The sequence below is a fragment of the Bacillus sp. AC266 genome (assembly GCF_979253805.1).
The window spans coordinates 1-115,343 of the sequence record NZ_CEEDEC010000009.1; the positions used below are offsets into that span (position 1 = coordinate 1).

General features: G+C 34.6%; 113 protein-coding genes and 1 pseudogene (1 of these 114 running past the window's edge). 89 read left to right on the forward strand and 25 right to left on the reverse strand.

Annotated features, from left to right (window positions below):
• Both AC0IXC_RS25955 and AC0IXC_RS25960 read right to left on the reverse strand, forming a co-directional pair.
• On the reverse strand, positions 1 to 611 hold a 611-nt coding region (locus AC0IXC_RS25955; protein WP_431175666.1), incomplete at its 3' end, for a collagen-like protein.
• 116 nt (positions 612 to 727) lie between these two features.
• A complete protein-coding gene (locus tag AC0IXC_RS25960) occupies positions 728 to 1,690 on the reverse strand; it encodes a tyrosine-type recombinase/integrase (protein ID WP_002128613.1) in 963 nt (320 codons plus the stop codon).
• Positions 1,691 to 1,803: 113 nt separating this feature from the next.
• Between AC0IXC_RS25960 and spoVK the strand changes: the two genes are divergently transcribed.
• The gene (gene spoVK, locus AC0IXC_RS25965; RefSeq protein ID WP_002014481.1) at positions 1,804 to 2,760 is read left to right on the forward strand and encodes a stage V sporulation protein K; all 957 of its coding nucleotides are present in this window, start codon (positions 1,804 to 1,806) and stop codon (positions 2,758 to 2,760) included.
• 31 nt (positions 2,761 to 2,791) lie between these two features.
• Here spoVK and AC0IXC_RS25970 read toward each other — a convergent pair whose 3' ends face one another.
• Positions 2,792 to 2,929: a hypothetical protein gene (locus tag AC0IXC_RS25970; RefSeq protein WP_002087943.1), complete on the reverse strand. Its 138-nt coding sequence runs from the start codon at positions 2,927 to 2,929 to the stop codon at positions 2,792 to 2,794.
• Between the two features lie 99 nt (positions 2,930 to 3,028).
• Positions 3,029 to 3,652, reverse strand: coding sequence for a trimeric intracellular cation channel family protein (locus AC0IXC_RS25975; protein WP_002014478.1), 624 nt, complete (start codon positions 3,650 to 3,652; stop codon positions 3,029 to 3,031).
• Between the two features lie 92 nt (positions 3,653 to 3,744).
• On the opposite strand from AC0IXC_RS25975, the gene hflX reads away from it, so the two are divergent.
• The 31 genes from hflX (at position 3,745) to AC0IXC_RS26130 (ending at position 38,452) form a co-directional block, all read left to right on the forward strand.
• Positions 3,745 to 5,016, forward strand: a complete 1,272-nt coding sequence (gene hflX / locus AC0IXC_RS25980; RefSeq protein ID WP_002033471.1) for a GTPase HflX — start codon at positions 3,745 to 3,747, stop codon at positions 5,014 to 5,016.
• Positions 5,009 to 6,280: a methionine gamma-lyase family protein gene (locus AC0IXC_RS25985; RefSeq protein ID WP_002142781.1), complete on the forward strand. Its 1,272-nt coding sequence runs from the start codon at positions 5,009 to 5,011 to the stop codon at positions 6,278 to 6,280. The genes hflX and AC0IXC_RS25985 overlap by 8 nt, the downstream gene beginning before the upstream one ends.
• Before the next feature lie 172 nt (positions 6,281 to 6,452).
• Complete coding sequence (glnR, locus tag AC0IXC_RS25990) at positions 6,453 to 6,842, forward strand: transcriptional repressor GlnR (protein ID WP_002014475.1); 390 nt, start codon at positions 6,453 to 6,455, stop codon at positions 6,840 to 6,842.
• A gap of 48 nt (positions 6,843 to 6,890) precedes the next feature.
• Positions 6,891 to 8,225 (forward strand): type I glutamate--ammonia ligase, encoded by a 1,335-nt coding sequence (gene glnA / locus AC0IXC_RS25995; protein WP_002014472.1) that lies wholly within the window; start codon positions 6,891 to 6,893, stop codon positions 8,223 to 8,225.
• 269 nt (positions 8,226 to 8,494) lie between these two features.
• Positions 8,495 to 9,235: a YveK family protein gene (locus tag AC0IXC_RS26000; RefSeq protein WP_215590085.1), complete on the forward strand. Its 741-nt coding sequence runs from the start codon at positions 8,495 to 8,497 to the stop codon at positions 9,233 to 9,235.
• Positions 9,184 to 9,846: a CpsD/CapB family tyrosine-protein kinase gene (locus AC0IXC_RS26005; protein ID WP_002128609.1), complete on the forward strand. Its 663-nt coding sequence runs from the start codon at positions 9,184 to 9,186 to the stop codon at positions 9,844 to 9,846. Before AC0IXC_RS26000 ends, AC0IXC_RS26005 begins: the two co-directional genes overlap by 52 nt.
• A 305-nt stretch (positions 9,847 to 10,151) precedes the next feature.
• Positions 10,152 to 11,981 carry a polysaccharide biosynthesis protein gene (locus AC0IXC_RS26010; RefSeq protein WP_215590084.1) on the forward strand — a complete coding sequence of 610 codons (1,830 nt, stop codon included), beginning with the start codon at positions 10,152 to 10,154 and terminating at the stop codon, positions 11,979 to 11,981.
• 29 nt (positions 11,982 to 12,010) lie between these two features.
• Positions 12,011 to 13,168, forward strand: a complete 1,158-nt coding sequence (locus AC0IXC_RS26015; RefSeq protein WP_471653555.1) for a glycosyltransferase family 4 protein — start codon at positions 12,011 to 12,013, stop codon at positions 13,166 to 13,168.
• Positions 13,153 to 14,262, forward strand: coding sequence for a glycosyltransferase family 1 protein (locus AC0IXC_RS26020; protein ID WP_215590082.1), 1,110 nt, complete (start codon positions 13,153 to 13,155; stop codon positions 14,260 to 14,262). Before AC0IXC_RS26015 ends, AC0IXC_RS26020 begins: the two co-directional genes overlap by 16 nt.
• 5 nt (positions 14,263 to 14,267) lie before the next feature.
• Entirely contained in the window at positions 14,268 to 15,161 is an 894-nt protein-coding gene (locus AC0IXC_RS26025) for a glycosyltransferase family 2 protein (RefSeq protein WP_002128603.1), read from the forward strand.
• Between the two features lie 35 nt (positions 15,162 to 15,196).
• Positions 15,197 to 16,258 carry an EpsG family protein gene (locus tag AC0IXC_RS26030; RefSeq protein ID WP_215590081.1) on the forward strand — a complete coding sequence of 354 codons (1,062 nt, stop codon included), beginning with the start codon at positions 15,197 to 15,199 and terminating at the stop codon, positions 16,256 to 16,258.
• Between the two features lie 35 nt (positions 16,259 to 16,293).
• The gene (locus tag AC0IXC_RS26035; protein WP_471653556.1) at positions 16,294 to 17,466 is read left to right on the forward strand and encodes a glycosyltransferase family 1 protein; all 1,173 of its coding nucleotides are present in this window, start codon (positions 16,294 to 16,296) and stop codon (positions 17,464 to 17,466) included.
• A gap of 119 nt (positions 17,467 to 17,585) precedes the next feature.
• The gene (locus tag AC0IXC_RS26040; RefSeq protein ID WP_061674188.1) at positions 17,586 to 18,794 is read left to right on the forward strand and encodes a glycosyltransferase; all 1,209 of its coding nucleotides are present in this window, start codon (positions 17,586 to 17,588) and stop codon (positions 18,792 to 18,794) included.
• Positions 18,795 to 18,857: 63 nt separating this feature from the next.
• A complete protein-coding gene (locus tag AC0IXC_RS26045; protein ID WP_471653557.1) occupies positions 18,858 to 19,826 on the forward strand; it encodes a polysaccharide pyruvyl transferase family protein in 969 nt (322 codons plus the stop codon).
• A 43-nt stretch (positions 19,827 to 19,869) separates the two neighbouring features.
• Positions 19,870 to 21,138, forward strand: coding sequence for a hypothetical protein (locus AC0IXC_RS26050; RefSeq protein ID WP_002128600.1), 1,269 nt, complete (start codon positions 19,870 to 19,872; stop codon positions 21,136 to 21,138).
• 18 nt (positions 21,139 to 21,156) lie between these two features.
• Complete coding sequence (locus AC0IXC_RS26055; protein WP_215590077.1) at positions 21,157 to 22,716, forward strand: lipopolysaccharide biosynthesis protein; 1,560 nt, start codon at positions 21,157 to 21,159, stop codon at positions 22,714 to 22,716.
• A 334-nt stretch (positions 22,717 to 23,050) separates the two neighbouring features.
• Complete coding sequence (locus tag AC0IXC_RS26060; protein ID WP_063219770.1) at positions 23,051 to 25,285, forward strand: right-handed parallel beta-helix repeat-containing protein; 2,235 nt, start codon at positions 23,051 to 23,053, stop codon at positions 25,283 to 25,285.
• A gap of 616 nt (positions 25,286 to 25,901) precedes the next feature.
• Positions 25,902 to 26,507, forward strand: coding sequence for a sugar transferase (locus tag AC0IXC_RS26065; RefSeq protein WP_085312159.1), 606 nt, complete (start codon positions 25,902 to 25,904; stop codon positions 26,505 to 26,507).
• Positions 26,494 to 27,471 (forward strand): ATP-grasp domain-containing protein, encoded by a 978-nt coding sequence (locus tag AC0IXC_RS26070; protein ID WP_215590076.1) that lies wholly within the window; start codon positions 26,494 to 26,496, stop codon positions 27,469 to 27,471. Before AC0IXC_RS26065 ends, AC0IXC_RS26070 begins: the two co-directional genes overlap by 14 nt.
• Before the next feature lies 1 nt (position 27,472).
• Positions 27,473 to 28,168, forward strand: a complete 696-nt coding sequence (locus AC0IXC_RS26075; RefSeq protein ID WP_002165242.1) for an HAD family hydrolase — start codon at positions 27,473 to 27,475, stop codon at positions 28,166 to 28,168.
• A 30-nt stretch (positions 28,169 to 28,198) separates the two neighbouring features.
• Positions 28,199 to 29,362 (forward strand): aminotransferase class I/II-fold pyridoxal phosphate-dependent enzyme, encoded by a 1,164-nt coding sequence (locus AC0IXC_RS26080; protein WP_215590075.1) that lies wholly within the window; start codon positions 28,199 to 28,201, stop codon positions 29,360 to 29,362.
• 292 nt (positions 29,363 to 29,654) lie between these two features.
• On the forward strand, positions 29,655 to 31,592 hold the full coding sequence (locus AC0IXC_RS26085; protein ID WP_471653558.1) for a lasso peptide isopeptide bond-forming cyclase: 1,938 nt from the start codon (positions 29,655 to 29,657) through the stop codon (positions 31,590 to 31,592).
• A gap of 15 nt (positions 31,593 to 31,607) precedes the next feature.
• Positions 31,608 to 31,733, forward strand: a complete 126-nt coding sequence (locus tag AC0IXC_RS26090; protein WP_002087908.1) for a paeninodin family lasso peptide — start codon at positions 31,608 to 31,610, stop codon at positions 31,731 to 31,733.
• A 76-nt stretch (positions 31,734 to 31,809) separates the two neighbouring features.
• The gene (locus AC0IXC_RS26095) at positions 31,810 to 32,781 is read left to right on the forward strand and encodes an aldolase (RefSeq protein ID WP_215590073.1); all 972 of its coding nucleotides are present in this window, start codon (positions 31,810 to 31,812) and stop codon (positions 32,779 to 32,781) included.
• The gene (locus AC0IXC_RS26100; RefSeq protein ID WP_215590072.1) at positions 32,744 to 33,052 is read left to right on the forward strand and encodes a lasso peptide biosynthesis PqqD family chaperone; all 309 of its coding nucleotides are present in this window, start codon (positions 32,744 to 32,746) and stop codon (positions 33,050 to 33,052) included. Before AC0IXC_RS26095 ends, AC0IXC_RS26100 begins: the two co-directional genes overlap by 38 nt.
• Before the next feature lie 36 nt (positions 33,053 to 33,088).
• Positions 33,089 to 33,562 (forward strand): lasso peptide biosynthesis B2 protein, encoded by a 474-nt coding sequence (locus AC0IXC_RS26105; RefSeq protein ID WP_215591313.1) that lies wholly within the window; start codon positions 33,089 to 33,091, stop codon positions 33,560 to 33,562.
• A gap of 1 nt (position 33,563) precedes the next feature.
• On the forward strand, positions 33,564 to 34,751 hold the full coding sequence (locus tag AC0IXC_RS26110; RefSeq protein ID WP_002167807.1) for a nucleotidyltransferase domain-containing protein: 1,188 nt from the start codon (positions 33,564 to 33,566) through the stop codon (positions 34,749 to 34,751).
• An 11-nt stretch (positions 34,752 to 34,762) separates the two neighbouring features.
• On the forward strand, positions 34,763 to 36,562 hold the full coding sequence (locus AC0IXC_RS26115; protein ID WP_098636291.1) for an ABC transporter ATP-binding protein: 1,800 nt from the start codon (positions 34,763 to 34,765) through the stop codon (positions 36,560 to 36,562).
• Positions 36,563 to 36,789: 227 nt separating this feature from the next.
• Positions 36,790 to 37,113, forward strand: a complete 324-nt coding sequence (locus AC0IXC_RS26120) for a PadR family transcriptional regulator (RefSeq protein WP_002185126.1) — start codon at positions 36,790 to 36,792, stop codon at positions 37,111 to 37,113.
• On the forward strand, positions 37,106 to 37,648 hold the full coding sequence (locus tag AC0IXC_RS26125; protein WP_012261435.1) for a DUF1700 domain-containing protein: 543 nt from the start codon (positions 37,106 to 37,108) through the stop codon (positions 37,646 to 37,648). The genes AC0IXC_RS26120 and AC0IXC_RS26125 overlap by 8 nt, the downstream gene beginning before the upstream one ends.
• Positions 37,649 to 38,452 carry a DUF4097 family beta strand repeat-containing protein gene (locus AC0IXC_RS26130; RefSeq protein WP_002014437.1) on the forward strand — a complete coding sequence of 268 codons (804 nt, stop codon included), beginning with the start codon at positions 37,649 to 37,651 and terminating at the stop codon, positions 38,450 to 38,452. It begins immediately after the preceding gene.
• A gap of 103 nt (positions 38,453 to 38,555) precedes the next feature.
• Here the strand turns inward: AC0IXC_RS26130 and lexA are convergent, their stop codons facing one another.
• Positions 38,556 to 39,170, reverse strand: coding sequence for a transcriptional repressor LexA (gene lexA / locus AC0IXC_RS26135; RefSeq protein ID WP_002087894.1), 615 nt, complete (start codon positions 39,168 to 39,170; stop codon positions 38,556 to 38,558).
• Between the two features lie 141 nt (positions 39,171 to 39,311).
• Here lexA and AC0IXC_RS26140 point away from each other — a divergent pair, with 141 nt between their 5' ends.
• Together AC0IXC_RS26140 and AC0IXC_RS26145 are read left to right on the forward strand one after the other, a co-directional pair.
• The gene (locus AC0IXC_RS26140; protein ID WP_002128580.1) at positions 39,312 to 39,968 is read left to right on the forward strand and encodes a YneB family resolvase-like protein; all 657 of its coding nucleotides are present in this window, start codon (positions 39,312 to 39,314) and stop codon (positions 39,966 to 39,968) included.
• A 45-nt stretch (positions 39,969 to 40,013) separates the two neighbouring features.
• The gene (locus AC0IXC_RS26145) at positions 40,014 to 40,253 is read left to right on the forward strand and encodes a DUF896 domain-containing protein (RefSeq protein ID WP_002014431.1); all 240 of its coding nucleotides are present in this window, start codon (positions 40,014 to 40,016) and stop codon (positions 40,251 to 40,253) included.
• Between the two features lie 40 nt (positions 40,254 to 40,293).
• Here the strand turns inward: AC0IXC_RS26145 and AC0IXC_RS26150 are convergent, their stop codons facing one another.
• Entirely contained in the window at positions 40,294 to 41,877 is a 1,584-nt protein-coding gene (locus AC0IXC_RS26150; RefSeq protein WP_002165251.1) for a bifunctional metallophosphatase/5'-nucleotidase, read from the reverse strand.
• A gap of 185 nt (positions 41,878 to 42,062) precedes the next feature.
• Here AC0IXC_RS26150 and AC0IXC_RS26155 point away from each other — a divergent pair, with 185 nt between their 5' ends.
• From AC0IXC_RS26155 to AC0IXC_RS26225, 15 genes are all read left to right on the forward strand, one after another.
• Positions 42,063 to 43,001, forward strand: coding sequence for a phosphate/phosphite/phosphonate ABC transporter substrate-binding protein (locus AC0IXC_RS26155; RefSeq protein WP_002137777.1), 939 nt, complete (start codon positions 42,063 to 42,065; stop codon positions 42,999 to 43,001).
• A gap of 95 nt (positions 43,002 to 43,096) precedes the next feature.
• Positions 43,097 to 43,870 (forward strand): phosphonate ABC transporter ATP-binding protein, encoded by a 774-nt coding sequence (gene phnC / locus AC0IXC_RS26160; RefSeq protein WP_002033479.1) that lies wholly within the window; start codon positions 43,097 to 43,099, stop codon positions 43,868 to 43,870.
• The gene (gene phnE, locus AC0IXC_RS26165) at positions 43,867 to 44,661 is read left to right on the forward strand and encodes a phosphonate ABC transporter, permease protein PhnE (RefSeq protein WP_471653559.1); all 795 of its coding nucleotides are present in this window, start codon (positions 43,867 to 43,869) and stop codon (positions 44,659 to 44,661) included. The genes phnC and phnE (AC0IXC_RS26165) overlap by 4 nt, the downstream gene beginning before the upstream one ends.
• Positions 44,661 to 45,464 (forward strand): phosphonate ABC transporter, permease protein PhnE, encoded by an 804-nt coding sequence (phnE, locus tag AC0IXC_RS26170; RefSeq protein WP_002033481.1) that lies wholly within the window; start codon positions 44,661 to 44,663, stop codon positions 45,462 to 45,464. Before phnE (AC0IXC_RS26165) ends, phnE (AC0IXC_RS26170) begins: the two co-directional genes overlap by 1 nt.
• A gap of 301 nt (positions 45,465 to 45,765) precedes the next feature.
• Positions 45,766 to 47,766 (forward strand): transketolase, encoded by a 2,001-nt coding sequence (gene tkt, locus AC0IXC_RS26175; RefSeq protein WP_471653560.1) that lies wholly within the window; start codon positions 45,766 to 45,768, stop codon positions 47,764 to 47,766.
• Between the two features lie 156 nt (positions 47,767 to 47,922).
• Complete coding sequence (gene sirA, locus AC0IXC_RS26180) at positions 47,923 to 48,363, forward strand: sporulation inhibitor of replication protein SirA (RefSeq protein WP_002014415.1); 441 nt, start codon at positions 47,923 to 47,925, stop codon at positions 48,361 to 48,363.
• Between the two features lie 78 nt (positions 48,364 to 48,441).
• Complete coding sequence (locus AC0IXC_RS26185) at positions 48,442 to 48,663, forward strand: YneF family protein (RefSeq protein ID WP_001132292.1); 222 nt, start codon at positions 48,442 to 48,444, stop codon at positions 48,661 to 48,663.
• A 124-nt stretch (positions 48,664 to 48,787) separates the two neighbouring features.
• Positions 48,788 to 50,539 carry an ABC transporter transmembrane domain-containing protein gene (locus AC0IXC_RS26190; protein ID WP_002033485.1) on the forward strand — a complete coding sequence of 584 codons (1,752 nt, stop codon included), beginning with the start codon at positions 48,788 to 48,790 and terminating at the stop codon, positions 50,537 to 50,539.
• Entirely contained in the window at positions 50,539 to 52,302 is a 1,764-nt protein-coding gene (locus tag AC0IXC_RS26195; protein WP_002142762.1) for an ABC transporter ATP-binding protein, read from the forward strand. Before AC0IXC_RS26190 ends, AC0IXC_RS26195 begins: the two co-directional genes overlap by 1 nt.
• 139 nt (positions 52,303 to 52,441) lie before the next feature.
• A complete protein-coding gene (locus AC0IXC_RS26200) occupies positions 52,442 to 53,488 on the forward strand; it encodes a GH25 family lysozyme (RefSeq protein ID WP_471653561.1) in 1,047 nt (348 codons plus the stop codon).
• 139 nt (positions 53,489 to 53,627) lie between these two features.
• On the forward strand, positions 53,628 to 54,662 hold the full coding sequence (locus tag AC0IXC_RS26205; protein ID WP_061689957.1) for a chromosome segregation protein: 1,035 nt from the start codon (positions 53,628 to 53,630) through the stop codon (positions 54,660 to 54,662).
• A gap of 25 nt (positions 54,663 to 54,687) precedes the next feature.
• Complete coding sequence (locus AC0IXC_RS26210) at positions 54,688 to 55,257, forward strand: hypothetical protein (RefSeq protein WP_471653562.1); 570 nt, start codon at positions 54,688 to 54,690, stop codon at positions 55,255 to 55,257.
• Positions 55,258 to 55,475: 218 nt separating this feature from the next.
• Positions 55,476 to 57,203, forward strand: coding sequence for an S-layer homology domain-containing protein (locus AC0IXC_RS26215; protein WP_061689958.1), 1,728 nt, complete (start codon positions 55,476 to 55,478; stop codon positions 57,201 to 57,203).
• 165 nt (positions 57,204 to 57,368) lie between these two features.
• On the forward strand, positions 57,369 to 57,515 hold the full coding sequence (locus AC0IXC_RS26220) for a BC1881 family protein (protein ID WP_002033491.1): 147 nt from the start codon (positions 57,369 to 57,371) through the stop codon (positions 57,513 to 57,515).
• Positions 57,516 to 57,623: 108 nt separating this feature from the next.
• Positions 57,624 to 58,379 carry a sulfite exporter TauE/SafE family protein gene (locus AC0IXC_RS26225; protein ID WP_061689959.1) on the forward strand — a complete coding sequence of 252 codons (756 nt, stop codon included), beginning with the start codon at positions 57,624 to 57,626 and terminating at the stop codon, positions 58,377 to 58,379.
• A gap of 309 nt (positions 58,380 to 58,688) precedes the next feature.
• Here the strand turns inward: AC0IXC_RS26225 and AC0IXC_RS26230 are convergent, their stop codons facing one another.
• Entirely contained in the window at positions 58,689 to 58,889 is a 201-nt protein-coding gene (locus tag AC0IXC_RS26230) for a DUF3903 domain-containing protein (protein ID WP_002014403.1), read from the reverse strand.
• A gap of 141 nt (positions 58,890 to 59,030) precedes the next feature.
• Between AC0IXC_RS26230 and AC0IXC_RS26235 the strand changes: the two genes are divergently transcribed.
• A complete protein-coding gene (locus AC0IXC_RS26235) occupies positions 59,031 to 59,444 on the forward strand; it encodes an NUDIX hydrolase (protein WP_471653563.1) in 414 nt (137 codons plus the stop codon).
• A 12-nt stretch (positions 59,445 to 59,456) separates the two neighbouring features.
• Here the strand turns inward: AC0IXC_RS26235 and AC0IXC_RS26240 are convergent, their stop codons facing one another.
• Positions 59,457 to 60,134, reverse strand: a complete 678-nt coding sequence (locus AC0IXC_RS26240) for an LrgB family protein (protein ID WP_002137763.1) — start codon at positions 60,132 to 60,134, stop codon at positions 59,457 to 59,459.
• Positions 60,131 to 60,496 carry a CidA/LrgA family holin-like protein gene (locus AC0IXC_RS26245; protein WP_471653564.1) on the reverse strand — a complete coding sequence of 122 codons (366 nt, stop codon included), beginning with the start codon at positions 60,494 to 60,496 and terminating at the stop codon, positions 60,131 to 60,133. Before AC0IXC_RS26245 ends, AC0IXC_RS26240 begins: the two co-directional genes overlap by 4 nt.
• A gap of 151 nt (positions 60,497 to 60,647) precedes the next feature.
• Between AC0IXC_RS26245 and alsR the strand changes: the two genes are divergently transcribed.
• The 4 genes from alsR to AC0IXC_RS26265 all read left to right on the forward strand — a co-directional run bounded on the left by alsR (position 60,648) and on the right by AC0IXC_RS26265 (position 64,332).
• Positions 60,648 to 61,556: an acetoin biosynthesis transcriptional regulator AlsR gene (gene alsR / locus AC0IXC_RS26250; RefSeq protein ID WP_002033496.1), complete on the forward strand. Its 909-nt coding sequence runs from the start codon at positions 60,648 to 60,650 to the stop codon at positions 61,554 to 61,556.
• Positions 61,557 to 61,810: 254 nt separating this feature from the next.
• The gene (locus AC0IXC_RS26255) at positions 61,811 to 62,386 is read left to right on the forward strand and encodes an FtsX-like permease family protein (protein ID WP_002142748.1); all 576 of its coding nucleotides are present in this window, start codon (positions 61,811 to 61,813) and stop codon (positions 62,384 to 62,386) included.
• A 94-nt stretch (positions 62,387 to 62,480) separates the two neighbouring features.
• Positions 62,481 to 63,392 carry an ABC transporter ATP-binding protein gene (locus AC0IXC_RS26260; RefSeq protein ID WP_002014392.1) on the forward strand — a complete coding sequence of 304 codons (912 nt, stop codon included), beginning with the start codon at positions 62,481 to 62,483 and terminating at the stop codon, positions 63,390 to 63,392.
• Positions 63,385 to 64,332 (forward strand): ABC transporter permease, encoded by a 948-nt coding sequence (locus tag AC0IXC_RS26265; RefSeq protein ID WP_002128553.1) that lies wholly within the window; start codon positions 63,385 to 63,387, stop codon positions 64,330 to 64,332. The genes AC0IXC_RS26260 and AC0IXC_RS26265 overlap by 8 nt, the downstream gene beginning before the upstream one ends.
• A 21-nt stretch (positions 64,333 to 64,353) precedes the next feature.
• Here the strand turns inward: AC0IXC_RS26265 and AC0IXC_RS26270 are convergent, their stop codons facing one another.
• Positions 64,354 to 65,514, reverse strand: a complete 1,161-nt coding sequence (locus AC0IXC_RS26270) for a M20 peptidase aminoacylase family protein (protein ID WP_002137758.1) — start codon at positions 65,512 to 65,514, stop codon at positions 64,354 to 64,356.
• A gap of 88 nt (positions 65,515 to 65,602) precedes the next feature.
• On the reverse strand, positions 65,603 to 66,511 hold the full coding sequence (locus AC0IXC_RS26275) for an EamA family transporter (RefSeq protein ID WP_002033502.1): 909 nt from the start codon (positions 66,509 to 66,511) through the stop codon (positions 65,603 to 65,605).
• Between the two features lie 487 nt (positions 66,512 to 66,998).
• Between AC0IXC_RS26275 and ccdA the strand changes: the two genes are divergently transcribed.
• A complete protein-coding gene (ccdA, locus tag AC0IXC_RS26280; RefSeq protein ID WP_001152684.1) occupies positions 66,999 to 67,706 on the forward strand; it encodes a cytochrome c-type biogenesis protein CcdA in 708 nt (235 codons plus the stop codon).
• A 90-nt stretch (positions 67,707 to 67,796) separates the two neighbouring features.
• Positions 67,797 to 68,303 (forward strand): CcdC family protein, encoded by a 507-nt coding sequence (locus AC0IXC_RS26285; protein ID WP_002014224.1) that lies wholly within the window; start codon positions 67,797 to 67,799, stop codon positions 68,301 to 68,303.
• A gap of 534 nt (positions 68,304 to 68,837) precedes the next feature.
• Here AC0IXC_RS26285 and AC0IXC_RS26290 read toward each other — a convergent pair.
• Entirely contained in the window at positions 68,838 to 69,278 is a 441-nt protein-coding gene (locus AC0IXC_RS26290; RefSeq protein WP_061674208.1) for a DUF2621 domain-containing protein, read from the reverse strand.
• Between the two features lie 109 nt (positions 69,279 to 69,387).
• Positions 69,388 to 69,684, reverse strand: coding sequence for a hypothetical protein (locus AC0IXC_RS26295; RefSeq protein WP_002033506.1), 297 nt, complete (start codon positions 69,682 to 69,684; stop codon positions 69,388 to 69,390).
• Positions 69,685 to 69,937: 253 nt separating this feature from the next.
• Here AC0IXC_RS26295 and AC0IXC_RS26300 point away from each other — a divergent pair, with 253 nt between their 5' ends.
• Positions 69,938 to 70,516 (forward strand): AAA family ATPase, encoded by a 579-nt coding sequence (locus AC0IXC_RS26300; RefSeq protein ID WP_033709342.1) that lies wholly within the window; start codon positions 69,938 to 69,940, stop codon positions 70,514 to 70,516.
• Complete coding sequence (locus AC0IXC_RS26305; RefSeq protein ID WP_033709344.1) at positions 70,513 to 71,085, forward strand: DJ-1/PfpI family protein; 573 nt, start codon at positions 70,513 to 70,515, stop codon at positions 71,083 to 71,085. The genes AC0IXC_RS26300 and AC0IXC_RS26305 overlap by 4 nt, the downstream gene beginning before the upstream one ends.
• A 13-nt stretch (positions 71,086 to 71,098) precedes the next feature.
• On the opposite strand, the gene AC0IXC_RS26310 is transcribed toward AC0IXC_RS26305, so the two are convergent.
• On the reverse strand, positions 71,099 to 72,067 hold the full coding sequence (locus AC0IXC_RS26310) for a class I SAM-dependent methyltransferase (RefSeq protein WP_471653565.1): 969 nt from the start codon (positions 72,065 to 72,067) through the stop codon (positions 71,099 to 71,101).
• Positions 72,068 to 72,248: 181 nt separating this feature from the next.
• On the opposite strand from AC0IXC_RS26310, the gene hutP reads away from it, so the two are divergent.
• The 6 genes from hutP to AC0IXC_RS26340 all read left to right on the forward strand — a co-directional run bounded on the left by hutP (position 72,249) and on the right by AC0IXC_RS26340 (position 78,979).
• Entirely contained in the window at positions 72,249 to 72,689 is a 441-nt protein-coding gene (gene hutP / locus AC0IXC_RS26315; protein WP_000926519.1) for a hut operon transcriptional regulator HutP, read from the forward strand.
• Positions 72,690 to 72,791: 102 nt separating this feature from the next.
• Complete coding sequence (hutH, locus tag AC0IXC_RS26320; RefSeq protein WP_002033511.1) at positions 72,792 to 74,309, forward strand: histidine ammonia-lyase; 1,518 nt, start codon at positions 72,792 to 72,794, stop codon at positions 74,307 to 74,309.
• A 23-nt stretch (positions 74,310 to 74,332) separates the two neighbouring features.
• Positions 74,333 to 75,991 carry a urocanate hydratase gene (gene hutU / locus AC0IXC_RS26325; protein WP_002033512.1) on the forward strand — a complete coding sequence of 553 codons (1,659 nt, stop codon included), beginning with the start codon at positions 74,333 to 74,335 and terminating at the stop codon, positions 75,989 to 75,991.
• A gap of 12 nt (positions 75,992 to 76,003) precedes the next feature.
• On the forward strand, positions 76,004 to 77,275 hold the full coding sequence (hutI, locus tag AC0IXC_RS26330; protein ID WP_002190400.1) for an imidazolonepropionase: 1,272 nt from the start codon (positions 76,004 to 76,006) through the stop codon (positions 77,273 to 77,275).
• On the forward strand, positions 77,254 to 78,225 hold the full coding sequence (hutG, locus tag AC0IXC_RS26335; protein ID WP_471653566.1) for a formimidoylglutamase: 972 nt from the start codon (positions 77,254 to 77,256) through the stop codon (positions 78,223 to 78,225). The genes hutI and hutG overlap by 22 nt, the downstream gene beginning before the upstream one ends.
• A 292-nt stretch (positions 78,226 to 78,517) precedes the next feature.
• Positions 78,518 to 78,979, forward strand: coding sequence for a CarD family transcriptional regulator (locus AC0IXC_RS26340; RefSeq protein ID WP_170935206.1), 462 nt, complete (start codon positions 78,518 to 78,520; stop codon positions 78,977 to 78,979).
• Positions 78,980 to 79,517: 538 nt separating this feature from the next.
• Here the strand turns inward: AC0IXC_RS26340 and AC0IXC_RS26345 are convergent.
• Positions 79,518 to 80,612 carry an NAD(P)-dependent alcohol dehydrogenase gene (locus AC0IXC_RS26345; protein ID WP_471653567.1) on the reverse strand — a complete coding sequence of 365 codons (1,095 nt, stop codon included), beginning with the start codon at positions 80,610 to 80,612 and terminating at the stop codon, positions 79,518 to 79,520.
• A gap of 432 nt (positions 80,613 to 81,044) precedes the next feature.
• On the opposite strand from AC0IXC_RS26345, the gene AC0IXC_RS26350 reads away from it, so the two are divergent.
• The 6 genes from AC0IXC_RS26350 to AC0IXC_RS26375 all read left to right on the forward strand — a co-directional run bounded on the left by AC0IXC_RS26350 (position 81,045) and on the right by AC0IXC_RS26375 (position 88,465).
• On the forward strand, positions 81,045 to 82,172 hold the full coding sequence (locus AC0IXC_RS26350) for an alkene reductase (protein WP_471653568.1): 1,128 nt from the start codon (positions 81,045 to 81,047) through the stop codon (positions 82,170 to 82,172).
• A gap of 67 nt (positions 82,173 to 82,239) precedes the next feature.
• Positions 82,240 to 83,808: an FMN-binding glutamate synthase family protein gene (locus AC0IXC_RS26355; RefSeq protein ID WP_201064787.1), complete on the forward strand. Its 1,569-nt coding sequence runs from the start codon at positions 82,240 to 82,242 to the stop codon at positions 83,806 to 83,808.
• Between the two features lie 325 nt (positions 83,809 to 84,133).
• Complete coding sequence (gene putP, locus AC0IXC_RS26360; RefSeq protein ID WP_002142737.1) at positions 84,134 to 85,612, forward strand: sodium/proline symporter PutP; 1,479 nt, start codon at positions 84,134 to 84,136, stop codon at positions 85,610 to 85,612.
• A gap of 340 nt (positions 85,613 to 85,952) precedes the next feature.
• The gene (locus AC0IXC_RS26365) at positions 85,953 to 86,891 is read left to right on the forward strand and encodes a ring-cleaving dioxygenase (protein WP_088039959.1); all 939 of its coding nucleotides are present in this window, start codon (positions 85,953 to 85,955) and stop codon (positions 86,889 to 86,891) included.
• A 27-nt stretch (positions 86,892 to 86,918) separates the two neighbouring features.
• Positions 86,919 to 87,533, forward strand: a complete 615-nt coding sequence (locus AC0IXC_RS26370; protein ID WP_002087830.1) for an alpha/beta hydrolase — start codon at positions 86,919 to 86,921, stop codon at positions 87,531 to 87,533.
• A 137-nt stretch (positions 87,534 to 87,670) separates the two neighbouring features.
• On the forward strand, positions 87,671 to 88,465 hold the full coding sequence (locus AC0IXC_RS26375) for a phosphotransferase (protein ID WP_471653569.1): 795 nt from the start codon (positions 87,671 to 87,673) through the stop codon (positions 88,463 to 88,465).
• 136 nt (positions 88,466 to 88,601) lie between these two features.
• On the opposite strand, the gene AC0IXC_RS26380 is transcribed toward AC0IXC_RS26375, so the two are convergent.
• Positions 88,602 to 90,134 (reverse strand): BA3702 family sensor histidine kinase, encoded by a 1,533-nt coding sequence (locus AC0IXC_RS26380; RefSeq protein ID WP_471653570.1) that lies wholly within the window; start codon positions 90,132 to 90,134, stop codon positions 88,602 to 88,604.
• A 236-nt stretch (positions 90,135 to 90,370) separates the two neighbouring features.
• Between AC0IXC_RS26380 and AC0IXC_RS26385 the strand changes: the two genes are divergently transcribed.
• Entirely contained in the window at positions 90,371 to 90,742 is a 372-nt protein-coding gene (locus tag AC0IXC_RS26385) for a VOC family protein (protein WP_002087825.1), read from the forward strand.
• Between the two features lie 20 nt (positions 90,743 to 90,762).
• On the opposite strand, the gene AC0IXC_RS26390 is transcribed toward AC0IXC_RS26385, so the two are convergent.
• A complete protein-coding gene (locus AC0IXC_RS26390; RefSeq protein WP_471653571.1) occupies positions 90,763 to 91,572 on the reverse strand; it encodes a YitT family protein in 810 nt (269 codons plus the stop codon).
• Between the two features lie 143 nt (positions 91,573 to 91,715).
• On the opposite strand from AC0IXC_RS26390, the gene AC0IXC_RS26395 reads away from it, so the two are divergent.
• From AC0IXC_RS26395 to AC0IXC_RS26410, 4 genes and pseudogenes are all read left to right on the forward strand, one after another.
• Positions 91,716 to 92,519 carry a protein phosphatase 2C domain-containing protein gene (locus AC0IXC_RS26395; RefSeq protein ID WP_033709348.1) on the forward strand — a complete coding sequence of 268 codons (804 nt, stop codon included), beginning with the start codon at positions 91,716 to 91,718 and terminating at the stop codon, positions 92,517 to 92,519.
• Between the two features lie 15 nt (positions 92,520 to 92,534).
• On the forward strand, positions 92,535 to 92,987 hold the full coding sequence (locus AC0IXC_RS26400) for a peptidoglycan recognition protein family protein (protein WP_002033528.1): 453 nt from the start codon (positions 92,535 to 92,537) through the stop codon (positions 92,985 to 92,987).
• Between the two features lie 17 nt (positions 92,988 to 93,004).
• Positions 93,005 to 93,256 carry a DUF2164 domain-containing protein gene (locus AC0IXC_RS26405; protein WP_002033529.1) on the forward strand — a complete coding sequence of 84 codons (252 nt, stop codon included), beginning with the start codon at positions 93,005 to 93,007 and terminating at the stop codon, positions 93,254 to 93,256.
• Between the two features lie 441 nt (positions 93,257 to 93,697).
• A pseudogene (locus tag AC0IXC_RS26410) lies at positions 93,698 to 95,166 on the forward strand (DUF4822 domain-containing protein).
• 287 nt (positions 95,167 to 95,453) lie between these two features.
• On the opposite strand, the gene AC0IXC_RS26415 reads toward AC0IXC_RS26410, so the two are convergent.
• Positions 95,454 to 95,657: a CsbD family protein gene (locus tag AC0IXC_RS26415; protein WP_002033531.1), complete on the reverse strand. Its 204-nt coding sequence runs from the start codon at positions 95,655 to 95,657 to the stop codon at positions 95,454 to 95,456.
• Positions 95,658 to 95,828: 171 nt separating this feature from the next.
• A complete protein-coding gene (locus tag AC0IXC_RS26420; RefSeq protein WP_471653572.1) occupies positions 95,829 to 96,641 on the reverse strand; it encodes a GNAT family N-acetyltransferase in 813 nt (270 codons plus the stop codon).
• Positions 96,642 to 96,793: 152 nt separating this feature from the next.
• Here AC0IXC_RS26420 and AC0IXC_RS26425 point away from each other — a divergent pair, with 152 nt between their 5' ends.
• From AC0IXC_RS26425 to AC0IXC_RS26450, 6 genes are all read left to right on the forward strand, one after another.
• Complete coding sequence (locus tag AC0IXC_RS26425; protein WP_012261408.1) at positions 96,794 to 96,997, forward strand: hypothetical protein; 204 nt, start codon at positions 96,794 to 96,796, stop codon at positions 96,995 to 96,997.
• 309 nt (positions 96,998 to 97,306) lie between these two features.
• Positions 97,307 to 98,095, forward strand: a complete 789-nt coding sequence (locus tag AC0IXC_RS26430) for a helix-turn-helix domain-containing protein (protein ID WP_471653573.1) — start codon at positions 97,307 to 97,309, stop codon at positions 98,093 to 98,095.
• A 170-nt stretch (positions 98,096 to 98,265) separates the two neighbouring features.
• Complete coding sequence (locus AC0IXC_RS26435; RefSeq protein WP_002137724.1) at positions 98,266 to 99,879, forward strand: long-chain fatty acid--CoA ligase; 1,614 nt, start codon at positions 98,266 to 98,268, stop codon at positions 99,877 to 99,879.
• A 123-nt stretch (positions 99,880 to 100,002) separates the two neighbouring features.
• Positions 100,003 to 100,578: a biotin transporter BioY gene (locus AC0IXC_RS26440; protein ID WP_471653574.1), complete on the forward strand. Its 576-nt coding sequence runs from the start codon at positions 100,003 to 100,005 to the stop codon at positions 100,576 to 100,578.
• 65 nt (positions 100,579 to 100,643) lie between these two features.
• Positions 100,644 to 102,107, forward strand: a complete 1,464-nt coding sequence (locus AC0IXC_RS26445; RefSeq protein WP_471653575.1) for an acyl-CoA synthetase — start codon at positions 100,644 to 100,646, stop codon at positions 102,105 to 102,107.
• Positions 102,100 to 103,197: an acetyl-CoA C-acyltransferase gene (locus AC0IXC_RS26450; protein ID WP_002142717.1), complete on the forward strand. Its 1,098-nt coding sequence runs from the start codon at positions 102,100 to 102,102 to the stop codon at positions 103,195 to 103,197. Before AC0IXC_RS26445 ends, AC0IXC_RS26450 begins: the two co-directional genes overlap by 8 nt.
• Positions 103,198 to 103,204: 7 nt before the next feature.
• Here AC0IXC_RS26450 and AC0IXC_RS26455 read toward each other — a convergent pair whose 3' ends face one another.
• A complete protein-coding gene (locus AC0IXC_RS26455; protein WP_471653576.1) occupies positions 103,205 to 103,786 on the reverse strand; it encodes a DUF6434 domain-containing protein in 582 nt (193 codons plus the stop codon).
• 104 nt (positions 103,787 to 103,890) lie between these two features.
• On the opposite strand from AC0IXC_RS26455, the gene AC0IXC_RS26460 reads away from it, so the two are divergent.
• On the forward strand, positions 103,891 to 104,334 hold the full coding sequence (locus AC0IXC_RS26460; RefSeq protein WP_471653577.1) for an NUDIX hydrolase: 444 nt from the start codon (positions 103,891 to 103,893) through the stop codon (positions 104,332 to 104,334).
• 42 nt (positions 104,335 to 104,376) lie between these two features.
• Here the strand turns inward: AC0IXC_RS26460 and AC0IXC_RS26465 are convergent, their stop codons facing one another.
• A complete protein-coding gene (locus tag AC0IXC_RS26465; RefSeq protein ID WP_471653578.1) occupies positions 104,377 to 105,579 on the reverse strand; it encodes an alanyl-tRNA editing protein in 1,203 nt (400 codons plus the stop codon).
• Positions 105,580 to 105,712: 133 nt separating this feature from the next.
• Between AC0IXC_RS26465 and AC0IXC_RS26470 the strand changes: the two genes are divergently transcribed.
• Both AC0IXC_RS26470 and AC0IXC_RS26475 read left to right on the forward strand, forming a co-directional pair.
• Positions 105,713 to 106,105, forward strand: a complete 393-nt coding sequence (locus tag AC0IXC_RS26470; protein WP_002137716.1) for a hypothetical protein — start codon at positions 105,713 to 105,715, stop codon at positions 106,103 to 106,105.
• Positions 106,106 to 106,189: 84 nt separating this feature from the next.
• Positions 106,190 to 107,428 (forward strand): MDR family MFS transporter, encoded by a 1,239-nt coding sequence (locus AC0IXC_RS26475; protein ID WP_078176074.1) that lies wholly within the window; start codon positions 106,190 to 106,192, stop codon positions 107,426 to 107,428.
• A 45-nt stretch (positions 107,429 to 107,473) separates the two neighbouring features.
• On the opposite strand, the gene AC0IXC_RS26480 is transcribed toward AC0IXC_RS26475, so the two are convergent.
• Both AC0IXC_RS26480 and AC0IXC_RS26485 read right to left on the reverse strand, forming a co-directional pair.
• A complete protein-coding gene (locus AC0IXC_RS26480; protein WP_002033545.1) occupies positions 107,474 to 107,860 on the reverse strand; it encodes an Hsp20/alpha crystallin family protein in 387 nt (128 codons plus the stop codon).
• Between the two features lie 125 nt (positions 107,861 to 107,985).
• On the reverse strand, positions 107,986 to 108,129 hold the full coding sequence (locus tag AC0IXC_RS26485; protein ID WP_002014281.1) for a small acid-soluble spore protein P: 144 nt from the start codon (positions 108,127 to 108,129) through the stop codon (positions 107,986 to 107,988).
• Between the two features lie 121 nt (positions 108,130 to 108,250).
• Here AC0IXC_RS26485 and AC0IXC_RS26490 point away from each other — a divergent pair, with 121 nt between their 5' ends.
• Positions 108,251 to 108,514, forward strand: a complete 264-nt coding sequence (locus AC0IXC_RS26490; RefSeq protein ID WP_002014282.1) for a hypothetical protein — start codon at positions 108,251 to 108,253, stop codon at positions 108,512 to 108,514.
• 46 nt (positions 108,515 to 108,560) lie between these two features.
• Positions 108,561 to 109,286, forward strand: a complete 726-nt coding sequence (gene pdaB / locus AC0IXC_RS26495) for a polysaccharide deacetylase family sporulation protein PdaB (protein WP_080683322.1) — start codon at positions 108,561 to 108,563, stop codon at positions 109,284 to 109,286.
• A 37-nt stretch (positions 109,287 to 109,323) separates the two neighbouring features.
• Here pdaB and sspO read toward each other — a convergent pair whose 3' ends face one another.
• Positions 109,324 to 109,473, reverse strand: coding sequence for a small acid-soluble spore protein O (gene sspO / locus AC0IXC_RS26500; protein WP_002033549.1), 150 nt, complete (start codon positions 109,471 to 109,473; stop codon positions 109,324 to 109,326).
• Between the two features lie 289 nt (positions 109,474 to 109,762).
• On the opposite strand from sspO, the gene acnA reads away from it, so the two are divergent.
• The 3 genes from acnA to AC0IXC_RS26515 all read left to right on the forward strand — a co-directional run bounded on the left by acnA (position 109,763) and on the right by AC0IXC_RS26515 (position 115,230).
• Positions 109,763 to 112,486 (forward strand): aconitate hydratase AcnA, encoded by a 2,724-nt coding sequence (gene acnA / locus AC0IXC_RS26505; protein ID WP_016100845.1) that lies wholly within the window; start codon positions 109,763 to 109,765, stop codon positions 112,484 to 112,486.
• Between the two features lie 263 nt (positions 112,487 to 112,749).
• On the forward strand, positions 112,750 to 113,391 hold the full coding sequence (locus AC0IXC_RS26510; RefSeq protein ID WP_471653579.1) for a lysostaphin resistance A-like protein: 642 nt from the start codon (positions 112,750 to 112,752) through the stop codon (positions 113,389 to 113,391).
• Between the two features lie 123 nt (positions 113,392 to 113,514).
• The gene (locus AC0IXC_RS26515; protein WP_471653580.1) at positions 113,515 to 115,230 is read left to right on the forward strand and encodes an ABC transporter ATP-binding protein; all 1,716 of its coding nucleotides are present in this window, start codon (positions 113,515 to 113,517) and stop codon (positions 115,228 to 115,230) included.
• A gap of 22 nt (positions 115,231 to 115,252) precedes the next feature.
• Here the strand turns inward: AC0IXC_RS26515 and AC0IXC_RS26520 are convergent, their stop codons facing one another.
• Positions 115,253 to 115,343 carry the 3' end of a YmzC family protein gene (locus tag AC0IXC_RS26520; RefSeq protein WP_002033552.1) on the reverse strand. 242 nt of this gene lie beyond the right edge of the window, so 91 of the gene's 333 nt are visible here — the last part of the coding sequence; its start codon lies beyond the right edge, outside the window; the stop codon is at positions 115,253 to 115,255.

Sequence of the window (115,343 nt, forward strand, 5' to 3'; positions counted from 1 at the left end):
GGTCCGGTAGCACCAGTAGCGCCCGTGTTACCTCTAGGTCCGGTAGCACCAGTAGCGCCCGTGTTACCTCTAGGTCCGGTAGCGCCAGTAGCGCCCGTGTTACCTCTAGGTCCAGTAGGTCCAGTAGGTCCAGTAGGTCCTCTGCCGAACGAAGCTGAATTAACTAGAGTGGTTTGTAACTCTGCAATTAATTTAAGGAGTTCTTGGAGTGTACAAGGATCAATTCGGAATAACTTTGTAATGTAAAGTAAATAATTAATTAAAATTTGAAGTTCAACAAATACAGCACTTGCTACGAAGGTTGGATTTTTTAATATAGTTATTAAGTTTTTAATGATGGCTAATCCTTGTGCTTTCAGAGCGGAAGTAGTGTCTAGTGAACAGATGAATTTGCTTAGTAGGTGCAATGTATCTATTAGATTCTCAATGTTTTTGGGAGATGGATTGGCGAAAAGTTTAGGGATTATTTTTATTAAATCGTTAATGATTGCACGGAATGTTCTAATTTGCGCTTTAGTAATTGGAATCGTTGGGGTAGTTGGAATTCGTCCAGCGCTAGTTGGAAAGCATGGATTGGAGTATTTATTTTGATTGTCGTTAAAGCGAGACATTAAATCTCTCCTTTCTAATAAGAATGTGAACGAAACTCATCATAGTAGATGCAGAGAGTAGTTAAATGGTCATAGTGAAATGGATTCTTTCGAGAAAAAATAAAAAAAACGCCTTATTATAGGGCGTTTTTTTTATTTTCAGCATATTGATAATATCGCTTTAGTGAAATTTTTGATTTGAAGCCAACTAATTTTATGATTTCTGGCTCTGGGGTTTGTTTTTTTATTAGGCGTAAAATAAACGTGTTCCGGAAATGTTGTCCAGAAATGCCTTTACGTAAATTGGCTCTTGCTACTTCAAGTCGGATCATTTTTTGGATAGCGATTTCTGTTAGTGCTTTTGGTGCATCGTTTTCGTATACCCATCTGTATGTTCCGCGGTTAAAATCGAATGCAACAAACAACGGGTCATTACTATGGTATTTAGGACGAACTGGTTCTGGAATACTTTTATAATATGTGTACAGTTGTTTTTTGTCTTCGATTGCTAATGTGATTGTTCTTTCTACTCCTGCGGTTGCTGGAATAGAAAGTGTATTAGTTTCAAAATGAACGTGATGCATAGTTAATGCTGTAAGCTCTTGTAAGGATAGTCCGTAGTCGATTAATATACTTAAAATGGCGATATTACGATCCATTAATAATGGACGAACGGGACGTTGTTTTTCTGAAAGTCCTTCTAATGAAGTGACTATATGCTTTAATCTTTTTTCTTCATCGGATGAAATGAAATCTTCATTACGCAATGCACGGTTTGGTTGAATAGTAATTTCCATATCATTCAATGGATTTGGAATGTTAAGAAAATGATGCATTCTATTTAATACAATAAATACACGATGCATTGTTTTCTCAGAGTAGTGTCGATTCTTTTTTAAGTCTGAAAAGTAATCTTCATAGTCTTTTGTACAAAGTGTTGCCCATATATTACTGGAAGGGAGCTTTTTGTTTTTTTCTAACCAATGTCCAAAATCTTCAATGTCATAAACATAACGTTTAATGGTTGAAGACTTTCGGCCTTTATTCAATAAAAAAATAGAAAAGGCTTGTATTGTATCATGGAATTCCGTTGTTTCCATAGTCCCACCACCTTGATTATTTCTTATATTATAGCAAACTTTTCTGAAAATAGGCATTTGCAAGAGGGACTGGAATAATAATATTTGGTGAGTGGATAAAATGAGGTGATTGTATGGAGCAATCGATGCGTAAGAAAAATAACAATCAAATTAATATTGTATTAAACCATCGAAAGAAAATTTCGTTACCGGCATCAGAAAATAAAACGGTAATTTCAAGTGAAACCACTACTAAACATGAGATGTTGCAGAGAATTGAAGAAGAGATGGGAAAGCTTGTTGGGATGGATGAAATAAAAAAGATAATAAAAGAAATTTATGCTTGGATTTATGTAAATAAAAAAAGGCAAGAGATGGGGTTGAAATCTGAGAAGCAAGTGCTTCACATGTTATTTAGGGGGAATCCCGGTACTGGGAAGACAACCGTTGCTAGAATGATAGGGAAATTGTTGTTTGAGATGAATATTTTATCGAAGGGGCATTTAGTTGAAGCAGAACGTGCTGATCTTGTGGGGGAGTATATCGGTCATACAGCGCAAAAGACGAGAGATTTAATAAAAAAGGCCATGGGAGGTATTTTGTTTATTGATGAGGCGTATTCTTTAGCGCGGGGGGGAGAGAAGGATTTTGGGAAGGAAGCTATTGATACACTTGTGAAGCATATGGAAGATAAGCAGCACGGTTTTGTATTAATTTTAGCTGGATATTCAAGAGAGATGAATCATTTTCTTTCATTAAATCCAGGGTTACAATCTCGTTTTCCATTTATTATTGAATTTGCGGATTACTCGGTAAATCAGCTGTTGGAAATTGGAAAGAGAATGTATGAGGAGCGTGAATATCAGTTATCTAAAGAAGCGGAGTGGAAATTTCGAGATCATTTACATGCGGTAAAGTATTCGTCGCAAATTACATCGTTTAGTAATGGGCGATACGTACGGAATATTGTTGAAAAATCGATTCGTACACAAGCTATGCGATTGTTACAAGAGGATACGTATGATAAATATGATTTAATTGGGATATCAAGTATGGATTTAATGCTTGAAGAGGAGACGCACAGTACGTAAACTGTGCGTCTGTTTTTATGCATAAGTTCGTTTACTCTTTTTTTGCTTTTTCTTGGTGAGTTTTATGAAGACGTTCCATTTTAGCGCTCTTTTCGTGCGCTGAATTTGGATCATGTCCAAATTGGTTTACTGAGCTTTTTTGAGCTCCTTTATTAACATGGTTTGTCATTTGCATTCACCTCGCTTTAAAAATTAGTATAAACATTATGTAAAGAAAAACTCGTTAGAAAAGAAAAACCTCTTTACGATATGTAAAGAGGTTAGATTGCTATTTATGCATTGAGCGCTCCTTTGTATCGATGCGTCTATGCGGTAAATGCCATTTGTAATGAATAGAAACCATGCGGAAGCAAACAATTAAAATGAATAAGGTGTATAGAGCCCAATCGCTAACGATGACTTTAGCGCCAATCAAAAAACCGGCTAAAATCGTCCAAAACGCATATACATCAGCTCGAAGGACGAGAGGTTTTCTACGTGCTAAAAGATCACGAATAATACCGCCGCCAATGCCAGTTAAAACAGCAGCTACAATTGTAGCGCTAATTGGTAAATTTAATTTTTGGGCGTATAGAGCTCCTTGTACGGCGAACGCTGATAAGCCGATGGCATCTGTGATGTTTTCCCACTTTTTCCAATGCTTAATTAATTTATTAGGAAAAAGAAAAATGATCGTCATTGATAATAGTGCGATTTGGAATAACATGTCTTGTTGCCAAAACGCGACGATTGGATAACCGATTAATAAATTACGAAGGGCACCTCCCCCAAATGCGGTTGCCATTCCTAAAATATATACCCCGAAAATATCATAATCCTCTTCCATTGCAACAATGGCTCCGCTTAGTGCGAAAGCGATTGTGCCTATGATGCTAAAAATCTCCCATGCCATGAATTTTCTCCCCCGCTAACTAGATGAAATGTGCTTCCTCTGCTATTATATTAGAAGGTTTAAATTTCGAAAAGGATGAGTGAACATATTTGATGGAAGAAAAAGAAAAAATCATATTAGTTGGCTGTCAATTGCCACAAGATGATGATGAAAAATTTATGCATTCCATGAAAGAGCTTGCATCGCTAGCGAAAACTGCGCGAGCGGAAGTGTTAGTATCAACGACGCAAAAGCGCCCGAAGTTTCATCCGGCGACTTATATAGGAAAAGGTAAACTAGAAGAGCTTGCAGCGTTGACGGAAGAATTAGAACCAGCTGTTATTGTTTTTAATAATGAGTTAACACCAAGTCAAATTCGGAATTTATCTTCAGTATTAGATGCGAGAGTGATTGACCGAACGCAGTTAATACTAGATATTTTTGCGCAACGTGCGAAATCGAGAGAGGGTAAGCTTCAAGTAGAATTAGCTCAATTGCAATATACAATGCCGCGCCTTATGGGACAAGGTCTTGCTTTATCACGTCTTGGTGGTGGAATTGGTACAAGGGGACCAGGAGAGACGAAGCTTGAGACAGATCGTCGTCATATTCGATCTCGTATTGATGAAATAAAGAGACAACTTGCGGTTGTTGTGGAGCATCGAAAGAGATATCGTGAGAGAAGAAAAGATAATAAAGTGTTTCAAGTTGCGTTAATTGGGTATACAAATGCAGGGAAATCTACGTTGTTTAATAGATTAACGGAAGCTGATACGTTTGAAGAAAACTTATTGTTTGCAACGCTAGATCCGACGACAAGAAAGATGCCGTTACCTTCTGGTTATACAGTGCTTTTGACTGATACGGTTGGTTTTATACAAGATTTACCTACGTCACTAATTGCTGCTTTTCGATCTACGTTAGAAGAAGCTGGGGAAGCGGATGTTATTTTACATGTTGTTGATTCTGCAGATCCTAATTATGTAGGGCATGAGCAGACAGTAAAACAATTATTGTCGGACCTTGAAATTAATCATATTCCTATTATTACGTTATATAATAAAAAAGATAAATTGCATCAAAACTTCATTCCATTTCCGAAAAGTGATTTCTTAATGACTAGTGCTTTTGAAGAAAGTGATTTATTGCGTATAAAAGAAGCGCTAGAAACGAAGATGAAGGAAGAAATGAATGATTATCAAGTGGAAATCCCTCCGAGTGAAGGTAGGTTATTAACGCTTTTAAAGACAGAAACAATATTAACTAAAATGGAGTTTCTAGAAGATAAATTTGTATATGATTGTACAGGGTATATATTTGCTCATTCATCGCTTAAGGGGCAATTAAAGAGATTTTTAGTGGAAGAAGGAGAAAATAATGTTTGATCGTTTGAAAAATGGAGAAAAAATTGCTCCAATTGTAAAAGAAGTAGAAAGTCAAATTACAGAAGTACATAAACATGTGGATGAAGTGATTGAGAGTAACCAATTTCGTGTATTAGAAAGTTTTCGTAAACACAAAATTAGCGATTCGCATTTTATTCCGACGACAGGTTATGGTTATGATGATATTGGTCGTGACACGTTAGAAAAAGTGTATGCTGATGTATTTGGGGCAGAAGCGGGTCTTGTTCGTCCGCAAATTATTTCAGGTACTCACGCAATTTCGACAGCTCTATTCGGTATTTTACGTCCAGGAGATGAACTGCTATACATAACAGGAAAACCATATGATACGTTAGAAGAAATCGTTGGTGTACGCGGAAAAGGTGTAGGCTCATTTAAAGAATATAATATTGGTTATAACGCAGTTCCGTTAACTGAAGAGGGATTTGTGGACTTTGAAGCTGTTGCAGCTGCGATCCATAGTAATACGAAGATGATTGGTATTCAGCGTTCAAAAGGATATGCTACTCGTCCGTCGTTTACTGTTTCACAAATTAAAGAGATGATTGCGTTTGTGAAAGAGATTAAACCTGATGTTGTTGTATTTGTAGATAACTGCTATGGCGAATTTATTGAAGAAGAAGAGCCATGTCATGTTGGTGCGGACTTAATGGCAGGCTCTCTTATTAAGAATCCTGGCGGTGGAATTGTTAAAACTGGTGGTTACATTGTTGGTAAAGAGCAGTATGTTGAAGCATGTGCATATCGTCTAACATCTCCAGGAATCGGTGCGGAAGCAGGGGCATCTTTATACAGTTTGCAAGAAATGTATCAAGGTTTCTTCTTGGCGCCGCATGTAGCGGGACAAGCGCTAAAAGGTGCGATTTTTACAGCTGCATTTTTAGAAAAGTTAGGGATGAATACATCACCAGCTTGGAATGCACCAAGAACAGATTTAATTCAGTCTGTTCAATTTGATGATAAAGATCGTATGATTGCGTTCTGTCAAGCGATTCAATATGCATCTCCAATTAATTCTCATTTCACTCCATATGCAAACTATATGCCGGGTTATGAAGATGATGTAATTATGGCTGCGGGGACGTTTATTCAAGGTGCAAGTATTGAGCTGTCGGCTGATGGTCCGATTCGTCCGCCTTATGTTGCTTACGTGCAAGGTGGGTTAACTTATTCTCATGTAAAGATTGCGATTTGTTCTGCGATTGATGCGTTAATTGAAAAAAAACTATTAACAATTTCTTAAAGGAAAGCTGTCGATTTCGGCAGCTTTTTTCGTGTGAAAGTAATGATTTGTGCCATTAGAAAAAAATGAAAAAATCCACAAAAAATCATGTAAGAAAAGCTAACATCTATTGACACTAAACATAACATGGTATAAAATGAGAAACAGTTAAGGCGAAGGAGGAACTGAAACAATGAAAGAAGATAGACGTTCTGCTCCGCTGTTTCCAATTGGTATTGTAATGGATTTAACACAATTATCTGCACGTCAAATTCGCTACTATGAAGAGCATAATCTTATTTTTCCAACCCGTACAAAAGGGAATCGTAGATTATTTTCATTTAACGATGTAGATAAATTGTTGGAAATTAAAGATTTGTTAGATCAAGGCTTAAATATGGCCGGAATTAAACAAGTATTGCAAATGAAAGAAAATCAAACAGAAGCAGTGAAAGTAAAAGAAGAAACGAAAGAAATTTCAAAATCCGAGCTTCGCAAAATTCTTCGAGATGAACTACAACATACAGGTAGATTTAATCGGACCTCATTGCGACAAGGTGACATTTCAAGGTTTTTTCACTAAAGATAACTGATTCTGAAGGTGTTTAGAGGGACTAAGGAGGAATTTATAATGGCTAGGTACACAAAAGAAGATATTTTCCGTTTGGCGAAAGAAGAGAATGTAAAGTATATCCGTCTGCAATTTACGGACCTTTTAGGGGTAATTAAAAACGTAGAAATTCCAGTGAGCCAATTAACAAAAGCTCTTGATAACAAAATGATGTTTGATGGATCTTCTATTGAAGGTTTCGTACGTATTGAAGAATCTGATATGTATTTATATCCGGATTTAGATACTTGGGTAATTTTCCCTTGGACAGCTGAAAAAGGTAAAGTAGCTCGTTTAATCTGTGATATTTACAATGCTGATGGTACTCCGTTTGATGGCGACCCACGTAACAACTTAAAGCGTGTGTTAAAAGAAATGGAAGCATTAGGATTCTCAGATTTCAATCTTGGACCAGAGCCAGAATTCTTCCTATTTAAAGTTGATGAAAAAGGAAATCCAACATTAGAATTAAACGATAACGGTGGATACTTCGACCTTGCGCCGATGGATCTAGGGGAAAACTGTCGTCGTGATATCGTTCTTGAACTTGAAGAAATGGGCTTTGAAATTGAAGCATCTCACCATGAGGTTGCGCCAGGTCAACATGAAATTGACTTTAAATATGCAAATGCAATTCGCTCATGTGATGACATTCAAACATTCAAGCTTGTTGTAAGAACGATTGCTCGTAAACATGGTTTACACGCAACATTTATGCCGAAACCATTATACGGTGTGAACGGTTCAGGTATGCACTGTAACTTATCATTATTTAAAAATGGTGAGAATGTATTCTTCGATCAAAACGGTGATTTACAATTAAGTGATGATGCTCGTCACTTCATCGCAGGTATTTTAAAACACGCACCAGCATTTACAGCGGTAGCAAACCCAACTGTAAACTCTTACAAGCGTTTAGTACCTGGATATGAAGCACCTTGTTACGTAGCATGGTCTGCACAAAACCGTAGCCCATTAGTACGTATCCCTGCATCTCGCGGTATCAGTACACGCGTAGAAGTACGTAGTGTTGATCCAGCTGCAAACCCGTATTTAGTAATGGCTACATTATTAGCAGCAGGTCTTGATGGAATTAAAAACAAATTAACTCCGCCAGCTGCAGTAGATCGTAACATCTACGTAATGACAAAAGAAGAGCGCGAAGAAGCAGGTATCGTTGACTTACCAGCAACATTAGCGCAAGCGTTAGTTACTTTACAATCTAATGAAATCGTATGTGGCGCATTAGGTGATCATTTACTTGAGCACTTCATCGAAGCAAAAGAAATTGAGTGGGATATTTTCCGCACGCAAGTTCACCAATGGGAACGCGACCAATATATGTCTCTATACTAAGAGAGAAAAAAGCCCTAATACTACGGTATTAGGGCTTTTTCGTCATTTATCTACAGTGAAAAAACACGAATATTGTCGCATTTTTTTTAGTGTCATCAGGAAGTAATTTAGTGAAAATAATTTGTGTTGACTCGTTCTGTATAAAGAACTAAAATGGCATTAACTAGAAATGTTTGTATATTAAAAAGAATGAAAATATTGTTTTTTTCTTAAGTTTTCGATGTCAATTTCAAGTTGAAGCTCATTGGTTTTAAATGAGGAGGGAAGTTATGGATAAGGAAATAAATTTGAAAAATCTATTTACTATTATACGGAAAAGAATTTGGATCATTCTATTATTTACAACTCTCACAACAGTAGCAGGAGCGATGTATACTATATATGTAAAAACACCATTATATGCCTCTTCAGCAAGGGTTATTGTTCAAGCTAATGCTGAAACGATGAATACATTGAAAGCGATGGTAAATGAGCCTGTAATATTAGAAAAAGTGGCTGCTGAATTGAATATTAACAGATCTGCAGGTGCATTAAGTGGACAAATAAGTACAGAAAGTGTGCAAGGGTCCCAGATTATGAGAATAAATGTAGTGGATATAGATCCTGTGCTTGCTCATAAAATTGCAAATACTACAGCCGTTGTTTATAAGAAAGAAGTAGCGAATATACTGAATTTTAATAATGTGAGTATATTACCAGAAGACCCAGTTCAAAAACATTCTATGCCTATAAATATAAATCACTTTAAGACGATACTAATTGCATTCTCTATAGGTATGGTGCTCAGTATTGGATTCATTTTTTTATTGGATTCACTTGATGAGAGAATCAAATCGGAACGGCGAATTGAACAATTGTTAGATGTTCCTGTTTTGGGCGGAATATCTAAAATGAATAGAAAAAATGTGAAAGACAAATTCAGTAAAAAAAATACGGTATTATTGGGGGAGGGAACGGAGTGGCTTACAAAAATAGACGAAAAACAAATAAAGTTAAAGGAGAAAGTATAATTGTACATACCGCTCCAAGATCGAAAATTTCGGAGCAGTATCGTTCGCTTCGAACAAACCTTCAATTATCTTCATCTATTCATAAAAGCAGAACTATAGTTATTACTTCTCCGAGGTATGGTGAAGGAAAATCAACGATTACAGTTAATTTAGCAGTCTCAATAGCACAAAAAGGTGAAAAAGTATTGGTAATAGATGCAAATTTACGAACACCAACGATTCATGAAATGTTTGGAGTAGAAAATACAATTGGATTAATTGATATATTGAACGGAAAAACAACTTTAGAGGGCGCCGTGAAAAAAACAGAGATGGAAAGTCTGGATGTATTAACTAGCGGACCAGTACCATTTAATCCATCTGAAGTGCTTAGTTCAGATGCAATGGATATGTTAATTCAAAAGGCGCTGGAACGATACGATATTATATTATTTGATTCTTCTCCTGTACTAGAAGTAACGGATACGAGTGTATTGGCTGATAAATGTGAAGGTGTATTATTGGTGATCCGTTATAATCATACTGTGAATGAAGATGCGCTTGAAACGAAAAGGGCGTTAAGTTTTACGAAAAGTAGGATATTAGGTGCGATTTTGAATGGAAAAGTATAAATAACATAAATGTACTTTAGAAAAATGAATTTAATATCCTTATATCAGGATGTTCTTTATAAAGAATTTTTTAAAGGGATACGATGTGGTGATGTCTCCTTACCGCTATCAACGGAGGCACTCGATTATGCTGTGGGTTGTGAAAACAACCTTAGATGCGAGTCATCAAGAGTGTAATGTGAGGGAGGGTTAGATGCCCCTATTTTATTAAAGTTTCTAACTATGTGTTTTTAATAAAGAGAATATAGTTAGAAACTTTAAATTTGAAAGAGTTAAGTATGGAATTGATTAAAGGAGGAAGTTACATGACGTATCGACGGAGGATATCGTTATTGCTTTTAATGGATTCAATGATTGTGTTAAGTGCTATTTTCTTTAGTTATTTCTTTGTAAATGCTAGCTTTAGTGTTATCACTTTATCATCAATTATTAGCTCTATCACTCTATTAGTCAGTCATCATTTATTTGCTTTAATATATAAGTTGTATAATAAAGCTTGGGAATATGCAAGTATAGGAGAATTACTCATTATATGCAAAGTTGTTACATTTTCTATAATTGCTACAGCAGTTGTGCAGCAACTAATCATGCCAAAAATGTATTTTCGGCTGTTAGTTGTAACTTGGATGATTCATATTTTATTAATTGGTGGTTCACGTTTTATATGGAGAATGTACAGAGATATTTATTATGTAAAAAAGGGTGATAAAAAAAGAACGTTAATTGTTGGTGCGGGATCTGCTGGGACAATGGTTGCAAGGCAGTTGTTGAAGAATAGTGCCGCTGAATTAATGCCAGTCGCATTTATCGATGACAATGCAAAAAAACATAATCTTGATATTTGGGGTATTCCAGTAATTGGTGGTATGAATCAAATTGAGTACACTGTTAAAAAACTGAATATTGAAATAATTATTTTAGCAATTCCTTCATTAAACAAAAGAGAGCAAAATGTTATTTTGAAAAGATGTTTAAAAACAGAAGTGAAAACTCAAATTCTTCCGATGTTAGAAGACTTAGTAACGGGTAAAGTATCGGTGAACGAATTCAGAGATGTTCAAGTAGAAGATTTATTAGGGCGCGATCTTGTAGAACTTGATGTGGATGTTATTTCAGATTATATAACTAACAAAGTTATTTTAGTTACTGGTGCAGGAGGTTCAATTGGTTCGGAAATTTGTAGACAAATTGCAAAATTTAGGCCGAAAAAGTTGATTTTACTAGGGCATGGGGAGAATAGTATTTATTCTATAGAAATGGAATTAAACAGAAAATATGGAGATATGAAAGGCACGTTTATTCCTGAAATCGCAGATATACAAGATGAAAAAAAGATGAATTTAATAATGAATAAACATCTTCCAAATGTTGTATATCATGCAGCTGCACATAAACATGTACCACTAATGGAGAATAATCCTGAAGAGGCTGTTAAAAATAATTTGATTGGAACTATGAATGTATCAGAGGCAGCGAGAGCACATGGAGTAGGAACGTTTGTTATGATTTCCTCTGATAAAGCTGTGAACCCGACGAGTGTTATGGGAGCAACAAAGAAATTAGCTGAGATGGTAATTCAACATAAAGATAAAATAAGTCATACAAAGTTTGTTACTGTACGCTTTGGGAATGTCTTAGGAAGTAGAGGGAGTGTTATACCTTTATTTAAGAAGCAAATTCAAAATGGTGGACCAGTTACAGTTACTCATCCTGATATGGTTCGGTATTTTATGACAATCCCGGAAGCATCAAGACTCGTAGTGCAAGCTGGTGCTTTAGCTAAAGGTGGAGAGATTTTTGTATTGGATATGGGAGAACCAGTGAAAATAGTCGACCTTGCCAAAAATCTTATTCGATTATCAGGAAATTCTGTGGATGAAATAGGAATAGAATTTACTGGTATACGCCCAGGGGAGAAACTTTTTGAAGAATTACTAAAAGAAGATGAAATGAATGAAAAGCAAATTCATCCGAGGATTTACGTAGGACAAGAAATGAATGTTCGTATAGAAGAAATTGAAGAGTTTATTTCAAGTTATACAGATTTAAACGAAGTAGAATTAAGAAAACGATTGTTAAAGTTAGTAAATCAGCGTAAAACTTTAAAACTGTTAATACCTGTATCAGGTCAATAGAAAAAAATTATATAAGACGGGTGCGTGGGATGGTGTCTAAAAAAGTTCTGTTTTGTGCAACTGTAGATTATCATTTTAAGGCTTTTCATTTACCGTATTTGAAATGGTTTTCAGAACAAGGATGGGAAGTACATGTTGCAGCGAATGGGAATATACATCTTCCGTACGTAACTCGAAAATATAATATTCCTATTCAAAGGTCACCTCTTAGTATACAAAACATCCACGTATATAAAAAACTAAAATCAATTATTGATCAAAATAAATATCATATCATTCATTGTCATACGCCTATGGGAGGAGTAATTGCTCGTTTAGCTGCTCAGAAAGCCAGGCGGCAAGGAACGAAAGTCGTATATACAGCACATGGATTTCACTTTTGTAAAGGATCACCGTATATGAATTGGTTGCTTTATTATCCGATTGAAAGAATTCTAGCTTCTCATACGGATTGTCTAATAACAATTAACCAAGAAGATTATGATTTAGCAGTTAAACATCGCTTTCCAGTGAAAGATATTAAGCTAGTTCACGGTGTAGGAATAGATGTACAACGGTTTACTCCTGTAACTGAAATTGAGAAACGAGAATTAAAGCTACAATGTGGCTATAAATCACAAGATTTTTTAATGTTTTATGCTGCTGAATTTAATAAGAATAAAAATCAAAGCTTTTTAATCCGTGTATTAGCACAATTGAAAAATGAAATGCCACATGCGAAGCTTTTGCTTGCTGGAGAAGGACCGTTAATGGAAGAGTGCGAAAAAATAGCGACTCAACTAGGCGTGAGTAATATGGTTCACTTTCTTGGTTATAGGAATGATATAGCCTCTTTGTTACAGATGTCTGATCTTGCAGTTGCATCGAGTTACCGGGAAGGTTTACCAGTTAATATTATGGAAGCTATGGCTTGTGGACTTCCGGTTATCGCTACGGACAATCGGGGACATAGGGAGCTAATTATTAGTAATAAAAATGGTTGGATTATAGATCGTGATGATATAAAGACGATGTCTGAAAGAATAAATACTATTTCTAAAAATACTAAATTACAAGCTCAGTTTGGACAGTGTGGACGTACTATTATTACAAGTGAATATTCAGTTAATGAAGTGTTGAAAGAGAAAAAAGAAATTTATACAACATATATGGATGGAATGGAGGATTTAAATTGGGCACTCCATTGAGAGTATTACATGTAGTCGTAAATATGAATAGAGGCGGAGCCGAAACTTTAATTATGAATTTATATCGCAATATAGATCGTTCCAAAGTTCAATTTGATTTTTTAACATGTAAAGAAGGAGTGTTTGATGAAGAAATAGTAAAGTTGGGCGGAAAAGTTCATAGAATTCCATATGTTACGGATGTTGGTCATAGAGGCTATATAAAGGCATTAAATACCTTCTTTAGCTCTCATCCGCAATATAAAATCGTTCATTCACATATGGATAAAATGAGTGGATTGGTACTTCGTTCAGCTAAAAAAGCAAGGGTGCCAGTTAGGATTGCACATAGTCACAATACTAGTAGTGAAGGTGGTGCTACTGCAAAAATCTATAAATGGTATGCAGGAAAATCTATAGGTACATGTGCAACGCATTTGTTAGCATGCTCAAATGCAGCTGCGAGATGGTTATTTGCAGATAAAGCTGATACAGCCAAAATCTTAAAAAATGGAATTGATTGTGATAGATTTTTGTTCATTCCAGAAATGAGAAAACATGTAAGAGAAGAATTACAGCTTGAGCAAGACGCTCTTGTTATTGGCCATGTTGGAAGATTTGCTCATCAAAAAAATCATGCTTACCTTATAGAATTATTCGCGCAGTTAACTCGATTTAGGCCGAATTCAATTCTTTTATTAGCTGGCGAAGGGCCACTTCGTATGGAAATTGAAAATCAAGTGAGGGAATTAAATTTGGAGAAGCATATAATGTTTCTTGGGATACGAGCTGATATAGAAAGGATACTTCAAGCATTTGATGTATTTGTTTTTCCATCCATACATGAGGGATTGCCACTTACTCTCATAGAGGCGCAAGGAGTTGGTTTGCCTTGTATTATATCGGATGCTATTACGAAAGAAGTGGATTTGGGAATGAATCTAGTTGAACATGTTCCTCTAGCAGATAAAATGGCTTGGATAGAAAAAATGAAAAATATAGAAATTAGTAATTTTCCGAGGGAAATACCAGCTCAAGTATTTTGGGAGAAAGGCTACGATATAAAACATACGGCAGAATTAACTCAAGACTATTATTCCGTACTTTCGAGGTGAGTAATTTGGAGAATTTAACGATTTTCACCCCTACTTATAATAGAGCATATTGTCTTACAAATTGTTATGAGAGTTTAAAACGTCAAACATGTAAGAATTTTATTTGGTTAATAATAGATGATGGATCTAGTGATAACACAAAAGAATTGGTGGATAGCTGGATTGCTGAAAAATATATAAAAATTATGTATCATTGGCAACAAAATCAAGGGATGCATGGTGCTCATAATACAGCATACGAAATGATTGATACGGAGTTAAATATTTGTATTGATTCTGATGATTATATGCCAGACGATGCTGTAGAAAAAATCCTTTCTTTTTGGAGTAGATATGGGAATGATGAAGTTAGTGGGATAATTGGATTGGATTTGTATACAAATGGGCAAATAATTGGCTCAAAGTTACCAGAAAACCTTAAATATTCCACGTTGTTTAATCTTTACAACAAACATGGTGTCACAGGTGATAAAAAATTGGTCTATCGCACAGAATTGACTAAGAAATATCCATACCCAATTTTTAAAAATGAAAAATATGTTGGGTTAGCATATAAATATTATATGTTAGATCAGCAGTATGAGATGTTACTGATGAACGAACCTCTTTGCTATGTTGAATACATGCCTGACGGTTCATCAATGAATATGCTAAATCAATATCGTAAAAATCCAAGAGGTTTTGCTTTTTATCGTAAGGAACTTATGAAATTACCATTTACTAATCGAGTATTCAAGTATAGGCAAGCTGTACATTATGTATCTAGTAGTTTTATAGCGAAAAATAAAAGATTTATGCAAGAGTCGCCATGCAAAGGTCTTACGATTTGCGCATTGCCATTTGGAGTTATTCTTTATAGTTACATTACAATGAAAACAAGAATGGAAGTAAATATATAGGGATTTACTTAGTAAGTAAATGAGAGGACATAATAATGACTATACTTTGGATGAATCTTTTTATCGTATTCATACTCGCATTTTTTGCAAGGTATTTTGCTATACCTGTAACTAATAATTTTACATTGATAAAGCCAAATAGATTATTGGTTTTAATGGCGGCTCTATCACTTGTATTGGTAGCGGGACTTCGGAATAATATTGGGGATACTTATTTTTATATGCATGCATATAAAATAACGGAGTTTAATTGGGAGTATGTTCAAACTAACAAAGACATGGGCTTTAATATTTTTCAAATGGTTTTGAAAAAATATGCGGATGATCCTCAAGTAATGGTTTTTACTACAGCATTGATAACAAATGTACTCATTGTAGCAACACTATATAAATATTCAAGACTAATTGAATTAAGTTTATATGTTTATATGACGTCGGGTATGTATTTAACATCAATGAATGGGATTAGGCAATATTTAGCCGCTGCAATTATTTTTGCTGCCACAAAATATATTTTTGAAGGAAAATGGAAAAAATATATGGCAATTGTATTATGCGCATCAACATTTCATGCAAGTGCATTAGTTCTTATGCCAATCTACTTTTTTGTAAGAAAAAAAGCCTGGTCAGGAACGACATATTTGCTTCTTTTTTTAGCAGTATGTGTAGTTATAGGTTTTAATCAGTTTTCGGAAGTTTTATTTTCGGCAATTGGAAATACTCAATATGGTCAATATAAGGAATTTCATGAAGGTGGTGCCAATATACTTAGGGTTGCTGTGAGTATAGTGCCAATTATACTGGCTTACCTTGGGAAAGATAAAATGAGGGCGTTATTCCCTGAAAGTGATTATATTGTAAATATGTCTATATTAGGTCTTGTTTTTATGATTATTTCAACACAAAATTGGATATTTGCTAGATTCTCCATATATTTTGGATTGTATCAGTTAATATTAATTTCTTGGGTTGTGAAGTCATTTACAGATAAAGATCAAAAGTTGATTTATTATGCAGTTCTAGTGTGCTATTTTATTTATTTTGTATATGAACATGTAATTACTCTGGGAATTATCTATAAGAGCAACCTACTTTGATAATAAAGTGCAAGATGCTGGGAGAGGATTGTTAAATGGGGATAGATTCTAAGCTTAGACCTAAAAATAAAAAGAAGGTTTTACACATTGTCAGCGCTCTGAATCGCGGGGGAGCTGAAACGTTACTAATGAATATATATAGGAAAATAGATAAGAGGCAGCTTCAGTTTGATTTTGTATCTCATCGAAATGAGAAAAATGATTATGAAGATGAAATAATGGCGTTAGGTGGGAGAATATATAAGGTACCTAGTTTAGGACAAATAGGACCTTTTTCCTATGTTAAAGAACTTGTGAAAATTATGTCGGATAATCAATATGAAGTTGTACATGCACATACGGATTATCAAGGTGGTTTCGTTGCTGTAGCGGCAAAAATAGCTGGTATAAAAAAGAGGATTTGTCATTCGCATAGTAATAATTGGCCACAAGACTCTGGAATAAAAGCAAGAGTTATCCTAAAGGTTTTGCAATCTATTATTAAATATGCTGGAACTAATTATTGTGCGTGCAGCGTTGAAGCAGCACGTTTTTTATTTGGCGAAAGGATGCTTCATAGTGAGAGGATAGAACTAATTAAAAACGGTATAGATATTAATCAATTTACTGATATAGACGCTGGGAGTAGTGTCAGCGTAAGAAGGGAACTTAATATACCGAATGCAACAAAATTAATAGGACATATAGGAAGTTTTTCAGAGTCAAAGAATCATATTTTTATCCTAAAAGTTTTAAAGCAAATTTTAAAACGAGATTCAAATTTTGTTGCTATTTTAGTAGGAGATGGCCCGTTAAGGGTTTCTATTGAATTAAAAGCAAAGCAATTAGGGATTTTTGAAAATATTAGATTTTTGGGGGTTAGGAAGGATATTCCACGACTCATGAAGAGTTTTGATGTTTTTATTTTTCCTTCTTTGTTTGAGGGGTTTGGTATTGTAACTTTAGAAGCGCAATCTGCAGGTGTACCATGTGTTGTAGCAGATACGCTACCTAATAATACTGATATGGGGTTAGGGATAATGTCATTTGTTGACTTAGATGAAGAAATTGAAATATGGTGTAAAGAAATTTATAAAGCCTTGTTAAAAGAAAGACCTGACAGGGAATTCATAATTAACAATATATCGAAATTAGGCTTTGATATTAACGATAACATCTACGAGTGGCTATCGTTATATGGAATTGTGCGCAAGGAAGAAATAGGATAATCTAATTTATTTTCATTTTATATGTCTGATGTATAAGGAGATTTGTTGAGCGTAACAGCAAAATACAAATATAAAATGAGGAAGAGAAATCAATAATAGATTTTGTGAGGTATCCTATAATGAAAAAGAAAAGAATATTAATTACATCTTTTGATATGGAAATTGGTGGAGTAGAAAGAAGTTTGATTGGTTTATTAAATACAATTGATTACAGTAAGTATGATATAGATTTAATGTTATTTAAACATGAAGGTGGATTTTTCTCTTTACTACCTAAAGAGCCGAATTTATTAGAGGAATTGCAACAATATACTACTTTTAGAAAATCAATTAAGCAGATATTACAAGAAGGGCATTACTCAATTGGGATTACTAGGATAATAGGGAGAATTATGGGCGTTATGCATGGGCGATATGTAAATAGTAAAGAACCTGGATACTTCGTCATTCAATATGGATGGAGAATATCTCTTCCATTTCTTCCAAAGTTGAGAGAAGAGTACGATGTTGCGATAAGTTTTTTATGGCCGCATTATTTTATAGGGGATAAAGTTCGAGCGAAAAGAAAAATTGGGTGGATTCATACTGATTATTCGAACATACAACTTAACAAAGAAATGGAATGTAAAATGTGGAGGGAAATGGATGATATTGTGGCGGTTTCCGAAAGTTGTAGAGATACATTCCTGAATAGTCTGCCTTATATTAATAAAAAGGTGCAAGTGATAGAAAATATAATAGATTCTGAATTTGTTCGCGAACAATCTAATGAAGGAGATATTACTCAGGAAATACCAATAAATAGAGAGCGAATCAAGTTAGTTACTGTTGCTAGACTTTCTCATGCTAAGGGAATTGATGACGCTATATATGCGCTTAGAAAACTATTAGATCAAGGGTATGATATCGAGTGGTACATAGTTGGATATGGGCCTCAAGAAGCGGAACTTAAATTGTTGATAGATAAATTAGGACTTCAAGATGAATTTGTTTTACTAGGTAAGAAGATTAATCCGTACCCGTACATAAAAGCATGTGATATTTATGTACAACCTTCTAGATACGAAGGGAAGGCAGTAACAGTTCGGGAAGCGCAAATTCTTAAGAAACCAGTATTAATAACTAATTTTTCAACTGCCAAAAGTCAGCTGGAGAACGGGGTAGATGGATATATTTGTCCAATGGGTATAAAGGGAATTGTCGAAGGAATAAAAAAAATGATTGATGATGTTGAATTCAGAAGTGAAATTGTTAATAATGTAAGCCAAAAAAATTATGGTAATGAAATAGAAGTGGAAAAGATATATAGGTTAATTGAATTAGAATAGATTAAGTTATAAAACTAAAAAATCTTTTACTATTTATAAAAGATACTTGGGGGAATTATTTTTATGGAGAATGTTTTAGTATTAGATACATCGGTAGGTTCTCTTAACAAGGGTGACGATATAATAATGAAGTGTGTAAAGCATCATCTTTCTGATATAACTAAAAATGCATATGTTTTAACATTACCTACTCATGTTTCACCTTTTCATTGGTACCAAGTAGCGAGAAAATCAAATAGGATAAAGATTTATAGTGATGCGAAATATAAGTTTGTAGGTGGTTCGAATTTGCTAGCAATGGATATGTTTACGCACTTTCCGCAGTGGAATATTAATATATTTAATTATGGTCCTTTAAAGGGGAGTATTCTGGTTGGAGTTGGTGCAGGAAAAGGGAATAAAATAAATCCCTATACAAAAATGTTATATAGAAAAGTTTTATCACATGAATATATACATAGCGTTAGAGATGAAAGAACAAAAAAAATTTTAGAAGAAATGGGCTTTAAAGCTCTAAATACTGGTTGTGCAACTTTGTGGTCTTTTACGCATGATTTTTGTAGGGGAATTCCAAGTGGAAAATCGGAATCGGTTGTTTTTACACTAACCCATCATTCTAAAAATCGTGAAAAAGATCAATTATTGATAGATACACTTAACAAAAGTTATGAAAATGTCTATTTTTGGATACAAGACGCTGATGATTTTGAATATTTAAAAACTTTAGAGGGTATACAGGACATAAAAATTATACCTCCTACTATAGAGGCGTATGAAAAAATCCTAAATACAGCCGTCGATTATATTGGAACACGTTTACATGGCGGCATATTTGCTATGCGTCATAAAAAACGTGCAATAATTATCTCCATAGATGAAAGAGCTAAGGGGATGGGCGAAACGTATAATTTAAATCTGATTGATAGGGAAGATTTAAATAATCTTGAAAAAATGATAAATTCAGAGTTTATCACGGATGTTCAAGTGAATTTTGATGTAGTAAATCAATGGTTAAAACAGTTCTCTAATTAATAAATGTACTTTGATAAAAATGGCGATTTATTAGGAGGCTCAAATGAATAGTATAATTCTCGATAAAATTGTCGTAAGAAATAATAGAGTTGATTATTCTTTTAGTATTAAGGGGGATTTACAAAAGTATTTTAAGACAAGTAATCATATGTTTCTTGAATATAACTATGATGTATCTGATATCCCTTTAAGTATTTTGGCTATTCCGTTTGTTGCAAATGTAGTTCCTCTTGTATGGATTACTAATTCAACAATAGTAATAAATGAACTAGATAAATCTTTTTATATTTGTTTAAATAATATAAAAAATGCATATCAAAACATGTTTCCTGGTGTGAAATTTAAAGGATCCGTGGATGTAGGAGAAATTATTGATAATGTTTACATTCCGGAATTTGAAGCGGCATCTTTATTTAGTGGGGGATTAGATGCACTTACTACATTTATAAGAATAAAAGATAAAAACCCCTTGCTAGTTACTGAATATGGATGGCATGAAAATGAAATAGAGGGTAGTAAAGTATGGGAGGCAGATAAAGAAAATGCCATAAATTTTGTAAAGGATAATGGACTAGAAAATATTTTTATACAATCCAACTATGGGACCTTTATAATTGCAGGGAACATTGACCATGATTTTAGAGAAAAGTTAAACGATACATGGTGGCATGGATTGCATCATGGTCTAGCAATAATATCTGCAGCTATTCCAATAGCTTTTAAACTTAAGATAAAATGTATATACATTGCAAGCTCTAATTCTCCATTATATCAAGTTACTTGTGCATCTGATCCAACTGTGGATAATGAAATAAAATATGCATCTGGAACAGTATTTCATGATGGATACGAACTTACTAGGCAAGAAAAGATTAAAGTTGTTGTGGACCATTATTCAGCTAGTAAAGAACCTGTTAATATCAGGGTATGTTTTAAAAATGAAGAAAATTGTTGTAAATGTGAAAAATGTTTAAGAACAATTATGGGAATTATTGCTGAAGGGAGAGATCCTCGTGAATATGGTTTTAATATTCCAAGTAATCTTTATCAGTACGTTAAAACTTCTTTAAATAGTGAGGTGAAGTTTTTTACTAATACATTCATTGAAATGTATTGGAATTTAATCCAAGTGCGAATGAAACAAAATTGTGATTGTATTACAGATAAAAATTTACTAAATTGGTTTCTAGATTATGATTTCAAGGCGCAACGAAGAAAAGCGTTATTAAAATACAGGATAACAAAGTTTTTCCCTATTTTAAAGAGGAAGATTAGTGCCAAATTTAGTAGAGTGGGTACGCAAAACAACTAAAATATAGAAGGTATTACGATGAGAATACAAAATTCCTTAAAAAATATTTTATTCGGTTTGTCTGGACAAATAATTAGTATTGGCATGGGATTTGTTGTTCGAACTGTTTTTATTTATACACTCGGTATAGAATATTTAGGTGTGGATGGGCTTTTTACAAGTATACTATTGATGTTTTCCCTAGCTAATTTAGGCTTTGATACAGCTATAATTTATAGTTTATATAGGCCATTAGCTGAGAAGGATATCTATAAAATACAGGCATTAATGAATTTATATCAAAAAGCATACAGATTAATAGGAGTAGTAGTTTTATTATTAGGGTTATCTCTATTACCATTTCTTGATTATTTAGTGAATGCAGATACTATGATTAAAGACATTAACATTATCTATCTTTTATTTTTAATAAGTTCGGTGTCCTCATATTATTTTGTATATAAGCAATCTATTATTATTGCTGATCAAAGTAACTATATCATTTCTAAAATACACACTTTGTTCATAATTATATCTAACGCATTACAAATTGTTTTATTAATAATTATTAGTGATTACATTGTAGTACTGATAGTTCAATTAACATTGAAAGTAATTGAGAATGTATATATTGCAAATAAGGCAAATAAATTATATCCATTTTTAAAAGAAAAAAATAATGCGAAATTATCTAAGGCAGACAGACGAGAGTTTTTTGAGAATTTGTATTCCTTGTTACTATATAAAATTAGTGGTGTAGTAATTAATGCAACAGATAATATAATTATATCGAAATTCATTGGAATTATTTGGGTTGGTGTGTATTCAAATTATTTGTTGATCTTAAATACATTAAATACCTTATTAGGCTATTTGTTTTATTCTATCACTGCTAGTGTTGGAAATTTGAATGTGAAAGAAAATGCAGAAAAAAAATATTTTATTTTTCGTGTAATTAACTTTTTTAATTTTTGGATATATGGATTTTGTACAGTTTGCCTTTGGAATTTGATAAATCCATTTATAACACTCTGGTTAGGTGAGGAATATGTGTTTAATAAGTATGTATTATTTTTCATATTACTTAATTTTTTCACTTCAGGAATGCAAAATACAACTACAATTTTTAGAGAAACCACAGGTTTATTTAAAAAAGGGAAGTATAGACCTATCATAGCGGCAATTATAAATATTGTAGTTTCTATAATTCTCGCGAAACAAATAGGAATAGCAGGAGTGCTTTTAGGGACTGTTATTAGTAGATTATGTACTTACTTTTGGTATGATCCTTATATTATATTTAAAATGATTTTTAAAAAATCTGTAAAAGTATATTTTATTAGATATATTTTGTTTGTAGTGCTTGTATTATTTTCTGTTATAGCAACGGATTTTATTGGTTATATTTTTCACATAAATATATTTATGGACATGGTAATACGTAGTATTTTGTGCCTGATTATTCCGAATTGGATCTTTTGGATGGTATTTAAAGAGGCGGAAGAGTATAGATATTTCCTTAATTTAACCCGAATATTAATAAAAAAAATAAAGTCGAAAATATTAACTCGGAAAGTTTCGAATGATAATTATCCATAAATTATTATTTTATTTTTTCCATATCACAGTAAAGAATGTTTTATTTACGGAAGAGATTTTAGGTTGTTCTGAAAATAATAGTAGGGGAGTTATGTATAAAGAGCATAGTGTCTTTTTAATAAAATTGTAAGTTTAAATAGTATAAATAAAATGGTATTGAAATAAAAACAGCTAGTAAGAATAGATCTATTTAGGAAGGAGAAAGGAATTGTGAAAAGACTTTCTAAATAATGGATCTCTAAAAACAATAAAAAGTGATGTTACTTCTCTTATATCCAATCAATTTACCTTATGAAACATAAGATGTAGAAAAGCAAAAAAGAGGTGTGAATTGATGTGGAGAAGAAGGGATAATCTTGGGAATTTGAATGATTTAGATTTGGTGTCCAAGCCTCCTTTTCATAATGACATTTTAACTTATGATAGTACGCAATTAAAATGGATTCCAAAATCATTTGAAGCTACAAATTCTACAAGTATATATGTATTAGAATTAGATAGATGGGATGTTAAGAATGATGGGACTGATGCTATCAATACTTCCAAAGGTATTAATAATGCTTTAGTTTGGGCGGCTCAACAAGGTTATACGGAAGTTGTGTTACCTAGAGGAATATATTTGATTGATAAACAAACACCCATCGAACCACCAAGTCATTTAACTTTGAATCTAAACGGTTCAACATTAAAAATGGAAACAAATAATTTGACTGGATATGCAATTATAAGTTTTCGTAGAAATCAAGTATATTCTAGGATAACAAATGGTATTATCCAAGGAGATAGATATACACATGATTATTCTAGTGGGGGAACACATGAGGCAGGGTACGGCATTGAATTGGGGAGTTTTACTCCACCTGCTGATGGGGGGAACAATACACGGTTTGTATCTTTAGATAATCTAGATATTTTAGATTGTACAGGAGATGCCATTACACTGAACAGTACTTTTGGGCAGATTTCACCTTTTCCTACAGCATTAGCAAGTTCATTTGAACAGGGAGCAATTAATACAACAGATGGTTCATTAGTAAGTAGTACAACAAAGATACGTTCCAATTTGCAAATTGATATGACCCAAGTGGCTATTGTAAAGTATGGTTACTTTGGATTATATGGAAATGGATTTGGAGCATTGGGTTCTGAAATAAAATGCGATTATTATGATGTCATTTTTTACACTTCAAATAATATATTTTTATCTTCAAAAACCAATGTACAATTCTTTGATGAAGTAGAAGTCCCTAATGGAGCAAGTTATGCTAAAATTGTTTTGCATCAAGGGAATGTTCCTGCTCCTGCAAATTGTTTAATAAATGTTCGGGTGCCTTCTTTTTCACAATATACTTATATAGAAAAATGTAATTTACATGATTGCCGTAGACAAGGGATTAGTGTATGTGGGGCAAAGAATGTATATATTCGAGATAATGATATTCATCACATCGCAGGTACCAATCCACAAAGTGGACTAGATATTGAAGATGGATATGATTTAAATCAATATATATACATTGAAAGAAATAATTTTCATGATAATAAAAATTATAATATTATTGTTGTAAATGGGAAATTTATCTATATATCGAATAATTCTATTATGAATACCATTTCAAATGCTTATGTTGGGCTATCTATTAATGGTGGTGCAGATAGGGTAATCGTAACAGGGAATAATATCCGATTAACCAAGGTCTCTTTGTTAGGAGATGTTATTTTTTCCAATAATTATGTATACGGAGCGCAAGTAAATGTTCAAGGTGTATATGTAAATCGACCTATTAATATATTAGATAATATTTTTTCTAATAGTAAAATGATTATTGATACCCCCTTTCCATATGCGGTTAAAGTTGATTCCTGTCGCTTTATAAACGATGCAGATAAACTAAATTCCTTGTCATCATTGTATCAGTGGACATTAGAGATGAAAAATGAGCCGCAAACTATCTCAAATTGTATATTTGAAGGACAAGACGTTTTGTATTTAAATTATGTACCAGTAGGAACAGTTAAATCAGGATGGATATTTGAAAATATTATATTTAATAATGTTAAAAACCCAACCTTAGTTGCAGGGACATATACAAATTGCTTTTTTAAGGACGTAACCTTTTTGGGGATAACAAGTACAGGAAGCACTTTAGAATTAAAAGATTGCAAGTTCTTTAGTATAGATAGAAATAACACGTTATTTACAGTGAATAACCTCAAAGCATTCAAGATGATGGATTGTCATATAGAAAAACCAAATGGTACGGTCTTGAATATTCAAAATGTATCTGATGAAATAGTGTTAAGGGGAAATACTATAAAAATTACAAATGATACTCTTCAGAGAGCTATTATTGTTTTGGATGCAGCGTTTACTGGTAAGCAAGTGATAATTCAAAATAATATTATAAATTCCACAAATTTGATGCAAGTTGGGATAGATAATAGAACAACGAGTATTACACCCCTAGTAGTAATTCAAAACAACGTGTTGAATAATGCGAAAATTACAATTACAGGGAGGGAATTTCTGCAAGGGAATATAGTTAATGGTGTAATAGATCCAAATTAATGCATGGTGATAATTAAATTTGAATAGTTTCAAAAAATTATGAGAAATGAAGTAGAGTGGCTCTTAATAAATATGTCCATAAGGTATTATATAATGGTACATGGAAGGATTTTGTCCAATGTAATTATTCGAAATAGTCTAATTCCTAATAGATAATAGGTTTATTGACTTTTAGTTACTACTATAGAATAGAGAAAAGCTATTATGTTTTTTATAAACATAATAGCTTTTTATTATTAAGTTAACTGCATACTAAAAAATAGTGTGTAGGAGAATTTTTAAATAATAAATGGATTTTTTAATATACTACTAAGCGTTGTTTATAAAACTGTGTTTGTGAATATATTTTTTGAGATTTTTACAGTGTGTAATAGTCTCTTGGATAAGCATTTGAAAAAATATATTTTGCACCTATGTGTATTGCTTTCTTCTACTTATTAAGTTTTAAAGCTGTGTACTATAGAAAATGTTTGCAGGTGATAAGTAAAGAGAAATTGAATACAATTCTTTAATTACAACTTAAGAATACTTGATTTCAATCCGTAATGAATACTTTGTAGATTATTTAACTTTGGAAAAGCATTTGTAATAATTTAAGATGGGGGAATGATTGGTAATGAAGAGACTGTTTGATATCTTTATTTCTTTATTATTATTAATTTGCTTTTTTTTCGTTATTCTTTTAGTAGCAATTATAGTTAAAACTCAGATAGGATCACCCATTTTATTTAGACAACAACGTCCAGGGTTACATGGAAAACCTTTTTATCTTTATAAATTTCGTACGATGACCAATGAGCGAGATAGTAATGGGGAGCTGTTACAAGATCACGCTAGATTAACTAAAGTTGGAAAATTTCTTAGAAAATATAGTTTAGACGAATTACCACAATTAATAAATGTGCTAAAAGGTCAATTAAGTTTGGTGGGCCCCCGCCCATTATTAATAGAATATATGCCTTTATATTCGAAAGAGCAAGCTAAAAGGCATAATGTAAGACCCGGAATCACTGGATGGGCTCAAGTTAATGGAAGAAATAGTATCTCATGGGATGAGAAATTTAAATTAGATGTATGGTATGTTGAGAATCAAAGTTTTCTTTTAGATTTGAAAATTTTATATCTAACTTTTAGTAAGGTTTTAAAGTCGGAAGGGATAACAAATAATAAGCATGTGACTATGCCAGTTTTTAAGGGGGGAATCGAGCATGGGGGGGAATAAAATGAATATTTTGTTTACTAGCTCTGGTAGGAGGGTCACCTTAATTAAAAAATTTAAGGAAGTACTTAAACAAGAAGGAATCAAAGGAAAAATCTTTACTGCAGACTTAAAAGAAACTGCTCCCACCATTTACTTTAGCGATAAGCATTTTATTGTTCCGCGTGTAAATGAAGAGGGATATATAAATGAATTATTAAAAATATGTAAATCTGAAATGATAAATCTAATAATTCCGTTAATTGATACAGAATTAACCCTTATGGCTAATAATTCGAAGGTTTTCGAAGGTATTGGTGTAAAAGTATTAGTTTCTAGTATGGAATTAAATAAGATTGCTAATAACAAAAAATACACATATAACTTTTTTGCATCTAATAATATACTAACACCTAGAGTATATAGTGATGAAGAGATTGGAAGAAAAGAATATCAATTTCCACTATTAATTAAACCTTATGATGGCAGTTCTAGTAAAGGTGTAACAAAAATAATGAATGAAAAGGAATTGGAATTTTTTAAGGATTATATACCTAACGCTATGATACAAGAGTACGTTTCAGGAGAAGAATACACTATAGATGTCATGGTAGATTTCTGTGGGAATATAAAAACAATCGTTCCTAGATTGCGTATAGAGACACGAGCAGGTGAGGTAAGTAAAGGTATGACCAAGAAGGATTTTGATATCATCCAAGCAGCAGAAACTGTAATAAAAGCTCTTCCTAATCCTATTGGGTGTATTACTTTACAATGTTTTAAAAAGGAGGATGGACAAATTACGTTTATTGAAATAAACCCTCGTTTTGGAGGAGGAATACCACTATCAATAGAAGCAGGAGCGAATTTTCCACTTTGGACAATTAAAATGTGTCAGGGGGAAGTCTTTATAGATAAGGACTTTAATTGGAGAGAAAATTTAACAATGCTTAGATATGATGAAGCGGTTTTTATGGAGAGTATTTAAGATGATGATTAAAGCAATTGTTTTTGATATGGATGATACTTTATATAAAGAGAAAGATTATGTTGTAAGTGGTTTTAAAGCAGTGGATGATTGGATTAAAGAGAAGTATAAGAAAACCGGATTTTATAATATTGCAATTCAATTATTCGATTCGGGGGAAAGAAGGTTCGTGTTTAATGAAACACTAGAAAAGTTAAACATTCCTTACGATGAAAAATTGATTAGTAATTTGATAGAACAGTATAGGTTTCATAAACCAGATATTCAATTGTTGGATGAAGCAGATTGGGTACTAAATAATTTAGTTAATACCGTTAAAATAGGACTTATTTCAGACGGATATTTAGTTGCCCAAGAAAAGAAAATTAATGCATTAAAGTTAAAAGAGAGATTTCATTCGATAATTCTCACTGATGAGCTGGGAAAAGAATATTGGAAGCCGAGCCAAATTCCTTATGAAAAAATAAGTAAGGAACTACAGGTGCCTCATCAGCAATGTGTCTATATAGGAGATAATTTAAGTAAGGATTTTATAACAGCCAAGAAATTGAAATGGTTAACGATCCATATTAATAGAGAAGGTGGAATTCACCATAATCTTATAGTTGAGCAAGCTTATAAAGCACATTATACAATTGATAATTTAAGGAGATTATCTGATATATCTGTATTAAAGCATATGTTTTTAGATACATAGTATTTAAATATGTATAAAGGATGTGTTTACATGCACACAGTTCAGCATAAAAAGCGAATTTACCTTTCCTCTCCGCACATGAGTAGGAATGAACAAAAATATATTCAAAATGCATTTGATACAAACTGGATTGCCCCTCTTGGCCCAAATGTTGATGGATTTGAAAGAGAACTTGCATCTTTTGTAGGAGTGAAAGGTGGGGCTGCAGTTAGTTCAGGTACGGCTGCTATTCATTTAGCTTTGCGATTATTAGATGTCCAAAAGGGAGATACAGTGTTTTGTTCAAGTTTTACTTTTGTAGCGAGTGCGAATCCGATTGTTTATTTGGGAGCTGAACCAGTATTTATTGACTCAGAACCGGAAACATGGAATATGTCACCGAATGCATTGGCACATGCATTGTATGAAGCTAATAAAGTGGGGAAATTACCAAAGGCTATCATTCTTGTTCATTTATATGGTCAGAGTGCTAAACTAGATGAAATTCTTTCACTTTGTAATCAATATAATGTTCCTATAGTTGAGGATGCAGCAGAATCTCTTGGATCTACATATAAAGGAAAAGCAAGCGGTACATTTGGGAGGTTTGGGGTTTATTCATTTAACGGAAATAAAATCATTACAACTTCAGGTGGTGGAATGCTAGTTTCTAATGATGTAGAAGCATTAGAAAGAGCGAGGTTTTTAGCGACACAAGCAAAGGATCCAGCTCCACATTATGAGCATAGTGAGATAGGATATAATTATCGAATGAGTAATATTTTAGCTGGTATTGGTAGAGGACAATTAGAAGTGTTAGAAGATAGGGTGAGAGCTAGAAGATTTATATATAAACGGTATTATGAAGCGCTATCTCACATGCCAGGATTTTATTTTATGCCTGAATTAGAAAATACTCGCTCTAATCGTTGGCTTACTACATTGACAATTGATGAAAAGGAATCCGGGATCTCTATTGGGAAATTGTTGAGAACTTTAGCAGAAGAGAATATTGAAGCGCGTCCTATGTGGAAGCCACTTCATATGCAGTCGCTCTTTAAAGAGAAGAAGTATTATCCGCATAGTAAAAATGAAGATGTGTCGCATTCCTTATTTCAAAGTGGAATTTGTTTGCCTTCAGGATCTAATATGTTAGCTGAAGATCAACAAAGGGTAATTCAAAGCATTTTAAAAGCAGTAGAATGGAAGAATTAAAAGAAAAGTAAGTAAAATTGGAATTAGATTTGTATATGTAGCACTATTTGTTCTTTATAGTGAATTCCAAAGGGGATTGTTTGGGAACATTCAGTTTCAATTGATATAAAAAAGAGATGATTATAGGTTTTAAATATTTATATCTTAGTCTGTAAGTAAATTAAAGCATGTAATTCAGAAAGTAATAAAACAAATAACTTTGTTCGTTAAAAAGAATGATAAAGGGGTATGTTTAACGAATTTAATATATAAATAGTATTTGTAGTGACTTTCTATATATTAGGAGGAAGAAATGAGCGCTATAACTGGTATTATTCACTTTACTAATGAACCTGTATCAATTGAACATGGCACACGATTAATGAGTGATTTACAAAAGTACCCTGCTGATGATATTCAAATATGGCATAAAGAAAATGTTTTTCTAGGATGTCACGCACAGTGGATCACACCAGAATCTGTTGGTGAACAATTACCCTTTTATAATTACGAAAAGCAACTGGCAATTACAGTAGATGCTATTATTGATAATCGTAATGAGTTATTTGAAAAATTACAAGTGAATTATGCAGATAGAAAAAACATGACAGATAGTGAGTTGATTTTACTCTCTTATCAGAAATGGGGGGAAGCGACTCCAAAATATTTGGTAGGCGATTTTGCCTTTATGATTTGGGATGAGAAAAAACAAACCCTTTTTGGAGCCAGAGATTTTTCGGGAAGCCGAACCCTTTATTTTTATCGTGGTGAGGAAAAGTTTGCTTTTTGCACTATTATAAATCCGTTATTTACTCTACCATATGTTGAGAAAAAATTGAATGAGCAGTGGATTGCTGAATTTTTAGCTATACCTGTAAATTTCGAATCAGTAGATTCACAGCAAACAGTTTATAAATATATAGAACAGGTGCCTCCATCACACACTATTTCGGTAAAGAATGGCAAAGTTAATTTTTCGCGATACTATACACCAACTACTGGGAAAATGCTTAATTTAAAATCAAATGAAGAGTATGAAGAGGCATTTCGAGATGTGTATCAAAGTGCAGTGAAGGCACGTTTAAGAACACATCACAAAGTAGGAGCTCATTTGAGCGGAGGGCTAGACTCTGGTTCTGTCGTTAGCTTTGCTGCTAAGGATTTACGTGCTGAAAATAAAAAATTACATACGTTTAGCTATGTCCCAGTAGAAGGGTTTGTAGATTGGACACACAAAGGTAGGATAGCCGACGAAAGACCATTTATTCAATCAACTGTAAAGCATGTAGGGAATATACAGGATTATTATTTAGAACTGCCGGAGAGAAGCCCACTATCGGAAATTGATGATTGGCTGGAAACAATGGAGATGCCATATAAATTTTTTGAGAATACTTTTTGGTTGAGTGGAGTTTATGAAAAAGCATCTCAGCATGGAATAGGGGTACTCCTTAGTGGTCAAAGAGGTAATTGGACAGTATCGTGGGGGCCTATTTTAGATTATCAGGCAATGTTGTTAAAAAAGCTACATTGGATGCGTTTTTATCGTGAACTATATTTGTATAGTAGAAATCTAGGCGTGAAAAAATCACGTGTTTTTGAAGTGGTAAAAAGAAAGGCATTTCCATTTTTACATCAGTTACTTTCTTCAGAGGAACAAGATGTTTTTCCTAGGATAATCAATCCGGAATTTGCAAAAAAAATGAATGTTTTTGATAGACTCAAAGAACAGGATATTGATATAACAGGTACCTCTATCTCAAATGCATATGACATGAAAAGAGAACAGTTTGAAAAAACATATTATTGGAGCATAAATGGAACGTATGAAACGAAATTATCGTTACGTTATGCTTTATGGGATCGCGATCCTACAAATGACTTACGGATTGTTCAATTTTGTTTGTCAGTCCCGGAAGAACAGTATGTTCAAAATGGTGTAGATCGATCTCTTATTCGGAGAGCTACAAAAAATTTACTTCCTGATAAAGTACGATTAAATCAACGGGTTCGGGGTGTTCAAGGTGCAGATGGTGTTTACCGTATGGCTCCTTTTTGGAATGAATTCATTGAGGAAGTTGAAGAACTTAGTGTAGATCCAATAATCTCTGAATTTCTAAATGTAGAGGTAATTAAGAAAGCTATCTCGAAAATTTGTAAAGAACCTCGACCAGAGTATGCATTTGATCTAGATTTTAGAGTTTTAATGCGCAGCTTAATCTTCTATCGATTTATAAAAAAATCAATATGAAAGGAGGTGATACGTATGAAAAAGGAATGGAAACAACCTGTATTAGAAGTACTTAATATTAATATGACTATGGCGGGGCCTGGACATAAATATCCTGACTCGATTCAACCTGATCCAGATGATCCGGTGAAGTATAGTTAAGTCACTGGAAAATAAGCTCTTATATAACTTTGTTATATAAGAGCTTTCAAAAAATTGACAATGTGGGGTGAATAGGATGATCAATTCTATGGAGAATGTGTTATACAAAGCCTTCGGGTTAAAAATAGTAAGTGAAATCCCATTACCCGAATTGTCTCAGCTGAATGAAAAGAAAGAAATGGCGGATGTTCAAATTGAAATAACGGATTTATCTGAACAATGGGATAAATATAGCGAAGAACAGCAAAAAACAATTGTAGTGGAAGATGATGTAGTGATGTTTCATGTTCCTCAGACTGCAATATTTTCTGTCCAAGCGGGCGAGAAAATTATTTTTTCACCTATGCCAGGGGCGGAAGAAAATAAAATCCGACTATATATTCTGGGGACTTGTATGGGTGCACTTTTAATGCAACGCAAAGTACTTCCGTTGCATGGAAGCGTAATTGCTATAGAAGGGAAAGCATATGCTCTAATTGGTGATTCAGGAGCCGGAAAATCAACTTTAGCCTCGGCTTTTTTAAGTAAAGGATACCAATTTTTAAGTGATGATATAGTCGCTGTGTCTCTTTTATGTAAGAATACCCCAATAGTCCATCCATCTTACCCACAACAAAAATTATGGAAAGAAAGTTTAGATGAGTTTGGAATGGGAATAACGCAATATAGCTCTTTGTTTGAAAGGGAAACGAAGTATGCTGTTCCTGTGAATTCTCAATTTTTTCCTGAGCCTTTACGTCTTGCTGGTGTTATTGAATTAGTAAAAACACAGGGGAAAGATATAGAGATGACTCAGATAGAAGGGCTTACACGTCTGTTTAAATTATACCGACATACTTTTAGGAGCTCTTTGATTTCTAAATTAGGATTGATGGAATGGCATTTTGAAACTTCATCTGATATTGCAAGTGGAATGGAAATGTTTCAAGTAAGCCGCCCGGCTTCAAGATTTACAGCGCATGAGCTTGTGGAAGTTATTTTAAATACTATACAGAAAGGGAGTATGGTTGATGGTTGTCCACTCGAGAAAAATATCATTAGAACATAACGTTGTCCAAAGTAAGGGTAATATAGTAAGCGATATGGATGGAGAAAAAGTTATGTTAAATGTCCAAAAAGGAAATTACTATAACTTGGGTGAAATAGGCGGAGAAATATGGGAGCTTATTGAAAATCCAGTAATAATTAATCAGCTTGTTACTATGTTAGTATCTAACTATGATATTGAACGAAAAGATTGTGAAGAGCACGTTCTTTCCTTTTTAGAGTGTTTATTTCAAGAAGGTTTAATTCAAATAAAAGATCAATCTAATAGATAGATTCGCAATTTCAAGAGAACTGTTAGGAAGGGATTAATAAATATTGTGAAAAGGTTAAGGATGTTTTTATCACTGAACATGAAAACAAAGCTCTTATTTTTAGAGGCTTTTATTTTTTTAGGATGGGCACGTGTACTGAAAAGTATTACCTTTTCCAAAGTTGCACCTTCTTTAGGGGATTACATGAACGAAACATCAGTTGCTCAAATTCAGCCACACGGGGATACACTAAAGAAGGTGTCTGAAGCTATTTCTATTATGAGTCGTTATACTTTTTGGGAAAGTCAATGCCTTGTTAAAGCTATAGCTGGGATGAAAATGCTCGAAAAACGTCACATTGAGAGTACTCTTTATTTAGGAACTGCTAAGGATAGTCATGGTGAATTAATTGCGCATGCATGGTTACGGAGCGGTTCTTTTTATGTTACTGGATCAGAAGGAATGGAGAAATTTACTGTCGTTGGATCATTTGCAAAGAGGTTAAGTGAGGACACTATTAAAGGAGAATAAAATGGAGAAAGATTTTGGTCTTAATGTAGAGTTCATGTCTAAGGAATTGAAACTTCTTTTTACAATTTTGAAGTTACAAGATGACGAAACACTGCAAACTTATAGTAGTGAATGGTTCACAGATATTGATTGGGAGGTTTTTCTTGAGCAAGCCATGCATCATCGTGTTTATCCGGTGATTTATCAAAAACTTAAACAGGTAGATGAGGAACGAATTCCTTCACATGTTGTACAAACTTTAAATAGAAAATATAGAAATAATACATTTCAAATGCTTTATTTAAGTGCTGAAATGGAACGAATAAATAAATTTTTTAATGAAAATGAGATTCGTACGATGTTTCTAAAAGGACCTGTACTATCTCAGGACTTATATGGAGATATTTCTTTACGAACATCTTGTGATTTGGACGTTCTCATTCCTGTTCAAAAATTAGAAAAAGTAGAAAAACTACTTTTAGAGCAAGGATATGTGAAAGATGATTATATTCAAACGATATTAAGTGATTGGAAATGGAGGCATCACCATATAACATTTTTCCATCCAACAAGGCGGATCAAACTTGAAATTCATTGGAGGTTAAATCCTGGACCGGGTAAGGAACCTGGGTTTGAAGAGCTTTGGAAGCGAAAGAGAAAAAGTGCACTTACAAGTAATTCGGTATATATGTTAGGAAAGGAAGATTTATTTTTATTTCTTGTCTCTCATGGTGCTAGACATGGTTGGTCTAGATTGCGCTGGTTAGTGGATATAAAAAAAATTGTCAATCAAGATCTTAACTGGAGTGAGATTAACAAATTAATGAGAAAATATCAAATGTTTCATTTAGGAGGACAAGCATTAATTTTGGCATCTCAAATGTTAGGTGCACGATTAGATAAGAGGATGATGGAATTAGTAGCGAAAAAACGTTCAAAGCAGTTAGCTCAAGAAGCGCTGTTTTATTTCAAGCAAATGATAAACTTGCATACCGATCCTGTTCCTGAAGAAGTACTTGCTTATCATAGTAGGCATTTATTTTCACTGATGTCTAATCAGCAAAAAATTTTATTTATTATGAGCCAACTCTATCCTTATCCGATTGATGCAAAAACATTGCCGTTACCTAAATTCCTTCATTTTTTATATTTTCCTTTACGTCCGTTTCTATGTCTTTGGAGGAAAACAAAGAAGCTTGCTTTGTCATAGGGGGAACATCGATGAATCATATTATATATTTTATGAAGAAATTATATTCTTCTGCAGGGAAAATTCTGTATGTGAATTTGTTTGGTATGGTTTTAATAAGTTTACTTGAAGGGATAGGTATTATTTTATTAATTCCTATGATAAGTATGGCTGGAATAATTAATATAGGCGAGGAGACTGCTTTTATTGCACCTGTTTATAGATTTTTGCAGGATTTCCCTAAAACAACAAGTCTAATTTCTATTTTAGGTATATATATACTAATAGTGTTAGGGCAAAATCTATTACAACGAAACATAACGCTAAGGGATGCGAGAACGCAACAAGCTTTTGTACGAGAATTAAGAATAGAAACATATAATATGATTCTAAAAGCGAAGTGGAGTTTTTTTTTAGAGAAAAGGAAAACAAATCTAATAAATATATTAACTACAGAATTAGCTCGCGTAAGTTATGGGGTTAATTTAATTTTACAATTGTTAGCTGTTATTCTGTTTACATTCATACAGGTGGGGCTTGCGTTTTTATTATCTCCCCAAATAACTATATTTGTTTTGGTCTTTGGCTTATTATTCTTAGTAGCTTCTCGTGCTTTTATAAAAAAAGCACGAATACTAGGCGGTAAGACCTCGAAATTAGCACAAGACTATCTTTCTGGTATAACAGATCATTTTAATGGAATTAAAGATATAAAGAGTAATACTTTGGAAGCATCACGTATAGATTGGTTACAATCTATAACAGAAAAGATGAGTAATGAACAAATGGAGTATATGAGAATAAGGTCGAACTCTCAATTGTTTTATAAAGTTTCAATGGCTATTTTAATTGCATTTTTTATATTATTATCAGTAAGTATATTTAAAGCTCAACCTACCCAATTACTATTAATCATACTCATCTTTTCGAGACTATGGCCACGATTTATGACAATTCAGTCAAATTTAGAACAGCTTGCTGCAAGTATTCCTGCTTTTAAATCTTTATGGGAATTACAAGAAGAGTGTAATGAAGCAGTTGAAATGCAGGATATACATCAGCAAAAACATATAAAGCCGATTTGTATAGAGCAGGGTATTGAATGTAAGGGTATTTATTTTCGATATAATAAGAAGGAGCATTTGTATGCACTTCAAAATATTAATGTGAAAATACCAATCAATAGTATGACGGCTATTGTGGGACATTCGGGAGCTGGGAAGAGCACATTAATCGATGTTTTAATGGGATTGATTCAGCCAGAGAAAGGTCAAGTATTAATAGATGGAACTCCTCTTACAAGTGAAAATTTATTGTCATTGAGACGGGCTATTAGTTATGTGCCACAAGATCCTTTTTTATTTAATGCAAGCATAAGAGAAAATTTATTGATGATTGAGCCGAATGCGAGTGAAGAACAAATTTGGACTGCATTAGATTTTGCGGCGGCAGCTGAATTTGTACGAATGCTTCCAAAAGGGCTTGATACTCTCATTGGAGATCGTGGAGTGAGACTTTCAGGCGGTGAACGTCAACGACTTGTACTAGCTCGAGCTATTTTAAGACAACCATCCATTTTAGTATTAGATGAAGCTACGAGTGCATTAGATACTGAAAATGAAGTAAAAATTCAATCAGCAATAGAAAGGTTGAAAGGAACGATGACTATTGTTGTTATTGCGCATCGGTTATCTACGATTCGGAATGCAGATCAAGTTATTGTTTTAGGAAAAGGTGAAATTGTTCAAAAAGGTGAATTTAATCAATTGGCTAAAGAGAGAAAAGGTGTATTTCGAAATTTATTAGGGTCGCAAATGGAAGTGGGTTCATAGAGGAGAAAGATTGAATGAAATCTTGTATTATTGTAATTCTAGTTGAATGATAGCCCGGATAATGGTCAGTTACAAAAGGTCTTATTCGGGCTTTTATATTTGTGTTTTCTAAATTTAGGGAATAAATATAATTCAGTACCTTGCAATAAATAATACTAAGTGGTATATTATGGATAAAATAGCTACCGTTTATTGAACAGTACTAAAATGAGAAAGGGGGATTGTCCTTGAACGTTCAGTTTAAAAAAGGTGTGTTAGAACTATGTGTTTTGGCACTAGTGAAACGTAAAGATAGTTACGGTTATGAACTTGTACAGCAAATCTCTAATAAATTTTTAATATCGGAAGGTTCTGTATATCCGTTATTACGTCGTTTAACGAAAGAGGGATATTTTCAAACGTATTTAAAAGAATCGACGGAAGGACCGCCCCGTAAATATTATCAACTAACAGAGCAAGGGGAGATGCAACTTACGTTATTAGTAACAGAGTGGCGTGATTTTGCTAAAGGTGTTCAAGAAATTATTGAAGGGGTGGAATGGGATGAGTAAAGAGCAGTTTCTTAAAGAATTATCAAGTCATCTTAGAAAGTTACCAGAAGAAGAGAGACAAGATATTTTATTCGATTATGAAGAGCACTTTCAGTTTGGGGTAGAAGAAGGGAAAACTGAATCAGAAATAATAAAGGGTCTTGGCTCTCCGAAAGTAATTGCGAAAGACTTACTTGCGATGTATCGATTTGATGAAATGAAAAAAGATCCGTCGACTTCAAATGTGACAAGAGCTGTCATGGCAGCGGTTGGACTTAGTTTGTTTAATTTTATTATCGTGCTAGGCCCGTTAGTTGCAATTATAGCTTTTATATTTTCTTTTTGGGTCGGTGGTATTGCTAGTGTAGTGACACCATTTTTCGTTATTGTAAAAGTATTTATGGGCACTTTTATATGGTTGGATCTTTTCGTTAGTATAACGTTTGTCGGAGTAGGTTTGTTGTTATGTATTGTAGCTTATTATAGTACGAAGTGGTTTAAAAGATTATGTGTACGCTATGTAGTCTGGAACTTCAAAATGATAAAAGGGGAGTAGATGATGAAAAAGATATTATTAGTAGCTATCGCTTGTATCATTATTGGAGTAATAGGGATTTCACAAACATATGAAAAAGCAGTACAAACTGCAGAAAAAGGAGATAAAGAGGACGTAATTAAAAACGAAACGCTAAAAAATGTAGAAGTTAAGTTAGATGCTGGAGATATTGTTGTCCAAAAATCTCCTGATTCCTCTTTTTATGTAAAGCAAAAAGGAGACGTAAGTAAACAGGAGATTCGTATTGCTGAAGATGGTGATACATTAAAAATCATAGGGGAAATAGAAAAAGGTGTTTCATTTGATTTTTCATTTTACAATTTCGGATTTCAAACGCCTACATTGACTATATTAGTACCTGAACGTTCTTATCAAGAGATAAAAGTAAATTCATCCGCTGGACAAATAGAAATAAGTAATGTGAAAAGTGACCGCGTAAGTGTTGAAACACTCGCCGGAGAAGTGGATTTGAAACATGTAACAGCAAAGAGTGTGGAGGGGTCTACAAAAGCTGGTGAGGTGAATTTTAAAAAAGTAATAGGGAAAGTAACAGCAAAAACGGCTAGTGGGGATATAGATATTATTGATCATGATTCTAAATATGATTTAGAGGTAAGTTCAACTGCTGGAGATGTAGATATTACTTTATTGGAAAAACCACAAGATGCAGTTATAACTGGGCAAACTGCTGCTGGAGACGTGACAATTTTTAATGAAGACAATAAAAATATAACGATTGGTAATGGTAGTAAAAAGATTAGCGGTAAAACCGCTGCTGGAGATGTTACTATTGAAACGCGTTAATAATTAATGAAACGCATTCTTTTGAATGAACGGAAATCTATCAAAATATAAAAAGAAGATAATTACCTATATAAATAAGGGAATTATCTTCTTTTTATTATTTTTAATGTAAATCACGATATACGCCAATTACTTTTCCAATAACTGACACTTGTTTTAAAATAATAGGTTCTAGTGAAGAGTTTTCCGGTTGCAGACGGAAATGATCTTTTTCTTTATAGAAACGTTTAACAGTTGCTTCGTTATCTTCTGTTAAAGCAACTACAATTTCACCGTTGTATGCAGACTGTTGTTGGCGAACAACAACTAAATCACCATCAAAGATACCGGCTTCAATCATGCTATCTCCAGAAATGCGTAACATAAACACTTGATCTGCTCCAGCAACGATACTAGCTGGAAGTGGGAAGTGATCTTCTACACTTTCGACTGCTGTAATCGGTAAACCGGCAGTAACTTTTCCGATGATTGGAACTTGAATAACAGATTGTGTTTCCGTTCGGTTGTCACCTAAAATTTCAATTGCGCGTGGTTTTGTTGGATCGCGTCGAATATATCCCTTTTCTTCTAGTCGTGATAAATGTCCGTGCACTGTAGAACTAGAAGCAAGGCCGACTGCTTGACCGATTTCACGTACGGAAGGTGGATATCCTTTTTCTTGTACTTTTAGCTTAATAAAGTCGAGAATGTCTTGCTGGCGTTTCGTTAACTTTTCCATGTTTTCTAACACCTCGTTTTCTTTCATTTTTCTTATTATTAAGTATAACATGCGAAAAAACATTCTACAAACATAAGTTCGAACGAAAGGCAAATTTATGATACACTATAAGGAAAATATAGTGAGAAAGAAGGGTTCAAAATGAATGCAATTATTTATGCACGTGTGAGCACAACAAAAGAAGAACAGGAAACATCATTATTGCGTCAAAAAGATGAATTATTGCATTTAGCTGAGCGCTATCAAATGGATGTTACAAAGGTAATTGAGGAGCAGGCTAGCGGTTATACAATTGAACGTGATGGCATATTAGAAGTGCTAGATACAATTCGAGATGAACAAGTTGATGTACTACTTATACAAGATGAAACGCGTCTTGGTAGAGGAAATGCAAAGATTGCATTAATGCATTGTTTACATAAAGAGGGGATAAAAGTTTATACGCACACGCATAGTGGTGAATTACAGCTTTCAGATTCTGATTCGATGGTGCTAAATATAATTGGGATCGTTGAAGAGTATCAAAGAAAGATCCACAATTTAAAAATTAAACGTGGCATGCAAAGAGCAGTGGAGAAAGGATTTCGTCCAGAAAATAATTTGAAAAATCGTCATTTAAGCGTAGGACGTGAGAAAAAAGAAGTGCCAATTGAGGAAATTGTACGTTTGCGCCGGAATGAATTAACTTTTGAAGAAATTGCAGCAACACTTCGTGGTTTTGGTCATGATGTTTCAAAAGCAACTGTACATCGAAGGTATGTAGAATATACAAAGCAATTGCTTGATAAAGAGGACTAACTATTGTATGATAATAATCAGTTTTGAGTAGAAGGGGGATTCGAGATGCCAAGTCAAGAACTCATTGAACGCATTAACTTCTTAGCGAAAAAAGCAAAAGCTGAAGGCTTAACTGAAGAAGAACAACGTGAGCGCCAATCGCTTCGTGAACAATATTTAAAAGGATTTCGTCAAAATATGTTAAACGAATTAAAAGGAATTAAAGTCGTTAACGAAGAAGGCACGGACGTTACACCGGCGAAATTAAAAGCTTTAAAAAAGCAGGATAATGCAAAATTAAATTAAAAGATGGGCATAGCCCATCTTTTTTTATTTGTTAAAATTGTTATTTAATAACTTTCCAGTTTTCATTTTTTGTTGCTTCTATCCTTTTATGCTTCAATATATAGTTAGCGATAAGTTCAGACATATCTGTTGGTATGTCTTTTACTACTGGTTTATTTTGAAACATAAAGAAGTTCCCGCCACCGCTTGCACGATAATTATTCATAACAACGTCATATTCTTCATTCATATTAAGAGGAGCGCCTTTATACTGCAAAGACTCTACTCTCTCTCCAATTGGTTTTGAAATGTTTAATACATACGAAATCCCTTCCCACATATCGTAATTATAGTGTTGTGGTTTTGGTTCTATATAGGTAGGGTTTACGATGATGGTTCCATCTGCTTTTAATGTGAAATAAGAAGCAGAGAGTTCGAGAGCATCTTTTATATCCGCTCCGGTTATTCTAATTACTTTTAATGTATTTGGATAAATATAATTAGAAACGATGTCACGCATTGTTACATGTTTCGGGAAACCTGGAGATGTATTATGAAACAAACTTGTACAAGAAATTGAAACATTAGCTATATCCATCTGTATTTTATTTATGAATTCAATAAAAGGATGGTCTTGCAAACGTGTTTGCATAGCATCGGAAATTTGCATATCCCCATAAATTATTCCAATAGGTTTATCAAGCCAATTTTGTGTTTTCTCTTCATAATTGGCAACCAAGGAAAGAACATCTTGGTCTGCCGCAATTCCTTGTACGGGCAATAACTCTGAATAACTCTCTTTTTTCACCCATTTTTGTTCTGCTTTTTCGAATGTTACTGTTACTTTTCCAACTGAGTGTCCATTGCATCCGGTCTGTAAAATTGTTACACCATTAATCACGGTGTGAGCGATTTCTCGGTGCTGGTGGCCTGTTAGTAAAATATCTATGCCTTCAATTTCATGGCACATTGCATATCCTTGGTTTTCACCTGTTAAAACTTCAGTCGGTACTCCGGTTTGTAAATCACGTTCAAATCCCCCGTGATAGGCTACGACTAGTAAATCTGGTTTTTCATGTTTACGGATGTAAGAAACCCATTTTTTTGTTGTTTCAAATGCATCTTCAAATTGTAAATCTTTAATATGATGTGCTTGTTCCCAATGGGGGATGTAATGCGTTGTCACCCCTAAAATAGCAATTTTTATATTTGATTCAATATGTTTTATTATATATGGTTTCCCGAAATAAGGTTCTTTTCTGTTTTTATCTAAAATGTTTGCTGATAGATAAGGGGAATTTGCAGTAGCCACAGCATTATTTAATATATCCATTCCGTAATTAAATTCATGATTTCCGATAATTGCAATGTCATACTCTAAGTAGTTGGCTAATAAGGACATTGGGTTTTCCATATCTTTTTCGTATGTAGCGTAATGATAAGTAAATGGTGTTCCTTGAATGAAGTCCCCGTTATCAATCAGAAGAACGTTTGCATTTTGAGAACGTTCTTTTTTTATGAGAGTAGAAATTTTAGCTAAACCAATTTCTGCTTTGGAGTTATCTTGGTAGTGAATTGGATACACAGTACCATGTACATCGCTTGTTAATAAAATATTTAAAGTTACAATTTGATTTTGATTCAACACCATTCACCTTTTCTATAGTTATCTTTCAATTAATCATATCAAATATATGAAAAGAATTTTAATGTGAATGTATAGAATGTGTAAAGATTCTGTAAATAAGCAATTATTTGTAAAAATATGTGATATATTTCTTCATGTTTATGGAAGGTTATTTTATAACAACGAAAAATGGAGGCACTAACATGTTGAAAAAAGTTTTTGCAATGAGTACAACAGTTGTACTAGCAGCAGGATTATTAAGTGGATGTGGAACGAAGGAATCAAGTGCAAGTAAAAATGAAGATACGAAAAAAGGTTATGTACCGAAGACACTAAATGTTCAATTTGTTCCTTCTCAAAATGCAGATACGTTAGAGGCGAAGGCAAAACCATTGGAAAAGCTATTAAGTGATAAATTAAACATTCCGGTAAAAGTTAGTATTTCAACGAATTACAATACAATTGTAGAAGCGATGGCATCTAAGCAAGTAGATGTAGGCTTTTTACCTCCAACAGCGTATGTGTTAGCGCATGAGAAAAAGGCTGCAAACGTAATTTTACAGGCGCAACGTTTTGGGGTAGATGATGAAACTGGAGCTCCGACAAAGGATTTAGTAGATGTTTATAAATCAGAGTTTGTTGTTAAGAAAGATTCTAATATTAATAGTGTAAAAGATTTAAAAGGTAAAAAAATTGGCTATCAAGATGTAACATCATCAGCGGGTTATGTATGGCCTGCGGCTGTATTGTTAAAAGAGGGAATCGATCCGCTAAAGGATGTGAAACCTGTTACATTAAAAGGTCATGATCAGTCACTTATTGCTCTTTTAAATGGTGATGTAGATGCAGCTGTTGTATTCCAAGATGCTCGCAATATTGTAAAAAAAGATTATCCGAATATATTCGATCAAACGAAAATAGTAAAATTTACGGAGAAAATTCCAAACGATACGATTTCTGTACGTTCTGATTTAGATGCAGAGTGGAGCAAGAAATTACAGGATGCTTTCATTGAAATAGGAAAGAATGAGGAAGGGCACAAAATCATTAAAGAAGTATACTCACATGAAGGATACGTTAAATCTGATGATAGTAAATTTGATATCGTTCGTGAATATGGAAAGAAAGTGAAAACGCAATAATACATATGGAAATGGCGACTAACTGGAAAGTGTGTGATTTCAGTTAGTTTGCCGTTTTTCAGTTATTGATAATACATAGAAGGTAGGTAAGATGTGTGATAGAGTTTCGAAATGTTTCCAAAGTGTATCCGAATGGTACAAAAGGATTGAATAATATAAACTTGAAAATTCAAAAAGGTGAGTTTGTTGTAATGGTCGGGCTATCCGGTGCTGGAAAATCAACACTTCTCAGATCGGTAAATCGCCTTCATGAAATCACAGAAGGAGAAATCATTATTGAAGGGGAGTCTATTACTGCTGCAAAAGGAAAAGGATTACGACGCATGCGCCGAGATATTGGTATGATTTTTCAAAGCTTTAACCTTGTGAAGCGATCAACGGTACTGAAGAATGTATTAGCTGGGCGGGTTGGATATCATTCTACATTGCGTACAACGTTAGGTCTGTTTCCGAAAGAGGACGTGGAGCTTGCATTCCAGGCGCTGAATAGAGTGAATATCTCAGAAAAAGCATATGCACGAGCTGATGAATTATCAGGGGGACAACAGCAACGTGTATCAATTGCTAGAGCATTGGCACAAGAAGCGAAAATCATATTGGCAGATGAGCCTGTTGCTTCGTTAGATCCTCTGACAACAAAGCAAGTAATGGATGATTTGAAGAAAATTAATGAAGATTTTGGAATTACGACAATTGTAAACTTACATTCTATTGATTTAGCGAGGCAATATGCTACTCGTATTATTGGATTACATGCTGGTGAAATTGTTTTTGATGGATTAGTAGAAGAGGCAACGGATGAAAAATTCGCTGAAATTTATGGGGACGTAGCTCAGAAAAGCGCATTATTAGAGGTGGCAGCTAAATGAATGAAGTGACGATATATTCGAAATCGATACCGAAGCCGCCGAGTAAATTGAAACATATGTTAACGGTTATTTTAGTTATTTTACTGTTGTGGGGTAGTAGTGTACAGGTCGACGCATCATTTTCAAAACTAGTAGTTGGTTTTCCAAATATGATGGATTTATTGAAGGAAATGGTGCCACCAGATTGGAGTTATTTTCAAATTATTACAACAGCAATGTTAGATACACTACGTATGGCGATTATTGGAACGACTTTAGGGGCGATTTTAGCCATTCCACTTGCACTATTTGCGGCAAGTAATGTATTTACTAGTGTATTTTTGTACAGTCCAGCTCGATTGATTTTAAATTTTATACGAACAATACCAGATTTATTATTAGCGGCTATTTTTGTAGCGATTTTTGGAATAGGACCACTTCCAGGTATTTTGGCTCTTACTTGTTTCTCCGTTGGACTCGTAGCGAAATTATTGTATGAGTCAATTGAATCAATTGATCCAGGTCCATTAGAAGCGATGACAGCTGTAGGAGCGAATAAGGTGCAATGGATAGTTTATGGGGTCATTCCGCAAGTGAAAGCGCACTTCGTCTCCTATGTACTTTATACATTTGAGGTGAATGTACGTGCAGCAGCTGTTCTAGGTTTAGTAGGAGCAGGTGGGATTGGATTATATTATGATCGTACACTTGGATTTTTACAATATCAACAAACTGCTTCTATTATTATTTATACCCTTGTTGTTGTATTGCTAATTGATTATATAAGTACAGTGTTGCGGGGGAAATTATAATGAGTAAAACGACGATAATCGTACCAAAACCGAAGAAACCGAGTATATATCGCTGGATTATTTTTATAGCACTTACAGTTGTATATGTATGGGCCTTTTCAGGAGTCCCGTTAGAGGGAATAAAGAATACGGCGGGAGAAATTACAAAAGCAATTATGACAGGCGTATTGAACCCAGATTGGTCGTATGTATCTTTGCCAGATGGTGAAGATTTATTACACGGTTTAATTGATACGTTGGCAATTGCGATATTAGGTACATTTATTTCTGCTTTTTTATCTGTTCCATTTGCTTTTTGGGCGGCAACGAATATGAGTAGTGGAAAATTAACTTCAGGAACTGGGAAATTTGTACTTAGTTTTGTTCGTACATTTCCTGAATTAGTTATGGCTCTTTTATTTATAAAAGCTGTTGGTCCAGGCTCTTTTGCCGGAGTTCTAGCTTTAGGGTTACACTCTATCGGAATGTTAGGGAAACTATATTCGGAAGGAATTGAAAATATAGATAAGGGACCGACGGAAGCGTTAATAGCAACGGGTGCAAATCGGTTTCAAATACTTTGGTATGCCGTATTACCACAAGTGTTACCGGATTTTCTATCGTATACGTTATACAGGTTTGAAATTAATGTACGATCCGCTGCGATTTTAGGTGTTATTGGAGCAGGTGGTATTGGTACGCCATTAATTTTTGCACTTAGTTCACGTAATTGGTCTCGTGTGGGAATTATTTTATTAGGTATCATTTTAATGGTAATTATAATTGATTTTATTTCAAGTTCTATTCGTAAGCGGATTATTTAATTTGTTTTAAAAGCATCTAATTCAGATGCTTTTTTGTATTTTTAAAGGTTATCAAAAAGGAGATATATCAGAAATTAGTATATTTGTATAAATATACAGATAATTATATTTATTTTTAAAATAAAAACAATTAAAAAGTATGTCATATTGAATGCCCATACATTCCCTAAATCACTGTGTTTTTTATAAAAAATCAAAAAAACATCAACATATTTGTCGATACATGTTGTATAATCTTGCGTGGGAAGCTATCATATAAATGTATAAAACGTTTACTAACATACGCGAAGGGAAGAATAGCATGTCACATTCAATCGAACAACTTTCTATCAACACGATTCGCACATTATCCATTGATGCGATTGAAAAAGCAAACTCTGGTCACCCAGGAATGCCAATGGGTGCAGCACCAATGGCTTATACATTATGGACTCAATTTATGAAACACAATCCAAATAACCCAACGTGGTTTAACCGCGATCGTTTCGTATTATCTGCAGGTCATGGCTCAATGTTACTATACAGTCTACTTCATCTATCTGGTTATGACTTAACAATGGATGATTTAAAGAACTTCCGTCAATGGGGAAGCAAAACTCCAGGACATCCTGAGTATGGTCACACAGCAGGTGTAGACTCAACAACTGGTCCACTTGGACAAGGTATTGCAACTGCTGTAGGTATGGCAATGGCTGAAAGACATTTAGCGGCTAAATACAACCGTGATGCGTATAATGTAGTAGATCATCATACATACGCTATTTGTGGTGATGGAGATTTAATGGAAGGCGTTTCTGCTGAAGCATCTTCATTAGCTGCTCATTTACAATTAGGTCGTCTTGTTGTACTTTACGATTCAAACGATATTTCATTAGATGGCGATTTAAATCGTTCATTCTCTGAAAGTGTAGAAGATCGTTACAAAGCATACGGATGGCAAGTAATCCGTGTTGAGGATGGAAATGATATTGAAGTAATCGCAAAAGCAATTGAAGAAGCGAAAGCTGACGAAAAACGCCCAACGCTAATTGAAGTAAGAACGACAATTGGTTTCGGTTCTCCAAACAAATCAGGAAAATCAGCTTCACATGGTTCTCCACTTGGTGTAGACGAAACAAAATTAACGAAAGAAGCATACGCTTGGACTGCTGAACAAGACTTCCATGTAGCAGAAGAAGTATATGACAACTTCCGTAAAACAGTACAAGATGTTGGTGAAACGACGCAAGCTGCGTGGAACACGATGCTCGGTGAATATGCACAAGCATATCCAGAATTAGCAAACGAACTGCAAGCAGCAATGAACGGTCTTCTTCCAGAAGGTTGGGAACAAAGCTTACCAACTTATGAATTAGGATCAAAAGCAGCAACACGTAATTCTTCAGGTGCTGTAATTAATGCAATTGCAGAGTCTGTACCATCATTCTTCGGTGGATCTGCTGACCTTGCTGGTTCTAACAAAACATACATGAATAACGAAAAAGACTTTACAAGAGCTGATTACAGCGGAAAAAACATTTGGTACGGTGTACGTGAGTTCGCAATGGGTGCAGCAATGAACGGTATCGCACTTCATGGCGGTTTAAAAACTTACGGTGGTACGTTCTTCGTATTCTCTGACTACTTACGTCCAGCAATTCGTCTTGCAGCATTAATGCAATTGCCTGTAACGTATGTATTTACACATGACAGTATTGCTGTTGGTGAAGATGGTCCAACACATGAACCAGTTGAGCAATTAGCAGCGCTTCGTGCAATGCCAAATGTATCTGTTATTCGTCCAGCAGACGGTAACGAATCAGTTGCAGCTTGGAGACTAGCTCTAGAATCTACAAAAACACCAACTGCATTAGTGTTAACTCGTCAAGATCTTCCAACATTAGAAGGTGCAAAAGACGATACTTATGAAAAAGTAGCAAAAGGTGCATATGTAGTTTCTGCAAGCAAGAAAGAAACTGCTGATGTAATCTTAATTGCAACTGGATCTGAAGTAAGCTTAGCAATCGAAGCGCAAAAAGCTCTAGCAGCAGACGGCGTTGATGCAGCTGTTGTTAGCATGCCATCTATGGATCGCTTCGAAGCTCAAACTGCTGAGTACAAAGAATCTGTACTACCAAAAGCAGTAACGAAACGTTTCGCAATTGAAATGGGTGCTACATTCGGATGGCACCGTTACGTAGGCCTTGATGGAGATGTACTAGGTATCGACACATTCGGTGCTTCTGCTCCTGGTGAGAAGATTATGGAAGAGTATGGATTTACTGTAGAGAACGTTGTTCGTAAAGCAAAAGAAATGCTTTAATGATTTTAGAAAAATCTCTCCAGCATGGGGAGATTTTTCTATGTAATTGAGTTTTTTCGACAGGAAAAGTTTTTTCTCTCTCCGTAGTCAGACAATCATTGCAAATCTTCTCTTATATAATGTAGGGAAAAGGTTGTCCAGATCGGGAGGGGAAAAATGAAAACGTATGAATTGTATTTAATTCAAGAGGATATTGCGAAAGCTTACTTTGGTCGTGAATATTTGTTTTTTGATTTATTTGCTCGATTTTCAGAATCTGGGTTCCTTTCGGAGAAGAAAGTATTATATAAACAAATGACGTATATTACGATGCCGTTACAAGTAATGAAAATTCATCATAAATTAGAACAAGCTTTGCGTGTTCTTGGTAAATATGAAAGAACAAATCATACTCATACGCTTTATACAGGAGCCGAATACGGAGAAATAATGGTGAAACCACAATATATTCGAATAAATACTTCTGGAAATGTATCCATGGAAACAACTTTCTTTGAGGTGCTTAGAAAGTGTGAGTTAACATTTTTAGCGATGGATTATGAAAATAAAAAGTACGGTTGGTTAAATCCTCTCAAACAAGTACGAACATATGTGTAAAAAATGTCGAATAGTATCTTGTCTTATTGAAAAGGTTTTAGTACACTGTAAGGTAGACAACATGAAGGAGGAAAAGATATGCCAATGTGGTTAGGTATTCTAGTGGGCGTAGTAGCACTAGTAGCAGGCGTGGCGTTAGGATTTTTCATTGCCCGCAAATACATGATGAATTACTTACAAAAAAATCCACCAATTAACGAACAAATGTTAAAAATGATGATGATGCAAATGGGACAAAAACCTTCCCAAAAGAAAATCAATCAAATGATGAGCGCGATGAACAAGCAACAAACAAAATAAGCGCAAAAGGGCACTCTTACCGAGTGCCCTTTTCTTTTGGTTATAAAACATATTTAAAACTTTTAAATATTCTGTATTTTTGTTACACTGAAAACATCGCTCATTTTAAGGGAGGAGGATAAATATGAAAGTGTTTTTTAATTTAGCTTGGTTTTTTAAGCAAGAAAAACGAGCGTACATAATCGGAATTATTATGTTATTTGGTGTCGCGCTTCTTGAACTTGTAGCGCCAAGAGTACTAGGGATTGTAGTAGATGAAATTAATAGTGGAACATTAACGTCTGAAAAATTGTTGAACTGGGTTATTCTATTAGTAGTTGTAGGAATTATGATGTATATATTACGTTATTTATGGCGTATTATGATTTTTGGATCTTCTTTAAAACTAGCTCGTCAACTGCGAAAGAATCTATATGAACATTTTACTAAGATGAGCCCATCCTTTTATCAATCACGTCGCACAGGCGATTTGATGGCACATGCGACAAATGATATTCAGGCGATTCAGCAAACTGCGGGGGCAGGTGTTTTAACACTCGTTGATTCATTAGCTGTTGGAGGATGTGTACTCGTAGCGATGGGATTTACAATTAGTTGGAAGTTAACGTTATTAAGTTTAATTCCGATGCCAATTGTAGCTATTTCTACAAATTATTATGGAACTTTATTGCATAGAAGATTTCATAAGGCACAGCAATCGTTTTCTGAAATCAATGATAAAGTACAAGAAAGTATGAGTGGGATGAAGGTAATTCGCTCACTTGGACAAGAGAAAGAGGATTTACAAGCGTTTCGGAAAAAATCTGAAGATGTTGTACATAAAAATATGCTAGTGGCACGTATTGACTCGTTATTCGATCCAACGATTTCCCTAATTGTCGGATTTTCATTTTTGATCGCAATTTGTTACGGATCATTATTAGTCGTACGAGGTGAATTAACTGTAGGGGAATTAGTAACATTTACAACGTACTTAGGGACACTTGTATGGCCAATGTTAGCTTTTGGATGGCTATTTAATATTATGGAGCGTGGACGTGCTTCGTATGATCGTGTGGAGAAAATATTTTCACAAACTTCAGATGTAGTGAATAAGGAAAATGCTATACATGCTATAGCAAGTGGTGATGTTTCGTTTGCTGTTGATTCGTTTTCTTATAAAAAGAATGAACTATTAAACTTAAAAGATATTTACTTTAACTTAAGAAAAGGTGAAACGTTAGGAGTTGTAGGGCGTACCGGTGCAGGGAAGACGACGTTATTAAAATGTTTAATTCGAGAGTATGATCATTTTAATGGTGAATTAAAAGTTGGGGAGCGGGATATTCGAGATTTAACACTTCACGGTGTGCGTTCTGCAATTTCATATGTACCGCAAGATCACTTTTTATTTTCAGCGAGTATTGGGGAGAACATTGCTTTTGGAAAGGCCGATGCTACATATAAAGAAATTAGCCGAGCTGCTGATATTGCTTGTATTCATAATGATATATTTCAATTTCCAGAAGGGTATGACACTGTAGTAGGTGAAAGGGGCGTTTCACTATCAGGAGGTCAAAAACAGAGAATCTCTATTGCGCGTGCATTATTAACAAATGCTGAAATTTTAATATTAGATGATTGTTTATCAGCCGTAGATGCAAAAACAGAAGAAACTATTTTAACTGCATTGAAACGAGAAAGGGCAGAGAAAACGACGATTATTACTGCCCATCGTTTAAGTGCTATTCAGCATGCAAATCTTATTCTTGTTATTGATGAAGGTAGGGTTATGCAGCGAGGGACACATGAGCAATTAATGAAAGAAAATGGTTGGTATAAAGAAATGTACGAAAGCCAGCAGTTAGAGGCGTTAGTAGAGAAAGGAGGCGTATGATGGCTGAGAAAAAACGGAGTGATTTAAGAAGGTTGCTTTCTTATATGAGGCCCTATAAAGGGTTATTGGCGTTAGCATTTTTATTTCTAGTTGGTGCAACTGTAACTGAAATGATGGGTCCTTTTTTAATTAAGCAATTTCTTGATGAACACTTAGTGCCAGGTAACTTTGAACAATCAGCACTTGTAACCCTATTTGTAGTGTATATTATTGCTCATTTATTAAAAGTATTATTTACTTATTTAGACTTATTGTACTTTCAAAATATCGCTTTTAAGATTGTCCAAGATATGCGAGTTGAAGTGTATGAACATGTTCAAAAATTGTCATTAAGCTTCTTTGATCGTACGCCGATTGGTACGCTCGTATCTCGCATAACGAATGATACAGAAGCGATTAAGGATTTTTATGTTAGTGTACTATCAACATTCGTGAAAAATGTAGTCTTTTTAGTAGGGATTTTAGTAGCGATGTTTTTATTAGATGTAAAATTAGCGCTATTTTCGCTCATATTAATTCCGGTAATGTTTGCAATTATGGTGTTGTATCAACGGAAAAGTGCAGCTTTTTATTTAGAGGTACGTAATCAGCTGAGTATATTAAATGCAAAGTTAAATGAGTCCATTCAAGGTATGAATATTGTTCAGGTGTTCCGGCAAGAAAAGCGGATGAGAAAAGAATTTGAAGAAGTGAACAATAAACATTTTAGTGCTGGACGTCGTACATTGAAATTAGATGCATTACTTTTACGTCCAGCAACAGATCTTGTTCATATTGTAGCAATTGCGTTAGTACTTGGTTTATTCGGAATCGATGCTTTAAAGAGTCCTGTTGAAGTAGGGGTTTTATATGCTTTCGTTAACTATATTCATCGTTTCTTCCAGCCGGTAAATGAGATGATGATGAAACTATCTTTCTTCCAGCAAGCGCTTGTTTCATCATCGCGTGTATTTCATTTAATGGATGATAAAGATTTAGCTCCTGTTCAAATGGGGAGTGAACAGCCACGAGTAGCTAACGGGGAAATTCAGTTTAAAGATGTTACTTTTTCATATGATGGAAAGCGTGATGTTTTAAAAAATGTATCTTTTCACGTAAAGCCAGGGCAAACGGTTGCTTTCGTAGGGCATACTGGTAGCGGAAAGAGTACGATTATGAATTTATTAATGAGATTTTACAATATTAAATCAGGAAATATTGTAATAGACGGAGTAGATTTAGAGAAGTTCGAAGAACAAGAAATTCGAAAGAAAATTGGTCTTGTGCTGCAAGATGCATTTTTATTTGCTGGAAATGTAAAGCAAAATATTCGTATGTATAATGAAGAGATTACGGATGAAGAGATAGAGGAAGCGGCAAAGTTTGTGCAAGCGAATACGTTTATTGAAAAATTACCAGAGCAGTATGATACAGAAGTTGTCGAAAGAGGAGCTGCATTTTCTAGTGGTCAAAGGCAATTAATTGCTTTTGCTAGAACAATAGCAACCAATCCGAAAGTATTAGTGTTAGATGAAGCGACGGCAAATATTGATACAGAAACAGAAGAGGCTATCCAAACGGCATTGCAGCAAATGCGAAAAGGTAGAACAACGATAGCGATAGCGCACAGATTGTCTACAATCCAAGATGCGGATCAAATATTTGTTATGCATGAAGGGGAAATTGTAGAAAGTGGAACACATCAAGAGTTACTTAGTAAACAAGGACTTTACTATAATATGTACTTGCTACAAAATAAAGGGAGTTTGCAACAGGCCTTGTAGAATTACAAGGCCTTTTTTCTATTCTCTCAGATATTAAAATGTAATAAAATCTTCGAAATATGTGAGAGGTTTGTCGTGTCCTTTAACTAGAGTTGTACATATTGTATATAGAATAACAAAATTTGATAGGAGCTTTTATATGCAAAATAGATCCAGTTCAAATATTACGTTTATTGATGTGTCTCATTGGGAAGGAAATATTAATTGGAATGCTGTGAAGTCATCTGGCATTCCAGCGGCGTACGCAAAAGCGACGGACGGTGTGAACTATATTGACCCGACTTTCGTTCAAAATGTACAAGCTGCGAGAAATGCGAATGTATTAATTGGTGCATATCATTTTGCTCATCCAGAACAAAATGATGCAATTTCAGAAGCGAAATATTTTGTGAGTATATTACAGAGTAATCAGACGGACTTAATTCCTGTTTTAGATTTAGAATCGCCAACGGATACTAGCAATAGTAGTTTAACGGGTGCGACTATATCGAATTGGGCAAGAAGTTTCGTAAATTATGTGAAACAAGCTACTGGGAAAGATGTAATGTTATATACAGGAATTTGGTATATTAATGAATTTGGAATTAGCGGGTTAAGTGACATTCCACTTTGGATTTCCAAATATTCTAGTATACCGCCTGCTGATGCTGGTGGATGGACAGAGTGGACAGCATGGCAGTACACAGATTCTGGGCAAATTTCAGGTGTAGGAAATTGTGACGTATCAGCAGCTGTTTCATTAGAAGCTTTACAAGGAAATGGAGCAAGTGGTGGAGGGAATGTTTCCACGCCTAATAATGCGACTCCAGTATACGGAGTTGCTGTAATTAATGGAGATAATGTGAATTTACGAAGTGGACCATCTTTACAGTCTAGTGTAATTCGCCAATTGAATCGTGGCGAATCATATGAAGTTTGGGGAGAACAAAATGGATGGCTCTGCTTAGGGACAAATCAGTGGGTATATAATGATTCAAGTTATATTCAGTATAAACATTATGTAGCAACTATTACTGGCGATAATGTGAATCTGCGAGATGCTCCATCATTAAGCGGGAATGTTATAAGACAGTTACATCATGGTGAATCATATCGAGTATGGAGTAAGCAAGATGGATGGCTTTGCTTAGGGACAAATCAATGGGTATACTATGATTCAAGTTATATTCAGTATGGTGTACAATAAAGTGAATCTAAAAGGTATCTCGACTGAGGTGCCTTTTATGAAAAATATATAATTTTTACAAAGTGTATATTGATAACATAGTATAATGTAATTGATATATGTTTAAAAATAATCGAAAATGAAATAAAGGAGTAATAATATGGAGTATGTGCTAATAGGTGGGATTTTAATATTATTAGCTGTAGTGTTTGTACTGTTTTATAAAAATAAACAGTTAGAATCAGAGAGTCAGCAAGTAGAGTTTGAAAAGAAACAAGCGATTGAAACGTATGAAAATGAGATTGCAGCTACGATTACAGGGCATAAAGAACAACAGGATACTTTAAAGAATATGGAACAGAAAAAATATAATGATTTACAAGTGAATACAGCTAGAGAACTTGAAAATATGCGTATGATGAAAAATCAATTGGCTGTTCAACATAGTAAAGAACGTAGTGAAATGCAAGATAAGCATAGTAGTGAAATACATATGTTTCAAAATTTAATTGCGGATTTACGAGAATATACCAAAAATGGTGCTGAAGTGAATGCGCATGAAATATTACATTATATGAAGCGAGGTTTCGTTGAGCAAGGAATAATACTAGAAGAAGAGTTTCATATTATACCGAACGTTTTTATGATAAGCAATAAATATAGAGATAAACGTGACATAAATGATAATCGAATTCATCACCTTATCTTATGTAAAACTGGTATTTATCTACTTGTGACGAAAGAATGGACAGGGAAATTAATCCATGGCTTAACGAAAGAAAATGCGGGTATATATTCATTTATGATTGAGGAAATTGGTAAGTATCAACATGAAATTGAAAAAGAAGAGACATTTGAATTTATTACGGATGGAACTTCATTAACTTTGCAAGTAAGAAATGAAGGGAATCCAGCGTATAAAGCGAAAATTCTATCTCAAACTTTATATAATTGTTTGGAAGAAATGCAAGTAGATATTGTAAAGGAAAAAGTAAAACCAATTGTATATTTTGAAAATGAGAGTGGAAAAGAAGTTATTGATCTTTCTAATGAAGAATTGCCGAGATTTAAAAATAGAGAGCAAATTGTAATGTTTTTCAGAAATGAAGTTTTAACAAGTAAAGTAATATATACAGCACGAGAACTACAAAAGATTAGAGATATGATTGGCAAGATGAATTATGTTGTGAAGTGAAAAATAAAGTAGGGGTATTGAATGAATGGAGAAAGGTAAAGGCGCTATATTGAGGGGTATATTATACATTTATTTTTGTTTGCATATATTAATGTACATTGCGTTTATTTTCGTTATTGATATGGTTCATGTGTCATTGAGTGTAATGAGTATTTTGGTGGTAGTAATGCCTTTTATTTTATTAGTTATTATTCAAAAGTCTATCTTACATGTTTCGGCAAGACGTGATAAAGGTAAGAAACAACTGTTCACTATAATGATGGTAGGTCTCATTCCATTGCTAGTATGCACCGTACAATTAAGTATAAATAAATACACTTCAAATTTTAATCAGGATCGGTGGTTAAATTATGAAGAAAAACGAGTACATATGGTAGATGACCTATTACAGGAGCATAAATTGATAGGGAAATCAAACGAGGAAATTACAAAATTGTTAGGGGCCCCTACGAAAACAAGCAGTTTGGAAACGGGAATTACTACACTATACTATCTTGGGAATGAACGTGGTTTCATTCCTATAGATAGTGAATGTCTTGTTTTGCAATTTGATAAAGATGGTAAAGTTGTGAAATATGAGATGCAAAGAGATTAATGAGATTTAAAGAGAAGCTATATATTATAGCTTCTTTTCTATATTCCAATATAGAAAAAATAGGCAAATAGTAGTCATTCCTATCTATACGAATGAGATAGAGTTTGTTATATTGTAAAGGGTTATTTAGTTTAGAAGTCTGCTAGATAGCCTTAAATATTTTAGATTAGGGAGGGAAGTTAACACGAATTAAGATATAAACGTGTTAAATAATTAGTATGAAAAAAGAATTTTATAATGTTTTAGCTGCATCAATTGTATTTAGTATGGTAACTATTCCAAGTTTTTCCTATGCAGACACAGTAGAAAAGACCGTAACAATTTCAACAGACGAGCAAGCATTAAAAAGTATTGAAAGCCACATGAAAGATGAAGATGGACGTGGAGAGAGCAAAGGAATAACAAATGAAGTACAAGGAGATTTTTTTGTACATATAATAGGTTCAGCATCTTTATTTGATTCTGCTGAGTTACAAAAAGCGACAGGTGTTCAGCTTTCTAATCAAGTAGTGAAAGCCGAAAAACAAAAAGGAAACGCTTACTATATACAAACAGAATCTGGAACTGGGTGGATACAAAGTAGTGAAGGAAATGTAGAGGTTAAGGAAGTTTATCACTTGGCAAACGAAAAGTTAGTAATTAATGAAGAGACAGCTACATATTCCGCACCATTTAATTCATATAAAGACGAGAAAGTGTTACAACCGCAAACAATTATTGCAATTGGACAAGTTGGAGAGTGGTTCCAAGTTCAAATAGATAATGAGGTGAAATGGATTTATTCACCTTCAGCAAAATTTGAGGGTACAAAAGCATCTCTTATTCAAAGCACAACTCCAACTCGTACGAAACGTGCAGCGGTTATGTATACTGCACCAATAGAAGAGAAAACAGCGGATATTTACGGTGTACCATTAAAGGAAATGATTGTACCAACAGGTAATGAAAATATTCGTCCAGGTTATGCGATGAAACCAAAATACATTACAATTCATGAGACAGATAATTATAGTGTTGGAGCAAATGCTAGAAACCATGCACAATATTTATACAGTCAAGCAACAGGAACGACTGACCGTTCAGCATCTTGGCATTTTACAGTAGATGATAAAGAAATTTATCAACATCTACCATTAAATGAAAATGGTTGGCATGCTGGAGATGGATCAGAAGGAACCGGTAACAGAGAATCAATTGCAATTGAAATTGCTGTCAATCAAGATGGTGATTATAATAAAGCTGTGGAAAATGCTCGCAAACTAGCAGCCTATTTAATGGGGGAATTAAATATTCCTTTAGAAAATGTGAAAAAACATCAATTTTGGAGCGGAAAGAATTGTCCGGCCATTATGATAAGGAATAATGCGTGGGAGCCATTTTTACAGGGAACGAAAGCTTATTATGATGCGAATCATAAAGATGATATAACTGGCGGTTGGTATGAAGCAGATATTCGTGAATTAGATAAAAGAGGTATTATGGTTGGAGACGGTAAGGGTTCTTACTGGCCAGAACGTCTTGTAACACGTGGTGAATTTGCGAATTTAGTTTCAAGATCATTGCAATTACCAGAGGGGAAATCGAATTTCAAAGATTTAAGCACAGCTCATCCATCGCTAGTAGATGGTATTAATCGTGCAGCTAGTGCTGGGATTATAAGTGGACGAGGAAATGATATATTTGCTCCGAATGATACGATTAAACGTGATGAAGCTGTCATTATGATTGATCGTGCATTGCAATACAAAAATATTAAAGGTAATTTAGTTCCATTACCATTTACGGATCAAAATTTAGCGTATGATAAACAGGCGGTTCAACGTGTTTATGGGTTAGGTATCGTAAAAGGGAATGAGAATAATGAGTTTATGCCAAAAGGTTCTGCAACACGTGGGGAATCGGCAGCATTTATTAATAGAATGTTAAAAGTAATAGAGAGTAAATAATGGAAAGGCATTCGCTTTGGCGAGTGCTTTTTATTTTTCAATATGTTATAGAAAGGGGATGTGAATTTTGGCTGGAATAAGGAATGAAAGTGGAGGTGATGCATATATTTAGATGCATTGGGTAGTTTTTTGTAATTTCGTATAAAATGAAAAGGAGGTAGGGCGGTGAAATCAATACCGACTGATGTCCTGAGTAAGGAATTGATGGAAAGAGAAGGGGTTATATCTATTACAGTGATGGAATTTGAAAAGATAGAAGTGGCCGGAGTAGTTGTTTCTGGTCCAGCTGTTATTTTGATTAATCAAGAGTAAGTACATATTATTAATATAGAAAAGTAGAAAGAGCATCCATTTAGGATGCTTTTTGTTTGTATAGAGGTGCGCATGTGATAGATAATTGGAATATTGGAGGGGGAATATGTGGCAATTATTATAACAATGCTATTAATGGGAGTTTTATTAGGGTTTGTCGGAGCAGGAGGAGCTGGATTTATCATCGCGATACTCACTGTAGTATTCCATATCCCTATTCACGTTGCTCTTGCAACATCTCTAACTGCCATGGCATTTACGACATTATCTGGGGTAGTAAGTCATTATAGAGAAGGGAATGTTGTATTTGTAATAGGCGGAATTGTTGGGGGATTTGGAGCGATTGGTTCCTTTATTGGTTCGAAGTTTGGTTCGCTAATACCAGCGAATCTTCTACATTGGTTTACAGCGGGAATGTTATTTTTATCTGCAATTTTTATGTTTATTCGGTTGATTATGTTTCAAAAAAGATCACAGTCGTCTTTAAAAGGGCATAAAGAACTTTCGAAAGATAACGTGATTAAATGTATATTCCTCGGATTGGTGACTGGAATTTTAGCAGGTGCATTTGGTATTGGCTCAGCACCTTTTATCCAACTCGGATTAATGGTTCTATTAGGTTTAACAATCCGTCAATCTGTAGGGACGACAATGCTCGTTATATTACCAATCGCAATTGGAGGTGGGTTTGGATATAGTTCGGAAGGGTATTTAGATTATGTATTATTAGTACAAGTTTTAATCGGGACAATGTTAGGAGCATATATAGGAGCTAAGTTTACAAATTATGCACCTCGCATGCTTCTAAGGTTTTCGATGATTATGACACCAATATTAGCTGGATGTATGTTGTTAGTAGAGTAAAGAAATCTATTAATATATTTTACGAATGAATTATGTAAGTAATTCATATTTCTCATATAAAAGGATTTGCTTTAATATAATGAGTATAAAGTTCGAGTATTCGAAGTATTACTTGAATTATATCCCTATCCCTTTTCTAAAAATGCGAACAAGTTTTGCCCTATTCTATTCAATAGTTTATTGTATAGAAATATATTGTTCGATGACCATTATGGAACGCACATAATGGGTAAATCCCGATCCTTAAAGAGGATGCCCCTAATCTTCATGTGAAAATATGATCGGAAAAGAAAGCTGGCCAATTTATGGTCAGCTTTCTTTTTGTTCAATGAGTAAGCCTTCTTTAATTTCTGTTTGCAATAATAAAGTTTTTCCAAAGCGACGTTTACATTCAGCTCGTACTTTTTGAATGGCTAGTAGCTGAGAAGTAGCAGGCACTGTGACAATGGCTTGCCGAGGTTTTCGGTTTTCTTCACAAAAAACACATTCCACAACATATTTAGAAATCATAATTTCATCCTTCCGGTTTGAATTTCTAAGAAGGGACTGCTCATGAAGTTGATGTAAACTTTCGGCATCTTTTTACTTATTTCCTCTTTTTTCAAAGGGGAAATAAAAAAGAAGGTGAATTTTAGTAGAGGAGGGATGTATATGGAGAGATGGGTAGGTACGGCAGCTATTTGTATGAATGAAAGAAATGAAATTTTAATGGTATTGCAAGGAAAAGAAGGGGAAGAAAAAAGGTGGTCTGTCCCAAGTGGAGGACTTGAAAAGGGAGAAACACTAGAAGAATGTTGTATCAGGGAAGTTTGGGAGGAAACAGGCTACAATGTGGAGGTTGTAAATAAAATATACGAAAAAGAAGGTATTACATACGGGATTCCGGTGTATGTTCATTATTACTTTGTTAAAAAAATAGGCGGTAATATGAAAATCCAAGATCCGGATGAGTTAATACATGAGATTGATTGGAAAGGGATACATGAAGTTGGAAAATTATCATTAGCTTTTCCAGAGGATTACGAGCTAATATACCGATATGTAAATAAAAAAGCAAGTGTGTAAATACTTGCTTTTTTAGTGTATCCAAGATAAGAAAAGTGGAACGATAACTAAACTAGCTCCAGCTGTTAAAAGCATTGATAAACTTGCAATTGTACCTTCTACAGGACCGATTTCAAATGCTTTTGATGTTCCGGTCCCATTCGCGCTAGTACCTAGCATTATACCTTTTGCGAGCGCTGTTTTAATACGGCATATGCGTATGAGTGTAGGACCGAATAACGCTCCAGTTAAGGCAGTTAATACAACGAAAACTGCTGTTAATTGTGACATGCCGCCAATCATTTCTGAAATAGCCATTGCAATAGGTGTTGTTACAATGTGCGGTGCTAAACTTTGTTCTATTGTAGAGTCAATTTGAAAAAAATTAGCTAGTAGTGCGGAAGTAATAACAGATAGAAAAGAACCGACAATGACATTAATTAAAATAGCAGTGCCGTGTTTTTTTAATAGATCAAAATGTTTATAGATTGGCCATGCGAAAGCAACTGTTGCAGGTTTTAATAATTCTGTTAGCCAATGACTACCAGATTCGTAGGTTTCGTATGGTGTATCTAATCCAAGTAATAAAGCGATTAAAATGATTGGGCATACAAGGAGGGGAGAAAGCAAACTCCAATTCCAGCGTTGATACATTTTTTTAGATACCCAATATGTGAATAGTGTTAATAGTAAACAAAGAAAGCCGATCATTGTGTTGATCCTTTCCGCTTTAATAGCAATTCTGTTAAAAGTCCTGTTACGAGAGTGACACAAAGTGTACTAATCACGATAATTAAAATGAGATCGATTCCATACTGTGATAATGTATCTTTGTAACGAATGACAGCGACTGCAGAAGGGATGAAAAATAAAATAAGTTCTTTTAATAAAAAGCCTGCACCGTCTTGTATCCATTCTTTTTTCACTATATTAAATTTTAATGAGATTAACAATAAAAAAATACCGATTATACTTCCTGGAACTGGGAGGTGTGCCTGTTTTGCAATCCATTCACCTGTCCAAGCGAAACAAAATAATAATAAAATTTGTCCGCTTAACTTCCACCATTTCATACAGTAACCACCTCTTTGTTTTTTACATAAAAATTGTAAAAAAGAATTAACAATTTCTACTATACGTTCATTCGAAATATTTGTCTAATATATAAATTATATGTTATTAATATATTAGATGTATTAATCGAAAGTGAAAAGGGTGTCCAAAATGGAATTACGGCATTTGCAATATTTTGTTGTAGTGGCAGAGGAATTACACTTTGGACGAGCAGCTGCTCGTTTACAAATGACACAACCACCGCTTAGTCAACAAATTCAGCAATTAGAAAAAGAAATGGGAGTTATGTTATTTTCAAGAACGAAGAGAAAGGTTGAATTAACAGAAGCAGGAGAAATGTTTTTAAAAGAAGTAAAAAAAGCGTTTGAACAAATTGAAAAAGCAGTAGAAGTTGCACAAAGTGCTCAAAGGGGAGAAGTTGGATCACTTTCAATTGGTTTTGTAGGTGCGGCGATATATGATATTTTACCATCAATCGTCAGAGAGTATAGAAAGAAATTTCCGAGAGTTTCTGTAGCATTACATGAATTGTCCACACCGGATCAGGTGCATGCACTTCATGATAATCGAATTGATATTGGATTTTTACGTCCGCCAATTCCAACGCAATTACTTGAGTTAGAACCAATTCAAAAACTTTCATGTACGTTATGTTTACCGAAGGCACATCCTCTTGCTGAAAAGGACGAAATACATATCGAAGATTTAAGGGATGAACCGTTCGTATTTATTACGAGACCAGTATGGCCAGCGTTATATGATACAATTTTATCGCTTTGCCGTGATGTAGGTTTTAGTCCGCACATTGTACAAGAAGCAACGGAGTATCAAACTGTTATGGGGCTTGTAGCGGCAGGTATTGGAATTACGGTAATACCTGTATCCGCAAATAAATTGTATAAAACAGAAGTTGTATATAAAGAGTTATGTGATTCTAATTTTGTTGCAGAAATGTCAGTGGCTTATAAAAAAATGAATAACAATCCAGAGTTGTTAGAGTTTTTGAAAATTGCAAGAGAGAAAAAAAGGATTGAAGTGGAAGATGCGAAGGCTGAATAGTTGATGAAGTTACAAGGTAGTCATGATAATTAAGTTATATAAAGATTCACCTCGTTAAACAAAAAACGGAAATGTAACTAAAGTGCATTTCCGTTTTTTGTTTTTTTGTTCAATGCTAAAGAGGTAAATATGCTTGGTTTCTAGGACTAAAGGCTTAGTAAAGATTCCGATTGAAGTGCGATGTTTAAAATGTCATATTCTTATACACTAGTAGTATAGAATGCGTATGTTATGAAGTAAGGTAGGGGGAAATTATGTCTTTATTTCGGTTAGCGAGAAAAAATATACAAATATTTGCTACCAAAAGGTTAAAACAATTTATGTGGATTGCTATGAATACAATGATTTGTTTTTTTATGATATCATTCCGATTTAATGAAGCTGTAATAAGTAAAGCGGAATATACACCTATGTTTGTAAAGTGGTTTTATGCTATGTTTCTATTTATAGTTTTTGTGTGTATTTTCGTTACATATAAAATGACAACCTCTCTTTTACAGGTAAGAAGAGAGGAGTTTAAATCGTATGAAGTAGTGAAGATGACAAGAAAAGAAATGTTATGTTTATTATGTCAGGAGCAATTATTAACTTACGGAGGAGCTTTTGTTTTCGGATTAATTCATGGTATGTTATTTTTGAAATTATTTATTATTATTTTTATGAAAGCAGTAGGGATCCAAGGGATAACCAATGCACCGATTACGATGTATGCGGTAGTGATAACAGCAGTTGTTATGATAACCGTCATTATAATATCAATGTGGCAATGTTGTAGGTTTACACAAAGGTTAAAGGGTGAAAAGTCATATGAAACGAGGAGAAAGGCATGAGAAATCATGGCTTTTTCTTCATTTTACACATGTTATTAATCATGATACAGTGGGAAGAACTGAAAAAAAGAGTTAAGAAGAAAGGTTGTATGGAATGATAAATGAGCAAGCGATCGTAAAAGTTGATCGATTAACAAAGCGAATTGGTTCAAAGACGTTAGTAGAAAATATTAGTTTTGAAGTGAAAAAAGGTGAAGTAGTTGGCTTATTAGGACCAAATGGTGCTGGAAAAACGACATTAATGCGAATGATGGTCGGAATGATCCGTATGACAGAAGGGGAAGTATGGATTGATGGTCAATCTGTAAAACAGCAATTTGAAAAAACTGCTGCGAAAATTGGTGCTGTAATTGAGACACCAGAATTTTATCCTTTCTTAAGCGGCTATGAAAATTTAACATATTTCGGACGAATGAATGGGAATGTGACTGAAGAGCGTATCGATGAAGTAGTGCAATTGTTAGGAATGGGACAAGTAATTGACCGTAAAGTAAAAGCATATTCACTCGGTATGAGACAGCGTTTAGGAATTGCTCAGGCACTTATACATAATCCAGATGTATTAATACTAGACGAACCGACGAACGGATTAGATCCTAGTGGTATACATGAAATGCGGATGTACATAAAGAAAATTGCGCATGAACAAGGAAAAGCTGTCCTTGTTTCTAGTCACTTACTCTCAGAAGTTGAATTAATGTGTGACAGGGTTATTATTATTCAGCATGGAGAATATGTCGCAACACAAAATATTCAAAGTGATAAAAAGGAAGAAACAGAAGAAATACATATACGTGTAGATGATGCGAATAAAGCGGCAGAGGTTTTAGAATACGATGTTTTAGTAAAAGAAAACGAATTAATTATAAACGTGAAAGATGAAGAAGTTCCAAATATTCTTCGTACATTGATGGAGAAAAACATTCAAGTTTATCGTGTATATGAAGAAAGAAAAACGCTAGAAGAGCAGTTTTTAGAATTAACAGGAGGAAAAGATATTGTTTAATTTAGTTTATAACGAGCTGTATAAAATATTTAAGCGAAAGCGAACGATTATTCCTTTTGCAGTTATTGCGGTATTAATTATTGGATTAGGATGGGTTACGGTAAAATATTTAGAGCCAGAAACAAAAGGGTGGAAAGCGGATTATACAGAACGCACTGTAGAAATTGAGAAAAAGCTCGGCATGAAAAAAGAGGATATTTTAACAGAAAAGTCAGGAGACGAGCTTGTAAAGGAATACCAGCTTAAAATGAAGCATTTAGATACGAATACAGCGCCAGCAAGTAGTTCTCCGCTTTCATTTATGAGAGATACAGGTTTTATCGTATTTCCAATTTTACTTCCGTTTATTCTCGTATATGCGAGTACGATTTTTGCGAATGAATATAGCTGGGGAACATATAAATTTTTAACAATTCGTCCAGCGAGCCGATTTAAAATTTTAACATCTAAGTTTTTGGCAATCGTTATATTTGCGGCATTATTATTTATATTTAATATGATTTTTTCCGTATTATGCGGGTTGATTATTTATAAATTCCAACAACCAGCTTGGGCTGAATTTGTCGTTCAAAATGGAAATATAATAAAACAAAATATTTTCGTAGAAGCAAGTAAATATTATATTTTATCTTGGTTACCAACTCTTGTGTATGCTGCATTTGCCTTTATGATTTCCGTTTTAACGAGATCGAGCGGAGGTGCAATCGGGATTTCTTTATTTCTTGCATTATCAGGGGGAATAGCGCTAATTCCGGCAGCAAGATATGAATGGGCGAAATATTTATTACCAGCGAATACAGATTTATATGGGCTTTTAAAGGGTGGAAGCTTTATTGATGGAGTAACATTCCCATTTGCTTCTTGTATGCTTCTTCTATACTTAGCTGTATTTTTAGGGGTTTCCTATACTGTATTTATAAAACGAGATTTAACAGCATAAGCAAAAGCCGTTAAGGGTAACTTAACGGCTTTTTGTTTGTAATAATTGATGAATAGCTTCTTCGGCTAATAGGGCGAAATACTCTGCGCTAATAGGCAATGCTTTTTCATCTACTGTAAAAGCTGGATGATGCCATTCATGTGTACCACTTGTTCCCATAAAGACGAATGAACCTGGTATTTCTTGTTGGTAAAAAGAAAAGTCTTCTCCTGCCATGGATGGTGTAGGAGAGATAACGTTTAGATTCATTTTCTCTGCAATATGAATAGAAAAATCAGTGAGTACTTTATCGTTTTGAACGGCAGGAGGACCTGGATAAAATCGAAATTCTGTTTTTACACCTAGTGCATCAGAAACGCCTTTAATGATACGTTTCATTAATGCCGGAATCTTTTCACGTGTTTCAGCTTGGAATGTACGGACAGTTCCTTCTAATATTGCTTTTTCGGGAATAACGTTCCACGTATTCCCTGAATGAATGTTTGTTACACTTACGACAGCGTTATGAGAAGAACTAATATTTCGGCTTACAATCGTTTGAAGTGCCATAACGATTTGAGATGATGCAACGATAGGATCGACGCCGGCATCAGGCACAGCTGCATGTGTACCAACACCATGGATTTCAATTTCAAATCGATCAACTCCGGCCATTAGTGGCCCATCTTTAATACCGATTGTACCTACTGGTAAATCAGGTTTATTATGCATACCGAAAATAGCTTGCACGCCACGTAAATGCCCAGCTTCAATAACTTTGCAAGCACCATTACTACTTTCTTCAGCTGGCTGGAATATAAGGCGGACAGTTCCGTTAAGAGAAGATTCTTTTTCCTTTAATAAATAGGCTGCACCAATAATAGCAGCTGTATGAAAATCATGCCCACAAGCATGCATTTTACCTTGTATTTTTGAAGTGTATGGAAGGTCTGTTTCTTCCTGGATAGGAAGGGCATCGATATCAGCACGAAGCGCTACAACCGGTCCGTTTTTATTACCAGAAATTTCAGCGATAACTCCTGTTTCTAAATTGGAATCAATAATAGTGATATTGGCCTCGTCTAACCAATTTTTTATCGCTTTTGTCGTTTCAAATTCTTCGTATGATAGTTCTGGATTTTCATGTAAATGCCGGCGAATGGAAATAAGTTTTTCTGTTAATTGATCAGGAATAGATGCCACTTATTATGCCCTCTTTCTTAAGTGAAATATTTGTATTAATTATACAATAATAAAAGAGAGGATTCTCAAATGAAAATCCTCTCTCGTTTTATGCTGCAACTTTTTTATGAGTATGCTGTTTTTTATAACGTCCACGCATTGCGTATGCAATTTGCGGAATTGCGATACCGATTAAAATAAGTGATACACCGATCCATTGTGAAGATAGTACAGCTTCTTTTAAAACGAATACAGACATAATTGTTGTAACTGGCAGTTCTGCTGCACCAAGAATAGTTGCTAATCCAGAACCGATTTTTGGGATGCCAATTGTAAAGGCAATAGATGGAATAACGATACTAAATATTCCTAATCCTAAGCCGTATTTCCAAAGGCCTTGAGAGATCGCCCCATTAAAAATAAATGTTGGCGGGAATACGATCATGACTAAAGTTAAAGCGCCAGCCATTAAAAGGACACCGCGTGTTAATGAAGGTACTTCAACGGCAACTTTCCCGCTTACGAAAATGTATGTTGCAAATGTAACAGCAGATAATAAGCCTAAAATGATTCCAGTCGTATCGAAATCACCAGCTGATGTTTCTAATAACCCACTTGATAAAAATGTACCTGCAAGTAAGAAGATTACTGAAATAACTTTTTCTCTTGAAGGTAATGTTTTTGTTGCGACTGCTTCAATGATAATCCCAACCCAAACGAACTGGAATAAAAGTATAATTGCAATAGAAGCTGGTACAGTTTTTAAAGAAGCGTAATAAAAAATTCCAGTAAAACTTGCAGACGTTCCTGCGACGAATAAAATTAACATTTGTTTTAGTGGAACACGATGTCTAGAAAATAGAAGTGTAATAGCAAGTAAAATAATCCAACCGAACAAATACTGGCTACCAATTACCTCTCCAAGTGAAAACCCTTCTGCATATGCAAGTTTAACAAAAATAGCTAAAACCCCATAACTACACGCTCCTAATAAAACTAAAAGAGAATAACGAAGCATGAAAAATTCCTCCCATCTATATGAAATTGTTCCGTGACGGACATATATAACTAGAGGGAAGTATACAAAATTAAAAATGAAGGGTCAAATGAAAGAAAAGTGCAAAATTTTATAGAATAATAATAAAAGTATGATATTTATGCATAATCTTGAAATTAATAATAATTAAAGTATTGTAAAATCAGCTTTATGTTGTATAAAGACAGCATTTGAAAAAAAAATTTAAGGCCAATAGGTGTGAAGTCAATTGTAATGTGCTAATCATTTGAGAAACTGTGGAACCTTTGTTATGTTAGTAACAATTAGAAAGAGTTTCATAATTCAATTGAGATTTTTCTATATAATAGAAGGGAATGAAAACGTTTTATTAGAAAATGTGTGAAAGGGTAGTTTTTCTTATTGTCATGTTGGAAAAGTGAATTCATGAAATGTCCATAGTATTTTCAATTGTTTTTGCTACAATATTGAAGAGGAGAGGAGTGGAATAATGCAAGATATTAGTATTTTTTTAGCGTTTGGAGCTGGGTTCTTATCATTTATATCCCCATGTTGCTTACCGCTTTATCCGGCATTTTTATCATACATAACAGGTATGTCGGTTTCTGAATTGAAAGAAGAAAATGCAATGCTTCGCAAAAGAAGTATGATACATACAGCGTTTTTCTTACTTGGTTTTTCAATTATTTTTATTGCAATTGGATTTGGTACAAGTTTTATTGGAGGCATCTTTACAAATTATAAAGATTTAATTAGACAGTTAGGCGGTATATTTATCATCGTGTTTGGTCTTATTATTGTCGGTGTATTTAAGCCGAAGTTTTTAATGCAAGACCGTAAATTTACGTTTAAAAATCGTCCGAGTGGCTATTTTGGATCCGTTCTAATTGGGTTGGCCTTTGCTGCTGGATGGACACCTTGTACTGGGCCTATATTAGTGTCTGTCATTGGATTAGCTGCAACAAATCCAGAATCGGCAATGATTTATATGATTGCTTACATACTTGGATTTGCTATCCCGTTTTTCGTACTTTCATTCTTTATTACGAAAATGTCTTGGATTAAAAGAAATAGTATGAAATTCATGAAGATTGGAGGATACGTTATGATTGTTATGGGTATCTTCCTATATTTTAACTGGATGACGAAAATTATCGTATATTTCTCAAGTTTATTTGGTGGTTTTACCGGTTTTTAGTATTATTCTGTGAAAATGTTGGAAATACTAACGGAAAAGCATATAATAAAATTATATTTTGCATATAGCCACAAAAAAGGATGAGAAAATATGAACATAGTTCTGTTATCAAGTATCGTTGCTGTTTGTATGGCTGTCGGTGCGATGTTTATTCGTTTAAAAGCAGCTAAGAAACCTGCAACATTGAAAAAAATTATACTTCCCCCATTTTTTATGAGCACGGGAGCGTTGATGTTTGTTTTTCCTGAATTTCGATTAACTCCAGCAGAAATGTTAGAAGCAATTGGCGTCGGTTTGTTTTTCTCTATTTTTCTTATTAAAACATCTAAATTTGAAATTAGAGGACAAGAGATTTATTTGAAGCGTTCAAAAGCATTTGTTTTTATACTAATTGGATTACTTGTAGTGCGTATCGTGTTTAAAACATACTTAAGTCAATCTCTTGATTTAGGACAACTTAGCGGTATGTTCTTCTTACTTGCGTTTGCAATGATTGTTTCATGGAGAATTGCAATGTACCGTTCCTTTACGAAATTACAGAAGGAAATGGAAAAAGAAGATGGTTTTTATAATGAAAAAGATATGAAGTTAACGTAAAGAGTGTTATATGTATAAAGAAACAACGTCTGATTAGACGTTGTTTTTTGTTAATCACTGAAAGGTAACTTCCTCAATTCTAGTTGTGATGTATAAATTGTCGACCATCGAAGAAGGAATTTAAGTTTGACGTTACGAATGGACCGATATAAGGAATACTATTTGGTTTGAAGTTTTATCACCGGTAATTGATGGCTAAGTTAGATTAGGTTGGATCGTATAGGAGACGTTCCTTCATTAACAATTACTCCACTTGATGGTACTGATACAACATGAAAGTGGAATGTTAATGACGAAATTTCACTTAGCTTAAGTGTCTTGAGCCGAATCTAATATTGCAAATATAAATGCAACAGGATGAATTGCTGCGAATACAACATATACCTCTGTAAATATTACAGGTACTGGTGATACGATTTATACGAGTGCTGTAGGGTTACAGATAGATTTAGCGAAAGCGAGATTAATTGCTACAAAATCAGTAACTGTAAGTTGAGCTTATAAAAAAGATTGCTATAAAATAGCAATCTTTTTTTACGAAGGGTATTTTGTTAGTAAAGATTGATAATGAGAATAATCAATCTTTTTTTCTTGTAGTTTTTTAACTAAAAATTTATGATCACGCTTCGGTGTGGCGATGATATATCCTTTAATAATTAAATCTTGTGTAATTTTAGAGGCATTTTCTTGTAATGCTAGTTCTCCGATTTTGCCAGCAATTTTTGACTTAGCAACATCGCGAAATAATTCCGGAACGGGACTGACTAGTTCTTCTAACAATTGTTTTTGTTCGTCAGCCCATAAGTGTCTTGTTTTATTAATATAGTGATCTTCCCAATCCAAAATGGACATACCGTCTTCTTTCGGTAACCGTTTTAGGAATTTTCTGAACATGAAATATCCACCAATGGACATAAGCCCTAATAATACAACAGTCCAAACGACTATAAACCAACTAAACCATCCTTCAAGCAATTGTATGCCCTCCTTTAACGAAAGCAATATTTTGTATTTTATTTATATTATAAGCAATGAGATTCATAGAAAGCAAGAACGCTTGATCATTTTGACCAAGCGTTGTGATTTAAACGAAGTATAGTTGTTCAACACATAAAATATCATTGTCATTTTCTACATATTCAATGATGAGTGTGCCAACTTTACGATCTTTATCTTCAGTTGTGAAAATAGAGTAAGAAGTAAAACGTGTTGTTGATAGGCCGCTTATATGTGTAGGTAAAGGAATGTAGTCGTTATCGCGGAAGAATTCCATCAGTTCAATATCTTCAAATTCTTTTCGGTCAACTTGTTTGTTTGTATAGCGGCGTTGAAGTTGTTTTAAAGATGCATTCCAAGAAATTGCTTTTGTGTCGTATACCATTGTTCTATCTCCTTACTGTATGTAATTATTAAGAACATACGTTCTAATCTAGTATACTCTTTTTATAAGAAAAGGGAAAGCAAAAAATAATGTAAGCTTGGATTTCCAAGCTTACATTATTTTGCGTCCGTCATAATCTCTATTTTTTATTATAAGTTAGATAAGAATAAGAAACAAGATGATATATATCTTGTTGATAGTTTTCAAAATTCTGTTTATTATTCATGTAATACAGTACAAGGGAATGAGAGGGATGACATACGTAATTTCACTCCAAGGACCGATGGCAAGTGGGAAAACAACATTGGCAAAAAGGTTAGAGCAATATGAGCTTTCAATTATATACGAAAATCCATATCCAATTGTAGAAAAAAGAAAAGAATTACATTTAGATATGAACTCAAAAGAGGGGTTTATTACAAATCAAAAAATGTTTATTGAAGCAAAAATAATAGAGTTTCAAAATGTGAAAAGCTCAGTCGTGATTTTTGATCGTGGACCAGAAGATATTGAATTTTATACACTCTTTTATCCGAAGATGATAGGGAAAGAGTGGGGTATAGAAACAGAATTAAAAGATGAATTGTATAAATTAAGAGAATGCCGTTCGGATGCAATTTTTTATTTAGATGTTTCGAAAGAGAGTTTGTATGATAGGAGAAATAATGATAGGACAAGAAATCGAAGTACATTTGAGGAACAATTTAAATTAGTAGAAGTTGAAAAAGAATGGTATAAACAATTTCCGGTAACTTATGTGGACACTAATATATTATCAGTGGACGAATTAGAGGCATATTTTATAGGGTGGCTAAGGGAGAAAAGGCTATGAAAAAAATATTATTATTCGTATATCCGACATTTGCAGAGTTTGAAATAACGGTAGCAACAGCATTGCTGAAAAAGAAATATGAAATCATTACAGCGAGTTTAACAAAAGAAATGATTATAAGTGAAACAGGCTTACAAGTACAGCCGCATATAGAATTAAGTGAAGTGCGTGTAGAAGAATATGAGGGGATTATCATTCCGGACGGAGATGAAATACATATGAAAGAGGCGAAACTGCTTTTTTCAGTTATTCGTCAATTTTCTGAGCAAGGAAAATTAGTGGCAGCGATTTGTGCTGGACCGTATGCGTTAGCAAGGGCAGGTTTACTAAAAGAAATCTCTTATACAGTGACTATAGATTATCAAAAATTAGATTGTTTTCCAGTAGAAAATTTTGTGTATACAGAAGTTGTACAGCACGCAAATATTATTACAGCACAAGGACATGCATTTGTGCCATTTGGACTAGCGATTGCCTCCTATTTTGGAGTAGTGAATGAACATAATACAAATTTTTATAGTGGAAAGGGCAATATAATGATGGAGAATCTTTTACCGGAAAACGTGTAAAAGCTAGCGAATGCTAGCTCTTTTCTTTTTTACATCGATAAATAACTAACGTTTTCGGATCGCGCCATATACCGTTATGAAATGATAAATCATTTTCTATTTCTTCTTTTAGCCATTCCTTCATTTCGGTGTGAAGGGACATATTATCAGGTATATTCAGCGACGGGAACATGCTAGAAATATAGTTAACGATTGGAGTGGCATGATGAAAAACAAGTGCATTATGAATAATTGTTTCTTCAACAGTTGAAAAAACAGAGTGTAATAGATCTTTACCATTTTCTAAACAAAATGGAGCTACTGACGGTGATGTTTTCGGTAAATCAAATGTGACTAACATTTTGTTACACATTTCATCTATACGAGGTAATGAAACTTTAGAATTTGTTGTAGCTAAAAGGGCGCCGCCAGGACGAATTATCTTATGGAATCCTTGAATAGTTTTTTCGACATCTTTCATGTGGTATAACATATGCCTTGCGATTAGCAGGTCATAACAATTAGCTTCGAAAGGAAGTTTACTAGCGTCACCGAGTTTCCATTCAATCATATTATTCGTTATAGCAGCTTCTGAAAGCATAGTTTCGGATTGATCAAAACCAGTTGGATGTCCTTTATGACCATTAGTTTGCAAAAGGGAAAGAAATTTTCCGTTAGCACACCCGACCTCTAATATTTTTTCTTCACCTTGGAGTTGTAAATGTTCAATGACGACTTCATCTACATTCACTTGTTTTTCTTCGTAATGTTTATGCGTATCGATACGTGTTTGTAAATGGTTACTTACGTTGTATTGGCGTTTTACATCATTCATTTTTTCACATTCCACCTTTATGCAAAATTGCTGAATCGCATGTGTTAATACATCTGTTTTATTTAAACCTTCGTAATGGAGTGCGTCTTCAAACCTTGTAAGTAATTTTTCTTCAATTCGAAAATGAATATCTTTTCGCTTCGCCACTGAAATTTCGCCCCTTTGCATCTGTTAGTGAGACTATAGCACGTCTGAAAAAAATCTGTAAATAAATTGTGTACACAAGTACAAGTATGAGAGGGATAAAAAATTGCTTGAATAATATTTTAAACTATTGACGATTTAACCGTTTTCATATATTCTTAAATTAAGTAATATTCAAATAATTCAAAAGAAATGAGAGAGTCACATGCTTCTTCAAGGAACACATCGAATTGGTCGTATGGCCATGCTGTTGGCACTTGCGGATGAGAATGAAAGTCCCGTATTATCTATTCCGAAAGGTTGGAAATATTGTACTGGGAAAGTTGGTTCTATGAATTCGCAAAAAGTAGTAGCAGCAATGGAAACAGCGGCTAAGAGCAACCGAGTTATTGAAACAGATGTTTACAGAGAAACACATGCACTTTATCATGCAATTATGGAAGCTTTGTACGGAGTGACGAGAGGTCAAATTCAGTTAGCAGACGTTCTTCGTACAGTAGGACTTCGCTTTGCGATTGTGCGCGGTACACCATACGACGGAAAAAAAGAAGGCGAATGGGTTGCTGTTGCACTTTATGGAACGATTGGTGCACCTGTAAAAGGATCTGAGCATGAGGCGATTGGTTTAGGAATTAATCACATATGATTTGCCCATAGTCTATTAGTTAGAAGGGGGCCTTATTTTTTAGGACAGAAGTCTGTCTTAAAAAGATAAGGTCCCCTTTTGCCTTTATAAGGAGGAAAAAGAATGATTACGTTAACAGGACACACATTGACAGTTGAAGAAATGAAGAGGTTGTTACTTGAAGGTGAAGGTGTAACTGCTTGCCCAACTAGTATGCAAAAAGTGGCAGAGTGCCGCGAAGTTGTCGAGAAAATTGTAGAGGACGGAAAAGTCGTTTACGGTATTACAACTGGATTTGGAAAGTTTAGTGATGTACTTATTCAAAAAGATGATGTAAAAGCACTTCAACACAACTTAATTCAGTCACATGCGTGCGGAATAGGCGATCCATTCCCTGAAGAAGTATCACGCGGTATGTTGATTTTACGAGCTAATACGATGTTAAAAGGAGTATCGGGTGTTAGACCACTTGTTGTAAACATGCTTCTTGAGTTTGTAAATCGTAAAATTCATCCAGTCGTTCCGCAACAAGGATCACTAGGAGCGAGCGGTGATTTAGCACCTTTATCTCATCTTGCTCTCGTTTTATTAGGTGAAGGTGAAGTGTTCTACAAAGGAAAACGAGTTCATGCGATGGTTGCTCTTACAGAAGAAGGACTTGAACCTATTGAACTTGAAGCAAAAGAAGGTCTTGCGTTAATCAATGGTACGCAGGCAATGACAGCGCAAGGGGTTCTTTCTTATATAGAAGCTGAAGCAAGTGCTTATCAATCAGAATTAATTGCATCGATGACAATGGAAGGATTACGCGGCATTATTGATGCATTCGATGAAAATGTTCATAAAGCGCGTGGTTATAAAGAGCAAGTCGAAGTGGCAAGCAGAATTCGTGATATTCTTCATGATAGTAAACTTGTGACAAAACAAGGAGAACTTCGTGTACAAGATGCATATTCACTTCGTTGTATCCCGCAAGTTCACGGTGCTTCTTGGCAAGTTTTAAATTATGTGAAAGAAAAATTAGAAATTGAAATGAATGCAGCAACAGATAATCCACTTATTTTTGATGGCGGTGAAAAAGTAATCTCTGGTGGTAATTTCCACGGACAACCAATTGCATTTGCAATGGACTTCTTAAAAGTAGGGATGGCGGAGCTTGCAAATATTTCAGAGCGCCGTATTGAACGCCTAGTAAATCCGCAATTAAATGACTTACCACCATTTTTAAGTCCAGAACCAGGACTTCAATCAGGTGCCATGATTATGCAATATGCAGCGGCTTCACTCGTTTCAGAAAATAAAACGTTAGCTCATCCAGCGAGTGTAGATTCAATTCCGTCTTCAGCTAACCAAGAAGATCACGTAAGTATGGGAACAATCGCTTCACGTCATGCGCATCAAATTATTCAAAATGCAAGACGCGTTCTTGCAATTGAGATGATCTGTGCGATGCAAGCAGCAGAATATCGCGGAATTGAAAACATGAGTACAGTTACAAAAACGTTCTATCATCAAGGTCGTCAGCAAGTGCCTTCTATTACAAATGACCGTATATTCTCAACGGATATTGAAAATATCGCGCATTGGTTAAAAACGAATTATTCAATAAAGGAAAGATTGGATGTAAATGCAGCACTATAAAACGAGAAAAGGGAGAGATTGAAATGGAAAAAGTACAACAAACAATTCGTGCGGCAAGAGGTACTGAGTTACAAACGAAAGGATGGGTTCAAGAAGCTGCACTTCGAATGTTAATGAACAATTTAGATCCTGAAGTAGCTGAAAAACCAGAAGAATTAGTTGTGTATGGCGGAATTGGCCGTGCAGCTCGTAATTGGGAAAGCTACCATGCAATTGTTGATTCATTAAAAACGTTAGAAAACGATGAAACGTTACTTGTTCAATCAGGAAAACCGGTAGCAATTTTTAAATCACATGAAGATGCGCCTCGCGTTCTTTTAGCGAACTCAAACTTAGTACCGAAGTGGGCGAACTGGGATCACTTCCGTGAACTAGAGAAAAAAGGTCTTATGATGTACGGACAAATGACAGCGGGTAGCTGGATTTACATTGGGACACAAGGGATTTTACAAGGAACATATGAAACATTTGGTGAAGCGGCACGTCAACATTTCGATGGTTCATTAAAAGGTACTGTAACGATTACTGCTGGTTTAGGTGGCATGGGTGGCGCACAACCGCTTGCTGTAACGATGAACGGCGGTGTTGTAATTGCTATTGATGTAGATAAGCGTAGTATCGATCGTCGTATTGAAAAGAGATATTGTGATAAGTATACAGAATCATTAGAAGAAGCATTGGCTATTGCAAACGAATATAAAGAGAAGAAAGAGCCTATTTCAATTGGATTATTAGGTAATGCAGCAGAAATTTTACCTGAGTTAGTAAACCGTAATATTATCCCTGACTTAGTTACGGATCAAACTTCTGCCCATGATCCATTAAACGGTTATATTCCAGTAGGTTACACAGTAGAAGAAGCAGCGAAGCTTCGTGAAGAAGATCCAGAACGTTACGTACAATTATCAAAAGAAAGTATGAAAAAACATGTAGAAGCAATGCTTGCAATGCAAGAAAAAGGCGCGATTACATTTGATTACGGAAATAACATTCGCCAAGTTGCTTTCGATGAAGGATTAAAAAATGCTTTCGATTTCCCGGGATTCGTTCCAGCATTTATCCGTCCATTATTCTGTGAAGGAAAAGGACCATTCCGCTGGGTAGCACTTTCTGGTGATCCAGAAGATATTTATAAAACAGACGAAGTTATTTTACGCGAGTTCGCGGATAATGAGCATTTATGTAATTGGATCCGTATGGCACGTCAGCAAGTTGAGTTCCAAGGTCTTCCATCACGTATTTGTTGGCTTGGTTATGGTGAGCGTGCGAAATTTGGCCGCATTATTAATGAAATGGTGGCTAATGGTGAATTATCAGCACCGATCGTTATTGGCCGTGACCATTTAGATTGTGGATCAGTAGCATCTCCAAACCGTGAAACAGAATCTATGAAAGATGGTAGTGATGCAGTAGCAGACTGGCCAATTTTAAATGCATTAATTAACAGTGTAAACGGTGCAAGCTGGGTATCTGTTCACCACGGTGGTGGCGTTGGTATGGGGTATTCACTTCACGCTGGAATGGTTATCGTTGCAGATGGAACAGAAGCAGCAGCAAAACGTATTGAACGCGTATTAACTTCTGACCCTGGTATGGGTGTTGTTCGTCACGTTGATGCTGGCTATGACTTAGCGGTTCAAACTGCGAAAGAAAAAGGCGTTAACATCCCAATGATGAAATAAGGAGGAAGAAACATGCTGGACACTTTACTAATAAATATCGGTCAATTACTAACAATGGATCAAGAAGATGGCTTGTTAAGACAGGAAGCGATGAATACGCTTCCTGTTATTGAAAACGGTGCGGTTGGAATTGAAAATGGTGTAATTACTTTCGTTGGAACAGCGGAAGAAGCTAAAGGATTACAAGCGAAAGAGGTTATTGATTGCGGCGGGAAAATGGTGTCTCCTGGTCTTGTTGATCCGCATACTCATCTTGTATTTGGTGGATCTCGTGAAAATGAAGTCGCGCTAAAACTACAAGGAGTTCCGTACTTGGAAATTTTAGAACAAGGCGGAGGTATTCTTTCAACTGTAAATGCAACGAAACAAGCGTCGAAAGAAGAACTTGTTCAAAAAGCTAAATTCCATTTAGACCGTATGCTATCTTTCGGAGTTACAACTGTAGAAGCGAAGAGTGGTTACGGATTGGATGATGAGACAGAATGGAAACAATTAGAGGCAACTGCACAATTACAAAAAGAGCATCCAATTGATTTAGTTTCAACATTTTTAGGTGCTCATGCAGTTCCGAAAGAGTATAAAGGAAGATCGAAAGAATTTTTACAATGGATGCTAGATCTATTACCAGAAATGAAAGAGAAGCAATTAGCTGAGTTCGTTGATATTTTCTGTGAAACAGGTGTGTTCTCTGTAGAAGAATCAAAAGAATTTTTATTAAAAGCGAAAGAGCTTGGCTTTGATGTGAAAATTCATGCAGATGAAATCGACCCTCTTGGTGGTGCGGAAGCAGCGGCTGAAATTGGTGCAGCATCAGCGGACCATTTAGTTGGCGCTTCTGATAAAGGAATTGAAATGCTTGCGAATTCTAATACAGTAGCAACTTTATTACCAGGAACAACTTTCTATTTAAATAAAGAAAGCTTCGCACGCGGCCGCAAAATGATTGATGAAGGTGTTGCAGTTGCCTTAGCTACAGACTTTAACCCAGGTAGCTGTCCAACTGAAAACATTCAGCTTATTATGAGCATTGCGATGCTGAAACTGAAAATGACACCAGAAGAAGTTTGGAATGCGGTAACAGTGAACTCATCTTATGCCATTAATCGAGGCGATGTAGCTGGGAAAATTAGAGTTGGTCGTAAGGCGGATTTAGTTTTATGGGATGCTTATAATTACGCTTACGTACCGTACCATTACGGCGTAAGTCATGTAAATACAGTATGGAAGAATGGGAATATCGCATATACAAGAGGTGAACAATCGTGGAGCACGGCCACTATTTAAAGAAAAATGCAAAGTTTATCGATCGGGAAGTGACGAAATGGAGCGAAATGATTAAAAATTGGGAGGAAGGTGTGGAAATATTCGGTGCTGCCTTAATTGGAGCGCCCCTTTCTAAACCATCTATTAGTCATTCAGGAGCATGTTTTGCACCAAAAACAATTCGTTCAATGTTGGATGCATATAGCACGTACGCAATTACAGAAGAACACGATATGAAAGAAAGTGTTCTTCATGATTGTGGTGATATTACGATGCATGTGACAGATATAAAAGAGAGTCATAACCGAATTGCGAAAACAGTTGGTCACTTGACGAAAGTAAATCCGAAAATGATACCAATCGTTCTTGGTGGTGACCACTCGATTAGTTTTCCGAGTATAACTGGTTTTGCAAATAGTAAAGGGAAGGTCGGTATTATTCAATTTGATGCCCATCATGATTTACGTAATTTAGATGATGGTGGTCCATCAAATGGTACACCGTTCCGTAGTTTGCTAGAAAATGATGTGATTACAGGAAAACAGCTCGTTCAAATTGGGATTCGTAATTTTTCAAATGCACGAGCGTACCATGAATATGCAAAAGAGCATGGCGTGACAGTGTATACAATGAAAGATGTAAGAGAGCGAAAAATAAAAGATCTTATTTCAGAAAGTATTGAAGTATTAAGAAAACAAGATGTGACTTCTATTTATATTTCTCTTGATATGGACGTACTAGACCAAGCGTTTGCGCCGGGCTGTCCAGCAATTGGCCCTGGTGGGATGGATAGTACAACTTTACTTGATGCAATTGAATTCCTTGGTAAAGAGCCACTCGTTCACGGGATGGATATAGTAGAAATTGATCCAACTCTTGATTTTAGGGATATGACGAGTAGAGTAGCTGCGCAAGTGATTATGAGTTTTATTTTAGCGCGAGAAACGATTAGTAAACAGGTTAGTATATAAGCGAAGGATCGTGTGTGAAGTTTTGAAGCAACCGTTTTTGTCATTATATAAAAATACATCGCTACTTATATGTAGTGATGTGTTTTTTTTGTTTTACAAGGTATATAAAATTGGAGAAAATGGGTGTAGAAATGTAACAAAATCGCGGGTTTTTTAGTGTTTCTGTACAGCTTGAATTTTTATGTGTAAATAAATTGACATAGAAAATAATTTTGTGATATTATAAAAATTTTGCTAAAAAAATAAATGTGTGTTAAGATTGAGAAGGTTACCATATATGGAGGTGGATTATTTGTTTCAAATTGGCGATAACATCGTTTATCCAATGCACGGAGCAGGTATAATTAAAGCCATAGAAGAAAAGGAAATCTCAGGAGAAAAAAGACAGTATTATGTTATAAAAATGTCGGCTAGTAATATGGAAGTAATGATTCCTATGGGGAAAATATTGAGTTCAAATATACGACCAGTTACAGATATAAAGGCATTAACAAACATAATAGATATTTTTCAGCATGGGGAATCAGATAGATTACTTACGTGGAAACAAAGGTATAAATTAAACACTGATAAAATAAAAACGGGTAAAATACAAGAAGGTGCTGAAGTTGTACGTGATTTATTACGTATGCAGAAAGAAAAAGCACTTAATGCAAGCGAAAAGAAAATGTTAGATAACGCACATGAATTTTTGATTAGTGAGCTGGGATTAATTGAAGGTATCACAGAAAATCAAATAAAAAGCTTTTGTTAAGATTCATTGTAGATAATGTATTACATCCCAAAAAAGATCTTGAATTTTTTGGGAATATAATTATAGAAAATCAATCATTTCAAAGACATTCAACTCTTTCAAACCACTTTTAGAGCATTAACCTCTTTTGTTATTACTACAATTTAATCCATTTTTATTTTTTAATTTCTTTTACGAATGTTCGAAGTTTAATTAAATAACTCGATAAAATAGTTACTTGATTTTTGCAATCCTGATTCACACTGGCACGGACGAGGAGCCGTAAGGATGAAAGAGAGGTAGGGCTTTCATTGTTTTAGGTATATAAGTTATTATTTTTAGAAGAATACTGAACCACTCCCACTTCTATTGTTAAGAGATTTTCCATATGTGAGGAGATAATAATTGTTTATTTTCTTTATTTAAAAGAGATAAACGAATTGTTAGCCTTATATGGTCAACTAAAAAAGGTTTCCTAAGTAGGAAACCTTTTTAATTTTATTTATTTCATTTCAGGATATTTTTGTTTTGTTAGTTATCGGGAAAAAGTAAACAAATGTTACTCCATTACGATAATAGGTTTAATCGTTTTTCCTGTTTTAGAATCTTCAAATGCTTGAGCAATTTCTTCAAAAGAATAGAATTGTACAAACTTATCGAATGGGAATAGTCCTTTTTGATAGAAATTAATTAATTTTGGAATGAATAGTTGCGGTACTGCATTACCTTCAACTACCCCTTTAATTGTAATAGCTTTTACGACAATTTCATTTGTTACGTTTAAAGTTAAATCCTTTTTACCAACAGCAACAGTTGCCATTGTACCTTTTACTCGTAAGCATTGAATGGATTGCAGTGTAACAGTATTTACGCCAGTTGTTTCAAATGAGTAACTAGCTCCACCGTTTGTAATTTCTTTAATTTTGGCAACTGGATCTTCGTTTAAGCTATTAATCGTGTGTGTAGCCCCTAATTCCTTCGCTAATTCTAAACGACTATCATGAATATCAATGGCAATGATTGTAGTACATCCAGCAATTTTAGCTGCCATTAAGCCACTAAGGCCAACAGCACCGGTTCCAAATACAACTAGGCTACTACCTGGTTTTGGCTGTAATGAATTTAGGATCGTACCGCTACCAGTCATAATTCCACAACCAAGTGGTCCTAACAAACGTATATCAACATCTTTTGGTACTTTTACAGTATTATTCTCATTAACAACGGCATGGTATGCGAATGAAGATTGGCCGAAGAATTGAGAAATGTCATTATTGTTAAGATAGTGTATAGGTGTTACGTGGCGTTTGTTTTTTCCAGAGAAGTTTAATTCAATCATATTTTCGCAAGCAGCAGCATTACCATCTAAGCAATTTTCACAATGACCACAGTAAGAAAATCCAAGTACAACATGGTCACCAGGTGTAACCGATGTTACATTACTTCCCACTTTTTCCACGATACCAGAACCTTCATGTCCTAAAACAACTGGTTTTGGTGTTGGCATTGTACCGTCTAAAACTGTTGCATCTGTATGACATATACCCGAAGCGATAATTTTTACTAATACTTCATCGTCTTTAATCTCGTCTAAGTATACTTCTTGCATATTAAAATCTTTTTCGGGTGTAGAAACGATAGCTTTTGTTTTCATTGTTATCCTTCTTTCTAAAAATTAAATAAGAAAAAATACTTTCAACTATCTAGGAGTCTTTTATTAGTTCCTAAAATTTCGTTGGTATAATTAAAAAACAAATGAATTATTGAAACCTCGTTAGTGTAAGTTTGAACATAGTACATTGGAAACAGGTTCTTTTTGGTTAGTAAATAGTTAAATAATTAATTACCGATATATTCTATAGTAATAAAACTAGAAAAAAAGAAAACATCCACTTAATAAGTATTTTCCTCATCCACTTACTGGGCATTAGAATAAACAGTAGATTCCTGAATTTCAGAATCCTTAAAGTTAAAAACGGTTAGTTTTATTATACGAATATTCCTACGTAAGAGCGTATAAATTGACGTTACTATCTAAAAGTAAGTATGATGCGATTATAGTTAGATTTTTTTAGGGGGAAGAAAAATGACAAGTTCAAATAATAAAGCGGCAAGTATTTATGAAGGAACAAATATAAACGCTTGGGGGTCTTTTGAAAATATTGAAGAAACGAAGTTATTTCATCCGATTCAAATTGGATCTTGGTCTCTTCGTAATCGCATAGCGATGGCACCGATGACGAGATGTTTTGCAAATAATGAGACTGGAGTCGTTGGTGCTGATGTAGTCGAATATTACCGAAAACGTGCTGCTGATGGGATTGGATTAATTATTACAGAAGGAATTGTCATTAGCCCGAGAGCAAAAGGGAATCCGGGAGTACCAGGTATTTATACACAAGCGCAAATTGATTCTTGGAAACCTGTTACAGAGGCAGTACATAAAGAAGGCGGAACGATTATTGCTCAAATATGGCATGTTGGACGTATGAGTCATCACGAAATAATTGGTGGTCAAATGCCGCAAGCACCGTCTGCTATTGCTGCGGAGGGTAATGTTCCGCGTTTTCGTAAACCGTTTGATACACCAGAAGCAATGACAATAGAAGAAATAAAAGAAGTTGTCGATCAATATGCACAGGCTGCAAAAAACGCAATCGAAGCTGGATTTGATGGTGTAGAAATTCACGGTGCACACGGATATTTAATTGACCAATTTACTTATGAATTTGCGAATAAGCGTACTGATAAATACGGCGGTGACTTAAAACAAAGGTTAACGTTTATGAAAGAAGTTGTTCAGGCTGTAATTGAAGCAGTTGGAGCTGATAAAACGCTTCTTCGCTTCTCTGCCTTTAAAGGTGATAATCCTACTTATATGTGGGAACATCCTGAACTTGCAATTGAAACGTTTGTAAATATGTTTAAAGAAGTTGGATTAACGATGATTCACCCTTCAACGATGAATTATACGCAAGTTATTGCTGACGGTAAGAATTTTCATCAATTAGTAAGAAAGTATTGGGATAGTACTATCGTAGGAGTAGGTAATTTGAATCCGAAAGAGGCAGAAGAAGCACTGCAAGAAGGAACAATTGATGTAGCGGCGTTCGGAAGACCATTAATCGCTAATCCAGATTTTGTTCAGCGAATTAAAAATGCTGAAAATTTGGTTGAATATGACGCGAAAGAGCATCTTGCTACATTAATTTGAATAAAGATAAAAGGAGAACACATCAGGTGTTCTCCTTTTATTATGGATTTTCATAGGAGGAAGCGGGATGAGTGAAACGCTACTCGTTATTATTAGTATATTGCTCTTATTGATGTTACTATTAATCATTTTTTTTATTATTACATTTTTTATTAAAAAACGGACGCATCATTCTATATTAAAGTTACATCCATACTTAGGAAGGATGCGTTATTTACTTGAAAAGATAGGACCGGAATTTAGGCAATATTGGTTTGATCATGATACGGATGGAAAGCCCTTTTCACGTTATGATTTTCAAAGTGTAATGTTTCTAGCAAAATACCGTTCAGAAATACTCGGTTTTGGATCAAAACGAGATTTTGATGCATCTGGATATTATATCGCTAATACATTATTTCCGAAATTAACAGATGAATTAAGTGTGAATGTAACGAAAGAACGTGAAGGGAAAAAGTATGTGATTCATAAAGAAGGGTTATTTTCACGAAGAGAAAAATTGACAGCGGATACAACGAATCTTTGGTTATATGAAGAAGATGATGCAATTATCGTCGGTGAAAACCGCAAATATCCGTGGAAACTGTATGGCATGTTTGGCGCATCAGCAACTTCTTACGGTGCGATTGGCGAAAATTATATTTTGGCAAGTGGATTTGGCGCGAAGATGGCTGGCGGTTCATGGATTAATACGGGGGAAGGTGGTGTAATACCGGAACATTTACATACGGGTGCAAATATCATTGCCCAAATTGGTCCGGGATTATTTGGATACCGTGACGAGGACGGGAATTTTTCGATGAAGGAATTTATGGAGAAGGCGAAAGAAAGTAATATTAAAGCGTTTGAATTGAAATTTGGGCAAGGAGCAAAAATACGTGGTGGTCATTTAGAAGGACAGAAGGTAAATGAGAAAATCGCTTCCGTTCGGAAAGTACGAGAAGGAGAAACGATTAATTCACCGAATCGATTTCCATTTTTAAAGAATGCAGTAGATACACTTTATTTTATTCAACGTTTGCAAGAAAACGGTGGTAAACCAGTTGGGATGAAGATTGTAATTGGACAGCAGGAACCGTTGGAAGATTTATTCAAAACGATGAAAGAGTTAAACATTTATCCAGATTTCATTACAATTGATGGTTCAGAAGGTGGATCAGGTGCTACGTATAAATCAATGGCAGATAGTATGGGAATACCGCTTATTCCAGCATTACTGACATGTATTGATACAGCGAATCATTACGGTGTTCGGGAAAAATTCAAAGTGTTTGCCTCAGGGAAATTAATTACACCAGATAAAGTGGCAATTGCTTTAGCCATTGGTGCAGATGCCGTAAATTCAGCACGCGGATTTATGATGGCAAGCGGTTGTATTATGGCACTGCAATGTAATTCAGGGCAATGCCCATCGGGGGTTGCAACTACGAATCCACACTACCAAAAAGCATTAGATCCGTATGAGAAAAAATGGCGAGTAATGAACTATGTTATTAGTATGAGATATAGTTTGTTCTCACTTGCGGCAGCAGCGGGAGTAAAGAGCCCGCGCCATTTAACGAGAGAGCATATTGTGTTTAAAGATGAGGTGGGGCGGGTAGTTCCTCTTTCAGAATTGTTTCCTACTAGTAAATAGAAGATAAGCTATGTTTAATAAATTAAAAGTCATACATTCGTATGGCTTTTTTCTTTTAAAATTCAACTAATAAACGAATGAAAATAAGGTGTGAAAAAACGCCATTTTGTTTTCTGAATATTTTTACTTTAATTTCTTTTAAAAACCTGGTAATCCACTGGGATAAAGGCGTTTATAAAGGTTTTCACATGTAGTGAAAAGGGCTTGTTCACTTGAAAGAACAAAAAATGTTTGTTAAGGTAGGGAACCATAAGCGAAAACAAGAAAATAGAAAAAGTCATTTTTCGAAATTTTGAATGGCTTATATAACTAAGGGAGAGATTTGGTGAAGATTGAGATTATGGTTTCGCTTGCTATTTATATGGCAGGTATGTTGTATATCGGTTATTGGTCTTATAAGAAGACATCCGATTTATCAGATTATATGTTAGGCGGAAGGGGACTCGGTCCAGCAGTTACAGCTTTATCAGCTGGTGCTTCTGACATGAGTGGTTGGATGCTAATGGGATTACCTGGTGCGATGTATGCAACAGGATTATCAAGTGTATGGATTGCGATAGGTTTATTAATAGGTGCTTATGCAAACTATTTAATTCTTGCCCCGCGTTTGCGAACGTATACAGAAATGGCAAATGATTCAATTACGATTCCAGATTTTTTAGAAAATCGGTTTAAAGATCGTACGAAAATACTTCGTTTTGTCTCCGCTATCGTCATTTTAGTGTTTTTCACATTTTATGCGTCAGCTGGTTTAGTTTCAGGTGGACGTTTGTTTGAGAATTCTTTCAATCTTGATTATAAAATTGGTTTATTTGTAACTGTCGGTGTCGTTGTTGCTTATACATTATTCGGTGGCTTTTTAGCAGTAAGTTGGACCGACTTTGTGCAAGGTTGTATTATGTTTATTGCTCTTGTGTTAGTGCCAATTGTAGCTTTTACAGATGTCGGTGGTGTAACAGAAACATTCAATACGATTAAGCAAGTTGATGCATCGCATTTAGATATGTTTAAAGGTACTACAATTCTTGGTATTATTTCATTTTTAGCATGGGGTCTTGGGTATTTTGGTCAACCGCATATTATTGTTCGCTTTATGGCAATTACCTCTGTTAAAGATTTAAAAACTTCTCGTAGAATCGGTATCGGTTGGATGACGATTTCAATTATAGGTGCAATGCTTACTGGTCTAATTGGTATTGCTTATTACGCTAAAAATAATGAGAAATTACAAGACCCAGAAATGGTCTTTGTAACATTCTCAAACATTTTATTCCATCCGTATATTACTGGATTTTTATTGTCAGCTATTTTGGCTTCGATTATGAGTAGTATTTCCTCGCAATTACTCGTTATTTCAAGTGCTGTAACGGAAGATTTCTATAAAACATTTTTCCGTCGTAACGCAAGTGATAAAGAACTTGTATTTATCGGTAGACTGTCAGTATTAGTAGTAGCTATGATCGCAGTTGTTTTAGCGTATCATCCAAGTGATACAATTTTAACACTTGTCGGTTATGCTTGGGCAGGATTTGGTTCAGCATTCGGACCCGCCATTTTATTAAGTTTATATTGGAAGAGAACGAACAAATGGGGCGTTCTTGCTGGTATGATTGTAGGTGCAGTAGTTGTTATTACTTGGGTACAAATTCCAAGTTTAAAAGCGACTATGTATGAAATGGTACCTGGATTCTTCTGTAGTTTATTAGCTGTTATAGTTGTAAGTTTATTAACGAAAGAACCAGTGAAAGCAATTCATCGTGAATTTAACGAGATGGAAGCAGTGTTGGAAGAGGAAACGAAATAATTAGCGAAGAGAGTAAATGCTAACTAGCATTTACTCTCTTTTGATTTAAAATGAAAATAAGTGCTTGTTGACAACTAAAAGTAAGTAACTTATAATAAATATTGAGTTCGAGATAATTTATTTCCGAATAAAGATTTTAGATGGAGTAAATATTTTTTTGGGATTATCTCGAATTCGAGATGAATTCAGTGATATAGAAGATAATGCGTAACTTCACAGCTTATATCTCGAATTAAAGATAAAATCATAACGATGGATTTTACTTTGCAGTATGGACAAAATGAATAATGAATTTTAATGTATAAAAGTTTTTAAAATGAAATAAAAAGGGGTGGAGAAAGTGGAAAAGAAAACGATGGGAATTCATCACATTACAGCAATCGTGGGTCACCCACAAGAAAATGTAGATTTTTATGCAGGTGTATTAGGATTGCGTTTAGTAAAACAAACAGTTAATTTTGATGATCCAGGTACGTATCATCTTTATTTTGGTAATGCAGGAGGAAAGCCTGGAACAATTATTACGTTTTTCCCATGGGCAGGTGCTCGTCAAGGTATTATTGGGGACGGTCAAGTAGGCATTACGTCTTATGTCGTACCAAAAGGTGCAATGGAGTTTTGGGAAAATAGATTAGAAAAATTCGGTGTGCTGTATACAAAGATGACTCGATTTGGCGAACAGTATTTAGAGTTTGATGATCCACATGGTTTGCATATAGAATTAGTTGAAAGAGAAGAGGGCGAATTAAATAATTGGACTTTTGGGGAAGTTACGCCAGAAGTAGCAATTAAAGGATTTGGCGGTGCTGTTCTTTTATCTGCACAACCTCAAAAAACTGCTGAATTGTTAGAGCATGTTATGGGTCTTGAGAAAGTAGGAGAAGAGGGAGAGTTTATGCGGTTCCGTTCTTCTGCTGATATTGGAAATATTATCGATTTGAGATTATCAACAATTGGACGTGGGCAAATGGGTGTTGGTACAGTTCATCATATTGCTTGGAGAGCGAGTGATGATACTGATCAATTAGACTGGAAAGAGCATGTGTCTCGCTTTGGATATGGTGTAACCCCTGTACAAGACCGAAACTATTTTAACGCAATTTATTTTAGAGAACACGGCGAAATCTTATTTGAAATTGCAACAGACCCTCCTGGTTTTGCCCATGACGAATCTTTAGAGACGATGGGTGAGGAGTTAAAATTACCGGATCGATATGAACAACATAGAAAACAAATTGAACAGACACTCTTACCATTTGAAGTGAGAAATCTAGATTAAAGTGATTGAAAGGGGAAAAGGAATATGATGAAACATGTTTTTCAAAAAGGAAAAGATACGTCAAAACCAGTGTTGTTATTGCTTCATGGTACAGGAGGAAATGAATTAGATTTATTACCGCTTGCAGAAAGAATTGATCGGGAAGCTTCTGTATTAAGTGTTCGTGGAAATGTATTAGAAAATGGGATGCCTCGTTTCTTCCGCCGATTAGCAGAAGGTATTTTTGATGAAGAGGATCTTGTTTTCCGTACGAAGGAATTAAATGAATTTTTAAATGAAGCAGCAAAAACATATGAATTTGATAGAGATAATATCGTAGCTGTTGGGTATTCAAATGGAGCAAATATTGCGGCGAGCTTATTATTCCATTACGAAAATGCATTAAAAGGTGCAGTCCTTCATCACCCAATGGTGCCTAGAAGAGGAATAGAATTACCTAATTTAGCAGAGAAATTCGTATTTATCGCTGCTGGAACAAATGATCCAATTTGTTCACCTTCTGAGTCAGAGGAATTGAAGATGCTATTAGAAAATGTAGATGCTAATGTAACAATGCATTGGGAGAATAGAGGACATCAATTAACGATGAATGAAGTAGAGAAGGCAACAGAATGGTATGAAAAAATATTTTCACATGCATAAATAGTAGACTAAATCGAGTGTAAAATCATAAAGATTTTATACTCGATTTTTTTGTTGCAATTTAAGGGGTTAAAAGGGAATAGGAAAGTTATGTTAAAATATAAAGAAAATGTAGAATAATGGAGGGGAACTATTAGATGTCAAACTACGAAAATGAAGAAATGCTAACGGGAGGGAATGTCTCAAACGTATATCGTTCGGAAGATACTGTTCGACGAGAATTAAAGCAAGGCAGTACCAAAATTCATAAGCTATTAAATCATTTGGAAAACAAAGGTTTTAGTTATGCACCAAAGTTTTTAGGTATTGATGATAAAGATAGAGAGATATTATCATTTATTGAAGGAGAAGCTGGTAATTACCCTTTAAAAGAGTACATGTGGTCTAATGAGGTTTTAAAAGAAATAGCGAAGATGCTCCGTCTTTATCATGATGCTGTGAGTGATTTCCCGTTATCAGATGATTGGAAACCGATGGATAATACTCCAAATACAATAGAGGTTGTATGCCACAATGATTTTGCAATATACAACATTATTTTTAATAACGAAAAACCAGTAGGTATTATTGATTTTGATGTTGCTGGTCCTGGACCCAGAATTTGGGACATAGCCTATACTCTTTACACTTGTGTCCCATTAAGTAGAGTTTATTATAAGGAAACAGGTGCGGCGGTTTATTATAATTCATTACAGCATGCAGACCGCATAAAACAAAGAGTTAAATTGTTTTTTGAGTCCTATAAAAGTGATGGCATCGCCGAGGATTATTTGGAGATGGTACTTCTACGATTAGAAGGATTATGTAAATACATGAAAAGAAAAGCACTAGAAGGCGATATGAACTTCCAAAAGATGATAGATGAAGGGCATCTTGAACATTATGAAAATGATATTCAGTTTATTCGTAAACATGGAAAAGAGTGGATTTAATAAAATAAATCGTATACAAAAATAAAGCTCAGAGTCATATAGGGACTTTGAGCTTTTTAACGTATTAGTGTAGATGTTTTCCACAATAACTCGACTACTTATAACAGATGTCTTTTACTATATTAATGTAGCATAGTTAAGAGTTTGTTACAGGCTGAGCTGTAGCAATCGGTAATTGGATATCGACAGTTGTTCCTATGTTTAATTCACTGGAAATGAATAATTTTCCGTGATGCTCTTGAATGATTTTATAGCACATCATTAAGCCGAGGCCAGTTCCTTTTTCTTTCAAGCTATAAAAAGGTTCGCCAAGACGAGCCATGCGCTCTTCAGGAATCCCACAACCTTCATCCATAATGCGTATTGAAACAAAATCATTTTCTAACGAAGTTGTTTGAATGAATATGTTACCACCATCAGGCATCGCCTCGATTGCATTTTTTAATATGTTAATCAAAACTTGTTTTAATTGATTACTATCACATTGAATGTCAGAAATATAATCGAAATGATCCATGATGATATGAACGCTATGCATAATTGCTGTTGGTAAAATAAAAGTTACAACTTCTTCAATTAATGTTTGTACGTTGCATGTATGAATAGATAACACTTGTGGTTTAGACATCGCCATAAATTGGCTTGTTATAGATTCCATTTGTGAAATTTCACTCAACATAACGTCCACATACCATTTATTTTCCTCATTTATTTCTGGATGTAATAACGTTAAAAATCCTTTTAATGAAGTGAGCGGGTTTCTAATTTCATGGGCAATTCCAGCTGTCAGTTGTCCGACTACTGCAAGTTTTTCGGATTTCCGTAATAACTTTTCAGTTTCTTTTAGTTCGGTAACGTCTCTTCCCATCACTATAAGACCTTTGCGTGAGCCATCAGGATGGAAGAGTGGAACTTTTGAAATGCTTAAAACTAGGTCGAAATCATTTCTATGTATAATAAATTCCTCTCCGTGAAGAATTTGTCCTTTTTGCCATGTTAGTTCATCGACTTCTTCACAATGCAAAAAAGATTCGCGGTATGCTTCGTTATATTGAATGAGTTCATTATCTCTTTTTCCATGATAAGGAACGTTATGAAAATTGAAACAAGAAAGCGCATAGTCATTCGCTTCAAGCCAGCGTCCTTCATGATCCTTAAAAATAACAAATGCAGGCATTGAATTCATTAATGTGCGTAATCGTTTCTCACTCTCTTGTAATACTTTCTCAATTCTTTCTGATTTTTCAAGGGGTTTCATAATGGCGTATACACCTGTTAAACGGTTTTTAACAAAAATAGGAACTAATTTTGTTACGACATCTAGTGAATATCCGTCTTTATGATAAATAGAGACGATATACTCTTTTTGATTGTCAGCTGCAGCATTTTTTATGTATTGTAGCACTTGATCAGAAATATGTGCTTCTAAAATAGAAGTGATTGTTTTCCGCTCTAATTCGTTAGAAGTATAACCTAATATTCTTTCCGCAGAGGGATTAATATGTAAAATAACTCCTTCTAAATTCAATGAAATAATACTATCAGGGTTATGTTCAAAAAGAGATGCATACATTTCTGCTAAAGAACGATTTTGTATATGGTTTCGCAAGCGCTCCGATACGTTTGGGTGACGCTTTTTTTGAGTAGATGAATGTTTTTTACGACTCATAATATTTCCTCCGTACAACTAGCATCTAAAAAAGATGAATCTAGTACTAACTATAATATAGGTGCAATGTGTATTTCTATAAAAAATGGAAATTATATAATAAATTTTCTTTTTTATTTTTAGTGGAAGGTAAAAAAGGGTAGTAATAAGAGAATCTTATATTGCTTTATTAATATTTTCTAAGTTACATGAATGTATTTTCGTTATAACATTAGAATAGAAGAGGGGGAAGGAATATGAAAAATTATATTCAAGGAATTGATCATGTACAAGTAGCGGCGCCAGTAGGATGTGAAGAAGAAGCGCGAGAATTTTATGGTAATAAAATTGGTATGGAGGAAATCCCAAAGCCAGAGGAATTAAAGAAGCGTGGTGGGTGTTGGTTTAAGTGTGGAAATCAAGAGATTCATATCGGAGTTGAGCAAAATTTTAATCCAGCTAAAAAAGCGCATCCAGCTTTTTATGTTTTGAAAATTAATGAATTTAAACAAGGGTTAATAAAGCAAGGTATTGAAGTAATAGATGATCATGCGCGACCAGATGTAATCAGATTTTACGTGTCAGATCCGTTTGGAAATCGAATTGAATTTATGGAAAATAAAAACTAGGTGAAGGTCCACCTAGTTTTTTACACTTTTCTAAACAATCCTAATACTTCAACAGTCTCCGTAATATTAACGAATGCATGAGGATCAATTTCCGAAATCGTTAGTTTCATACTTGCTAATTCTTCACGTGAAACGACTGTCATAAGTACACGTTTTTTTTCGTTTGAATAAGCACCTTCACCGTCAAGTAACGTAATTCCACGTACTACAGTTGAAAGAAGCTTTTTTTTCATTTCTTCTGCTTGATTTGTTACAATCATAAGTGTAACTTTACGATGTTTCGTATGAACGGCATCAATTACTTTACCAGTTACATAAATTGAAAGTAAGCTTGTAAGGGCAACATCCCAAGTGAAGAAAAATCCTGCAATGACAACAACAACAGTATTTAATGCAATAAGGAATCCACCAAGTTTAATATCTCGCTTACGAGATAACAACATACCGATAATATCAAATCCACCAGTTGAACCATGGCAGTTAAAGACAAGACCAATACCAGCTCCGGCGATGACACCGCCAAATACAGATGATAAAAGTGGATCTGTTGCTACGACTTTTGCTGGAACATAGTATAATGCAACAGATAATACAATTACAGAAACAACCGTGTTAAAAATTACTTTTTTTCCAAGACCTATGTATCCTAAAATAAGGATAGGTAAGTTCAATACAAAGTTAATAATACCTGTGTTTACAGGGGTTACAATCCCTAAAATAATAGCAATTCCGCCAATTCCACTACTTAAAATTTTATGGGGGATAAGGAAAAGATTAAAGGCAATTGCGATAATAATAGAACCAAAAATAACACCAAGAAATCTGACCATCTCTTTCCCGTCCTTCACTAAATAATCATATTATTTCAAGATTATATATGAAATTGAAAGTTTTTGGGGAAAACAGTTTATTTTGGAAAATTAGATTAATCTAAATAGTTCGAGTGTTTGATAAATTGGGAGGGGATACAGATATGAAGATAACAACATATCAACAGAAAAGTCCTTTAAAACAAGAGTGTGAGGATTCATTTTTTTGTAATGAAGATAAAATGATTTACGGTGTATGTGATGGAGCAACTCCGCTCGTCCCGTTTTGTGATGAAGAAGGACATAATGGAGCATACATCGCTTCGCATTTATTTGCAAGTCATTTTACTTCGTTACGGGAGATTAATAGTTTACAAGGTGAAGTTGCAAAGGCGAATGAATTATTGCAAAACAAGATGCTAGAGTACAAGGTTGATACGAGAAAAAAAGACCATCTTTGGTGTACATGTATTGCAGCAGTTCAAATAGAAGGCGAAAAACTTGAATATGCACAGTTAGGTGATTGTATGATCGTTGCAATACTTCAAAATGGAGCGATGAGAGTATTAACGAAAGATACGGTTCAAGGAATTAGTAAACGTGCAAAAAAGAAGAGAGAGGAAGATAGAGAAAAGGGATTACCTATACCTGAGGAACACGTTTTTCAAGATGTTCGGGAGCAGTTAAAATACAATCGCTATCTTGCAAATATGCCAAACGGCTACTCAGTTGCAAATGGGATGAAAGAAGCTATGGATTATTTACAATATGGTGAATTACAGGTAGCTGAAGTAAGTGGGGTTTTTATTTGTTCAGACGGATTGTTTCACCCCGAGTGGTCGTTAGAACAAACTGTAGCATATATAAGAAAAAATAGTATAAAAGAATATGTAGCAATCATTGAAAGGTTAGAAGGAGAAAATAGAATAAGACCAGATGATAAAACAGTTATTATGATCGATTTGTAAGAGGAGGATGTTCATATGGAAATTAAATGTGCAAATTTAACATTTCAAAATGAGTTAGTTCCTTTAGAAAAAGTAAATAAACTGATCATCCACCATACGTCAGAAGATGGCTGGGATGTGTATAAAACTCACGAATTTCATCAAAAGGTAAGAGGATGGAGCGGGATTGGTTACAATTATTTTATTGAAGAAGATGGAACTGTAGTCGAAGGGCGAGGTTTACATATTGGAGCACATGCGAAAGATAATAATAGTGACACAATTGGAATATGTATGACGGGAAATTTTGATAAATATGATCCAAATACTGCACAAATGAATTCATTATATTCTTTATGTAAAATGTTTATGAAGCAGTTTGCCATAGAGAAAGGAAATATACTCGGCCATAGGGAGTTAGAAGGGGTTACAAAAACTTGTCCAGGAAATCGCTTTTCTATGGTAGAGTTAAGAAAAGTATTATCTTAAATATAGAGGAGTAACGAATGATGATGAACATAAAAATAACGAATGATAAAAAAGAAGAGCTTGTAGCACAAATTCAGCAATTTTTCGTTGAAGAAGATTTAGATGAAATTGGACGTTTCCAAGCAGAACGTTTAATAGAAGAAATGATAAAGTTAGTAGGACCATTTGCATACAATCAAGCAATTGGAGATGCAAGAAAGCTTGTAAGTGAGAAATTAACGAATATTGAAGAAGATTTGTATGTGTTAGAGAAGAATGAGGGTAAATAAAAAGAGCTATTTTGGTCGTCTTCCGTCAATTATAAAATAAGTATATGCCACGGCTTTTTTCCGATGTTTTGTTTGGAAAAGGCCGTGAAATTGTTTTTGGACATATAAAATAAACCTCTTTTTTTCCAAAAGGGACCCTAGAATTAAAAAAACGTTATTCTTTCTTAACAAGCTAGATGAGAAAGAATAACGTTTTTTTGATTGAGATTAAAAATATATTATCTTAATTTTATCTTTTTTTAATAATTTATTTATGGGCAATTTATAGTTGCTATTTATAATTTCTATATATAACAGCTATGGATACTACGAAAAAGAACTTTGGAGGTGTAACCAATTAGCTGTAATCAAAATTTAAAACATGAATTGCTCACATAGAATCTTCTTTTGGAAGATAAGGGGTGTAATTCTTTGTTAAATGAAGGAAGGGATTGGGAAGCTATGAATAAAACAATTTTAAAAACATGTATCATATCAGCAGTTTTAGGTGGAAGCCTATTAAGTGAAAAAATGGAGAGGTGAAAGCAGAGGAGGTTACACCACAAACGAATCATACTGTTGTATTCAAAGATGTTCCAAAGGGGCACTGGTCATATGAGGCGATTCATCAATTAACAGGTGAGAAAATTATTTTCGGCTATGATGATGGAAGATTTGGTTTTGGAGATAACGTAACACGCGAACAAGTTGCAGCTTTAATGTATCGTTATTTTAATATGGCAGAAAACAAAAATTATCAGAACCCATATGGGGACGTAAGCGAAGATTCGACAAGCTATATAAAGGAAATCTTGTCTTTAACAGAAATGGGTGTTTTTAAGGGTGATGAGTATGGGAACTTTAGACCGAAGGCATCCTTAACACGTGCAGAAATGGCACAGGTTCTTACAAATGCTTTTCATTTAAAGGCAAAGAGTGATCATACTTTTAATGACGTTTCAACGAACTCATGGGCAAGAAATGCAATTAGTGCTGTTCAAACAAATAATATTGCAAAAGGAGTAGGAGGAGGGGAATTCGCTCCAAGTATGGATGTGACGCGTGAACAGTATGCACAATTTTTATACAATGCAATACAAGAAACTCAACAAACGAAAGGGCAGCTACTAGCTAGTATACTTGGTGAAACAAACTGGAAAGGGACAAAAGTCTATGACAAAGATCATAATGATTTAACGAAAGAAAATCAAAATTTCATCGGGCTTGCAAAATATGATGCTAAAACTGCAAGGTATGAATTTTTTAATGCAAATACAGGAGAGAGTCGTAATGATAGCGGTACCTTTTTTATAACCAACGATGGAAAGAAAAGAGTGTTAATTTCTGAAACGCAAAATTATCAAGCAGTTGTTGAATTAACGCAATTAGACAAGGAGAAATTTACATATAAAAGAATGGGGAAAGATGCAAAAGGGAACGATGTAGAAGTATTTGTTGAGCATGTTCCTTATCAAGAAAAAGAGCTTTCTTTTACCCGACCTGATAAAAATTTAGAAAGCTCGACGGGGAAAATAGTTACAGACGTTGATGGAGATGAAATCTTATCTAGTACTCTATGGAACGGAACAGTGGTATTAGATGAACAGGGTAATAATGTAACAAACTACAACTCTAACCTAATCAGTCTAGCAAAATATGATAAAAATACAAATAAATATGAGTTTTTCAATATGAATACAGGGATAAGTCGTGGGGATTATGGTTTCTTCGATGTTGTACATGACAATAAAATAAGAGCTCACGTTTCGTTAGGAAATAATAAATATGGTGCGGTCCTTGAACTTACAGAGTTAAATAAAGATAAATTTACGTATACAAGAATAGGGAAAGATGCGAATGGAAAAGATATAAAAATCTTTGTTGAGCATGAACCGTATACAGGTGACCTAAAACCAAATTTCACAAAGTAAGATGTAAAAGTAATCTTATACTCTAGCAAAGGCATTATGTTAGAAAATGTTAGTAAGGAAAAACCTGAGTGATTAGGATTAGGTAATTATACAATAGAAGTAAAATAGTTCTTTATAGACAAATAGATGCCTTGAGGCATCTATTTGTCATTTTAAAATGATCTTATGGGTAAATGTAAAATACAAACTCTCTTACTTTCTCGGTTGTATTTTCATTTTTGAGTAGCTGACAATCTTTTCAGATCTAGTAACTTACTACTTGCACGACCATACATCGTGGCTCTTTTTTATTTGTTCTCTTTATATTCATGTATTTTCTCTTTTACATTACCGACAGTATCTTTAGCAGTGCCTTTCACCTTATCCCATTTTCCCTCGGCTTGTAATTTTTTATTGTCAGTTACTTTCCCGACAACTTCCTTTACTTCACCCTTTACCTTATCAATGGCACCTTCTACTTTTTCTTTTAAACCATGATCATGTTTAGTCATACATTTCTCCTCCTTGTAGTTTGAGTAGAATTCTCTTTTCATATTGCAAGTTGAATGATGTATCTAGTAATAGCGTAACAAATTTAGTTTGAATATTCAAATGAATAACAGGATAGAAAGGTAATTGTCATAAAATGTATACATTCGTAATGGAAAGAAAAAGAAAGTTAATTATATGTCTTTCGCAGTCCATATTGATTTTGTATAAGCAATTTTCATATGGGCACGTTCCATATTATTTTGACTGCCGCTACCAAATCGAGCTTGTCCAACTATTAAATTGCAATTGGATGCAACAGCGGTCTCGATTCGTTTTTGAATTAATGCGGTATGACAACCTTTACGTTGAAATTCTGGCAAAGTAGCAGAAGCAGCTAATGAAGCAACACCTTTATTTATATAAAGTACCCCTATACTAGCAGGAGTGTTTTGAACTTCGGCTATGAAAAAATGCCAGCCGGATTTATTGTAGAGAATTTCGTTATTTTGGTGCACACCATATTTTGTAAAGGATGGCATGTTAAATCCACGTACATATATGTCTGCAAAAATATCAAATTCATTTTCTTTTAGTTGGCGTACTGAAATGTTAGAAGGCAGCAGCGATGAGTCTTCTCTTGGTAAACTATATAAAGCGGTATGGAAGTTAGATTGATAAAAATCTTTTTGAGATAAGTATTGAAATAATTCAGTTGTGCCTTGCGCTGGTGTAATTTCAAAACGGCAAGGGATTTGTAGTGATTGATAATAAGCGATGATTTCATCTATCTCATCTGTATTTGTAAAGGTAACGCCTTTTACTGTGTTAAAAGCAGGACCAGCAATTATTTTTGATGAAAAGGCAGTGGCACTCCCGAACTTTTTCGTTTGTACTTGCATTGGGTTGCCGCTTATTGTTTGTAGTGCCTCTAATCTAGAAGAAAGCATATGTATTTCTGCGTTTTCAATTTCTTGTGCTGTATTGACTGTCATAATTGTACTCATACGATTCCTCCGTCAATTAATATAGTTCATAGTACATATACGATTTTTCTTCTGAGATTCCTGTTGAAATGTAAGAGAATAAGAGGTTTTTTGGAAGGGAAATGGAAGCGAACTGTCGAAGGGAGTGGAAACAGATTAAAGGTGGTGCTCTCATGAAACAGAAAGACGTGCAGACATGCTCTCATTGCGGTTCTCAAAACATAGGAGAAGGTGAGTTTATCGGTTATGCACAAATACGGAAAAAGGAAACGATGTTCACATCTTCACCAGTGGATGCTTATATTTGTACAGATTGCGGGAATATCCTTTCATTAAAGGTACGGAATTATGAAAAGTTTAAGCAGAAGCCGTTATGATTGTTAAGAAGTGGTAATATAAAACGTCGTATACGAAAGATCTTACATTAAGTTAATTTAATATAAGTGACATTTTACATATATATGAGTACGCCTTAAAAAAAGAGATAAAAACATATACTGTATGAGATGCTCATCATTTATTACATGACACAGAAAAATATATAGAAGAAAAACAGCTAAATCGTATTTAAAACCGCTATATAACACAATCGCAACCGTAAGTTGACAAAGTGCAACCACAGGAAGATAGAGATAAGAGCAATGTTTACATACAATTTAGGTAAGAAAACAAAGGGGGACACACATATGGAATTTGGTGAGAAGCTTTTTAAATTAAGAAAGGAAAAAGGCCTTTCTCAAGAAGTTTTAGCTGAGAAATTAAACACAACAAGACAAGCGGTTAGTAAATGGGAAAATGGTCAAGGTTTTCCTGAAACCGAAAAACTAATAATGATTGGAAATGTATTTGAAGTATCTCTTGATTACTTATTAAAAGAAACTGCTGAGCAAAGTAATGAAAAGGAAAATGGTTATTATGTAAGTAAGGAAATGGCGGAAGGGTATATAGTGTATGGGCAAAAAATTTCTAAATATATCGCATTAGGATTTAGCTTGCTTATTTTATCTACAATACCGTATTTATTATTTAAAGAAAATGCAACAATGTCTACATTCCTTGTCATTATCATTGCTGTCCTTGGAATTGGAGCAATGATGGTACCTGTAACTATAGAAGAGAGTCGATACAATGTATTAAAAAAAGAAGAATTACTATTTGATCCAAACTTTTTAAAAGAATTGACAAAAAGATATGCGACTATTAAAAAGAAGTATGCTGCAGTAGTAATTGTTGGACTTTGTTTCATAGCAGCAGGAGCGATACCATTTTTATTTGAGAAAAAACGAATTACTTCAGGAGAGCTCGTGCAGTATTATCCTTATTGTGTTGTACTTATTGCTATCGGGTTTTATCTTTTTGTTCGTGTTTTAGGAGTGTTAGAGACGTATCGGATTTTAGTAGAAAATAAAGAATATAGTAATCGTGTCATTTTTAAATTAAAAAAGAAAGTAAGAAAAAAGGTAGATAGTTTTTAAATAGGAGAGAACCATGTTTTGTATCGTATGTATTCAAAACATGGTTTTTATTTATTAGAATTATTTCCAAAGAAATAATTCAGAAAATACAGAAAAATATCGTAATTATTTGTAGAAGTCTGTTATAATATACAGAAATGAAAACGCTTTAAAGGGAGGCTATAAACAATATGATGATGAATGTACCGCTAACAATTAGTTCTATGATGGAAAGAGCAGAGAAACTGTTTTCGAAGAAAGAAATTGTTTCACGGACACATGATACAGTTACGACGTTAACGTATAAGCAGTTAGGTGAAAGGACGAGAAGACTTTCAAGTGCGCTAAAAAAATTAGGAATTAAAGAAGGCGAGCGTATAGGAACGTTAGCGTGGAATCATCATCGACATGTGGAGGCGTATTTTGCTATTCCAGGTATTGCTTCCGTTTTACACACAATTAATATTCGTTTATCTCCTCAACATATTTCATACATTATTCAGCACGCAGAAGATCGCATTTTACTCATTGATGAAGATCTCGTACCACTTGTTGAAAATATTCAATCACAATTATCAACTGTACAAGCCTACATTATTATGACTGATAAAGACGAACTTCCAAAAACTACACTGGAGCCTGTATATCATTATGAAAAGCTATTAGAAGAAGGCGATCCCAATTTCCAATTTGTAAAAGATATTGATGAAAATACACCTGCTGGTATGTGTTATACGTCAGCGACTACAGGGAATCCAAAAGGTGTTGTTTATACGCATCGTAGTACGGTTTTGCATTGTATGGCACTCGGTTTAGCCGACACAGCTGCTTTATCGGAAAGTGATGCGGCTATGGCAATTGTACCGATGTTCCATGTGAATGCTTGGGGGCTTCCTTTTGCAGCTACTTGGTTTGGAACTAAACAAGTTCTGCCAGGACCAATGTTTACTCCAAAAATTTTATTAGAGATGATTCAAGCTGAAAAAGTAACGATAGCAGCAGGTGTGCCGACAATTTGGCTCGGTGTATTACAAGAGTTAGAAAATAATAGTTACGATTTATCTAGTATAACGAGAATATTATGCGGTGGTGCTGCTGCACCGAAAAGCGTTATTAAAGCATTTGAGCAAAAATATAATGTTCCTTTCGTACATGCATATGGTATGACTGAAACAAGCCCACTCGTAACACTTGCACGTTTAAAAAGTTATGAAACAGAATTATCATATGAAGAGCAATTAGAAATCCGCTCAAAACAAGGATATCTTGTCCCTGGTGTAGAGATGAAAGTAGTCGGTACAAACGGTGAAGTGAAGTGGGATGGTACTGAGATGGGAGAGTTATGTTTACGAGCACCTTGGATCGCTGAAAGCTATTATAACGATGATCGTACTGTCGAAGGATTCCGAGACGGTTGGTTATATACTGGTGATGTTGTTACAGTTGATGAGGAAGGCTGCGTGAAAATTGTTGATCGTACGAAAGATGTTATTAAAAGCGGGGGAGAATGGATTTCTTCAGTGGATCTTGAAAATGCTTTAATGGCACATGATGCTATATTTGAAGCGGCTGTCGTTGCAATTCCTCATCCGCAGTGGCAAGAACGCCCAGTTGCCTGCGTTGTTCAAAAGAAAAATAGTACGGTTACAAAAGAAGAAATATATGAGTTTTTAAAACCGCAGTTTGCGAAGTGGTGGTTACCAGATGATATTGTATTTATGGAAGAAATACCGAAAACATCTGTTGGGAAGTTTTTAAAACAGGCACTTCGAAAAGAACTTGAGCATTTGCATAAAGAGAAATAATTGAATTTATATCTGTAAACCAATATTAAAAATAAGTTGACAAAAAGCTAGTGAAAAGATAATATAACTCCTATAATATGTTACCTAAAAATCATTTTAAGTTTACAAATAGGAGAAGCAAATATGAATACAAAAAACTTAGTTTTCGTCGCTTTATTTAGTTCTATTATGGGAGTGTTAGGACTAATACCCCCAATTGCTCTTGCTATTACACCAGTTCCGATTACATTACAATCACTCGGTGTTATGCTTGCTGGTGGATTGTTAGGATCACGTCTTGGTGCGTTAAGTCAGCTTATTTTCTTACTTATAGTTGGAGTTGGAGCACCATTACTTGCTGGTGGACGCGGTGGTCCGGGCGTATTTGTTGGGCCAAGTGCAGGATATTTACTTGGTTATATCGTTGGAGCGTTTGTCATTGGTTATTTAATTGAGCGTTTACGTGAAGTTTCTATAATAAAGGTATTATGTATTAATATAATTGGTGGTATTTTCGTAGTTTATGTATTTGGTATTATTGTACAAGCTTTCTTTATGGAGGTTTCTATATGGCAGACGATGAAAGTAAGTGCCGTATTTTTACCAGGTGATTGCATAAAAGCGATTATAGCAGCAATTCTTGTAACGAAATTACATCGTTCATTGAAACATATTATTACGCCTGCTTTGAAGAATAAAAAAATTACAAATGTAGGGTAAGAAAAAGGAGAAACACGTTACTTGCGTGTTTCTTTTTATTATTTTGTAAAGAAAGGACGTCTCAAATGGGGATTACAAAAGAATATAAAAAGTATGCCTCTTTACAACCAAATAAAATAGCGATTAAAGAAAATGATAGAGTATTAACATATAAAGAATGGTTTGAGTCAGTGTGTAAAGTAGCAAACTGGTTGAATGAAAAAGAATCGCAGAATAAAACGATAGCAATTTTATTAGAGAATAGTATGGAATTTTTACAAATATTTGCGGGTTCCGCTATGGCTGGATGGATTTGTGTGCCGCTAGATATAAAATGGAAACGAGATGAGCTTAAAGACAGACTAGTGATTAGTAAACCAGATGTTATTGTGGCGGAGCAGTATAGGCTTAGTGATATATCGTGCGAAGAAGGAAGGATTATTGAGATTGAAGAATGGAAAGAACTGATTGAGAACTATCTTCCTACATACTATTCTGTAGAAAATGTACAAAACGCTCCTTTTTATATGGGATTTACATCGGGATCAACAGGAAAGGCAAAAGCATTTTTACGTGCACAACAGTCGTGGGTTCATAGTTTTGATTGTAATGTACATGACTTTCATATGAAAAAGAAAGATTCTATTTTAATAGCTGGGACGCTTGTTCATTCTCTTTTCTTATACGGGGCAATAAGTGCATTGTTTTTAGGGCAAACGGTACACATAATGAGAAAGTTTGTACCAGTTCAAGTGCTATCTAGTATAAGGATAGAGAATATTTCTGTAATGTATACAGTTCCTACAATGCTTGAGTCTTTGTATAAAGAAAATAAAGTAATTGAAAGTGAAATGAAAATTATTTCGTCAGGAGCCAAATGGGAAGCTGAAGCAAAAGAGAAGATGAAGAATGTGTTTCCTTATGCAAAAAGATATGAGTTTTATGGTGCGTCTGAGCTAAGCTTTGTAACGGCATTGGTTGATGAAGAGAGTGAAAGAAAACCGAATTCAGTAGGGAAACCTTGTCATAATGTACAAGTTCGAATATGTAATGAAGCAGGAGAAGAAGTACAGACAGGTGAGATAGGAACTGTGTATGTGAAAAGTGATCAATTTTTTATGGGCTATGTATCGGATGGAGCTATAATCCCGCAATTGTCTGAAGGTGGCTGGATGACAGTGCAGGATGTGGGCTACCAAGATGAAGAAGGCTTTATATATATTGTTGGTAGAGAGAAGAATATGATTTTATTTGGAGGAATCAATATTTTCCCAGAAGAAATAGAAAGTGTATTACATGAACATACAGCTGTTGAAGAAATAGTTGTGGTTGGTGTAGAAGATAGTTACTGGGGTGAAAAGCCTGTCGCTATCGTAAAAGGAAGTGCTACGAAGCAACAATTAAAGAGTTTTTGCTTACAACGATTATCATCTTTTAAAATACCGAAAGAATGGTACTTTGTTGATGAAATACCTTATACAAATAGCGGGAAAATAGCTCGCAATGCAGCAAAAAATATGATTGAAAACCGGGAGAAGATATATGAATAGAGCGGTTATTGTAGAAGCGAAAAGAACACCTATTGGTAAGAAAAATGGGATGTTGAAAGATTATGAAGTTCAGCAATTAGTAACGCCGCTTCTTACGTTTTTAAGTAAAGGAATTGAGAGAGAAATAGACGATGTCATATTAGGGAATATTGTGGGGCCGGGAGGGAATGTTGCAAGATTATCTGCTTTAGCGGCAGGACTTGGTTATCATATTCCTGGTGTAACGATTGATAGGCAATGCGGCGCTGGATTGGAAGCGATTCGCACCGCATGTCATTTCATTCAAGGCGGCGCAGGTAATTGTTATATTGCAGGAGGAGTAGAGAGTACAAGTACATCACCTTTTCAAAATAGAGCGCGATTTTCACCAGAAACAATTGGTGATCCAGATATGGGATTAGCGGCTGAGTATGTTGCAGAGCAATATAACATAACAAAAGAGATGCAAGATGAATATGCTTGTCTTAGCTATAAAAGAACGCTGCAAGCATTAGAAAAAGGATATATACAAGAAGAGATATTACCTCATTATTTTAATGGATTATTAGATGAATCTATAAAACGAGAAATGAATTATGAAAGAATGATTAAAAGAACAAAGCCCGCATTTTTGAAAAATGGTACAGTAACGGCAGGTAATTCGTGCGGTGTAAATGATGGAGCATGTGCTGTTCTTGTAATGGAAGAGGGGCAAGCCCGAAAATTAGGATACAAGCCTGTACTTCGTTTCGTTCGTAGTGCTGTAGTTGGCGTGGATCCCAATCTTCCAGGGACTGGTCCGATATTTGCGGTGAACAAATTATTAAACGAAATGAATATGAAAGTAGAGGACATCGATTATTTTGAAATAAATGAAGCATTTGCTTCAAAAATTGTTGCTTGTGCAAAGGAGTTACAAATTCCTTTTGGAAAATTAAATGTAAATGGTGGAGCAATTGCACTCGGTCATCCGTACGGTGCATCTGGAGCTATGCTTGTGACACGTTTGTTTTATCAAGCACAAAGAGAGCATATGAAATATGGAATTACGACGTTAGGAATTGGTGGTGGAATAGGGCTTGCGCTATTATTTGAGAAAGTAGAAAACTAGAAAGGGACTAGTTTTCTACTTTTTGAGGAATATAAGCATTACTACCAGGTTTTGCTTTTATTTCATTCCAAGCAGCGATAGCATCAGCTTTTGATTTCCCTTTGTTATTTGGATCTTCGAAAAAGTCGCGAGTGAAACGATTGTATTCAAACTGCGCGCTGATAGTTGTTTTGTATGTAGGATCTTTTTTTCGTTCGTTTTCTTCATACCAAAACGTTATCGCGTCTTCATATGTTTTTCCAACATTCTCTTTTAAAAATTTTTGAAGAGCTACTGTAAAGCGGAAGTTTGCTCCGATTTTTTCTTTGAAAAAAGAACGAACATCTTCGCTACAGTGGTGATTGTTAGTAATAATCGTTTGAAGAGAAAGTTCTTTATAAGAGAGGGAAGCTTTACTCACCTTTTGACTAGAGCTGTTTTTTAATATTTTACCAGTATGTAAATAATGTGAGATACGCTCGGTTATTTCAATCTTAGAGCCACTAGCTGACAAACCATGCTCACGACAAAATGTTTGGAGTTCTGCTTTTAACCAATAAAAGTTTTGGAAATCTTCAAGTGATATAGACTTTGTTAAAGGTGGACGCATGCATATAACAACTTCTTTCTTCCATAATTTTCTTTAATTATAAAACGTATGTTCTTTTTGTGGAAGGGTTAATTTATAAATTTAATGGGAAGAGGAGATTACATATGGAAAATGTAATGCAAGTTCGTGTTACTGGAATTTTCATTGAAGATGAAAAAGTATTGTTAGTAAAACAAAGAGTCGCTAATCGGAATTGGTCTTTACCTGGGGGAAGGGTAGAGAATGGTGAAACGTTAGAAGAAGCGATGATTCGAGAAATGAGAGAAGAAACAGGATTAGAAGTTAAAATTAAGAAGCTACTCTATGTTTGTGATAAACCAGATGCTAGTCCATCTTTATTACATATTACGTTTCTGCTTGAGAGGATTGAAGGTGAAATTACGCTACCTTCTAACGAGTTTGACCATAATCCGATTCATGATGTGCAAATGGTACCGATTAAAGACTTAAGTCATTATGGTTTTTCAGAAACTTTTATAACTCTTATAAGTGAAGGTTTTGCAAGTGCAGGGGGTTATCAAGGCTTGAAACAAAATATAGGCCTGTAAATAATTGAAGGATAGCCGTTAGCTACCCTTCATAAACATGTTTTACACTGCTGACTGTAAAGAAGAAACAAGTTGATTTAAAAACTCATCCCCACTCATAATCGCTTTTCCACCACCACGAGCACTCTTTTTATTGCCTCCGCCTTTGCCTTCAATTGTAGGAAGGGAATCTTTTAAAAGAGCATTCATATCGAGTGTCACTGCTTTACCACAAGCGAGAATACATTGTAATTTGTCCTCATTTTCAATAACGAAATATGTAATTGCGTGTTCTTGTTGTTCCGTAATAATAGCAGCTAGTTTTGCGACTTCTTGCATAGAGCGATTTGTAAATGCTCGAGAGATAAGTGTTCCAGCGTATATTTCTGCAGGTTGTTGTAATAGTTCATTTGCTTCTACAAATAATAGTTTTTCATTCATTGCTTGTACTGCCTTTTCGTTTTCTTTTTGAGAGGTAAGAAGTTGTGCTACTTTTGCTGGAATATCAGTGTCGCTACTGTTCAATTGTTTAGAAACATCTTTCATAATTTGTTGCTGTTGTCCCATTAATTTAAGAGAGCGCCAACCAGCGATAAATGTTAAGCGTATACCACCTTTATTGCGCTCCCATCCTAGTACTTGAATAGGGCCTACTTCACCTGTATGTTTCGGGTGTGTTCCACCACAACCGTTGTAATCATAATTTGCGATAATAACAACCCGTATATTTTCTGTCATAGTTGGTTCTTTGCGAAGGGGTAATGCTTTGGCCTCTTCTAAGTTCATCCATTTAATACGAATAGGGTGGTTTTCAAAAACAATTTGATTAGCAATTTGTGCGGCCTTCTCAACAGTTTCTGTAGAAAGATTGGCAGTTTCTAAATCAATGGTTATAGTTTCTTTTCCAAGATGGAACCCGATTGTCGGTATGTTAAAGTGATCCCAAAAAGCAGCGGATAAAATGTGCTGAGCTGTATGTTGTTGCATATGGTCAAAACGGCGCTCCCAATCTATTTTACCCTCTACTTCTTCTGTATGTAATTGTTCTATTATGAAATGACGAATTTCTCCATTTACTTCTTCAACGTTACTTACCGGAATACCATTTAAAGTTCCAGTGTCATGTGGTTGTCCGCCGCCTGTTGGATAAAATGCAGTTTCATTTAAGACAACATATAAGTTTCCTTCTGTATCATGCTCTTGTTTTATAACTTTAGTAGTAAAGTCTTTCTTATAAGCGTCGATGTAATATAATTTTTTCTCCAATTTTCTTTCCCCTTTCGTGTTAGCTAGTTTCATTGTAAAGCAATTGAAATTAGTTTCCTAATATTTCAGAAGAAAGAAACTTTTTTTAGAATTTTCTTGCTATAATAAGAAGAAAATGCGGGGGGGAATGAAAATGCCATATGAAAACGGCGTAGATAAGTTGCTTAGTTTAAGCAGAAATATTTCCGAATTATATCGAGAATTAAATGAGATGACCCGGATTTTAACGGATTGTAATCGAGAAAGTGTGAAATTTGATCGGTTATATGTAAAGGAGTTACTTTGGAAAAAAGAAGATGTCATAGAGAAGTATGAACAATTACTCGTCCAGCTTTGTATTAATGAATGCTTTGATTTAAAAAGTGTAATTACTGGCGAATATAAGTATACATATGAAGAAGTAGAAAGCATTGTTTTAGAATTTAATGAAAAGTATAATGTAGCTATTTTAATTAAAGATGTTTGTAAAGAACTACAGTTTACATACGGAATTGATATGGAAATAACGAGAACAGCTCGGGTATAAACATCTCAAGTGTAGAAAAAGGAAAAAGAAAGCAGATCCTTTGCTTTCTTTTTTTATGTAAGAAAAGGGAGAGTAGGTTTAAAGATGAAGGGGAAGTTACAAAATATTCATCCACTTGGAATGAGTATCATTATAGGGACATTATTTGCTAGGTTTGCAACTTCAATGAGCATTCCTTTTTTAGCGATTTATTTAACGACTGTTAAAGACGTATCGGCTGGAATGACCGGTGCTATCATTGGAACGAGTGCGCTTGTTGGAGTGTTTGCTAGTTTTATTGGAGGCAATTTATCGGATCGATTTGGTCGAAAGATGATTATAATATGGTCCATGATTGTTTGGGTGTTTGTATTTATAGGATTTTCAGTTGCAGATCATGTTTTGAGTTTCTTTCTATTAAACGCTTTGAATGGATTATGTCGTTCTTTTTTTGAACCGACATCAAGAGCTTTATTATCAGATTTAACGAAACCAGAGTATCGTTTACTCGTATATAATTTGCGTTACGGTGCAATAAATGTTGGAGTAGCGATGGGTCCACTTGTTGGATTACAGATTGGAAGTGCAAAATCAACGATTCCTTTTTTAGTAGCCGCTGGAGTGTACATTTTATATACAGTTATATTAGCGTTTCAATTTAAGAAATATCCACTTGATAAAAAGAAAGTAACTACAGAAAATCCGGTCACAATGTTAAGTGCGGTTCGGATTTTGCGAAAAGACATAGTATTTTTAGTTGCTTTAGTCGGAATCATTTTGAGTAATAGTGGTTTTTCACATTTAACGACGACACTATCTCAATATTTTGCAAACGCACATATATTTCAAGATGGAGTAAAGTTGTTCTCATATATGCTAACTTTAAATGCGATTACAGTAGTAGTTATTCAATACCCTGTTATTCAAATGTGTAAAAAATATACGCCGTTAGCATCTATTATGGTTGGAACGTTATTTGTGAGCGGGGGATTGTTTGGATTTGGACTAGTAGAATCTATGTTAGGGGCTGCTATATGTACAATTATTTTTACATTCGGAGAAGTATTAATGTTTTCAATGACAGATGTATTTATTGATGAGATAGCTGTTTCACATTTGAAAGGGACATATTTTGGAGCTATGGGCTTTTCAGGAATTGGAGTAGTAATTGGTCCTTGGTTTGGCGGGATACTTCTCGATCATTATGGATATCAAAATGGCTTTATAGTATTTTTAACATTAGCTATATTTTCAAGCATAGCGTTCCCAGTTCTTTTAGTGACAAAAGGTTTAATGAAAAAAAGATATATTAGAAATTCTAAAATAGAAATACATGCGAAATAACATGAGCCCGAGCAAACTAAAATGTTGCTCGGGCTTATATTTATATCAATCGTTAATTCGAAAAAAGACTTTCTCTTCATGCTTATTGGCAACTTCGTTTTTGGAAATATGAATGGCTAAATATCCATTCTCTAAACAGGCTAGCATCTTGTTATAAATGATATTAGTAGGTAAAGGAACAATCCGCTGTAAAGAAGTGTTTTTATAAAGTATACAAATGTTTAGGCCTGTCTCCATCTTTTTAATGAGTACATTTTGTGCAGTTGCATTTGGTACATCTGTTTCCAAAATGTATTCTTGCTCTGTTTCACAAAGGTCAATATGAATTTGATTTGGAAAACTAAAGTTACTACAAGAATCAGAACAAAATTGATCCATCCATTCTTCGAAACCATCAACATGAAAAAGACAATCCTTCTTTTTCTTGCCCATGAAAGACACCCTCCGTAAAATCTCAATTCATACTATGTTATGCATGAATGAAATAGAGGTGAAGAACAAATAGAAAAATATAAACATTTTATGTGAAAGATACAGTGTGTGTGAATACTTTTGCTTTACATATCATGATGTGCATGATTTTTTTGACGTGAATGATTACGATTTTTAACTTTGTGAGATCCACTTAAAGGTTCGGGCTGTCCAGAAGATTGCCCTTTTTTCTCGTTTTGACGATTAGATTGATTATTGTTTTTACCCATTGTATTTTACACCTCCTCTCCCTATTTAGAATGAGAGAAGTTTGCGAATTTATACGAGAATGTTTTTTGAGAAACGGGTAAAGATAAGTAGGACTAACTCATATAGGAAGGGGAAAGTGTTATGCCATATCATAAAGATAAGCAACAGGCTTTTCAGGCTGCGCAGCAAGGGGTTGTTCAAGCGGAAAATATATTCAATAATATTGTGAAAAATGACCCGAATTACGGCCATGATTTAAAAGAGTTACGCCAAGAAGTGCAAGAGGCGTACGAACAGATTCAAAATGCACTTGAAGTAGCATCAGAAACGCAGCGTCCACAACTTGAGCAATATGAAAGTAATCTCCAAAATATTATGCGAAATGTAGATCAAATAGAAAAGTGAAAAAGGTTGTTGTGAATTCAACAACCTCATTACTTTTAGTGCTACTATGCTGAAACGAAAAATTATTCTATCAATTTTTTCTTTAATTTGTGCAGTACATATATTTCAAGTGGACAAAGTGGAAGCTAAAATGTTGTTAAGAAAAGAGCTAGAGCCAACTGGCTATGTAACATGGGAAGTGCCAAATAATGAAAAAATTATCGCAATTACATTTGATGATGGACCGGACCCAACTTATACACCGCAAGTATTAGAGTTATTACGTCAATATAAAGCGGAAGCGACTTTTTTTATGATTGGCTTTCGAGTTCAGCGTAATCCGTACTTAGTAAAGCAAGTGTTGAAAGAAGGGCATGAAATCGGAAATCATACGATGAATCATTTGTATGCGAGTAATTCATCAGATGAAAAGTTAGAACATGATATTTTAAATGGAAAGCAATATTTTGAAAAATGGGTGAAAGAACCTTTATTGTTCCGTCCACCAGGTGGATATATTAATGATGCTGTATTTACTACGGCAAAAAGAGCTGGGTATCAAATTGTTCTATGGTCATGGCATCAAGACCCTCGTGATTGGGCGAATCCAGGTACAGAATCCATAGTAAATCATGTTGTGAAAAATGCTAAAAGTGGAGATATTGTACTGTTGCACGATGGAGGAAGTGATCGTAGTCAAACAGTGGCGGCATTAGCAAAAATTTTACCTGAGCTGAAAAAGCAGGGTTATCGATTTGTAACAGTTTCGGATTTGTTACGTTATAAACATTAGAGAAAATCCCAAAAGGTATACCTTTTGGGATTTTTCGTTACTGATTCTTTTTTCGTTTCTTATTATTTTGTCGCTCTGCCGGAGTTAAAGGTTCATTTGCGAACTCTTCATTATAGCCAGTTCCTTGCCCTTGGGCGGATGCAGCATTCATTCCTGAAATAATATGATTGGCTTTTCTTTTACCCATTTTTCTCACCTCTATAATGTTTTTTATAGACGAACCATGAGTCGTTCATAGCATATATGAACGTAAAGTAAAACGCTGAAAGAGTGCTTTACTTTATAGTAATAGTATTAATAAAGAGCATGGACACTATTCAAATTTAGAAAGATAAAGAAAACTTATGATAATCCATAAGTTTCTTATTATTTACTTATTTAGAAAGTTGTAATAAGATATTATCGTAAGGTATTGAAAAGTTTGTCTACATTTTATATTCAGACAAATTAGTCACGTTTAACAGGGGGGAAACATAATGGTCAAACATAATCCATTTCAATCACGTGCAACTTTTGAACTAGATGGAAAGACGTATCATTATTATCAATTGAAAGCGCTTGAAAACGCAGGGGTTGGCAACGTATCTCAATTACCATATTCCGTGAAAGTTTTACTTGAATCTGTACTTCGTCAAGTAGACGGACGCGTAATTACAGAAGAACATGTTACAAATTTAGCGAAATGGGGAACGAAAGATGTTCAAGATATCGATGTTCCGTTTAAACCATCTCGCGTAATCTTACAAGACTTCACAGGTGTTCCAGCTGTTGTAGATTTGGCTTCGCTTCGTAAAGCAATGGCAGATATGGGCGGAGATCCTGATAAAATTAATCCAGAAATTACTGTAGACCTTGTAATTGACCACTCTGTACAGGTTGATAGAGCGGGTACAGCGGACTCGCTTGCATTCAACATGGACTTAGAGTTTAAACGTAATGAAGAACGTTATAAATTTTTAAGCTGGGCACAGAAATCATTTGATAACTACCGTGCAGTTCCACCAGCAACAGGTATTGTACACCAAGTAAATCTTGAATATTTAGCACCGGTTGTTCATGCGGTGAAAAATGCTGAAGGTGACTTAGTTGCATACCCAGATTCATTAGTTGGAACTGACTCACATACAACAATGATTAATGGTATTGGTGTTCTTGGATGGGGCGTTGGTGGTATTGAAGCAGAAGCAGGAATGCTTGGACAGCCTTCATATTTCCCAGTACCTGAAGTAATCGGTGTGAAATTAACTGGTACACTTCCAAGTGGTACAACAGCAACTGATGTTGCATTAAAAGTAACACAAGTGTTACGTCAAAAAGGTGTAGTTGGTAAATTTGTTGAGTTCTTCGGTAGTGGACTAAAGAGCATGCCTTTAGCTGACCGTGCAACAATTTCAAATATGGCACCAGAATACGGTGCAACTTGTGGATTCTTCCCAATCGACGATATTTCATTAGAATACTTACGTTTAACAGGTAGAGATGAAGAGCAAATTCGCGTTGTTGAAGAATATTGTAAAGCAAACGGTTTATTCTATACAGCAGATAGTAAAGATCCAATCTATACTGATCTTGTTGAAATTGATTTAAATACAATCGAATCTAACCTTTCTGGACCGAAACGTCCGCAAGATTTAATCCCGCTTTCAAATATGAAAGAGGAGTTCCATAAAGCTGTTGTAGCACCAGTTGGAACACAAGGACTTGGATTCAATGAGCAAGAGTTTGATAAAGAAGTGAAAGTTACATTGAAAGATCAAGAAGTAACGATGAAAACAGGTGGAATTGCAATCGCTGCAATTACAAGCTGTACAAATACGTCAAATCCGTACGTGTTAATTGGAGCAGGGTTAGTTGCGAAGAAAGCAATTGAAAAAGGGCTTAAAGTACCTGGTTACGTAAAAACATCGTTAGCACCAGGATCTAAAGTTGTTACAGAGTACTTAGATAAGTCTGGTTTAACAACGTATTTAGATCAATTAGGTTTCCAAACAGTTGGTTACGGCTGTACGACTTGTATCGGTAACTCTGGTCCATTAGCAGAGGAATTAGAAGAAGCAATCGCAGCAAATGATTTATTAGTAACATCTGTTTTATCTGGTAACCGTAACTTTGAAGGTCGTATTCATCCACTTGTAAAAGCAAACTACTTAGCATCACCACCACTTGTTGTGGCATATGCACTTGCAGGTACTGTTGATATTGACCTAAAAAATGATGAAATCGGTAAAGATGTAAATGGTAATGCTGTTTACTTTAATGATATTTGGCCAGCAGCTAAAGAAATTGAAGATGTAGTTCAAAGTGTTGTTACATCTGAATTGTTCAAAAAAGAATATGCGCAAGTATTTAACAGCAATGAGCGCTGGAATGAAATCCAAACTTCAAATGAAGCTTTATATACTTGGGATAATGATTCAACATACATTCAAAACCCACCGTTCTTCGAAGGATTATCTAAAGAGCCGGGTGAAGTTGAAACGTTATCAGGTTTACGCATAGTTGGTAAATTTGGTGATTCTGTAACGACAGACCACATTTCACCAGCAGGTTCAATTGGTAAGCACACGCCAGCTGGACGTTATTTACTAGAAAACGGCGTACAACCAGTCGACTTTAACTCTTACGGTTCTCGTCGTGGTAACCATGAAGTTATGATGCGTGGTACATTTGCAAACATCCGTATTAAAAACCAAATCGCACCAGGAACAGAAGGCGGATATACAACATATTGGCCAACTGGTGAAGTAACATCTATCTATGATGCTGCTATGAAGTATAAAGAAGATGGCACAGGCCTTCTAGTTGTTGCTGGTAAAGACTACGGTATGGGAAGTTCTCGTGACTGGGCTGCGAAAGGTACAAACTTATTAGGTATTAAAGCAGTAATCGCAGAAAGCTTCGAGCGTATTCACCGCAGTAACTTAGTGTTAATGGGCGTATTACCATTACAATTTAAAGATGGCGACAGTGCTGAAACATTAGGTCTTGTTGGTGACGAGTCATTTGAAATTCAAATTGACAAAACAGTTAGACCACGCGATCTTGTAAAAGTAGTTGCAATCGATGCAGAAGGAAAAGAGAAGCAATTTGAAGTAGTAGCTCGTTTCGATAGTGAAGTTGAAATTGACTACTACCGTCACGGTGGTATCTTGCAAATGGTTCTTCGTTCGAAAATCGAAGAGTCTAAAGTGTCAAACTAAAAGGATTCAACAATATTTGTTGAATGTATATTTTAAAGAGGGATGAGATTTTCTCATCCCTCTTTAGTATGAAAAAACATCGGCATATTTAAAGACCTCTAAGTGGAAAACTTATTGTCAGTTAATGTGGGATGGATTAAAGTGTTTTGTGAAATTAAGGGAGAATTAAAGTTGCATATCCTATGTTAATGGTAAAATTAAATGAAAGAAATATTCAGATGATAAAAAAATTAAAATGCTAGTTACTGTAAAAAAGGTGGAATATGCCAAAAAGATATTGGGGAGTCATAATTACTTACATACTGTTTTACTTGTCCATTTATTTATTCGAACCGATTTTTATAACTTTATTTAATTTAACAATGGAAGCGGCCAATGCCTATGGTAGAATCTTAGGTTATTTTTTAGCTTTCATAGTAATTTTAATATTAATGAAACCAGATATTGAAAGAGGTTCTTCTGATGCTTATCCGCCCAAAAAAACTGTATTATGGTGTATCTATGGTGTTCTTATTTATTTTTTAGTTCAAGCTATTTATGGATTAATAGCTATTGTTGTATTTAATATGGATTCTAACTCAGAACACTCAGAAATGATAAAAAATAATGTTATATCTTTCCCATTTAGAATAGTGAATATTGCAATTTTGGGACCTATAATGGAAGAGATTCTAACAAAAAAAATCATTCTTGATACGTTACGTAAACGAACAAATGTCTACATTGCTTGCTTAATTACGTCTCTTGTATTTGCATTACTTCATATGGAGTTAGCAAGTGTTATTCCTTATACTTTAGCGGGATTGGTGTATGCTTTTTTATATGTAAAAACGAATAGATTAATTGTTCCTATCGTTGTTCATATGACAATAAATACACTTGCTATTTTAATGAAACTTATATAGTAATACATATCGGCATTTAATAGGTCGTTGGCAGAAGAATATCCCTAGATAAAGTAGTGATTTTTATTTTATGTTTTGGAACTTAGGTTTTTAAAAGAACATGAGTAAACAAAGAAGAAAGGGATGAAACCATTTGGTTTCATCCCTTTCCTTTTATTATGCAAAATTGGGGGAATGACAATGAATGAGTATAGAAGAATAATGTTGCCGCTGTTGCAAGAAAAGCTATTGCTAATTAGTGCGATTTGTAGCGGAATAGTAGCTGCCATTTTAAATTTATCCCGTCCGCTATTTATGGGGCTAATTGTAGATAACATTATTCAGCGGGAGTTAAAAGGTACGTATGTATATATTGCTTTGTTTGCGGGGAGCCGCTTTTTGATGTGGGTGAACAATCTGTTATTTGATTATGTAAGCTCAAAAGTAAGCCAGCGAATATTACGAGAGAAGCGTATAGATGTATTACGTCATTTTTTCTTATTACCATTTGAAGAAAGTGAGAAGGTAAAACAAGGGGAGTTAGAAACATTAGTCGTTTCAGATATTCCGAATTGGGTAAGGTTATATGGATCTATATTAATAGAATACATCCACGCCATTGCACAATTTATTGGTGCGTTCATAGCTCTACAACATATCGATGTACAGTTCATATGGTGGATAACCCCGTTTTTATTTTTAAGTGCAATTGTTCCAATGCCTATGGGGGGAAAAGTAAGAAATATTGCAAGTATCGCTCAAAAAAGTCAATCAAGTGTTGTAGAGATGATGTCACAGTTTGTAAAAGGTATACAAGATTTACGTAGTTTACAAAAAGAAAAATGGGCAATTCATTTGTTTAAAGGAGTGACGGCACAATCTTATAAAACAGAAGTAAGGAAGACGATGATACAACATTGTATTGGGATAGTTGGAACGGTAATAGAAACAGGAGCATATATAGTTGTTCTTATTATAGGAGCAAAAAAAATAATAAAAGGGGATATGGAAGTCGGTTCGCTTGTGGCGGTATTAGCTACAATTGAGATGTTATTTTTCCCCGTTCGTTATGCGAGTGATTTATTGATGATGACACAAGTTGCTATTGCTTCGGCAAATCGAGTTTTTGGCTTTTTAGATATACCGGCTGAATACAGAAATGTAGAAAGAGCGATGGGAATGAAATTAACAAACGTTTCATTTCAAGAGAACGGTGAAGAGAGATGTAGAATTAAAAATATACATTTGCAAATTAATCCTGGCGAACTCGTTATTATTGTGGGGGAAAGTGGTGCAGGAAAAACGACGCTTTTAAAATTAATCACGGGTTTATATAAACCATCTAATGGTAGTATTGCTTATTACGGTAATAAAGCTCGTATGACTACCATATGGCAGGAACCTCGTTTTTTTCGGACGACAGTAAAAGAGAATATGTATTTTGGGGAAGGGGTCTTAGAAAAACAGTTAGAAAAAAATATTGAACTTGTAAATGCGAAGTCAATTATTAGGAGTTTATCTAAAGGGATTCAGACTGTACTACATAAAAGCGGTGAAGAGTTTTCGGGAGGAGAGAGAAAGCGTCTTGCGTTATTGCGAGCGATTGTATCAAATCCGAATCTCATTATTCTAGATGAACCGACTGCGGGATTAGATCTGAGCAATCAAGAAGTGGTTTGGAATATGCTTAAAGGGGTAGGGGGGAATGTAACGAGAATTGTGACGACACATGATGTTGAGAGGGCGATGATAGCGGATCGAGTTGTGGTCATGAAGAATGGAATTGTTGTGGAATGCGGGGATCCTAGAGAATTATTAACGTGTAAGTCATTGTTTAAAGAGATGCTAATAAAAAGATAAGAGCTATATAGCGCTCTTATCTTTATTCACTCTTATTAAGTTGATACGTATAAGACTCAGTATCGTTAGTGCTAAACTCTTTGACTAGAGTAAGTTGATTTGTATCCGGATTA

Coding starts and splice junctions, on each gene's coding strand:
- AC0IXC_RS26240 (WP_002137763.1), bottom strand. CDS start 60,134: ATGATCGGCTTTCTTTGTTTACTATTAACACTATTCACATATTGGGTA.
- AC0IXC_RS26375 (WP_471653569.1), top strand. CDS start 87,671: ATGTCAAACTACGAAAATGAAGAAATGCTAACGGGAGGGAATGTCTCA.
- ccdA (WP_001152684.1), top strand. CDS start 66,999: ATGCAAGATATTAGTATTTTTTTAGCGTTTGGAGCTGGGTTCTTATCA.
- AC0IXC_RS26055 (WP_215590077.1), top strand. CDS start 21,157: ATGAGAATACAAAATTCCTTAAAAAATATTTTATTCGGTTTGTCTGGA.
- AC0IXC_RS26455 (WP_471653576.1), bottom strand. CDS start 103,786: ATGCGTCCACCTTTAACAAAGTCTATATCACTTGAAGATTTCCAAAAC.
- glnA (WP_002014472.1), top strand. CDS start 6,891: ATGGCTAGGTACACAAAAGAAGATATTTTCCGTTTGGCGAAAGAAGAG.
- AC0IXC_RS26245 (WP_471653564.1), bottom strand. CDS start 60,496: ATGAAATGGTGGAAGTTAAGCGGACAAATTTTATTATTATTTTGTTTC.
- AC0IXC_RS26510 (WP_471653579.1), top strand. CDS start 112,750: ATGCCAAAAAGATATTGGGGAGTCATAATTACTTACATACTGTTTTAC.
- AC0IXC_RS26075 (WP_002165242.1), top strand. CDS start 27,473: ATGATGATTAAAGCAATTGTTTTTGATATGGATGATACTTTATATAAA.
- AC0IXC_RS26095 (WP_215590073.1), top strand. CDS start 31,810: ATGATCAATTCTATGGAGAATGTGTTATACAAAGCCTTCGGGTTAAAA.
- AC0IXC_RS26435 (WP_002137724.1), top strand. CDS start 98,266: ATGATGATGAATGTACCGCTAACAATTAGTTCTATGATGGAAAGAGCA.
- AC0IXC_RS26110 (WP_002167807.1), top strand. CDS start 33,564: ATGGAGAAAGATTTTGGTCTTAATGTAGAGTTCATGTCTAAGGAATTG.
- AC0IXC_RS26215 (WP_061689958.1), top strand. CDS start 55,476: ATGAAAAAAGAATTTTATAATGTTTTAGCTGCATCAATTGTATTTAGT.
- AC0IXC_RS26195 (WP_002142762.1), top strand. CDS start 50,539: ATGGCTGAGAAAAAACGGAGTGATTTAAGAAGGTTGCTTTCTTATATG.
- AC0IXC_RS26115 (WP_098636291.1), top strand. CDS start 34,763: ATGAATCATATTATATATTTTATGAAGAAATTATATTCTTCTGCAGGG.
- AC0IXC_RS26425 (WP_012261408.1), top strand. CDS start 96,794: ATGAAACAGAAAGACGTGCAGACATGCTCTCATTGCGGTTCTCAAAAC.
- AC0IXC_RS26100 (WP_215590072.1), top strand. CDS start 32,744: ATGGTTGTCCACTCGAGAAAAATATCATTAGAACATAACGTTGTCCAA.
- hutU (WP_002033512.1), top strand. CDS start 74,333: ATGGAAAAAGTACAACAAACAATTCGTGCGGCAAGAGGTACTGAGTTA.
- AC0IXC_RS26485 (WP_002014281.1), bottom strand. CDS start 108,129: ATGGGTAAAAACAATAATCAATCTAATCGTCAAAACGAGAAAAAAGGG.
- AC0IXC_RS26450 (WP_002142717.1), top strand. CDS start 102,100: ATGAATAGAGCGGTTATTGTAGAAGCGAAAAGAACACCTATTGGTAAG.
- AC0IXC_RS26085 (WP_471653558.1), top strand. CDS start 29,655: ATGAGCGCTATAACTGGTATTATTCACTTTACTAATGAACCTGTATCA.
- alsR (WP_002033496.1), top strand. CDS start 60,648: ATGGAATTACGGCATTTGCAATATTTTGTTGTAGTGGCAGAGGAATTA.
- AC0IXC_RS25975 (WP_002014478.1), bottom strand. CDS start 3,652: ATGGCATGGGAGATTTTTAGCATCATAGGCACAATCGCTTTCGCACTA.
- AC0IXC_RS26040 (WP_061674188.1), top strand. CDS start 17,586: ATGAAAAAGAAAAGAATATTAATTACATCTTTTGATATGGAAATTGGT.
- glnR (WP_002014475.1), top strand. CDS start 6,453: ATGAAAGAAGATAGACGTTCTGCTCCGCTGTTTCCAATTGGTATTGTA.
- AC0IXC_RS26380 (WP_471653570.1), bottom strand. CDS start 90,134: ATGAGTCGTAAAAAACATTCATCTACTCAAAAAAAGCGTCACCCAAAC.
- AC0IXC_RS26390 (WP_471653571.1), bottom strand. CDS start 91,572: ATGGTCAGATTTCTTGGTGTTATTTTTGGTTCTATTATTATCGCAATT.
- AC0IXC_RS26210 (WP_471653562.1), top strand. CDS start 54,688: ATGGAGAAAGGTAAAGGCGCTATATTGAGGGGTATATTATACATTTAT.
- lexA (WP_002087894.1), bottom strand. CDS start 39,170: ATGGAAAAGTTAACGAAACGCCAGCAAGACATTCTCGACTTTATTAAG.
- pdaB (WP_080683322.1), top strand. CDS start 108,561: ATGCTGAAACGAAAAATTATTCTATCAATTTTTTCTTTAATTTGTGCA.
- AC0IXC_RS26515 (WP_471653580.1), top strand. CDS start 113,515: ATGAAACCATTTGGTTTCATCCCTTTCCTTTTATTATGCAAAATTGGG.
- AC0IXC_RS26130 (WP_002014437.1), top strand. CDS start 37,649: ATGATGAAAAAGATATTATTAGTAGCTATCGCTTGTATCATTATTGGA.
- AC0IXC_RS26235 (WP_471653563.1), top strand. CDS start 59,031: ATGGAGAGATGGGTAGGTACGGCAGCTATTTGTATGAATGAAAGAAAT.
- sirA (WP_002014415.1), top strand. CDS start 47,923: ATGAAAACGTATGAATTGTATTTAATTCAAGAGGATATTGCGAAAGCT.
- AC0IXC_RS26370 (WP_002087830.1), top strand. CDS start 86,919: ATGAAACATGTTTTTCAAAAAGGAAAAGATACGTCAAAACCAGTGTTG.
- phnE (WP_002033481.1), top strand. CDS start 44,661: ATGAGTAAAACGACGATAATCGTACCAAAACCGAAGAAACCGAGTATA.
- AC0IXC_RS26045 (WP_471653557.1), top strand. CDS start 18,858: ATGGAGAATGTTTTAGTATTAGATACATCGGTAGGTTCTCTTAACAAG.
- AC0IXC_RS26295 (WP_002033506.1), bottom strand. CDS start 69,684: ATGGTATACGACACAAAAGCAATTTCTTGGAATGCATCTTTAAAACAA.
- AC0IXC_RS26145 (WP_002014431.1), top strand. CDS start 40,014: ATGCCAAGTCAAGAACTCATTGAACGCATTAACTTCTTAGCGAAAAAA.
- AC0IXC_RS26345 (WP_471653567.1), bottom strand. CDS start 80,612: ATGAAAACAAAAGCTATCGTTTCTACACCCGAAAAAGATTTTAATATG.
- AC0IXC_RS26185 (WP_001132292.1), top strand. CDS start 48,442: ATGCCAATGTGGTTAGGTATTCTAGTGGGCGTAGTAGCACTAGTAGCA.
- AC0IXC_RS26480 (WP_002033545.1), bottom strand. CDS start 107,860: ATGGGCAAGAAAAAGAAGGATTGTCTTTTTCATGTTGATGGTTTCGAA.
- AC0IXC_RS26395 (WP_033709348.1), top strand. CDS start 91,716: ATGAAGATAACAACATATCAACAGAAAAGTCCTTTAAAACAAGAGTGT.
- hutH (WP_002033511.1), top strand. CDS start 72,792: ATGATTACGTTAACAGGACACACATTGACAGTTGAAGAAATGAAGAGG.
- AC0IXC_RS26070 (WP_215590076.1), top strand. CDS start 26,494: ATGGGGGGGAATAAAATGAATATTTTGTTTACTAGCTCTGGTAGGAGG.
- hutP (WP_000926519.1), top strand. CDS start 72,249: ATGCTTCTTCAAGGAACACATCGAATTGGTCGTATGGCCATGCTGTTG.
- tkt (WP_471653560.1), top strand. CDS start 45,766: ATGTCACATTCAATCGAACAACTTTCTATCAACACGATTCGCACATTA.
- AC0IXC_RS26065 (WP_085312159.1), top strand. CDS start 25,902: ATGAAGAGACTGTTTGATATCTTTATTTCTTTATTATTATTAATTTGC.
- AC0IXC_RS26230 (WP_002014403.1), bottom strand. CDS start 58,889: ATGATTTCTAAATATGTTGTGGAATGTGTTTTTTGTGAAGAAAACCGA.
- AC0IXC_RS26415 (WP_002033531.1), bottom strand. CDS start 95,657: ATGACTAAACATGATCATGGTTTAAAAGAAAAAGTAGAAGGTGCCATT.
- AC0IXC_RS25985 (WP_002142781.1), top strand. CDS start 5,009: ATGTTTGATCGTTTGAAAAATGGAGAAAAAATTGCTCCAATTGTAAAA.
- AC0IXC_RS26050 (WP_002128600.1), top strand. CDS start 19,870: ATGAATAGTATAATTCTCGATAAAATTGTCGTAAGAAATAATAGAGTT.
- AC0IXC_RS26035 (WP_471653556.1), top strand. CDS start 16,294: ATGGGGATAGATTCTAAGCTTAGACCTAAAAATAAAAAGAAGGTTTTA.
- AC0IXC_RS26260 (WP_002014392.1), top strand. CDS start 62,481: ATGATAAATGAGCAAGCGATCGTAAAAGTTGATCGATTAACAAAGCGA.
- AC0IXC_RS26140 (WP_002128580.1), top strand. CDS start 39,312: ATGAATGCAATTATTTATGCACGTGTGAGCACAACAAAAGAAGAACAG.
- AC0IXC_RS26285 (WP_002014224.1), top strand. CDS start 67,797: ATGAACATAGTTCTGTTATCAAGTATCGTTGCTGTTTGTATGGCTGTC.
- AC0IXC_RS26355 (WP_201064787.1), top strand. CDS start 82,240: ATGAGTGAAACGCTACTCGTTATTATTAGTATATTGCTCTTATTGATG.
- AC0IXC_RS26255 (WP_002142748.1), top strand. CDS start 61,811: ATGTCTTTATTTCGGTTAGCGAGAAAAAATATACAAATATTTGCTACC.
- AC0IXC_RS26205 (WP_061689957.1), top strand. CDS start 53,628: ATGGAGTATGTGCTAATAGGTGGGATTTTAATATTATTAGCTGTAGTG.
- AC0IXC_RS26060 (WP_063219770.1), top strand. CDS start 23,051: ATGTGGAGAAGAAGGGATAATCTTGGGAATTTGAATGATTTAGATTTG.
- spoVK (WP_002014481.1), top strand. CDS start 1,804: ATGGAGCAATCGATGCGTAAGAAAAATAACAATCAAATTAATATTGTA.
- AC0IXC_RS26400 (WP_002033528.1), top strand. CDS start 92,535: ATGGAAATTAAATGTGCAAATTTAACATTTCAAAATGAGTTAGTTCCT.
- AC0IXC_RS26440 (WP_471653574.1), top strand. CDS start 100,003: ATGAATACAAAAAACTTAGTTTTCGTCGCTTTATTTAGTTCTATTATG.
- AC0IXC_RS26305 (WP_033709344.1), top strand. CDS start 70,513: ATGAAAAAAATATTATTATTCGTATATCCGACATTTGCAGAGTTTGAA.
- AC0IXC_RS26010 (WP_215590084.1), top strand. CDS start 10,152: ATGACGTATCGACGGAGGATATCGTTATTGCTTTTAATGGATTCAATG.
- acnA (WP_016100845.1), top strand. CDS start 109,763: ATGGTCAAACATAATCCATTTCAATCACGTGCAACTTTTGAACTAGAT.
- AC0IXC_RS26310 (WP_471653565.1), bottom strand. CDS start 72,067: ATGCAAAGGGGCGAAATTTCAGTGGCGAAGCGAAAAGATATTCATTTT.
- AC0IXC_RS26420 (WP_471653572.1), bottom strand. CDS start 96,641: ATGAGTACAATTATGACAGTCAATACAGCACAAGAAATTGAAAACGCA.
- AC0IXC_RS25970 (WP_002087943.1), bottom strand. CDS start 2,929: ATGACAAACCATGTTAATAAAGGAGCTCAAAAAAGCTCAGTAAACCAA.
- AC0IXC_RS26405 (WP_002033529.1), top strand. CDS start 93,005: ATGATGATGAACATAAAAATAACGAATGATAAAAAAGAAGAGCTTGTA.
- hflX (WP_002033471.1), top strand. CDS start 3,745: ATGGAAGAAAAAGAAAAAATCATATTAGTTGGCTGTCAATTGCCACAA.
- sspO (WP_002033549.1), bottom strand. CDS start 109,473: ATGGGTAAAAGAAAAGCCAATCATATTATTTCAGGAATGAATGCTGCA.
- AC0IXC_RS26275 (WP_002033502.1), bottom strand. CDS start 66,511: ATGCTTCGTTATTCTCTTTTAGTTTTATTAGGAGCGTGTAGTTATGGG.
- AC0IXC_RS26350 (WP_471653568.1), top strand. CDS start 81,045: ATGACAAGTTCAAATAATAAAGCGGCAAGTATTTATGAAGGAACAAAT.
- AC0IXC_RS26385 (WP_002087825.1), top strand. CDS start 90,371: ATGAAAAATTATATTCAAGGAATTGATCATGTACAAGTAGCGGCGCCA.
- phnE (WP_471653559.1), top strand. CDS start 43,867: ATGAATGAAGTGACGATATATTCGAAATCGATACCGAAGCCGCCGAGT.
- AC0IXC_RS26490 (WP_002014282.1), top strand. CDS start 108,251: ATGCCATATCATAAAGATAAGCAACAGGCTTTTCAGGCTGCGCAGCAA.
- AC0IXC_RS26155 (WP_002137777.1), top strand. CDS start 42,063: ATGTTGAAAAAAGTTTTTGCAATGAGTACAACAGTTGTACTAGCAGCA.
- AC0IXC_RS26125 (WP_012261435.1), top strand. CDS start 37,106: ATGAGTAAAGAGCAGTTTCTTAAAGAATTATCAAGTCATCTTAGAAAG.
- AC0IXC_RS26190 (WP_002033485.1), top strand. CDS start 48,788: ATGAAAGTGTTTTTTAATTTAGCTTGGTTTTTTAAGCAAGAAAAACGA.
- AC0IXC_RS26015 (WP_471653555.1), top strand. CDS start 12,011: ATGGTGTCTAAAAAAGTTCTGTTTTGTGCAACTGTAGATTATCATTTT.
- AC0IXC_RS26445 (WP_471653575.1), top strand. CDS start 100,644: ATGGGGATTACAAAAGAATATAAAAAGTATGCCTCTTTACAACCAAAT.
- AC0IXC_RS26430 (WP_471653573.1), top strand. CDS start 97,307: ATGGAATTTGGTGAGAAGCTTTTTAAATTAAGAAAGGAAAAAGGCCTT.
- hutI (WP_002190400.1), top strand. CDS start 76,004: ATGCTGGACACTTTACTAATAAATATCGGTCAATTACTAACAATGGAT.
- AC0IXC_RS26470 (WP_002137716.1), top strand. CDS start 105,713: ATGCCATATGAAAACGGCGTAGATAAGTTGCTTAGTTTAAGCAGAAAT.
- AC0IXC_RS26080 (WP_215590075.1), top strand. CDS start 28,199: ATGCACACAGTTCAGCATAAAAAGCGAATTTACCTTTCCTCTCCGCAC.
- AC0IXC_RS26475 (WP_078176074.1), top strand. CDS start 106,190: ATGAAGGGGAAGTTACAAAATATTCATCCACTTGGAATGAGTATCATT.
- AC0IXC_RS26200 (WP_471653561.1), top strand. CDS start 52,442: ATGCAAAATAGATCCAGTTCAAATATTACGTTTATTGATGTGTCTCAT.
- AC0IXC_RS26000 (WP_215590085.1), top strand. CDS start 8,495: ATGGATAAGGAAATAAATTTGAAAAATCTATTTACTATTATACGGAAA.
- AC0IXC_RS26090 (WP_002087908.1), top strand. CDS start 31,608: ATGAAAAAGGAATGGAAACAACCTGTATTAGAAGTACTTAATATTAAT.
- AC0IXC_RS26300 (WP_033709342.1), top strand. CDS start 69,938: ATGACATACGTAATTTCACTCCAAGGACCGATGGCAAGTGGGAAAACA.
- AC0IXC_RS25960 (WP_002128613.1), bottom strand. CDS start 1,690: ATGGAAACAACGGAATTCCATGATACAATACAAGCCTTTTCTATTTTT.
- AC0IXC_RS26030 (WP_215590081.1), top strand. CDS start 15,197: ATGACTATACTTTGGATGAATCTTTTTATCGTATTCATACTCGCATTT.
- AC0IXC_RS26460 (WP_471653577.1), top strand. CDS start 103,891: ATGGAAAATGTAATGCAAGTTCGTGTTACTGGAATTTTCATTGAAGAT.